Genomic DNA, 115,343 nt, shown 5'->3' on the forward strand with positions numbered 1-115,343 from the left:
CTGCTTGCACAAAAGGCGGCGGAGGAAGCGACACTTCTTCCCAATCTGCTGATGAAGTACATGGAGATACGAAAGGAAGAACGGAAGGACTGGACGAGGGCTGGACAGAACCGGGGGACTTCACAGGACTTAAAGGCAGTCAGCGAAGCCCTGTCCTATCTCCGGCAAAAGGGGCTTTCCACTGTGGAGGACTTAGAAGCATTTCTGGAATCTTCCGGGAAATCAGCCGCAGATTACCGCAATCAGATGAAGCCAAAGGAAGCCCGCAGCAAAGTGATTGACGGGATTCTTGCCAGCCGGACAGACTGCAAGGAATGTAAGCCTGTCTATGAGAAGTACCAGAAGATATTTTTTAAGAAAACAAAGGAGAAATTCAAACAGGAACACCCGGAGGTTGCCCGGTATGCGAAAGCCGCCGCCTACCTTGCCAAGCACCCAGACGATAAGGACAGTACCCAAAAGGAGCTGCAAGAGGAGCAGGAAAAGCTTCTGGAAGAAATCGCAGAGCTGAAAGTACCACTGACCGAGGTACAGGAGGATTTGAAGAAGCTGCGGGACATCCGCTACTGGGTACGGAAAGCCACACCCGGCACAGAGGAAAGTAAAGAGCCGCCCAAGAAGCAGCCCATCAAAGAAGTCTTGCAGGATAAGGCAGACGAGAAAAAAGCACAAAGAACTGCCCCGGCACAGACGAAACACAGACAACAGGATATGGAACTTTAACAGGCACTTGCCATTTTCAATCAGAGAATGTCAGGTGCTTTTCTTATTTTCAAGGAGGGATAGATTTGAATGTATTTGAAGCTGTGAAGCAGTCCGTCACAACAAGACAGGCTGCGGAGCATTATGGAATCCATGTAGGTCGGAACGGGATGGCTTGCTGCCCGTTCCATAATGATAAAACCCCAAGCATGAAGCTGGATCGGCGTTACCACTGCTTCGGCTGCGGTGCGGATGGGGATGTGATTGATTTTGCCGCCGCCCTGTATGGGCTGGGAAAGAAAGAAGCCGCCGTACAACTGGCACAGGACTTCGGGCTTTCCTATGAGGACTGGAAACCGCCGGGAAAGGCAAAAAAGCCCAAGCCCCGGCAGAAATCCCCGGAGGAACAGTTTCAGGAAGCAAAAAACCGTTGCTTCCGTATCCTTGCCGATTATCTCCACCTGCTTCGGGTATGGAGAAAGGAATATGCCCCGCACTCCCCAGAGGAAGCCTTTCATCCCCGGTTTGTGGAAGCCTTACAGAAGCAAGACCAAGTGGAATATCTGCTGGATGTGCTGCTGTTCGGGGAGACAGAGGAAAAAGCGGCTTTGATTACGGACTACGGAAAGGATGTGATACAGCTTGAACAGCGAATGGCAGAGCTTGCAGCCGCAGACGCAGCAAGAACTAAAAAACACCATGAACGCCATGCAGCCGCCCCAGAGCATTGAGGAAATCAAGGCGGGGCTGGAAACCACCGAGAAAGGCGGTGTCCGCCAGAGCATACGGAACTGCCTGACCGTATTCCAGCGTGACCCGCTGCTTTCCGGGGCTATCGCATACAACATCCTGACCGACCGCAAGGACATCATAAAGCCCATCGGCTTCCACAGGGAAAGCACAGCCCTGAACGATACGGATATGAAGTATCTGCTTCTTTATCTGGAAGAAACCTACGGGCTTACCAATGAGAAAAAGATTGATAATGCCATCGGGATTGTGGCGAATGAAAACAAGTACCATCCCATCCGGGACTACCTAAGTGCCCTTGTGTGGGACGGGACAGAACGAATCCGTTTCTGTCTGCGGCACTTTCTGGGGGCTGACGCAGACGATTACACCTATGAAGCGTTGAAGCTGTTCCTGCTGGGTGCAATCTCACGAGCCTTTCAGCCGGGGTGCAAGTTTGAAATCATGCTTTGTCTGGTAGGCGGTCAGGGGGCTGGAAAGTCCACCTTCTTCCGTCTGCTGGCAGTCCGGGACGAGTGGTTCTCCGATGATTTGCGGAAGCTGGACGATGACAATGTGTACCGCAAGCTGCAAGGTCACTGGATTATCGAAATGTCGGAAATGATGGCAACCGCAAACGCCAAGAGCATTGAGGAAATCAAGTCATTTTTAAGCCGACAGAAAGAGGTTTACAAGATACCCTATGAAACCCACCCAGCAGACCGCCCCCGTCAGTGCGTGTTTGGTGGCACTTCCAATGCCCTTGACTTCCTGCCCCTTGACCGTTCCGGCAACCGCCGCTTTATCCCCGTCATGGTGTACCCGGAGCAAGCCGAGGTTCACATTTTGGAGGACGAAGCTGCTTCCAGAGCCTATATCGAGCAGATGTGGGCGGAAGCGATGGAGATTTACCGAAGCGGCAGGTTCAAGCTGGCTTTCAGCCCCGCCATGCAGCGGTATCTCAAAGAACACCAGCGGGATTTTATGCCGGAGGACACCAAAGCCGGAATGATACAGGCGTATCTTGATAAGTACACCGGGAGCATGGTCTGTTCCAAGCAGCTCTACAAGGAAGCCTTGAACCATGCCTTTGACGAACCGAAGCAATGGGAAATCCGGGAAATCAACGAGATTATGAACCAGTGCATTGACCGCTGGCGGTACTTCCCGAACCCAAGAATGTTTTCAGAATATGGCAGACAAAAGGGCTGGGAGCGTGAAAACCCGGCAACGGACTCCGGCAACCCGTCTGAAAAAACGATGGACGGTTTTGTGGAGGTCACAGAACAGATGGAGCTTCCATTCTGAAAATGACAGCCCGTTGCATCCCCTGTTGCTATCCCGTTGCCGAGCCGGTTGCCGGGGAAAATCCCGAAACTATCGGCTTTTCTCCCCTATGACAACCAAAACAACAGAAAAATAAAAGAAAAGTATAAATAGTAACCATCGCCAGATTGAGATTGTTTGCAAGGTCTTTTGAAGCCCGTTGCCGGACTTCGTTGCCGACACCCTCTGTCTGGCTATTTTCATGTATGGAGGATAACTGCCTATGGCAAAAAACAAAACAGAGATTCATGTGACTACTGTGTTTGACGGGGAACTGGACGCAACCGATGTATTCGTCAGCCTGATTTCCCAGAAATACGGCAAAACAAACACGAAAGAATATCTTGCTGAAAAGAAAGATATGAGCTATAATGAAGATGAGGTTCAAAAGAGCCAGATACCGTCTGGATTGTGTGGGTAAATGGCTATGATGAACGAAATGGAATACAGAACAATCGGTTCGGCACTTGCCGGAGGGTATCGTGCAGCGGTCTATTGCAGGCTGTCAAAGGACGATGACCTGCAAGGCGAAAGTGCCAGTATCGCAAACCAGCGTGATATGCTGGAAAAATACTGCGAAAAGCAGGGATGGGAGGTTGTGGCAGTCTATCAGGACGATGGCTTCACAGGTCTTAATATGGAGCGTCCTGATTTACAGAGAATGTTGAGAGCCATTGAGCGCAGACAAATCAACCTTGTCATCACGAAAGACCTCAGCCGACTTGGGCGGAACTATCTGCAAACCGGGCATTTGATTGAGGACTTTTTCCCAAGAAACGGTGTACGCTATATCGCCATGAATGACGGTATCGACACCCTGCGGGATAACAACGATATTGCCCCGTTCAAGAATATCCTGAACGAGATGTACAGCAAGGATATTTCCAAGAAAGTCCATTCCTCTTATCTTCTGAAAGCGCAGAAAGGACAGTTTACCGGGTGTCTTGCCCCGTTTGGGTATCGGAAAGACCCGGAGGACAAAAACCATCTGCTCATTGACGAGGAAACCGCCCCGATTGTGCGGCTGATTTTCGGATATGCCCTGAACGGTCATGGTCCGAACTATATCCGCAGACGGCTGGAGGAAGAAAAAATCCCCTGCCCCACATGGTGGAACCGGGAACGGGGGCTTCGCAATACCCGCACCAAATGGGAAAAGAAAGACCCGGAAAACGGGCGGTATATGTGGGACTTCTCCGTTATCAAAGACCTTTTGATGAATCCCGTCTACACCGGGGCGATTGCTTCCCAGAAAAAGGACTACCGTTTCAAAATCGGCACGATTGGGGAAAAGAAGCCGGAGGACTGGATTGTGGTGGAGGGGCAGCATGAACCGCTGATTGACCGCATGAGCTTTGACATTGTGCAGAACAAGCTGAAATCCCGCCAGCGTCCGGGACAGACTAATGAAATCAGCCTGTTTGCCGGATTGATAAAATGCGGCGAGTGTGGGAAGTCGCTGACGGTACGCTACACAAACGCAAAACATCCCCAGCAGATTTATTCCTGCAAGACCTACAACGCCTTTGGAAAGAACCACTGCACCCAGCACCGGATTGATTATGACACCCTTTACAGCCATGTGCTGCGGAAAATCAGGGAATGTGCCAGAGCCGCCCTGATGGACGGGGAAGCGGTTGCCGACCGCTTGACCAATACCTGTGAAGCCGAGCAGCGGGAACAGCGGGAAGCAATGGAACGCTCCCTCACAAGGGACGAGGAACGGATTGAGGTTCTGGACAAAATGGTAATGCGGCTTTATGAGGATATGATTGCAGGGCGTATCAGTGAACAGAATTTCAACACCATGCTGGAAAAGACACAGACCGAGCAAGCGGAGCTTAAAGCAAAAGTGTCCGAGGGCAGAAAGCGGCTGTCCGATGAAGTCCAGCTTGCCAATGACGCAAAACAATGGGTGGAAGCCATTCAGGAATACGCCAATATCACAGAGCTGGACGCAGCCACCCTCAACCGCTTAATCAAAGAAATCGTCGTGCATGAGCGCATTGACGAAGATAAAACAAGACACATTTCTATCGAAATTCATTTTAATCTCAAACCCATCCCAGAGGTGGAACAGGTCACTGCCTGACCTGTCCCGCCGGGACGGTTCTCTTAAAAACACCATATAGATTTTTTGTACGCCGCCGCCCGCCATCGAGCAGAGTTTTACACCTAATTGGGTATAAAACAGCTCATGGCTGGCGGCGGTGTTGCCCTCATCGGCACCACCCTTGTACCTCTGCTCTCCGGACTGTTCGGTTAATCACAAAACAAGGAGGTAATCGCCTTTGGACAGCATACTCCAACAGATCACAGACTGGCTGAAAGAAATGCTCGTTTCAGCTATTATGGGAAATCTGTCGGGGATGTTTGAGTCCGTCAACAACCAGGTTGGCGAGATAGCAACCTCCGTTGGCATGACCCCGGCGAATTTTTCGCCGGGTGTCTTTGCCATGGTACGAAACATCTCCGAGTCAGTGATTATCCCAATCGCAGGCTTGATTCTGACCTTCATTGCCTGTTATGAGCTAATTCAGATGATTATTGACCACAACAATCTGGCAAATTTTGAAACCTGGATCTTCTTCAAATGGGTGTTCAAGACTTTTGTTGCGGTCATGTTAATCACAAACACATTCAATATCACGATGGCTGTGTTTGATGTGACACAGCACGTTATAAACGCAAGCGCCGGTATCATATCCGGAAATACTGCCATAGATGCTTCGGCATTGGAAACAATGGAAGAAACGCTGATGGCAATGGATTTGGGTCCTTTGCTCGGCTTGTTCCTGCAATCCTTTATCGTGCAGGTCACGATGTCCGCTTTGGCAATCATCATCTTTGTGATCGTCTACGGTCGAATGATTGAAATTTATCTGATGGTCAGCCTTGCCCCGATTCCGCTTTCCACTTTTGGAAACAGAGAACAGAGCAATATCGGACAGAATTATCTGCGTTCGCTGTTTGCAATCGGATTCCAGGGATTCCTGATTATGATCTGCGTGGGCATTTATGCGGTGCTGATTCAGTCTATCGCATTCAGTGATGACATCATCGGTTCTATCTGGGGTGTTATGGGCTACACCGTCCTTTTGTGCTTCACCCTGTTTAAGACTGGTTCGCTTGCGAAGGGTGTATTCAGCGCTCACTAAGGGAAGGAGGAAATTGTTTGGCAGCGTATATTCCCGTACCTCGTGACCTGACGAGGGTAAAAACAAAAGTGTTCTTCAATCTGACGAAACGGCAGTTACTTTGCTTTGGTGCGGCGGCGCTCATCGGAGTGCCGATTTTCTTTCTGGTCAAAGCAACCGGAAATGTGAGCCTTGCAGCACTGTCCATGATGATCGTCATGTTACCGTTGTTCTTTCTGGCAATGTATGAAAAGGATAGTCAGCCGTTGGAAGTGGTTGTAGAACACTTCATTCAGACCAAATTCGTTCGTCCCAAGGTTCGCCCTTATCAGACGGACAACTATTATGACGCTTTGATGCGTCAGTACAAACTGGAAAAGGAGGTTGAACGAATTGTTTTTCAAAAAGAAGCCACAGGCAAGAAACATCAAAATGCCTGCAAATCTGAATCGGAAGCAGCAGCGAGAAATTAAAGCTGTTGTGGAACGGGCAAAGAAGGACAACGGTATTCCGCAGACTGCACAGCAGTCCATTCCCTTTCAGAGAATGTTCCCGGATGGCATCTGCCGTGTCACTGACAGTTATTACACCAAGACCATTCAGTTTCAGGACATCAACTATCAGCTGGCACAGCAGGAAGATAAGACTGCCATCTTCGATGAGTGGTGCAGTTTCCTGAATTTCTTTGACAGCTCCATTCACTTTGAGCTTTCCTTTATGAACCTGAGTACCGATGCTGAAAGCTTTGAAAAGAGTATCCGTATCCCGTTCAAGAAGGACAGCTTCAATCCCGTCCGTGCCGAGTATAGCCAGATGCTGAAAAAGCAGTTGGCGCAGGGCAACAACGGCTTGACCAAAACCAAGTACCTGACATTCGGCATTGAAGCCGAATCCATGCGGCAGGCAAAGCCGAGACTCAACCATATCGAAAACGATCTGCTCAATAACTTTCGGCGTTTGGGTGTCATTGCCACTACCATGAACGGCAAAGAGCGGCTGCATCTGATGCACTCTATGTTCCACATGGGTGATAATGATAAGTTCTTCTTCGATTGGAAGTATCTTGTGGAATCCGGGCTGTCCGTAAAGGACTTCATTGCTCCGACGGCGTTTGCCTTTAAGACCAACCGCACCTTCCAGATGGGCAGTATCTTCGGTTCGATGTCTTATCTGGCAATTACGGCATCAGACCTGTCTGATCGTATGCTGGCGGATTTTCTGGATATGGAATCCACGCAGATCGTGACCATGCACATCCAGTCGGTTGACCAGACTGCGGCGATTAAGACCATCAAGAGAATCATCACCGAGCTTGACCGTTCCAAAATCGAGGAACAGAAAAAGGCTGTGCGTTCTGGCTATGACATGGACATTATCCCATCTGACCTTGCTACCTATGGTAAAGATGCGAAGTCACTTCTGAAAGAATTGCAGAGCCAGAATGAGCGAATGTTCATGGTGACATTTCTGGTGCTGAACACCGGGCGCACCGAGCAGGAACTGGAGAACAATGTGTTCCAGGCACAGAGCATCGCCCAGAAGCATAACTGCAATCTGCGTCGTTTGGATTTTCAGCAGGAATCCGGACTGATGAGCAGCCTGCCTTTGGCACAAAACCTGATTGAGATTCGTCGTGGCCTGACTACCAGTTCCACGGCTATTTTTGTGCCTTTCACCACGCAGGAGCTGTTCCAGAATGGTGGAGAAACGCTCTATTACGGGCTGAATGCTCTGTCGAACAACCTTATCATGGTGGACAGAAAGAAGCTCAAGAACCCCAACGGACTGATTCTGGGTACTCCCGGTTCCGGTAAATCCTTTTCCGCAAAGCGTGAAATCACCAATGCGTTCCTGGTTACGGATGACGATATTATCATCTGCGACCCCGAAGCGGAATATGCGGCTCTGGTTCACAAGTTCAATGGTCAGGTGGTAAAAATCAGCTCCTCCAGTACCAACTATATCAACCCTATGGACATCAACCTGAACTACTCTGAGGATGACAACCCGGTAGCACTGAAAGCTGATTTTATCCTGTCCCTCTGTGAGTTGATTATGGGCAGTAAGGATGGCTTGCAGCCTATCGAAAAGACGGTTATCGACCGTTGTGTGCATCAGATTTACCAGAGATATTTCGACAATCCTGCCCCTGAGAATATGCCGATCCTTGAGGATTTGTATGATGCCCTTCTGAAACAGGACGAAAAGGAAGCCCACCATGTAGCGACCGCCTTGGAAATCTATGTTAAGGGTTCTCTGAAACTGTTTAACAACAGAACCAATGTGGATATTCAGAATCGTCTGGTGTGCTTCGACATTAAGGAGCTGGGCAATCAGCTGAAAAAAATCGGTATGCTGATCGTTCAGGATCAGGTCTGGGGGCGTGTAACTGCCAACCGTTCTGCCGGTAAATCGACCAGATATTATATTGACGAGTTCCATCTGCTTCTGAAGGAAGAACAGACGGCAACCTATTCCGTAGAAATCTGGAAGCGATTCCGTAAATGGGGCGGCTTGCCGACCGGTATTACTCAGAATGTCAAAGACCTGCTTCGTTCCCCGGAGATTGCCAACATCCTCGAAAACTCTGATTTCATCTATATGCTGAATCAGGCAAGCGATGACCGAAGTATTCTGGCACAGCGGTTGAACATTTCGCCGCATCAGCTGTCCTATGTAACCAACTCCGGTGAGGGCGAAGGACTTCTGTTCTATGGCAATGTGATTCTGCCGTTCATTGACCGATTCCCGACAGATCTGGAACTGTATCGCATTATGACCACGAAGTTAAACGAGGTGGCACAGGAAAAGGAGGCGTAATGTATGGCGAAAAGACCTACACGACTCCGTTTTACCGAAGATGACCTTGCAGATTCTCATGTGAAGAAAGCTGCCGACCGTGCAGATAAGGCGGTTGATAGGGCTGAAAAAGCGGCAGACAAATTGGCTTCTAAAAAGGCAAAGCCGAAGCTAAAGCTGGAAACAGATGCAGCCGGTTCCCGTAAAGCAAAGCTCCGTTTTGAAAAAGCGGAGTTTACGGAAATCGAGCGCCCATCTGTGGCAAAGCACATGGCAAGCCGTGGTGCCGCAGTCACGCTCACATCCAAAGCACATCGGGCGGTGTCAGAATATGAGGATGATAATATCGGCGTTCAGGCTGTGCAGGAAACGACCAAGGCTGTTGAATCCACTGTCTATACCGTCGATCATGCCGTTTACAGTCACAAGCTGAAAGCCTACGACAAGGCGGAAAAGCTGGTTGAGAAGTCAGATAAAGCAAATGTAAATGCCCTGTATGAGAAGTTCAAAAAGGACAACCCCGATGCCGGTTCCAATCCCTTTTCCCGTTGGCAACAGAAAAGGGCAATCAAGAAAGAATATGCTGCCGCCAAAGCCGGTAAGAATACCGCTTCGACAACGGCTTCTGCATCTAAGGGTGCAGGCAAGGCAACGGGCAAAGCAGCTCAGGGAGCCAAGAACATCACAGAAAGAGTAACGGAGTTCTGCACCACACACTCTAAAACGATTCTGTTTGTTTTGATTGCCGGACTGCTTTTTATGATACTCTCAGGGATGTTCTCGTCTTGTTCGGCTATGTTCCAAGGCGGCACACAGATCATTCTGGGAACTTCTTTTACTGCAAAAGAGGAAGATATTATTGGTGCGGACAATGATTACAAGGCTTTGGAAGCTGCGCTCCGCAATAAAATCAATAATATCGAGCGTACTCATAGCGGATATGACGAGTACCGGTATGACCTTGATGAAATCAACCACAATCCTTATGAGCTGGCGGCGTATTTGACGGTGAAGTTTGAGGATTACACCAGAGATGAGGTGCAGGCTACCCTGCAATGGCTATTTGAGCAACAATATGAGCTGACCCTGACGGAAGTAGTAGAGATTCGTACACGAACAACATCTTCTACTGATCCCGAAACGGGAGAGACAACAACAGAGGAAGAAGATTACGAATATTATATTCTGAATGTGAAGCTCAGAAATAAGGGCTTGAACAGTGTGATTTCAAATTCCGGCTTGTCGGAAGATGATATGGAGCGATATAGAATTTTGCTTCAGACAAGGGGCAACAGACCGGATATTTTCGGAAATGACATTTACGCCACCCCTGGCGGCGAGTACACCGATTATGATATTCCGGGCGAAGCGCTGACAGACACAAGATTTGCCAATATGATTCGGGAAGCTGAAAAATATCTGGGATACCCGTATGTGTGGGGCGGCAGCAGCCCGTCTACCTCCTTTGACTGCTCCGGATTTGTTTCCTATGTAATCAATCACTGCGGAAACGGTTGGAGTGTTGGTCGTTTGACCGCAAACGGTTTGATGGGCGTATGCGACATTATCCCGAAAAGCTCTGCCAAACCGGGAGATTTGATTTTCTTCCAAGGCACTTATGATACCTCCGGTGCATCACACGTTGGTATCTATGTTGGCAATGGTATGATGATCCACTGCGGAAACCCCATTTCCTACGCTTCTATCGAATCGAATTACTGGCAACAGCATTTTTACTGCTTCGGCAGAATCAGAAACTAAAGGAGGGATGGCGATTGAGTGCCAAGTTAGACAGAATAGGTGCAGACCTTGAAAAAGCCCGTAAGAAACGGGCAGAATGGGATGCTAAGGTGAAAGACCTGGAACGCAGATACCGTGAGGAGGAAAATTCCGAAATCCATGAGATGGTTCATGCTGCGAACCTGAATCCCGAACAGCTTTCCGAGCTGCTCCGTATGTTTGCTGCGGATATGGCTCCGAAGCCTGATACGATCAATACTATGAATGAGGAGGAAACGCAGAATGAGATTTAAGAAAATTGGAGCCGCATTGCTGGCGTGTGCAATGTGTTTTGGCGTGTTTTCTACAACGGCATTTGCCTATGTAGATGAAAGCGTAGCGACTGAAGAACCTGCGGTCGAAGAAAAAGTTCCCGAAACAGAGCCGGAGGAGCCGATGCTACCGCTTACTCCCGACGGCAATCTGACTTTGGTTGATGACGCTGGCTCGCCTACGAAAAGCGGAAAGCAGTTCATTACCGCTGTAACCAAAAACGGAAACTACTTCTATATCATCATTGACCGTGATGATAAGGGCGAGGAAACCGTGCATTTTCTGAATCAGGTGGATGAAGCCGACCTGCTCAAGCTGATGGACGAGGAAGAAGTTGCAGAGTTCACCAAGCCGGTTGAGGAAACAAAGCCGGAAGTAGTTGAAACAGTTCCTGAAATTACAGAACCGACACCGGAGGAAAAGCCGAAATCCACAAATATGCTCCCGGCGATTCTTACTCTGATTGTGCTTGCCTGTGGTGGTGGATTCTTCGTATTTAAGAAAGTCCAGGAAAAGAAGAAGGCACAGGAAGCGGCAAAGCCTGACCCAGATGCTGATTATGTGGACGATGACGAGGACTATGGGTACGATCCGGAGTTTGAGGACGACGATGAAGATAGCTCCGTCGATGAAGATGATAATGAACCTGTGTAAACAGGATAGGCTTGATGCCTGGGGCAGCCTTCGGGTTGCCTTTACATAGTTTCCGCTTTCAAAAAATAAAAAAATTTGCGTTTTTGAAAGTGACATCTTGCATATACTATTAGCAGACAGTATAATAAGTACAGCGAAGCGGTTTCGAGAAATGAAAAAACTTCAATTTTTGAAAGCGGGTGACTATATGAAAACAATCACGAGAGCAAAATATCTCGATAGAATCATTGAACTGAATGGTACTCCTGACATCAAGATCATCACGGGCATTCGTCGATCTGGTAAGTCCAAATTGATGCAGGCGTATATTGCGTATCTGAAAAGCAATTTTGAAAACATCAATATTATCTTCATCGACTTCATGGATTTGGCGTATGAAGAAATCAAGGAATACCATGCCTTACACGCCTATGTGGAAGAACATTATCAGGAAGGAAAAACGAACTACCTGTTTGTAGACGAGGTTCAGATGTGTCCCAAGTTTGAGTTGGCAATCAATAGCCTGTACTCTAAGGGAAAATACGACATCTATGTAACAGGCTCTAATGCTTTCCTGTTGAGTGCAGATCTGGCAACTCTGTTTACCGGACGCTATATTGAAATTCATGTGTTTCCTTTCAGCTTCCAGGAATATTGCCAGTATTATGATGATATTAGTGACAAAGATAAGCTCTTTGATGAGTACGCTATCAAGGGCGGTTTAGCAGGTTCCTATGCTTATAGAACCGAAAAAGACAGAACAAACTATATCAAAGAGGTCTACGAAACGATTGTTACAAGGGATTTGGTACAGAAATATACTCTCCCGGACACTTTGGTTTTACAACGTCTGAGCGAGTTCCTTATGGATAATATCAGCAACCTGACTTCTCCGAATAAGGTCAGTCAGCTACTGACAGCAAATGAGACTCCAACCAATCATGTAACCGTCGGCAAGTACATTAAGTATTTGTGCAATGCTTTTGTATTTTATGATATTAAGAGATATGACATCCGAGGTAAGAAATACCTTGAAAGCTCTGAAAAGTTCTATTTGTGTGACAGCGGTATTCGATATGCAATACTGGGAAGCAGAAATATAGACTATGGCAGAGTATATGAAAACGTTGTTTGTATCGAGCTTCTTCGCCGTGGATATGATGTCTATGTCGGCAAGCTCTATCAAAAGGAAATCGACTTTGTTGCTCAGAGAGGTAGCGAAAAGATTTATATTCAGGTCAGCGACAACATTTCCGGGCAGGAAACATTTGAGAGAGAATGCTCTCCTCTGCTTCAGATTCGAGACGCTTATCCGAAAATGATTATTGCCAGAACCAAACATCCCCAATATAGCTATGAAGGAATCGAAATTCACGATATAGCCGATTGGTTGCTACAAGAATAAGCAAGGTGAAATATCTCCGTCATTCTCTTTTGAAATGATGGAGATATTTTTATTATGACGGAGATTGTAGAACAGAAAATTGTATCAGGTTGCAAAAATCCTTTCCGAACTTTTTACATAGCAGTCATGCACTATGAACTGCACCCCATTTGTTAGACAGTATGGTATACTATCTAACAAGTGGGGTGTTTTGCTATGCCAAAAGGAGTACCAAACAAACGATATACGCCGGAATTCAAAAAACTGGTGATTGAAACCATGCAGAAAGAGAAATTGAGTTACAGCGAAACCTGCCGTAGATTTGAGGTAAACAGTAGAGATCGAATCAAATCATGGGAGCGAATCTACCTGGAAGAAGGGCCGGAAGGGTTAGCCATCGAACGGCGTGGCCGCAGCAGTAAGGGTCGTCCGCCAAAGCAGCTGCCGAAGCAGGTGGAAGAAGATCTGCTAGCCGAAGTGCAGCGACTGCGTGCGGAGAACGATTACCTAAAAAACTTGCAAGCCTTGGTTTTGGAAGACGAGCGACGCCAGCGCAGAAAACGCTGGTAGTTCAGAAGCTAAGGCAAAAACACGCACTCAGTATTCTGCTCTCAATCGCTCAGCTGCCCCGTGCAACTTTCTACTATCATTTGAAGCAGATGCAGAGAGAAGACAAATATGCATCTGTTAAGGAAGAAATCGCAGCAATTTACCACGAAAACAGGGGCCGGTACGGCTATCGCCGGATCACGGCAGAACTTCGCAAGCGTAAATTCTCTGTGAACCACAAGACTGTCCAGCGGCTCATGAAGAAGCTGGGCTTAGTTTGTCGTGTCAGGATGAAAAAATATCGTTCCTACAAGGGAGAAGTAGGCAAAATTGCACCAAATTTGCTAAATCGGGATTTTCATGTCGAAAAGCCGAATCAGAAATGGGTCACGGATGTGACGGAGTTCAGCCTGTTTGGAGAGAAGCTCTATCTGTCCCCGATTCTCGATCTGTGCAGCAGCGATCTGGTCAGTTACACCATATCGGATCGTCCTGTACTCAGCATGGTAACCACCATGCTGGACGAGGCGTTTGCAAAGATCCCGGCCGGAACAAACCTGATTCTCCATTCTGACCAGGGCTGGCAGTACCAACACAAACAATACCAACAGATGCTCCGGGAGAAAGGTGTTCGCCAGAGCATGAGCCGGAAAGGAAACTGTCTGGACAACGCCGTGATAGAGAATTTCTTCGGCTTACTCAAAAGTGAACTGCTGTATTTGCAGGAGTTCCGCTCCATGGAACACTTCAAACTGGAACTGATCGAATATCTGGATTACTACAACAACCGCCGCATCAAGGCAAAGCTAAAGGGCTTGCCGCCTGCAATTCACAGACAGCAAGCCCTTTCGGCTGCTTGAACAATTTTTACTTCAAAATATTGTCTAACTTTTGGGGGTCACTTCACTACGGTGTGTGGCTGCTTATTTTTTTGTGAAAGGAGCAGATGCAAATGAAATTAGTTTTGGCTGAAAAGCCTTCGGTTGCACAGAGTATTGCCAAAGTGTTAGGTGCTGCCAAGCGTGAGGATGGCTACTTAGAGGGAAACGGATATGTGGTCAGCTGGTGTGTAGGGCATTTGGTGGAGCTGGCACAGCCGGAAGTCTATGATGCGAAGTACAGCAAATGGGCTTATGCAGACCTTCCTATCTTCCCGATGGACTGGCAGTATGAGGTTTCTGCCGGTACGAAAAAACAGTTTGGGATTCTGAAAAAGCTCATGGCCAGAGAAGATGTTGCGAGTCTTGTGTGTGCAACAGATGCCGGTCGTGAGGGCGAGCTGATCTTTCGGTTGGTGTACCACAAAGCCGGGTGCAGAAAGCCGTTTGAGCGGCTTTGGATTTCCTCGATGGAAGATGTAGCAATCAAGGAGGGCTTTGAAAATCTCAGGTCTGGAACGGAATATGATGCTTTGTATGAAGCAGCACTGTGTCGAGAACGAGCCGACTGGATTGTTGGTATTAACGCTACTCGACTTTTTTCGACCCTTTACGGGCAGACCCTGAATGTTGGTCGTGTTATGACCCCTACCCTTGCTATGGCTGTTATGCGAGAAGCTGCCATTTCCGCATTCAAGCCTGAACTGTTCTACACAGTTCAGATTGGATTGGATGGTTTTACGGCTGCAAGCGAACGCTTCAAAACCAAGGCAGCAGCCGAAGCTGTCAAACAAAGCTGTTCGGTGGCAATCGTTCAGAAAGCTGAATGTAAGGAGAAAACAGAAAAGCCGCCTGCGCTCTATGACCTGACCAGTTTACAGAGAGAAGCCAACCGTGTGCTTGGCTACACGGCACAGCAGACCTTGGACTACACGCAGAACCTCTATGAAAAGAAACTGGTCACTTATCCCCGTACCGACAGCAGGTTTCTGACGGAAGATATGGCACATAGCCTGACCGACCTCGTAAAGCTGGCTTTCCACACATTCCCCGTGGAGGATGTGGATAACATACCAGTTCATGCAGAGCAGGTTGTGAATAACAAAAAGGTCACAGATCACCATGCCATCATTCCGACCAGAGAATTGCAGAAATGCAATCTGAGCGAACTTCCCAAGGGTGAACTTGCAATTTTGCAACTGATCTCGAATCGGTTGTGCGTAGCTGTTGGCGATCCGCACCGATACGCAGAGACAGTTATTGAGCTGGACTGTGGCGGTACCGTGTTTTCCACCAAAGGCAAAACTGTTGTGCAGGATGGATGGAAAGCTCTGGTTCAGAAAAATGATTCGACAAAATCCGACGAAAACGTGCAGACACTCCCTTCTGTTTCCGTTGGTGACGAAATGACCGTCAGCGGCACGGAAATCAAGGAAGGGAAAACATCTCCCCCTAAACACTTTACCGAGGATACTCTGCTTTCTGCTATGGAAACTGCCGGTGCGGACGAAATGCCTGATGAGGTGGAGCGCAAAGGTTTGGGAACGCCTGCGACCCGTGCCGGTATCATTGAGAAGCTGGTTCGCATCGGTTTTCTGGAGCGTAAGGGTGATAAGAAAACCAAACACCTGATTCCGACCCACAAGGGTACGGCTCTGGTAACAGTCATGCCGGAACAGATTCAGTCCCCATCCATGACGGCGGATTGGGAAGAAAAATTGTTGCTCATTGAGAAAGGCGAATATGCCAGCGAGGACTTTATGGACGAGATCAAAGATGTGATTGCCGGTCTGATTCAGAACTATGAAGTAATCCGTGATTCCGAGGTTATGATGTCGAAAGAAGCCAATTCTATCGGCAAATGCCCGCTCTGCGGCAGTGCTGTAGAGGACAAAGCCAAGGCATTTTTCTGTTCCAACAGAGCTTGCAAATTTGCCCTCTGGAAAAACAATCGCTACTTTGCGAGCATCGGCAAGAGCATGACTTCTGCCACGGCGCAGAAATTGCTTGGTTCCGGCAAGGTAAAGCTCAAGAATTGCAAGTCCGAAAGAACGGGCAACACCTTTGATGCCACCGTCTTTATGGAGGTATCAGATGATGGCAAAACGAAGTTCAGTATGGAATTTGAAAATGGAGGAAAGCGCAAATGACAAATGAGTACAACCCGGATGGTAAGGAAATCCGATTTATCGACAGCCATTATAAGGATTTGTTTCATATCCCCGATGGCAGCTGTGTGCAGATTCACTACCCGGATGAAATGGTTGTGAAGCCCTGCACCTTCATTGACGAGTATCATACGCAGATCGGATACAATGTGTTTCATATCTGCCAGTTTGCAGAAATTATGGAGCGCAACGGCGCAAGCTATATGCCGGAGCCTGAGATTATGGGCGATGAAGCCGCATGGAAGGTCGGAAAGGATAGAATCCTTGCGGTGCAGACCTGCGAAGATGGTTACGACTACACCCTGTTGGATGAAAACTACAACGAGATTGATGGCGGTCAGGTTGATAACCCTGAACTGTCCATGCTCGAAGTCCGCCGGGATATTCTGGAATCCTTCGGGCTGGAGCGCCGGGAACTGCGGGCAATGTTCTATGAGGATGTCATGGAGCAGGCTTTTGAAGTCGGCAGACAGGCGGTGGTGGTCAATGACCCTATCGCTGAGCTTGCTTTTAAGCTCGACCGTTTTGCAGAGAACTTCGACCCCTATGAATATATGGATCAGGTCGATGATGTGCAGGCGCATATCCAAGAAATCAAGGCAGATCTTGCCGCTGGTAATACGGCTCCGTATCGTGAGTTCCTGAATACAGCCATTGAAGAAGCCCGTGAGGAAACTGCGGTTGAGGTTGCCAAAGTGCTGAAAAGTCAGCTGGATAAGCTCGACTCTCCGAAGCGTGAGTCGGTCATGGAAAAACTGGCACAGGCCGCAGAAAAAGCTGCGCCTGCCAGTCCCTCTCCCAAACGCAAAGAGCCTGAACGATAAGGAGGACACGGATATGAAAAACGAAAAATGGGATGATGTTCACGGAAATACCACCCCGGATGACAGAATGGTTGCTTTTCTGGAAAGCCCCACGGATTCCTATGCGATTCTTCAGCTGCGGGAAGATGTAGACGATAATATCCCGCTCATGTTTGCAAATTACAGCTACCTTCAGAAGAAAGAAATGGAGCCTGAGATTGACCGTTACGAGGTGGTCTATCATGGCTCCATTTCTATGTCCGAGGATGTGAATCGGCAGCTGGAAGATTTGTATGTAAAGTTCAATATTGACCACCCGGATGATTTCCGTGGTCACAGTATGTCGGTCAGCGACATCGTAGCCTTAAAGGTAGTCGGTGAGGTATCCTTTCACTATGTAGATTCTGTTGGGTTTCAGAAGCTGGAAAACTTTATGAAGTCCGAAAACTACCTGAAAAACGCAGAGATGGCAATGGAAGATGATTATGGGATGATTGACGGTATCATCAATAACGGAAAAGCGTCCGGATTAGAGGAACGTCCTTCGGTGTTGGAGCAGTTAAAGGAAAAGCCCGTGCCGGATGTTTCCCATAAGCCGCCCAAGAGCCACCCGGAAAGGGAGATTGAATGATGGATTTCACACAGGATGAGCGGAACATGATGATGCTTTACAGCCCTGGCACAAGGTCAGGGCTGTGTGAAGCACTGACACTGATGAAGGAACAGCTTTCGGAGGACGAGTCAGAGCTTTTTGCTTTGGCAGACTCGGTTCTCCGTAAAGTTTCAGCCATGGACGATGCCGCCTTTGAGAAGCTGAACCTTTATCCGGATTGATAGGATTGGAGGGATACAATGAACGCAAAAGAGCGATTTTATTCCGGATTAGCAAAAGAAACGATTGGGAAAATCACCTCGAACACAGATAACTGGACTTCGTTTTTGAGAACGATGTCCCGCAACTATGAGTTCACCTATCCGGAACAGGTGATGATTTATGCTCAGCGCCCCAATGCGACCTTTTGCAAGCCCTATGAGGACTGGAACGCTGAAAATTACCGCAGATATGTAAAGCGTGGCTCTACCGGCATTGCTCTGTTTGTGATGAACAGGGATAAACCGTATCTGCGCTATGTGTTTGATGTGGCGGATACCGGCGTTCGCCGTTCTTCCCCGGAACTGAAACCGTGGGAGGTGACGCCTGAAAACCGCTCCTATGTCATGGAAGCGATGGAGCGTACCTTCGGTGTTGCCGCTGACGGGGTACTGGAAGCACAGCTTGAAGATATTGCATCCGCACTGGCGGCTGAGTATTGGGACGATTACAAAAAGCAGTTCCTCGACATCGTTGCCAACAGCTTCCTTGAGGAGTATGATGAACTCAACATCGAAGTAGCTTTCAAAAATGCGGTGGCAAACAGCGTATCCTATACGATGTATTGCCGGTTCGTGGAAAGTCCCGACAACTACTTCGAGCATGAGGATTTCCAGAAGGTGTTTGATTTTAACACCAGACAGACGGTAAATGCCCTTGGTACTGCGGTGAATGCCATCAGCACAAGGATGTTTCAGGAAATCGAAAAAGCGATTGGAGAACATGAGCAGATTAAAGCTACCGAAAGGAGTACAGATTATGAGCGAGATGACTTACAGACAGGCCGGAGATTATCAGATTCCGAACCTTCAGTTGGAGAACGAGGGAGAGAAACCTCTGGGCAAGTACGGCAGGATGCGTCGAGCATTTTTGGAACAGAACAATCCGATGCTCCTGAACGACATGATTCTGACGGAGAGCCTGTTCCCGCACCTGTGGGAGATCGAGGAAACAGCGAAAGCCAGAGTGGAGTTTCTGATGGAGCAGTACCTGAAGGACAGCCCCGCACCGGACAAGGAAACGCAGCAGATGGCGTGGGTGCAGCACATGAACAGCCTGAAAGCACAGGCGGAGGAAGTCGTGATGACGGAGCTTATCAACAGCTGAGTCTGAACCTTTTCCTCTCCGAAAATGAACAAATCAGTTTTATCGACCGAGCAGAGAGCTTTACGCCCTCTGCTTTTTCTTTTGCCCAGGAAGAAATCGACCACTTCCTTCTGCTTGGTAGCAATACCGATGAAGCCCGAAAAGTCGTAGCGCTGGAATATATGAAGCAGAAGCCGTTGGAAGAAATCGTTCAGACCTTAAAGCAGGTCTATCACGGCGGCTATGGTCTGAAAGAAGATAGCGGGAATATCTGTGCGTGGTATGCCGAGGACGGTATCCACCTTGCCAAAGGTTCCTCTGCCATTGACAGCCCCAGAGCGCAGATCGTTTCTTGGGAAACGGTTGCCGAGCGCATTGGAGAACTGCTTGAAAATGGTCGGTTCGCAACTAATGTGGAACTGGTAGAAGCATCCGGATATGAGCGTCAGAAGTTGGCAGAATCCCTGTGGCATCTTTATCACGATTTGAGTGAAGAAGCCCGTTCCAGCAACTATCTGGCAATTCTTCATCAGGAACCGTTTCGTGGTTTCCCTGACGAAACCGCAGACTTGGCTGAAAAGTTGGATGACCCTCGTTTCCACGCAACCTTGGTACAGCAGTATTCGGAATTTAGAAAAACCCTTGCGGAAAATCCCGATCTGCTTCGTTTTCACTATCACAAGCTGAATCTCATTCAGAAACAGCTGTATGAGTTGAATATGCCTTTGCGTGAGTATCAGACCGATATGATGCAGATGCCCCTTGTCCGCCAGTTCATTACGGATGATGAAGTCAATGCAGACTTGACCCGTGGAAGCGGCTTTTCCGGTGGTAAAGCCCGTATTTATAACTACTGGCAGGAGAATCATTCTGCCAAGGAAAAGATGGACTTCCTGAAGCATGAATACGGAACCGGTGGTCATTCCCATGCCTGCTCTGGTGCAACGCACAGCGGTCAGGATCACGATGCCAAGGGTGTTGCTTACACCAAGAGCGGTTGCGATAAATTGCAGATGTCCTGGGCGCAGGTGGTGCAGAGAATCGACGGTCTGATACGAAAGGGACGCTACCTCAGCCCGGAGGAAGAAGCGGAACGACAGGCTATCGAAGAAGCTAAAACTGATCCGTTGGAAGATGTTTATGACCGTTTCGCAGTGATTGATACCGAGGATGGCGAGTATGCGATCTGGGATAATCAGACCGATGACTACTATGTAGACCCGGAAGGCGTTACGGAATACTTCACGGACGAATGGCTTGCCAATGACTATTTGGAGGAAGTTCGTCAGTCCGTAGCTGCGATGGAGTCGGTTCAGCCAGAAGCGCCTGTGGCAGAGCCTGCCGAAGTTGTGGAAGCATCTGCTTCCGAGGAACCGAAATGGAATTATCAGGTCGGTGACACGGTATATCTGGACGATACAGCTTTCCGTGTGGAGCAGATCACGGACAGAGAAGTTCAGCTGCGTGACCCTACGCTTGCTTATCCCATCTTCCGTGCCGAGAATCGTGAGAATTTCGAGCGTATGCTCTCTCAGGACGAAAGAAACCATGCGGTAAGGGTTGATGCCCAAACCGAAGAAAAGCCCGTTACAGAGGATTTTCTGGGCAAAACCGAACCGAGGGACTACACCCCTGAGTATCAGCTGTTAGACCGTCTGCGTATGGACTGCGAATACTTCCTTGGTGCAGGACAGCACAGCGAAAAGCATCTGTGGGCAGGCAACCGCCATGCACAGATTGCCAAGATGCGTGAGCTGTATGAAATGATTCCCGACAAACCAGAATGGCTGACACCTGAGATGATTAACAGCTACGAGGAGCGCATGGCTCCCCGCTATCTGGTTGCCGCCTACCATCACTTTGAAAACGGCTTCGATGATAAACTGGACTACTACACTCTGGAAGAAGCGGAAAAAGCTGCCCAGGGCTATGTGGACGGAACCATGGAGGATGACGGATTCAAGTACGATGGTGCTGCCGTTTACGATCAGCAGGAGCATAAGTGCATCCGTATCTATGGGGACTACCCTGACGAAAAGGCACACGCACAGGTCAGAGCCAGTGCGGAACCCGAACAGCAGGAACCGGAACACTTCATCGATCATTTTTATGTTGCCGAGGACATTCAGAAGCGGGGTGCGCTGGACATCAAGGAATACAGTTCCTTTGATGATGCCCTGCGAGCCTACTATGCACTTCCTGACACGCAGAGAAAAGCCCTGGGTGCAATGAATACCAGAGATCTGCCGGGTAGTCTGGACTTCGTACAGTGCGTAGATGGAAAGGACACCATCATTCAGGATTATGCCCAGGTGGACGGATGGCAGAATGCCGAAGTCATGGACATTATCGCTCAGCTTGAGCAGTCCATCACCACCAGAGAAATCCCACCTGTTCCTGCGGTGAACTTCCACATCACGGATGACAACATCGGTGAAGGTGGACCGAAGCAGAAATTCGCAAGAAACATCGCAGCCATTGAAACTCTGTTCAAACTGGAAAGCGAGAACAGGAACGCCACTACCGAAGAACAGGAGATTTTGTCGAATTATGTCGGTTGGGGCGGTCTGGCAGATGCCTTTGACCCGGACAAGGGAAATTGGGCGAAGGAGTATCAGACACTGAAAAACCTGCTTTCCGAAGATGAATATGCTGCGGCAAGAGCTTCCACCCTGAACGCACATTACACCAGCCCTACGGTCATTCGCTCCATCTACGATGCGGTCGGACAGATGGGCTTTGAAACAGGAAATATTCTGGAGCCTGCTATGGGTATCGGCAACTTCTTTGGTATGCTCCCTCCTGAAATGCAGAGCAGCCGTTTGTATGGTGTGGAACTGGATTCCATCACCGGCAGAATTGCTCAGAAGCTCTATCCCAACGCAGAAATCAAAGTAGCCGGTTTTGAAACGACAGACCGCCGAGACTTTTACGATCTGGCTGTGGGTAATGTCCCTTTCGGCAACTACAAAGTGTCCGACAAGCCGTATGACAAGCTGGGATTCTCCATTCACAACTATTTCTTTGCCAAGGCTTTGGATCAGGTTCGTCCCGGTGGTGTGGTCGCTTTTGTGACAAGCCGTTACACCATGGATTCCAAGAACTCTGACGCAAGGCGATATATGGCGCAGAGGGCGGAACTGCTTGGTGCAATCCGTCTGCCAAACGATGCCTTTAAGAAAAACGCAGGCACGGAAGTCGTGTCCGACATCCTGTTCCTGCAAAAGCGTGACCATCCGATTGACATTGTACCGGAATGGGTAAACCTTGACCGCACCGAAGAAGGACACACCATGAACAGCTACTTTGTCGCTCATCCTGAAATGGTTCTGGGCGATACGGTGGAAGAAAGTACCGCCTACGGCATGGACATTACAGTGCGTCCCATTGAGGGCATGGAACTGTCCGAACTTCTGAAAGAAGCAGTTTCCCACATCCAAGGAACCTATCAGGCTGTGGAGCTTCCCGAAGCTGACAAGGGTAAGGAAATCGAAACCATTCCTGCAACCCCGGATGTAAAGAATTTCTCTTATACCGTGGTGGATGGCAATGTGTACTTCCGTGAAAACTCCCTGATGCGCCGTGTAGACCTGAATGAGAAAGCAAAAGACCGTGTGATGGGCATGGTGGAACTTCGTGGTATCGTCAACGAGCTGATCGAATATCAGCTTGAGGATTACCCGGATGAAATGATTACTCAGAAACAGGCAGAACTGAATGATGCCTACGATGCGTTTGCCGCAAAGAACGGGCTTATCAATAATCGAGCCAATGGTCAGGCATTTGCTGACGATTCCTCCTACTATCTCCTGTGTTCTCTGGAAAATGTGGATGAGGACGGCAATCTGAAAAGCAAGGCGGATATGTTCACCAAGCGAACCATCAAGCCGGAACGCAGAGTGACGAGCGTGGATACGCCGTCCGAAGCTCTGGCAATCTCTATCGGTGAGCGTGGCAAGGTGGATTTGCCGTTTATGGCACAGCTGCTTGGAACACCTGGAGAATACGATGCGATTCAGGCAGAGCTTCGAGGGGTGATCTTCAAAGACCCGATGGCTCCCGATGCTGTGGAAGTTGGATGGCAGACTGCCGATGATTACCTTTCCGGTGATGTAAGAAGCAAGCTGCGTGTCGCACAGATGGCGGCAGACAGGGATTCTTCCTTCCACATCAATGTGGAAGCCTTGCAGAAAGCACAGCCGAAGGACTTGGATGCGTCCGAGATTGATGTGCGTTTGGGTGCAACATGGATTGATGCCGATTATATTCAGCAGTTCATGGAGGAAACCTTTGAAACGCCGTATTACTTGCGCCGTTCCATTGAGGTCAAGTTCTCCGAGCTGACCGCAGAGTGGCGCATCAACGGTAAGAGTTCTCCCAACTACAACGATGTGGCGGCGTATGTCACCTACGGTACAGAGCGAGCCAACGCATATCGGATTCTGGAGGAAACGCTGAATCTGAAGGATATTCGTATCTATGATACGATTGAAGATGCAGATGGTAAGCAGAAGCGTGTCCTCAATAAAAAAGAAACTACCCTGGCACAGCAGAAACAGCAGGCAATCAAGGATGCGTTCCGAGATTGGATTTGGAGAGATCCGCACAGACGAGAAACCCTTTCCACCAAGTACAACGAACTTTTTAACTCCACCAGACCTCGTGAGTATGATGGCTCTCATATCCGTTTCGGCGGCATGAACCCGGATATTACCCTCCGTGAACACCAGAGAAATGCTATCGCTCATGTGCTATATGGTGGAAATACGCTGCTTGCACACGAAGTTGGTGCGGGCAAGACCTTCGAGATGGCTGCATCGGCTATGGAGAGTAAACGGCTTGGATTGAGCCAGAAATCCCTGTTCGTTGTGCCGAATCACTTGACCTTACAGTGGGCAAACGAGTTCCTGCACCTCTATCCGAGTGCCAAGCTCCTTGTTGCCACCAAGAAGGATTTTGAAACAGCAAACCGTAAGAAGTTCTGCGCTCGTATCGCAACGGGTGACTATGATGCAGTCATCATCGGTCACAGCCAGTTTGAAAAAATCCCGCTTTCTGCCGAACGACAGGAACGGCAGCTGCGGGAGCAGATTGATGAGATCGAGGGTGCGATTGCGGAGCTGAAATGGCAGCGTGGCGAAAACTTCACGATCAAGCAGATGGAGAAAACACGAAAATCATTGGAAGCCAGACTGGACAAGCTCCTTGCCGCTGACAAGAAAGATGATGTCATTACCTTTGAGCAGTTGGGTGTAGACCGGCTGTTTGTGGACGAAAGCCATGCGTTCAAGAATTTGTTCCTCTACACAAAAATGCGAAATGTGGCAGGTCTGTCCACCTCCGAAGCCCAGAAATCTTCGGATATGTTTATGAAGTGCCGCTATATGGATGAGCTGACCGGCGGGCGTGGTGTGATCTTTGCAACCGGTACTCCAGTAAGTAACTCGATGACCGAGCTTTATACGGTCATGCGCTATCTCCAGTACAGTACGCTCCAGCAAAAGAACCTGACCCATTTTGATTCCTGGGCATCGACCTTCGGAGAAACAACAACTGCGATTGAGCTTGCACCGGAGGGAACCGGCTATCGTGCCAGAACCCGATTTGCGAAGTTCTTCAACCTGCCTGAACTGATGAATATGTTCAAGGAGGTTGCCGACATCAAGACCTCTGACCAGTTGCATCTCCCTGTTCCCGAAGCAAAGTTTGAAACGGTTGTGGTTCAGCCCTCTGAGTACCAGAAGGATATGGTGGCTTCCCTTTCAGAGAGAGCAGCAGATGTTCATGCCGGTATTGTAGACCCGTCCGTCGATAATATGCTCAAGATTACCAGCGACGGACGAAAATTGGGACTGGATCAGCGGCTAATGAACACCCTGTTACCCGATGACCCTGACAGCAAGCTCAATGCCTGCGTGGGAAATATCCTGCGTATCTGGCAGGACGGTCAGGCTGACAAATTGACCCAGTTGGTGTTCTGCGACCTTAGCACACCGAAAAATGATGGAACCTTCAATGTCTATGATGATGTCAAAACCAAGCTGATTGCAAACGGTGTGCCTGCGGAAGAAGTTGCCTTTATCCATGATGCAGATACCGAGGCAAAGAAAAAAGACCTCTTTGCCAAGGTTCGTACCGGGCAGGTGCGAGTGCTTCTTGGCAGTACGCAAAAGATGGGTGCAGGAACCAACGTCCAGGACAAATTGGTGGCAGTTCACCACTTGGATGTGGGTTGGCGTCCGTCTGATATGACCCAGAGAAACGGTCGTATCATCCGTCAGGGCAACCGGAACAAAGAGGTTCAGGTGTATCAGTATGTGACCGAGGGAACCTTCGATGCCTACCTGTATCAGACCTTGGAAAACAAGCAGAAGTTTATTTCTCAGATTATGACCTCCAAATCACCGGTTCGCTCCTGTGACGATGTGGATGAGCAGGCGCTGTCCTATGCGGAGATCAAGGCGCTGTGTGCCGGCAATCCGCTTATCAAGGAAAAGATGGACTTGGACATTGATGTGGCAAGGCTGAAGGTGCTGAAAGCTGACCACCAGAGCCAGCAGTACCGTATGGAAGATAAGCTTCTGAAATACTTCCCGGCTGAGATTGAAAAGCAGACAGGCTATATTCATGGCTTTGAAGCTGATATTAAAACCGTGGAAGCACACCCGCAGATTGCCGATGGCTTTTGCGGCATGGAAATCATGGGCAAAGCCTACACCGAAAAGGCAGATGCCGGTGAAATCCTCCTTGCGGCTTGTAAGGACACGAAAAGTGCCGATCCGGTTCCTCTTGGCAGTTACCGTGGCTTTCAGATGGAGCTTTCGTTTGACAGTTTCCGGAACGAGTTCGATGTGACCCTGAAGGGCGCTGTGAGCCACAGAGTAGCCCTTGGAACGGACGCACGAGGAAATATCACCCGACTGGACAATGCCCTTGCAGGCATCCTTGAGCGCTTAGAACGAGCCAATGAGCAGTTGAATAATCTCTACAATCAGCAGGAAGCAGCCAAGGCGGAGGTTGGAAAACCGTTCCCGCAGGAAGCAGAGCTGACAGCCAAAAGTCAGCGACTGGCAGAACTGGATGCAGCCCTGAATATGGAGGACTCTGTGGAAAATCGTGACGAAAGAAGCGAGTCAGAGCGTCCTTCTGTGTTGGCTGATCTGAAATCCAAAGCGGAGCATATCCCGCCTGCAAAATACTCTGAAACCCGTGAGGAGGTGTTGTAATGGCAAAGCGAGATCAGGATGTTCATTTCCTTGCATCCAAGGAGGAGGTCGAGCGAATCCATGAGAAGATGGACGAGCTTGGCATCCGCAGCATGGGAGCCTATCTGCGGAAAATGGCTCTGGATGGTTACTGTATCAGACTGGATTTGCAGGATGTGAAAGCCCTGGTTTCGCTCCTGCGAATCTGCTCCAACAACCTGAACCAGTACGCAAAGCGAGCGAACGAAACAGGCAGCATCTATCGTGCTGACATTGAGGATTTGCAAAAACGGCTGGAGGAGATCTGGACGGACATGAGAGAAGTTCTTGTTCGCCTGTCCTCAATCCAGTAATCCGACAACTTGTTGGGAAGTCGCAGTTTCGGCTGCGGCTTTTACATAAGGGTTGACATCATTGCGTTATGGCAGATACCCTTGTACAATATAATTAAAAGAAAGGGGTTGAGCCTATGAAGCTGGTATTGAAGATATTGGCACTGCCGGTGCTGTTCGTTGTAAAAGTGATTTGCATTCTTGGAAATCTGCTTACAAATGTTGTGTCCTATGTAATTGGTTTATTGCTCTTGGTCATTGGCGGATCTGCGATTTACTGCATTGTAAAGGCTTTGTGGCAGTCCCTGCTTATTCTTGTGGTTCTTGGAATTGCGACAATAGCAGCGGTGTTCTTGCTCGTCTGGGCTGTTATGAAAGTCGAGAATATTGGAGAAAGTCTGGGAGCATTTATCAGGTCATAAGATAATATCAGAGAAAAGTCACCGACCGGTGGCTTTTTCTTTTTGGGAAGGAAGTGATGGGAATGGCAGCGACAAGATTGATTGCACTCCATGTGAATAAGGGAAAGACGGTCGCTCAATGTTTGGCAGACAGAACCGACTACTCACAAAATGCCGCAAAAACCAATGATGGCGAATTTATCAGTTCCTATGAGTGTGATCCAAAGACAGCAGATGAGGAATTTCTGCTTTCCAAACGGCAGTATCAGCATATTACCGGCAGACAGCAGAAGAACAATATCATCGCATACCAGATACGCCAGTCCTTTAAGCCGGGAGAAATCACCCCGGAAGAAGCGAACCAAGTCGGCTATGAAACAGCGATGCGATGGACAAAGGGAAAACACGCTTTCATCGTTGCGACCCACATCGACAAATCCCACATTCACAATCATATCATTTATAATTCGACCTCGCTGGATGCCACACGGAAATTCAAAAACTTCTTTCTTTCCGGTCTGGCGGTGCAAAGACTCAGTGATATGGTTTGCCTGGAACACGGGCTGTCCATTATTACACCGAAGCCGTATCGGGAGCGCCAGAAAAGAACTGTTTATCCCAAGAAGCGTACCCAGCGTGACGAATTATGTGATGCGATTGATGCGGTGCTGAAGCAGAAACCAAAGAGCTTTGATGGCTTTGTTCAGGCTCTGGCTGACATGGGATTTGAGTTCAAGGATGGAAAGCAGCCTGCGTTCAAGGGCGAGAATCAGAAGCGTTTCATTCGGCTGCGTTCCCTGGGCGAAGGATATAGCAAAGAGGAAATTCAAGCGGTTATCTCCGGCAAGAACCTGCACAAATCAAAAGGCGGCTCTGCCAAGGCTCCTGCCCCGAAGCAGTTCCAGATGCTGATTGATATTCAGGCAAAGATGGCCGAGGGCAAGACGGTCGGTTATGAAAAGTGGGCGAAGAAGTTCAACCGAAAAGAAGCTGCCCGAACGGTAATCCTACTGAAAGAAAAAGGCTTGGGCAACTACGACGATCTGACTGCTCATATTGAAAATCTGTCTGCCCGGTTCGATGCGCTTTCTGATTCTATCAAGGTCGCAGAGAAACGTATGGTTGAGGTTCAGGCGTTGCAGCAGCACATCAAAAATTATCGCAACACAAGGCAAATTTATATCGAGTACCGCAAGTCTGGATATAGCAAAAAATTCTTTGAAGAACACCGTCAGGAAATCACAATTCATAAAGCGGCGAAGCAAGCCTTTGATGAATTGCAGATTACAAAGCTCCCGTCCATGCAATCATTGTATGAGGAGTTTCATCAGCTGGCAGTCCAGAAAAAGCAGGACTACGCTGAGTACCGTCAGATCAGAAAAGAGAAAGAAGAACTGCTGATTGCCAAACGGACGGTTGAAACGATTTTGAATATCGACAGGCAGAAAGAGCAGGAAAAAGAGAAAGAGAAAGAGGAAAAGAAGAACTTCCGTTAAAGCAAAAAGCCACGGTCTGCACTCCCCAAAGGGTGCGGATCGTGGCTGCTTTTTTGCTTTTCGATTTCGGTGCTTTCAACCATGGGCAAATTTTTATTCTACTGTTCTTTGAGAAACGATTGAAAATCGTGTAGCCATCATCGGCAGATGATGTTCAAAGGGGATTGGGGATGCTTCCCCAACAAGCAAATTTGCGAAGATTGCACCGAAGGGAAAATCGAGAAAATGAGTGAACCTGTACAGGTTTACACTGCTTGCCAATTTGTGAGATTATGAATTTAGTATCGAGAATAGGGTACCAATATGTCATTGAGAGCCTTGTTGCAGTCTCTTACAACCACGCCCAACTCGTTGTATTTTTTATCTTGCCATCCAGCACCTAACTGTTCATATTTCATCTTTACAGATTTTTTGGTAGTTTCGATGGAGGAAATGGAATCCTGCATTTTTTTCAGCATTGCGAATAGCTGAACGGAGTCAGCATTTACCATACTCATTTCATCACCTCCTGGCAGCGGATTTTGTGAAGTGCAAAGCGGCGATGTGTCAGGAAAGTCTGACACATCACTGCTTCGGCAAGATTTAATTTAGAGAGGAAAGAAATTGTTCCAACTCAGCAGCGGTCGGTGCAATGTACGGTTTCATCTGGTAAGTATCCTTAACACCGTCTGTGAAGTATACGCTCCTTTCTTTTTTCGTTTTGTTGGTTCATTTTCGCCAGTGTGTTCGTGTCGTTTGCTGTGACGAGAACGCAACATAGACACAAAGAAAACACAAGGGCGAGCTTGCTCGTTTATATACCCTTGTGTTTTCGACTGGATATGTTAAGGTAACAAACAGTAAATGACACGTTACAGACTGCAAAATGTACCAACTGAAAAAAGAAAGAATACCGTTGTGTGCTTTATTTCTCGATCAGCTTTTCAAACATGAGGAAAGGTTTTTATAAAAAAAGAGTAGTTACCGTTTTTTGGTAACTACTCTTTTCCTTTTTTAAGGTTTAAAGTCCTGGAAGTTTAGGTGTTTTGGGTATTGGTGGTGTAGGTAGCTGCAAGCTTTCCAATTTTTGTTGAATTGCTTTAAATTCAGGGGTTTCTTGGTGTTGATTTTGAACCATTTTTTGCTCTATTCTCTCCAAAGTCGGTTGAATTTCTTTCCCTGATACTTTACGATTTAATTCTCTTTCTAAGGTCTCTTTCGGACTAATGGAAGGCGTTTCTAAACTTGAATAGAAGTTTCACTCCTTCTCTATTATAAAGCCTTATATCGCTAAATAAGCCCGTTTTATGAAGGGTTTCTAAGCTGAAATGAACGGGTTTACACCCGGCCTTGACCTCCGCCCGCTGTCCCGCTGAATGGGTGGACAAGGCGGCCAATCCCTCAAAGTGCTTGGACGCTCTCTTTCTGATTTTGGAGCGTTTCTTTTCTAAAAATTGAAATGGGCGGGAAGCCATTTTAGGGCTTTCCCGCCTTGATTACTTTTTAGCAAAGACGGGCGTGACTGTCAACGGCGGCGCATGAAATGCGCCGTTCATCTTGACCGTTGACTGGCTCGGCTGGCTTTGCTATCTTCCTGACAAATGGGAATGTCTAAGATAGTAAAGACGTCCCACATGCAACTCTTTCTTTTATTGCGGAAACCGTATCTTTAATTGTGAATGTAGTTGTGTCTATGACATTTGATTCATATATCCCCAAACCGGAAAATTGCTCCCACATTGTTTCCACTAATTCAATATTTGTTTTTCTATCTAATTTTGAGCGTTCCACAGCTCGCTTCATAGTTTCTTTTTTACTCGCTCTTAATACAATATAGTGTACCTCGTAATCTTCTTGGGCAAGAGCTTTCCATGGCTCCAAAAACCATGGCCCGACAATCCCATCTACAATTACATCATATCCGCCACGAGCATATCGCTTTGCAGCTTCTAAAAAGGCTTCAATGACAACCAGATTTTGCTTGTTGGATTCTGGCAAATGTGGTGGTATTGCGCCTTTGCTTAAGTAATGAAAAAAGTCATCGGTGTGCATATGCACTGATTTATCCATATCTGATTCCTTTGCGACAATTGACGCAGTTGTTGTTTTTCCTGTCCCCGGTGAGCCTGTAATCACAATAATTCTTCCTTGATTCATCTGTATTTTCCCTCACAATTTGAATTTATCACTTTGTTCCTGCCTGCTCAATCATCTTCTTCGCAAACTGGTTTTCCCTGACCCTGATTGCCCACCAAGTAAAAAAGCGGTTGGCGATTCAACCGCTTTTTTACTTGAACCAATTCTTCTAAATTATCATTTAAGCGATTCTCAAACTGTTTGTCAGTAAAATTGACTATATTTGCCATATTAAGCCACTTTCTCTTTATTCAAAACTTGTTTTGAGTAACGATTCATTGACCGCCAATACTCATGAACGGCTTGTAATTCTTCTAAAGAATAATCAAAAAGATTTACACGTTTTGCAAGCTTTAATTGGTTTAATAAATTGACTTCCAATAATTGAGAGTCATTTTTATTTAATTCATGGTTCAAAACATAGTTTAATTATTTCCTCCCGTTAAATAATAGATAACTATTAAAAATAGACAATACTTGCTCATAAGTAACGGTACTTAAATTGTTTACTTTGGCGTGTTTCATTGCTTGATGAAACTGATTTTTAGTAAACAGTTGACGATATTCTCGATTGACCCATTTTGAAACAAAGTACGTATATAGCTTCCAATATTTATCTGGAACATCTGTGGTATGGCGGGTAAGTTTTATTAAGACACTGTTTACTTTTGGTTTAGGATGAAAGCATTCCGCTGGCAGCTTAAGCAATTGCTGAATCGAGACTTGAGTGTGCAAGAGCAACCCTAGTGTTCGGTGAATATCCAAGGTACGCTTGTAGAATCCTTCTTCAACAATCAGATAGATGTCAGACGCATGGCTTTCAAAAACCACTTTTTTAATAATTTGTGTGCTTAAATGGTAAGGAATACTCCCAACAATTTTATACCTCTGTTTGTTAGGGAATTGAAACTGTAGAATATCTTGGTGAATTAAAGTGACACGAGTATTCAGTTTTAATTTTTCTGACGATAAGTTGAATAGATGACTGTCTAATTCAATAGACGTTACCTGTTTACTTATTTTAGCCAGTTTCGTCGTTAAATGCCCTTTACCTGTTCCAATTTCGTAAACGGTATCGGTTTCTTTTAAATTCAATTGTTTTATTATTTGGTTGAGTACTTTTTCACTCGTTAAAAAGTTTTGAGAATATTTTATATTTTTGTTCATGTAATATCCCTTTTTATTTGCTGTGAATATTCGCTCATTTTTCTTCCTCAATAAAAACTCTACCAGCTAACCAACATTCGTCTAATTCATTTGGGAATAATTCAAGCTGGCGAATCATATAATGTGTACTTGGAATGTAATCAAAATAAAACAATAGTGCTAGATATAAACTCCATGGAATTGGGCGTGTCCGATTTTCGTAGGCACTATAAGTTTGTCGTGAAATACCAACAGCCGAAGCAATTTCTTCTTGTGATGCACCAACTTTTCCTCTGAGTGCGGGTAACTCAATCGCCAATTGAGTGGCCAAGTTCTCTTTCTCATCTTTACTAAAATTCCAAAACTGCTTATAAGCATCTCGCCCTACAAATTGAATCAATAAATCTCCTCCTGGGTATACTCTTTCGTAGAGTACATTACTCCACGAAAAAACACCGCCAAACACTGAAAACTCAGCATTATTTGACGGTGTTGACAATTTATTTGACGGCTAATAAATCAGAAAGCCGTTGCATATTTTCTCTTTTTAAATCCATGGATGGGTGTACATAGCGATTCATTGTAATATTCACGCTGGCATGACCCAATATTTCGCTGAGACTTTTTACATCGAATCCAAGCTCTATGCACCTTGTAGCAAATGTATGACGTAACGAGTGATAATTTGCGGAGGTGATTCCGCTGTTTTTCAATACCTTCTTAAAATGATTTTGCATGGTTCTTGGTTCTAATGGATTCTGATCGCTATTGGTTAGGATGTAGCCAGTAGAAGAAGCTTTGTGTGCTGTAAGAATAGTCATTAAGCCATGGGGTACTGGAATAGTACGGATGGAGCAAGCACTTTTTGGTGTGGTAACAACAATCCTTGTCTTGTATTCACTGTTGGTTCTATCTTGGATTCTCTGGAGCGTTTGATGCACGTGGATTGTGTAATCTGAGAATGAAACATCTTCCCATCGTAACGCACAAATTTCACCTACTCTGAGACCAGTGAATAAACATACTAATATACCAATATTGCAGGAATCAAGATTAGAATACAAGTATTGGCATAATTTTTCCTGTTCAGCACGACTCAAAACTCTCATTTCCTTCGTTTGACGTTTTATCTGTATAGATCGTGCGTCACAAGAAATGGCTTTCCCGTTTCGGGTGGCAAATTGTAAGACATTTCGAATTAGAGATAAAATATCTGAAACAGTTTTAGAGGAAAGTCCATTCTCCTTTAATCCACCAGAAACAAGGAAAAAATTACACTGCGTTTCAATAAACTCGTGTGTTATATCACGCAATTGTTTGCTTCCGAACACAGGAAGTATATACGAGCTGAGAAGATTCCTATATTTGTTGCTTGTAGATTCCTTCACTTTAGGACATATAGCTTGAAACCATTCCATAGCAACCTGTTCAAATTGATCTGAGCTAATTTCTGGATCGACAGTGACAGAATTACTCGTGCACGAACTTTGACTGATAAGTTTTGCCTTGACTTCTCGATATGACTTTGCATAAACATAACCGTAATTGGCTTTGCCTGTAGAAGATCGGGACTTAATGTATCTTCCTTCCCATCTGCCGTCTTTCCTTTTGTAAATATTTTCTCCTTTTCGTGCCATAAGGTACACCTCCTTCAATATGACTATAATTCTGACGGCAAATTGTGACTTTGGAACTTTCTAAGATGGATTTTTGTGCAAAACCTCGTGTTTTATGTCCCTAACATATTGACAAACAGTGCGACAATTTGTAAAATAAAGATATAAACTAAAAAAAACAGAGAAGAATGCGATTCGTGGAGTAATGTACTCTACGAATTTTTTATTTTAAAGAACCTCAAGATAGCTCATATTGTCGTCTTGGGGTTCTTTTCATTCTATCATTTAATGCAATCTGCCTATAAAATTTTATCATATTGCATTTATAAATGCAACTTGCACCCGATGTTGGTTGTTGAGATTTTTGGTACATTTTATAATGTATAGCAGAATCATACACAGCATGGAGGTGATTGAAACGCAACCGGAAATTGATTACGTTAAGATTGGTCAGCGCATTAGAGCTGCCCGACTGGAAAAGGGTTATAGTCAGGCTGATTTGGGTGCGTTGGTTGGTTGCTCGAACAATCATATGAGCCATGTTGAAGTTGGACAGACGAAAGTTTCTTTGGCAATGCTTCTAAAACTGGCATTCGTCTTGGAAAAGAACTTTGACTATTTTTTACTGGATACCCCATATGCAAAATGCGACAGCATCATTGATAATGAGATTGCTGCAAAACTGAAAAAGTGTAATGTAACAACATTGATAACCGTAGGAAAGTTGATTGATGTCTTGATTGACCAGCAAGAGATGATAAAAAAAGCGGAGCTTGATTGATATAATGAAAAAGAAGCCCATTGACGGTACAGAGTGAACTGCTATGGGGTTCTTTTTTGCAGCACAATATACTGATTCTTTAAGAAGCAAAAAGTCCACCAGTCATGATGCACTACGCATCGTACTGGTGGACTTTTTCTGTAAAGATATAAAAATAGATATTCATATATCGCCATAACCAATGTCGTTATCGTAGGCATGAAGATCTTCTTTCAGGAAATCTGCTTTACGAATATACATCGAATTTACCAGCTCTCCTTTTTCGTGGAGCAGGCTGAATTTGTAGTCTAATAATGCTGCCGGTACATAGAGCATTTTAGCCGTTTCAAAAAATGTGTGTTCCGAAAGGCATTCCAGGACTTTCCCATCTTCTAACAGAAGCTCCGCCGCAAAGAAGTTTGCTTCATTTTCTTCGATTGATCTATCATCAAAAACTTCCATTTCTTGAAAGCCGTGCATCATAGCGATTTTTGTATGCAGGACAGCGTGTCCTAATTCATGTGCGACTAATATACGCTCCAGGATACCGTTCACATTGTGATCTATCACGATATTCTTTTGTCTGGACTGGTAATAGAAGAAGCCCTTCAATTTCTTCTGTAAATCGTAATAGTGGATTTTGATACCTAACAGCTGACATAGCTCGTAAGGGTCTCTGGTGTGATATTTTCGCACAAGCTTATCGACAGTTTCAATGATATGCTCTGCCGTTTTCATTTGCTTCACCTCCGAATCGCACACAGAAAACATATTCTGTGCTTGAGGATTTTACTCTTTATCTTTATGCTTTCTGTATTTCTTCGGAGTGTACTTTTCCCGTGCTGTTTTCTTAGAGTCCATATAAACTGACATAATCGCCTGGAAGAATACATCTTTTGCGTCCTCGTCCAATTCTCCACCGGCAAACAGAGAATTTACACGACCCAACACTTCCTGAGCTTCTTTTGCTCCTTTTGAACCGAAGTTTTCCTTTGCCTCTAAAATAAACATATCCTGATCTATATGGCTCTGGCTATCCGTTTCAGATTCGTCCAAAAGATAGGACACAGAGATATGCAGTGCTTCAGCAAGTTTTCTGATGTTGCTTTTTCTGGGGAGTGTTCCGAGCTGCTCATAGGTGTAAAGGGATCTTTCGGAAATGCCGGTCATCTGGGCAAGCTCCGTTTGAGATAGGTTCATAGCCAAACGAGCTTCTTTAATTTTTTCTCCAAATGTCATGGTAGTATCCTTCCTTTCAAAAAATATTTATTCGTAACTTCCGATTATTTGTTGACAAACTTCTGGAAAATGCTATAATAAGAATCATAACAGAAGTTTTAATTCCACTTAATTATATATCGGAACTTTTATAAAGTCAAGAACTTCCGATTTCACTTCTGTTATTTTAATCAAATATCGGAAGTTATAGTCATTCTTGTCCCATGGTATTTGTTTCCCTTTAGCCAAGTGACAGGAGTTAGAAAGGAATTCTTATTTTATGGATTAGGCTGAAAGGAGATTCTGAATGAGCAGATATAATACACAGGTATTAAGCAGTATTCGAATGCTTTGCCGGATGCAGAACATTGACGAGAAGGTTCTGTATGAAAGAGCAAAGCTGATTTTATCCATATATCGAGAGGTGTGCTGGTCTACCATTGATCGTGCGAATGATGTATGTGATACCCTTATTTGTACTTACGGTGACAGCTTAGATGGTGCATTGATTTATCTGGAGAACTTTGCTCCGGATGAAGCGAGAGAACGATTTGAAGAACGCATTCGCAGCTTATTTGAGACAAAGTGGATCATTGAACTGGTAGATATGGCTATGTTGAAAATCAGAGAATATCCAGATAAAGGCGCTCTGTACTGTGAGATTATCTCAAAGGCATATCTCAACCGCTTCAAGTACAGGGAATCAGAAATGCTGGAGGTTTTGAATATGGAACGCAGCACCTACTATGACCGAAAGAAAGAAGCGATACTGTTATTTGGTCTGTCACTTTGGGGAACAGCCATTCCTAAATTGAAAGATTTCCTGGAAAGTGCCCGGGAGGAAGAAGCATTGTGTTATTGTGAATGCTAAGACAGGATTTTAGTCCGACTAAAATCCGATGAAAATACGACGGTTCCCCTACTGAAAGTCCGACTTGTCCAGTGTTAAAATGGCTATGCTGGGAGATAGCGGCATAAAATTGAATAGAGAGAGTTACGCCTCGTGCCTGTAATGGGTACGGGGCTTTTTTTATACCTGCCTATTTTCCCCCATAATTAACACAAAGGCATGAACGAGAGCTTGGAGTAATTTACTCCGGCTCTTTTTTTATGCCTGCAAGGAGGACAGGCAGATGGCAAAGGGTATTGAGAATCGGGCACGATCTCCTCCCGCTGTTTTTGATTTTGCAACTTCACAAATTCAAAAACACGGAGGAACGAAAATGTATTACGACTTGGTTGAAAGCGGAAAAAGAATTAAAGCCTTGAGAAAGGAACATGGGCTTACACAGGAACAGCTTGCGGAGCAGTTAGGTGTTGCCGCAAACACCATTGCACGAATTGAAACCGGCAACAGAGGTATCTCTATTGATTTGGCAATCGAACTGGTTGTGCGCTTTGAGACAACCCTTGATTACATATTTTTAGGTCGTGAATAACCTCAAAACTATACCTACGAGGCAATAAAAACTTGCATGAGGAACAGGTACAATTTAGATACAGCCAAAGAAAATCGGCTGCTTGATCCTTGAAAACTGAATACACAGTCATCGAATACGTTCCTGTTGCCGGTGCGAGAGCATCAGCCACATCAGCGGTACGCCGAGACGTATCGGATAGAGAAACAGAACGACTTTCTTCTATAAATTAAGCGCTTGTCTCTCTCCCGATGCCAGCGATCAATACTGGCTTGTAAATATTGGGTTGCTCCCAATACGGCCATGAAAGCAACAGGATTAAAGATACTTCTCTACGGAGCTGGCGGAGAACCCGGCAGAGGTTAGATTCCTATGGAACTGATTCGCAATCAGTCGTTCGGTGATTCCCTGAGGGCGTAAGCCCTCTTTCCCAGGGGTGCGTGGCAAATATGGGACACATAGACTTTTGGACTGACTGCCTGATTCCTTTCTGGCAGTCAGTTATTACATAGCCAACGAAAGGAGGTCATGGCACATGATGAAAGAAAATTGGGTATATTGCCGTGGTGATATTTATTGCGCCAAGCTGGACCCGGTAGTTGGGTCGGAACAAGGCGGCATCCGTCCGGTTATCGTCATTCAGAACGATACCGGTAATAAACACGCTCCCACATTGATTGTGGCAACGGTCACCACCAGAATCCATAAGAAAGCGAATATGCCGACGCACTTTGTTATTTACGACAATCCTGCATTCAAAGAAGCGTCCGTTGTTCAGCTGGAACAGATTCGTACCATTGATAAAAGCAGGATTGATAATTACTTAGGTAAGGTAACGCCCCGTGAAATGGTAGCGATTGAGAAAGCCTTATCTGTCAGCCTGGCAATGGAACAGCTGAAAAAGCGTTCCCCAAAACATAAAGCAAAGAGAGCGAAGGAGTGAACATAAATGTTTGAAGAAAGAATCGCTGCCATGAATCAGCGCACCGAAGAAGCGATGGCTGCTAACGCAGTTCAGTTTGATAAGAGAACCTATACGGTTGATGAGATTCAGGATATTCTGGGCATCAGCAGAACCAGCGCATACAACCTTGTGAAAAAGAAAGTTTTCCATAGCGTCCGCATCGGTGGCAGTATCAGAATCTCCAAAAAGAGTTTTGATGAGTGGTTGGATCATCAAATGTAAGATTTGTCAAGGGCGTCGTACAACCCGGCGACAAACTTCAAAACATATTGAGAGTTCGATAAAATGTAGCCATGACAAGAAACACATGGCTACATTTTTTACATAGGAGGTTGTACGATGGCGGAAATGAGAAAACGCACGAGTATGTCTGTTCTGGAAATGGGCAGGATGCTCGGTCTTGGTAAAACGGAGTCATACTGGCTCATTAAGAAGAATTACTTCAAAACCATTCTTGTCGGCAACACCATGAGGGTGATGATCGACAGCTTTGAAGAATGGTATGCCAATCAGTTCAAATACCAGAAGGTCGATGGAACCCCTCCCGGCGAGGAATTGAAGAAAACTACATATTCAATGGAGGAGCTTGGACAGCGCCTTGGGCTGAAAGAAGCGACTGCTTACGAACTGGTTGCCAAAGGGCATTTTGATGTGGTCGATGTCCTGGGCAAGCGCAGAGTGACAAAGGAGAGCTTTGAAAGATGGTATGCTTCTCAAACCGATTACCGCACGGTAGAGGATCAGGAACTGGATGCAGATATTATGGCATCCACCTACGGTCTGCCGGAAATGGCAAGAATGCTTGGGGTACATCGTCAGACCATTTACTATATCGTTGCCAATGAAGATTTTGAGCTTATCAAGGTTGGCAGGTATAAGCGAGCTACCAAAGAGAGCTTTGAAAAATGGTATCACAATCAGACCCGCTACCAGTTAGCGGAAGATAGACAGGAAAGGAGCTGATTACATGGCATCTATCGTTAAGAGAAAAAAGAAGTATTCTGTGGTTTATACATACACCGATGAGAACGGCAACAAGCGTCAGAAGTGGGAAACCTTTGAAACGAATGCCGAAGCAAAGAAAAGGAAGTTGCAGGTTGAATATGAGCAGGAGTCCGGAACCTTTATTCCCCCTTCTGCTAAAACCGTCAATGATCTTTTGGATGAGTATATGTCAATCTATGGTGTGAACACCTGGGCGATGTCTACCTATGAAAGCAGAAAGAGCCTGATTGCAAACTATATTCGTCCCCTCATCGGTGATATGAAGCTGGAGGATGTCACGCCGAGAATCATGGACAAGTATTACCGAGATTTGCTTTCTGTCAAAGCGGTTTCTTCTAAGTATGTAAAAGCCCGTACAGAATATCTGACTCCGCATACTGTCCGAGAGGTTCACAAGACATTGCGAAATGCTTTCAATCAAGCGGTCAAGTGGGAATTGATGACCAGAAACCCTGTGGAGCACGCTACGCTGCCGAAAGAAGAACACAAGACCAGGGATATCTGGACAGCAGAAGTGCTCCAGAAGGCTCTGGAAGCCTGTGACGATGATATTCTTCGTCTGGCTATTAACCTTGCCTTCTCCTGTTCCCTGCGAATGGGCGAGCTTCTGGGGCTTACCTGGGACTGTATTGACATTTCCCCCACCAGTATTGAACTTGGTCAGGCAAGCATCTTCGTTGAAAAGGAGTTGCAGAGAGTAAATCGTGAAGCGATGGCAGATCTGGACGGTAAGGACATCATGTTCAAGTTCCCACCGACCTTCGCCAGTACGCATACCGCATTGGTTCTCAAAACTCCTAAGACCAAAACAAGTGTCCGCAAGGTGTTCTTACCGAAAACCGTAGCGGAAATGTTGGTACAGCGAAAGGCTGACATCGAAGAACTGAAAGACCTTTTCGGTGACGAGTTCGTAGACTTCAATCTGGTTTTCTGTTCTTCCAATGGCAAGCCGATTGAGGGGCAGGTTATCAACCGTGCTTTCAATAAGCTGATTGAGGAGAAGGGACTGCCGAAAGTGGTTTTCCATAGTCTCCGACATTCCAGTATCACTTACAAGCTGAAGCTGAACGGCGGCGATATGAAATCCGTTCAAGGCGATTCCGGTCATGCACAGGTCAAGATGGTAGCGGATGTTTACTCCCATATCATCGACGATGACCGCAGACTGAACGCTGAAAGAATGGAAGCTGCGTTCTACTCAGGCAGACAGGCAACGCCTGAGCCGGTTCAACCAGCCGCAACGGAAAGCTCCGCTGATGATAAAGAACTTCTTCTGAAGCTTCTGCAAAATCCGGAAATGGCAGCACTCCTGAAGTCGCTGGCAAAAACATTATAGTAACTGCAAGGGCAGATCCTTTTACATAGCTACAATAGCTGTAAAAGGGTCTGCCCTTATTTTTTTGTTATGGAGGTCAACGAGTATGGATAGAATCTTTATGGACGAGTATTACGAGCATCTGAGAGCTGACAATATCGAGGCATTTTCCAAGGAAAGGAACGACGAATATGTTGGCAGAGCTGAGGAATACAAAGCAGCAAAGTCGGCATTGCTTGAAGGATTGGGACTTGAGCATTTGTTTGACCATAGCCATGAACTGACTCCGAAAGAGAAAGAAATATGGATGCTGTTCGATAGGGTTGATGTAGCAGAGCTTCTTGCAAGGGATGCTTTTGCCAAGGGTGCTTATATGCTCGGCGCTGAGGATAGAGAGATTATGCTGAAATAAAAAAAGACCTGCTTCGGCGGGTCTAAATTACATAGAATCATTGAGTCTGAAAAACCTTTGAAATTCTTAATAATTCTGGTTGAAAAATTCATTTTGAAATGATATATAAAACAGACTGAAATCTGTGTCTAAGGACACCCGCACCCTCACACGAGAATGAATAGGATTTCCTATCATTTCGCATCACGAGAAGTTACATAGTGACATTTACTTGCACTTGCAACGTCCACCAAAAATCGAAAGACTTGCTAATTTCGAGCCAATCGGACGGTGTAAAATCCCTCTGAATTAGCTATCACAGCGTAGTATCAGATGGGATTTGAAATGCTGAAAAACCTTGTATTTCCAAGCATTTTTAAGCATTAGATGCCACTTCCCGATGTCGTATCGGGTCTACTCCTAAGCGGAAGGCCGTGTGTTCGAATCACATCGGGGACGCCAGCGCACTATCGCGGAAGGTTTCTCACGAAATCTTCCGCGTTTTTGCTAATAAAAAAGAGGATCAATTGACGAACTGCTAAAAAACGGGCTGTTTATCTAACGAGCGAAAGCAGCCTGATCGAGGCCATCTGCTAAAAATGGCGTAAGGTTCCGTGTCTACCTTTGCATTTGGGTGTAAATCTGTGATAAATCGGTCCGGACGGAAAGAATCTGCTGTAATTCGGACCAGATGGAAGAATTGCTTGAGAACCGAATTTCTAATCGCGTTAGAAATTCAGGCTGAGATATTTTAGATATCTAAAAGCGCTCCCCTATTTTAGCATTTTGGAAATATTTATGCAACTCATATGCAGAATACTAGCTTTCAGACAGCGTTTTAAGACAAAATCAGAACCAAAGAAAACAAAATACAGATATCTTACATAAGCCCTGTGGTGACGAAAATCATCACGGGGCTTTTGTCGTTTCCGGACTTTCCCGGCAGCGCATCAAAGTTTATGGAGGATATCGTGATGAGAAAAAAAGCGAGACGCAGCACCATTCTGATCGACGGGATCAGGTACTATGCGGAAAAACCGGAGACCTGCCGCATGTGCTTCTTCTGGAAGAACCGCAAGGTCGGCTGCATTCTGGGAAAACAGAACTGCTACTACCTGGCCGAAGCTGTGATGACCGAGCAGGAAAAGAAATGTGAAGGCTGCTGCTATGCCAAGGGTCAGCCCTGCGTGAGCGCTACCTGCTATAAGGATCTGGAGGCCTGGCTTCGAGCCAAGCGCGCCCGGAAAGAAGGTGGCGCAGATGAGTAAGCAGGATGAGAGCTTTCGCAGAAGCGAGAAGCTGATCAAGGTTTCGAAGAGAGGATCGGCTGAAAACAAGCCCGGAAGCTGTGCCCACTGCCATTACCATCGTCCGGATTTCAAGTATCGCCGGTGTCAGTTCACCAGATGTCCCTACGGGCAGAAGGACAACGTGTTTCGCAAGAAGCCCCTCAAGCGCGATAAATTCTCCTGAAAGCAGGTGGTGACAATGAGTGTTTGATTATTTCTACGGAGCCCAGTCCGAACAGTTTGCCTTCTACCGGGTTCCCAAAGTACTTTTTACGAATGACCGGTTTAAATACCTGTCTGCTGAAGCCAAAACCCTGTACGGCATCTTACTGGATCGGGTTCCTCTTTCTGCGAAAAACGGCTGGATCGACGAGCAGGGCCGCGTGTATATCATCTGTACGATTGAAGAGATCATGGCAGACATGAACTGCGGAAACAAAAAAGCCGTCCAGCTGTTATCGGATCTGGAAACAAAGGTCGGTCTGATTGAGCGAAAGCGTCAGGGACTTGGCAAACCGAACTTGATCTACGTGAAGAATTTCATCTCCGTGGATGACCCTGTGGAAAGACATTTCTTGAAATGTCAAAATGACACTTCTGGAAGTGTCGAAAGAACATCTCTGGAAGTGTCGAAAAGACACGGAACTAATACTGATATGAATAATACTGAGTATAGTGATACTGATTCTATCTTTCCTTCCGGAAATAATCGAAGGGTGGACGGAAAAGACACCTATCAGAAATATTATGATTATTTCTCAGAGCATCTCAATATCAGCCAATTAGAGAAGGATTATCCTTACGATACGGAGCTGCTGGATAACATTCTGGATCTGATCGTTGAAACGGTCTGCAGCAAGAAATCGATGATTCGTATTGCCGCAGAGGATCGTCCTGCAGAGGTCGTTCGCAGCCGGTTTATGAAGCTGGATGCCGAACACATCCGCTATGTGATGGATTGCTTCAAGGAGAACACCACGAAGATCAGAAATATCCGCCAGTATATGCTGACTGCGATCTATAACGCGCCGATCACCATAGGCACGTATTACGATGCGCTTGTCCGGCACGATATGTCGCAAGGCTACGTGGAAGGAGGATTCAAAAAATTGAAAATGAAACGTGAGGAAGGAGCGTGGTGAAAAATGTCGAATAAAGCAACCGTCATTGCGGTGGTCAATCAGAAAGGCGGGACCGGCAAGACCACCACCTGTGAAAACCTTGGAATCGGCCTGGCAAACGAGGGCAAGAAGGTCCTTCTGGTGGACACGGATCCGCAGGGCAGCTTGACCATTGCCTTGGGCAATCTCAGACCAGATGATCTTCCGGTCACACTTACCGACCTGATGGCAAAGATCATGCAGGATCAGCCGACCCTACCTAAGGAGGGTATCCTGTCGCATGAAGAGGGCGTGGATCTTGTTCCCGCAAACATCACGCTGTCAGGTCTGGAGGTCTCTCTGGTGAATGCCATGAGCCGCGAGACCATTCTCAAGCAGTACCTGGAAACGGTAAAGGGTCAATACGACTACATCCTGCTGGACTGTATGCCGTCCCTCGGAATGCTTACCGTCAATGCACTGGCTGCTTCCGACCAGGTGCTCATTCCCGTTCAGGCCAATTATCTGTCGGCAAAAGGCCTGGAACAGCTGCTTCAGACCGTCAACAAGGTCAAGAGGCAGATCAATCCGAAGCTGAGGATCGAAGGGATCCTTCTGACCATGGTGGATTCCCGCACGAACTATGCGAAGGAAATCAGCTCCCTGATCCGTGACACCTATGGCAGCAAGCTGAAGGTCTATGATGCGGATATCCCGCGCTCCGTCCGTGCAGCGGAGATCAGTGCGGAGGGAGTGAGTATTTTTAAGCACGATCCCGGCGGCAAGGTTGCCGAGGCCTACCGGAGTCTGACAAAGGAGGTGTTGCAGAATGCCGAAAAGAGGCGGAAACATCAGCTTGACCAGCTACGATGATATCTTTGAGACGGATGAGAGCCGTGCAGAGAGCCAGCTGGAACGAGTGCAGAACATCAGCATCAGCGAGCTGGTGCCCTTTAAGGATCATCCGTTCAAGGTGGTCGATGACGAGGCTATGCTGAGAACGACGGAAAGCATTGCCCAGTACGGCGTGCTGACTCCTCTGATTGCAAGGCCTTTGGAGGATGGCGGATACGAGATCATCTCCGGACACCGCCGTGCCCATGCTGCTGAAATGGCAGGACTTACGGAAGTGCCGGTGCTGGTCAGGGACATGGATGACGATGCCGCCACCGTGCTCATGGTCGATTCTAACCTTCAAAGAGAAAGCATTCTGCCCAGTGAGAGGGCCTTTGCGTACAAGATGAAACCGGAGGCGATGAAGCATCAGGGTGAACGAGCTGATTTACTGTCTGTCGGAACTTCGCGACAAGTTGTCGACAAGTTAAAATCGGCAGATGTACTTGGTAAAGATACAGGTGAAAGTGGCCGCCAAGTTCAGCGATTCATCCGACTCACCAATCTGATCCCCGAGCTTCTGGATATGGTCGATCAGAAGCTGATCTCCTTTAACCCCGCTGTTGAGCTTTCGTATCTTGCACCGGAGGAACAGGAGATCTTCATGCAGGCCATGGATGAGGTGCAGGCAGCCCCTTCCCTTTCTCAGGCACAGCGCCTGAAAAAGCTGGCGCAGGAAGGCGGTTTCACCATGGACTCCGCCAGAGAGATCATGAATGAGGTGAAGAAAGGTGATCTTGAACGGGTCACCTTCCGAAATGAGCAGTTGAGGAAGTATTTCCCAAGGTCCTACACGGCACAGCAGATGCAGGACACCATTATCAAGCTTTTGGATCAGTGGCAGAAAAAGAAAGCCCGCGATCAGGAGCGCTAATCGAATACCGGTACCCTAAGCACTGTCAGAAGAAACGCTTTTGATGGTGCTTTTCTTTTATCCAAAACACCAAAAAGGAGTACGAATCAATGAACGAAAAAGAAATGATGAAGCAGCTGCAGGATCTGCGGGCCAGCATGGAAGAGGAGGCTGCCAATGCGCTCCTCGTCGAGGTTGCAAAGATGGCAGAGGTGTTCTACACCAGCGCCATCGCACTTTCCAGGTTCTGCAATATGTTTCAGGGGAAGGCTCCCCAGGAGCCTGAAAAGTGCGAGGAAGAGGACGATGATTGGGACGAGGATGACATCGAATATATGGATACCACCGTTCTCTATGCTGTTCCCGGCAAGGGTGTGCAGCTGATGGAGGAAGAAGAGGCCATGTCGAGGTTCCCCGATTTTGAAGATGAGCAGACGTTCCACTGCGTTGAGATCGCGGAGAATCTGTTTCTTCACTATATGGAGCACTCCTGGGAAAGCGAAGATGATATCACGATTACGGATCCTGTGTATATCGCCAGAGTGGGTGATGACGGGGGCGAATGTGAAGAGCTCACTGCCATGGATTTTCTTACCGCTATGCTCTTTTTGGATCAGCATGCTATGACCATTACTGGCGAAACCGGCAGAACCGTTTGCGGTTATTGGCTGCCGAAGAAGGAGGACTAACCTATGACTTTTGAACAGTTTAAAGCCCAGGTCATCGATGAGATGCGTGACCGTTTCCCCGAACTGGACATCAGCCTTCAGGAGGTAAGCAAGCTGCAGGGCGAGTCTTATATCGGGATGGCAGTACGTCCCAAGGACAGCAATGTCGCGGCAACCACGAATCTGAAGGCTTTTTTTGAGGATCTCGGCGAGGATTTCAACATGGATGATGTCATGGATCAGATCGCGCATGGTATTTCCGATCAGATTAGCCATATGCCTCAGTTCGATGAGCATGTTCTGAACGATTATGAGCAGATGAAGGAGAAGCTGACCCTTCAGATGATTCCGACTGCCGGAAATGAGGAGAAGCTTTCCGAGATCCCCCACCGCAATGTGGAGGATATGTCCATCGTGTATCGCTTCGAGATGAGCAACAGTGCGAAGGAAATTTCCAGCATCCTCGTCACCGACAGCATGCTCCGTTCTTACGGTATTACTGCAGACCAGCTCCACGAAGATGCCATGGAAGCAGCAGTTCAGACCCATCCCGCTACGCTTCGAAATATGACCGATGTCATGCGTGACCTGATGGGTGATGCCGCAGCGTTGTTGGCACCGGATGAGCCTTCGCCCATGTGGGTGGCCTCTGTGGAGGGCGGGCAGAACGGCGCCTGTGCGATCCAGTACCCGGATTTTCTGGAACAGGCAGCCGAAACGCTGGGCGGCGACTTCTACGTTCCCCCTTCTTCAATCCATGAAGTTCTGCTTGTTGCCGATGACGGCAGCATGGATCTCAGCTATCTGGAGGCGATGGTTCGCAGCGTGAATGAAACCGAAGTTGCCCCTGCGGACAGGCTCTCGGATCATGTCTTCCACTATGACAGCGAGGAGCACATCTTTGAAAATGCCCGTACCTTTGAGGTCCGAGAGGCCATTAAGGAGGAAGCCATGCTGGCGGACGAACCGGCGATGACTTTTGGGGATGATGCTTCTGATTCCAGGGCGGAAGACACCATTACGGTGCTTCTGGTAGAACCCCATGCTCATCCGAAGGTCATTGAAGCCAAGACCGGGCTTGAGGATCTTCAGCAGCTGGTAGGCGGAGATATCGAAGTGGTTTATCCCTTCGAGGACAACGTCGGCCTGATCGTGAACGAGGAGGGCAAGATCAACGGCCTTCCCCTCAACCGCGCTCTGCGTGATGAGAAGGGTGAGATTTATGATGTCATCGCAGGGGCTTTCCTGGTGACCGGCCTTGCCGAGGACAGTTTTGGTTCCCTCACGCAGGAGCAGATTGGCAAGTTTGAAGATCTGTTTCATCAGCCGGAGGTGTTTATGAGGATGGGTCGCAGCATCATGGCGATTCCGCTTCCGGAGGAACAGCTGGCAACCCGTGAAAATGCCAAAGCGAAGGCTTCTGAGGAGATCGGGGCCAAGCCGAAGCACAGGAAGCCGGAACGCGACGATCACTGACTGATCGGAGAAACAGGAGGTAGATATGGTTAGACCACTCGCTTATATCACTTCGAACTGGAGTGATGATGAATTCGAAGCCCGGAGTATGGCCAGAAAATTTTGTCGAAATGTATATGAAGCAGGTTTTTCCCCGATCTGCCCGAAGCTCATGTATACGGATCTTTTCCGTGATGAGGTCCCCCAGGAGCACAAGGACAGACTGGAAATGGCAGCGGAGCTTCTGCGCAGGTCCCGCATTCTGGTTGTCTGCGGTGACTTTATGGATGAGCAGATCAAAGATGATGTTGCTCTGGCCAAACGTCTTCGTATTCCCGCTACGACTCTTGACGGCATCATGGAGGTGGAGGGTTCCACCGGCAAGAGGCTGTAATGCCAATGAAAACGATTGAAGGAGGTGGTGATTCTTGCAGGAAGAAGTTGAAAACAGGACTGTGAATTTGGCCATCAGTACGACCAAACTGACTGCCCGCGGTATTCTCCGGCTGGCTCTGAAAGGACTTGCGTATATCAAGCGGAAGTCCAGGGAATCGGCGTTGAAGCATGAAAAGCCCACCGGCAAGCAGACCATTCAGGAGCTGATCGGTCAGAATCAGGGCGTGACCAATATCGACATTTCCAAAACAGACCTGAAGGGCTTTGAAAAACATGCCCGAAAATACGGTGTCGATTATGCAATCACTAAGGATAAATCTGTTCTTCCACCGAAGTATCTGGTATTCTTTAAAGCCAGAGACACGGATGCTATGACGGCGGCGTTCAACGCCTATTCTGCGGAGATCCTGACAAAGAACAAACGCCCGAGTGTTCTCAAGACGCTGCACAAGCTGGTCGATGCAGTCAGAGACATCCCTGCAAAGGTGGCAACCAGGGACAAGCAGAGGGAGCAGTCACGATGAGTATGGATACTGTGAAACTGAAAAAGTTTCTGATCCGGGCGCTCCCTTATATCCTGATCGGTCTGGTCTGTACCAATCTGGGAGAAGCCTGGCGCATGACGGAAGGTGCCGATGCTTCCGAAAAGCTTTTGTCATTCTTTACGACCATGGGTGTCGCGTTCGAGAATCCGCTTCCGAGCCTTCACCCTCTGGATCTGATAGTCGGCTTGATCTGCGGTGCAGGTTTCCGGGCTGCCGTCTACATCCGGGGAAAGAATGCCAAAAATTTTAAGCACAACCTCGAGTATGGCTCTGCCCGATGGAGTGCATAATTTTAAGTGTAAATGACACATACATGGACGCACAGGAGGTTATGCACATGACTGATTATAGCAAAATTACAGCCCTTTACTCCCGCCTTTCCGTGGGCGACGAGGACAGGGACGGCGGCGAGAGCAACAGCATACAGAACCAAAAAATATTTTTGGAGAACTATGCCAGAGGGCAGCACCTAACCAATATCCGGCACTACATTGACGACGACGAAAGCGGCAGGTTTTTTGACCGTTCTGCCTACTCCCGCATGATGGACGATGTGGAAAACGGGAAAATCGGTGTCTGCATTATGAAAGACCTTACCCGCTGGGGGCGTGACTATCTCCAAGTCGGCAACGCGATGGAGATTTTCAGACGGAACAATGTGCGTTTTATCGCGGTCAACAACGGCATAGACAGTGAGAAGCCCGACACGCTGGAGTTTGCGCCCTTTATCAATATCATGTCGGAGTGGTACGCAAAGGACATCAGCAAGAAAGTAAAAACGGGCATTAAGACCAAAGGCATGAGCGGAAAGCCGATTGTCACCGAAGCCCCTTACGGCTATGTCAAAGACCCGGACAACAAGGATTTTTGGATAATCGACGAGGAAGCCGCCGAGGCTGTCCGTTTGATTTTCCGTCTGTTTATCGGCGGGAAGAACCGCAACCAAATCGCCGTGCATCTGACACAGGAGCAAATCCCAACCCCCACTTTCTACATGAAAGACCGGGGGCGGGGAACCTGTAAAAATAAGACGCTCAACGAGGATAACCGCTGCAAGTGGAACAAAGCCACCTTGACCAATATCCTCACACGGCAGGAGTATTGCGGCGATGTAGTCAACTTCAAGACTACAAAGCATTTCCGGGATAAACATAACCACTATGTAGACCGGAGCCAGTGGCACATCACAGAAAATGTGCATGAGCCGATTATCAGCCGCAGCGATTTTGAAACCGTACAGCGGATTTTGGAAAACGCACCCGTCAAACGCCCCAACGGGGACGGGGAAATCCACCCTCTTTCCGGCTTGCTTTTCTGTAAGGACTGCGGCGCAAAAATGCACATTCGCATAGATTATCGGAATGGCGGCAAGCGTCATGTTGCCTATTGCAGCGAGTACCACAAGGGAAAAGCCAAGAACCCCAAATGCAATTCCCCGCACATCATGGACGCGGACTTGCTCATGCAGACCGTCGCGGAAGTGCTGAAGAAAATCGAGGACTATTCTATCAGCAACCGGGCAGAGTTTGAAGCCTTAGTGAAAAAGAACCTTGCCATGCAGCAGACCGACAAGACCAAGAAACAGCAGAAGCGTATTCCGCAAATCACGACGCGCCTTGAACAGATTGACAAGGTGCTGAATAAGCTCTACGAGGACAACGCCCTCGGCACGATCCCGCAAGACCGCTATGAGCAGATGTCGCAGAAGTATTCGGAAGAATACTATGTGTTGAAAGCGGAGCTTGCCACGCTCCAAGAGCAGCTGTCCGCTTATGAGAACGCGGGAGGACGGGCGCAGAAGTTTTTGAAGCTGACGGAACGCCATGCTGCCTTTACCGACCTTACACCCGCCATTCTCAACGAGTTTATCAGCAGGATTGAAGTGTATGAGCGCGACCAGAAAAGGGCGAGATACGCAATCCAGCACATCAGCATATATTTCAATTATATCGGCAAGTTTGAGAATGAAGTGACACAGCTTGCGGAACCGACCGAGCAGGAAATCCGGCAAATGCGGGAGGAAATCGAAGAAGCCAAAAAGGAAAAGAGCCGCGCATACCACCGGCAGTATTCAAGGGAGTACCGGGCGCGAAACCTTGAAAAGCAGCGGGAGTATGACCGTATCAAGGCGCGGGAATACCGGGCGAAGAAAAAGGCGCAGGCAGCCGCCGCACAGCCCACACAGTAAAACAGAATAACCGTCAACCAAGAGGGATTTTCCGAGTTACGGGAAATCCCTCTTTTGCACCCGGAGAAAGGAGCCGCCTATGGCAGAACAGACCCCCGACAATATCATCACGACCCAGAGGAACGGGCAGACCATTGTTGCGGAGTTATTTTTCAATCACAGCAGCACAGAAACATTCCGCGACAAGCTGCTCAAACTGGTGCTTGCCGACAGTACGCGTTTATCCGCGTCTGACGGTCAAGAGCCGGAAAAAACAGAAATCTTGCGATAACAGCCGCCCCGACGAACCATTCCCTGTCCGGGCGGTTTCTATTTGAAAATCCTCATTTTCCCCAAGTCAAGAGCCGGGAAAAACACCCGAAAAATGCCCCTATTGCGTAACAGGGGCGCAGAAAGGAGAGTTTATGAGAACAGGGCTTACGAAGCAGGAAAAGACCACCGATATTTGGTTTGACGAGAAAGACCCGCTGATCCATATCCGCACCCACAACACCGACCTAAAGAAACGGATGCTTGCATACAGCCGCCGCTACCCGGAGAACTGCAAGCAGACCGACACCGACCCGGAAACGGGCTGCATGGAGTTTGACATTGAGAAAGGCCGTTTCTCTTTCCGTCTGACCGCCCCATACAGCGAGGAACGGCGGGAAGCAGCGCGGCAATATGCCAGAGAAAACAGCACTACAAACTTGTTGAAATAATGTGGATTTGTTCATGTTCTTGTGCTATACTTTTCTCAAAGGCACAGAATGGCAGATATAAATTCGTGGGAGAAAAAATATGAAGAAGCATAGAAAATGTAAAAAGATAATAATAGCTTTTGTAACAGTGTTGTTTATAGCATTTGTTGCAGTAATTGGGCTACACAAAACAGGGATTTATCGTTTTGATTTCTTAAAGGACATCTATAAAAAAATTGATTTTCAACTAAGTACGAATGAGCTTAACATTCCGCAGGACGCTCTTTCATTTTCTGTTTATGATATTGAGCAAGAAGAATATTTATTTTACGAGGGTGATAGCCAGTTGCCCACTGTCGCAAGTTTGGCAAAACTATTTGCCATTGATTATGCTTTGGGAAAAGTAGATTTGGAAGATATTGTTGAAGTAAATCAAGAGGTATTAGAACTTGTTCCGGCGGGTTCATCTTTAGCAAATCTGTATGCTGGGGAATACACAGTTAAACAAATCATGGAGGCTATGCTTGTTCCTTCCGGAAATGACGCAGCCTATGTGTTGGCATATCATATCGCTAAAAACGAATTAGGCGAAGGTTATACAGCAACGGAATATATAGATTATTTCATGACAGAACTTAGTGAGTATTTAATCGAAGCAGGCTATTCCAAAACAAATTTATATAATGACCCAAGTGGCGCGTCTATGCAAGCTGACTCTCATTTAGATGACATTAACCGCGTAGCGTTGAAGCTCCTTAACTACGATTTTGTTAAAGAATGTATTGGAAAAAGCGAATTTTCAATTCAAACTCCGCAAGGTGAATTTACATGGAAAAATACAAATGAATTTTTAGATGAAAATTCACCGTACTATAATGCAAATGTTAAAGGAATGAAAACAGGAACAATGGCATCTTCCTATAACATTGTTGTTCTGTATGAAAAAGATGGAAAAGCATATTTAATTACCTGTTTAGCGGCACACTCAAATGAGGGGAGATATAAAGCGGTACAGTCTGCTATCAACACGATTATTGAATAATGATGATGAAATATCCCGTTTAAGTAAAGTGTCAAAACAATAAGGGTAAGATAAAACAGCACACAATAAAACTTAATACCCACCCAAAAGGGCAGCCGAGAAATCGACTGTCCTTTTTCTATGCCGACAGGCAGAAAGGAGCGGCCACCCATGACGAAACCGAGAGAGAAAACCCGTGAGGAGCTGCAAGCCGAGATTGAGGACAGAAAGAAGAAAATCCGGCAGTTTGAGAACCGATAATGTACAATAACTTGCGCAAATTGGAAAAAGCATAAAAGAAGACATAGCTTGCAGGCTCTGGTAGAATGAAGTTACCACACAAACATTCGAAAGGAGACAGCAAACTATGTCCGAGAAAATTGTACAGCTAAACGAGGAAGTAATCAAGGGCCAAATCAAGGAATTGGTTCGCGGCAGCGTGGAGGAAACCCTGAACGAGCTGCTGGAAAAGGAGGCGGAGTCCCTGACGCAGGCGGCCCGCTATGAGCGCAGCGAGGCCCGTCAGGGCTACCGCAGCGGCCACTATGACCGTAATCTTACCACCACTTCTGGCGATGTCACGCTCCACGTACCCCGGCTCAAGGGCGTATCCTTTGAGACTGCCATCATCGAGCGGTATCGCCGCCGGGAGAGCAGCGTGGAGGAGGCCCTCATCGAGATGTACCTGGCAGGCGTCTCCGTGCGCCGTGTGGAGGACATCACGGAGGCACTGTGGGGCAGCAAGGTCTCGCCCGCCACCATCAGCGAACTGAACAAGAAAGCCTACGTTCACATCGAGGACTGGCGCAACCGCCCCTTGCGGGGCGGCCACTATCCATACGTCTACGTGGACGGCATCTACCTGCGCCGCAACTGGGGCGGAGAGTACGAAAATGTTGCTGTTTTGGTGGCGATCGCCGTGAATGAGGACGGTTTTCGTGAGGTTTTAGGCGCTGCCGAGGGCATGAAAGAGGACAAGGCCAGTTGGGTCAGTTTCTTCCAGTGGCTTCGTGGACGCGGACTGGACGGCGTGAAGCTCATCGTCGGGGACAAGTGTCTGGGTATGTTAGAGGCCGTGGGCGAGGTGTTCCCGGACGCCAAATATCAACGCTGCACGGTGCATTTCTACCGCAATGTTTTCTCTGTTGTGCCCAAATCCAAGGTCAAAATTGTAGCGAAAATGCTCAAGGCGATCCACGCCCAGGAGAGCAAAAAGGCCTCCCGCGAGAAGGCAAAAGCCGTGGTCGCCGAGCTGCGCGCCATGAAGCTGAAGGAGGCCGCCAAGAAAGTCGAGGACGGCATTGAGGAAACGCTGACCTATTGTGACTTTCCCAGCGAGCATTGGACGCGCATCCGTACCAACAACGTGATCGAGCGGCTGAACCGTGAGATCCGCCGCCGAACCCGCGTGGTGGGGACGTTCCCTGACGGCAACTCCGCCCTGATGCTGGTCTGTGCCCGCCTTCGCCATGTGGCAGGTACCCAGTGGGGCTGCAAGAAATACATGAATATGAAGCACCTGGAGGCGGCTCTGGATGACGCCTCTATTGCCGGCTGACTTCACTCAGCCGGAGCCTGCAAACAATTTTGCGCATAAATCTTGACGGGACCTGAGAACCGAGAAAAGATGTTGCGTCAGAAGCTATCCAAAGAGGAACGCAGAACGCGCAGCCACCGCCTTATTGTCCGGGGCGCGGTCTTTGAAAGCATTGTGCCGGAAGCAAAGAACATGACCGACGAGGAAGCCACAGCACTTCTCCGGCTTGCCTTGACGAGTGAACCAGCGCGGGAATATCTGAAAAAACGAGCAGAGGGAGCGACAAGCTGAAAATCCCTTAGGAACTAAGGGCGCACTTATACACCCTTACGGGCGTGTGCGCTCTGCCGAGGGCTTGTCTCCGCACAGGGAGATTTCCCCGCACTCCGATATGGCGGCTTTGCCGCAACAAGGGGCTGCACCCCTTGCGCCGCTTCGCGGCTATCCCTGCACACCCACAAAAACAGTACACCCGCCGTTGGCGTCTGTACCATTTTTGCGGGTTTTATTATCCTATCCGGGAGGTGATACCCATAGCCATTTACCATTGGAACATCGGCATTGTGAGCCGAGGAAAAGGCAAATCAGCCGTTGCCGCAGCCGCCTACCGAAGCGGCGAGAAAATCACAAACGAGTGGGACGGAATGACACATGACTACACTCGCAAAGGCGGCGTTGTCCATACAGAAATCATGCTGCCGCCCCATGCCCCACCCTCTTTCTCTGACCGTTCAACCTTGTGGAACAGCGTGGAGCTTTACGAGAAAGCCGGGAACGCCCAGCTTGCCAGAGAGATTGACGCAGCGCTCCCCATAGAATTATCCAGAGAGGAACAGATCCGGCTTGTCCGGGAATACTGTTCCTCTCAATTTGTTTCCAGAGGAATGTGTGTGGATTTTGCCATTCACGACACCGACAGCGGCAATCCCCATTGTCATATCATGCTGACTATGCGCCCCCTTGACGGGCGCGGCGCGTGGGCGGCGAAATCCAAAAAGGAATATGACCTTGACGAAAACGGCGAACGTATCTGCTTGCCAAGCGGCAGATACAAGACGCACAAGGTTGACCTTACAGGCTGGAACGACAAGGACAACACCCTCTTGTGGCGCAAGGCGTGGGCTGACTTTACCAACGACTTTTTGGAGAGGAACGGAAGCCCGGAGCGTATCGACCACCGCAGCAACGCCGAGCGCGGCATTGACGAGATACCCACCGTCCACATGGGCGTGGCGGCTTGCCAGATGGAGAAGAAAGGCATCGCCACCGAGAAAGGCGAACTGAACCGAAATATCCAAAAGGCAAACCGCCTTATCCGGGAAATCCGGGCGCAGATTGGGAAGCTCAAAGAGTGGATTGCCGACCTGTTCAAAGCGCGGGAAACCGCCCCGGAACAGCCGCCGCAATCTCCCAACCTTGCAAATCTGTTGATGAAGTATTTGAGCGTTCAGAGAGAAAAGAGCCGGAAGTATTCGCAGAGTTGGCAACAGCAGCACGCAACCGATGAATTGAAAACCATAGCGGCAGCGGTCAACTATCTCTCCGAGCATGGTATCTCTAATCTTGACGAGCTGGACGCAGCCCTTTCCTCTGTCAGCGATAAAGCCTATTCAATCCGGGAGGGAATGAAAACCGCCGAGCAGCGCATGAAAGAACTGCAAAAACTCATGGAGTACGGCAGAAATTATCAGACCTACAAGCCCATACAGGACGAGTATCGGCAAATCCGCTGGAAAGGAAAACAGGAGAAGTTTGCGGAAGCCCGCCGCGCCGAGCTTACCCTATGGGACGCGGCAAACCGCTATCTCCATGCAAATCTGCCGAAAGGGACAAAGACCTTGCCTATTGCGGAATGGGAACAGGAATATGCTGACCTCAAAACACAGAGGGACAGCGATTATGCCAAATTGAAAGATACCCGCGCCGATGTTTCTGAACTTCAAAAAATCCGCAAATGCGTGGATATTGCACTCCGCGCCGAGCAGCCGGAGCTGACACAGAACCGCACCAAGCGGCATGATATAGACCGCTGAAAGGAGTTGAAGTTTTATGTATTACACCCAAGAACAGATAGACCACGCCAACCAAGCCGACATTGTTTCTTTCCTGCAATCACAGGGCGAGCAGCTTACCCGCGCCGGACAGGAATACCGCTGGAAGCGGCACGACAGCTTGACCGTCCGGGGAAACAAATGGTACAGGCACAGCCAGAGCAAGGGCGGCGCACCCGTTGATTTTGTCATGGAGTTTTTCGGAAAGAGCTTTACCGAAGCCGTTGAAATGCTGACGGGAGAAAAAGGCGCAGCACCGCCGCCGGACAGACCAAGCCCCGCGCCCATTTCTGACTTCCGGCTGCCGCCCCGGAGCAGCGACAACCGCATAGCGAGGAACTACCTCACAGCAGCCCGCCGCATTGATGAAGATGTGACGGGCTTTTTCTTTGCCACCGGGGATATTTACGAGGAAGCCGCCCACCACAACGCCGTATTCGTAGGGCGGGACGAGGACGGAGTACCACGCTACGCCCACCAGCGCGGCACAGCCGGGAGCTTCCGGCTTGATGTGAAAGACAGCGACAAAGCCTTTAACTTCTGCTACCGGGGCGAGGGCGAAAGATTGTTTGTTTTTGAAGCCCCCATTGACCTGTTATCTTTCCTCTGTCTGTTCAAAAAGGAATGGCAGAAACAAAGCTACCTTGCACTGGGCGGCGTGGGAGAAAAAGCCCTGCTGCGTTTCCTCTCTGACCGTCCGAACATCAAGACCGTTTACCTCTGCCTTGACAGCGACCAAGCCGGAAGCGACGCTTGCAGCCGCCTTGCGGAGTTTGTGCCGGAGGGCTTGACCGTTCACCGCCTTGTGCCGCTTTACAAGGACTGGAACGAGGTATTGCAGCACCGGGCAGAAATCGCGGACGGGAAGTATATCCGGGAAGCGATTTACGGCTTGAAAGAGCCGCCGCAGGAAGAAACCGTTGAGATTATCCGCATGAGCGAGGTTGACACACAGACCGTTGAATGGCTATGGGAGCCGTATATTCCCTTTGGGAAAGTAACCATTGTGCAGGGCAATCCCGGCGAGGGCAAGACCACTTTTGCCCTACGCCTTGCCGCCGCCTGCACCACCGGGGGAACGCTGCCGGGAATGAAGCCCTTGCCGCCATTCCAAGTAATTTACCAGACCGCCGAGGACGGGCTGGGCGATACCGTCAAGCCACGCTTGATAGAAGCCGAAGCCGACCTTGACCGCGTTCTCGTGATTGATGAAGCCAAGCGGGAGCTTACCCTCTCCGATGAGCGCATAGAAAAGGCAATCACGCAGAACGGGGCGCGGCTGATTATCCTTGACCCCATACAGGCGTACATGGGCGAAAAGACCGACATGAACCGGGCAAACGAAGTGCGCCCCATGTTCCGCCGCCTTGCCGATGTTGCCGAACGTACCGGGTGTGCCGTTATCCTTATCGGACATTTGAACAAAGCAGCCGGAGGACAGAGCGCGTACCGGGGATTAGGTTCTATCGACTTCCGAGCCGCCGCCCGGAGCGTGCTTTTAATCGGGCGCGTGAAGCGTGAGCCGAATGTGCGCGTTATCGTCCATGACAAATCTTCCCTTGCGCCGGAGGGCAAGCCCGTTGCCTTTTGCCTTGACCCGGAAACAGGCTTTGAGTGGATAGGCGAATACGACATCACCGCCGATGAGCTGCTGTCCGGCGCGGGCGGCAACAACGCCACCAAAGCCGAACAGGCTGAAAGGCTGATACTTGACCTGTTGGCAGACGGGAAAGAGCTTGCCAGTGAGGACATTGTAAAAGCCGCAGCCGAAGCCGGAATATCCGAAAGGACGGTACAGAACGCCAAGCGCAACATGGGCGGCATTTTAGGCGCAAGGCGTGTCGGCGGTCAATGGTACAACTTCATCAAGAAGAAGCAGCCACCCGAACCCGCAAGCTGAAAGTGCAAAACGCAGACCCTTTGCACTTTGCACTTTCGCACTTTCACGATAATTTGCGTCAATAACTCAAAAAAGCACTTGACAAAACGCTTCATGGGGCGGTCCGAAGGATATCGAACCGTTCATGGATCCGGTCTTTGCAAATAATGTGATCCTCACAAAGACAGAGCGGCTGATGATGAGCAACCGTCCGAAGAATCCGGCCAACGCCAGAAACAAGAATGTTCTGATCGTCGGCGGCTCCGGTTCCGGTAAGACACGGTTCTGGATTAAGCCAAATCTACTCCAGCTTCATAGTTCCTATGTGCTCACTGACCCGAAAGGTACGACCCTGCTCGAGGTTGGCCATGCATTTGTGCATGCAAATTACCGAATCAAGATTTTCAACACGATCAATTTCCACAAGTCCATGCACTTTAACCCGTTTGCCTATCTGCACAGCGAAAAGGATATCCTGAAGCTGACAACGACGCTCATGGCAAACACCAAGGGTGACGGCAAGGGCGGAGATCCGTTCTGGGACAAGGCAGAGACCCTTCTCTACTGTGCGCTCATCGGCTATATCCATTATGAGGCACCTAAGGAGGAACAGAATTTTGCCACGCTCATCGAATTCATCAATGCAATGGAAGTCCGCGAGGACGATGAGGATTTCCAGAACCCGGTGGATCTGATGTTTGAGGATCTGAAGAAGAAAAAACCGAACCACTTTGCAGTCCGGCAATATGCCAAATTCAAGCTGGCGGCGGGCAAAACACTAAAAAGTATTCTAGTGTCTGCCGGTGCCCGTCTTGCCCCGTTTGACATTCAGGAGGTCCGGGAGATCACCATGTATGATGAACTGGAGTTGGACACGTTGGGAGATGAAAAAACCGCCCTGTTTCTGATGATGTCCGATACAGACGGCAGCTTCAATTTCCTAATCAGCATGATCTACACGCAGCTGTTCAACCTGCTGTGTGAAAAAGCGGATGATGTTTACGGCGGCAGACTTCCGGTCCATGTACGGTGCCTGATCGATGAGGCAGCGAACATCGGTCAGATCCCGAATCTGGAGAAGCTGGTTGCCACCATCCGTTCCCGTGAGATCAGCGCCTGTCTGGTGCTGCAGGCCCGGTCTCAGCTGAAGGCTATTTACAAGGACAATGCCGATACCATCATCGGCAACATGGACTGCCAGGTATTCTTAGGCGGCTCCGAACCGACCACACTGAAAGAGCTTTCCGAAGCGCTCGGCAAGGAAACGATCGATACCTTCAATACCTCAGATACCCGAGGCAATAGTCCGAGCTACGGGACCAACTATCAGAAGCTGGGCAAGGAGCTCATGAGCCGGGATGAGCTGGCCGTGATGGATGGCAGCAAGTGCATCCTGCAGCTACGCGGCGTGCGTCCGTTCCTGTCCGATAAGTATGATCTGACGCAGCACCCAAACTATAAATATACGGCAGATTTCGACAAGAAACTCACCTTTGACATTGAGCAGTTCCTGGATACCAGGGCAAAGCTTCATCCGAAGGATGAGTTTTTTGTTATATCTGAGGAATAGGAGGTAAGCCAATATGGCAGATGAGAGACCGTGGATGTCCATGGATGTGCCTGACTTCGTAAGAGAAGCCGAGGAAGCGATGGCACGTGGCGAAACCCTGGGCGGCAGCTACACGGAAATGACGATCAAGTTCGGCAAGGGTCTTGTGGGAGATCCGTTTACTTCCAGGAACGGCAAAGAACTGGTAGAAGTCAGTATTCCGAATCCGGATAAGGCGGATACCCGTCCTTGGGAGACCTTTGTGATCTCCCCGAAGATCATCCATGAAAACAAGTTCGGCAAGGGTGTCTGGATGAAACTCCCTGAGGACGGAACGACCCGCCTTTCCCGTTCTGTAAAGAATGGAATCGACGATGCCGGTCAGCCGATCTGGGGACGAGAGACCAGAGAAGTGACCAATTCGGAGCTGAAGGCTCTGATGGAATCCTACAAGGATAGGGCCAGAGGTTCTGTTCTCTCGGACCTATCTGACCGGAAGGAAGAAACTGCGGCAGCGAAGCCTTCCGGGAAAGCCTTCAGGCATCAGGATGCTGCCAGATAAAACTCCAAAAGCATGCAGGCAGTGAATGCTGCCTGTTTACATAGCCGGGACGGATGAAAAATCTGCCCCGGCTATTTTTTATATTCTTTGCAGGTGCACATGCAAAGAGCAAAAAAGACAAGCTCATTTTCAGCCCGAATGGGCGCAAAAAACAAGGAGGTACACATTTATGGCATTTTTCAACAGCGCAGTCACCGTACTGCAGACCCTCGTCGTAGCTCTCGGTGCCGGTCTCGGCATCTGGGGAGCCATCAACCTGCTGGAGGGCTACGGCAACGACAACCCCGGTGCCAATGCTCATGTACGGTAAGGAAGCAAGCAACCGAAAACAAGAGATAGACCGCCAGCACTACACTATTCCGAACCAAAGACCAAAAGATAAGCATTGTGGGAAAATCTAAACTTTTGGATTTTCCTACAATGCCAACTACGGCGGAATCCCTCCCACTCCTTATATCTTTCTGTATACATTGAATTTGTATTTAGTAAAATGCAGACAACACCACGGATCGGCTTTTGGTTGGACAATTCCAACCAAACACCACAGCAGACAGCAGAAAACATTCTGAACGCTAGGAAGCCGGTATGATTGTTACATATAAGGGGAAGAAAAATTTCTTTTAGGTACTTGCTTTCCTAAAACTGATGTGATACAATGATTTAATCCAGAAAAGGAGTAAAAAATATGCGGCAAGGTATTCTTAAATAAAACTATAATCAAATAGTGGGAACAAAGGATTATGATAGCTCCTTTTGTAGGGGCTTAGTTTTTTGTACCCAATTTAAGAATACTTTTGCCTTATCAATTTTGACATATCCCCAAAAACAGCAATCACAAACAGGTGTATGCTGTATATGTGTATGTCCGCAACTTATAATCCCCAGTGGTAAAAGTATTTTACTGCTGGGGATTTTTATGCCCTTTGGGGCTGTAAAGGGAGGACAATCACATGAAAATAATCAATATTGGAATTCTTGCCCATGTAGACGCTGGAAAGACGACCTTGACGGAGAGCCTGCTATATGCCAGCGGAGCCATTTCAGAACCGGGGAGCGTCGAAAAAGGGACAACGAGGACGGACACCATGTTTTTGGAGCGGCAGCGTGGGATTACCATTCAAGCGGCAGTCACTTCCTTCCAGTGGCACAGATGTAAAGTTAACATTGTGGATACGCCCGGCCACATGGATTTTTTGGCGGAGGTGTACCGCTCTTTGGCTGTTTTAGATGGGGCCATCTTGGTGATCTCCGCTAAAGATGGCGTGCAGGCCCAGACCCGTATTCTGTTCCATGCCCTGCGGAAAATGAACATTCCCACCGTTATCTTTATCAACAAGATCGACCAGGCTGGCGTTGATTTGCAGAGCGTGGTTCAGTCTGTTCGGGATAAGCTCTCCGCCGATATTATCATCAAGCAGACGGTGTCGCTGTCCCCGGAAATAGTCCTGGAGGAAAATACCGACATAGAAGCATGGGATGCGGTCATCGAAAATAACGATGAATTATTGGAAAAGTATATCGCAGGAGAACCAATCAGCCGGGAAAAACTTGCGCGGGAGGAACAGCAGCGGGTTCAAGACGCCTCCCTGTTCCCAGTCTATCATGGCAGCGCCAAAAATGGCCTTGGCATTCAACCGTTGATGGATGCGGTGACAGGGCTGTTCCAACCGATTGGGGAACAGGGGGGCGCCGCCCTATGCGGCAGCGTTTTCAAGGTTGAGTACACCGATTGCGGCCAGCGGCGTGTCTATCTACGGTTATACAGCGGAACGCTGCGCCTGCGGGATACGGTGGCCCTGGCCGGGAGAGAAAAGCTGAAAATCACAGAGATGCGTATTCCATCCAAAGGGGAAATTGTTCGGACAGACACCGCTTATCAGGGTGAAATTGTTATCCTTCCCAGCGACAGCGTGAGGTTAAACGATGTATTAGGGGACCAAACCCGGCTCCCTCGTAAAAGGTGGCGCGAGGACCCCCTCCCCATGCTGCGGACGACGATTGCGCCGAAAACGGCAGCGCAAAGAGAACGGCTGCTGGACGCTCTTACGCAACTTGCGGATACTGACCCGCTTTTGCGTTGCGAAGTGGATTCCATCACCCATGAGATCATTCTTTCTTTTTTGGGCCGGGTGCAGTTGGAGGTTGTTTCCGCTTTGCTGTCGGAAAAATACAAGCTTGAAACAGTGGTAAAGGAACCCTCCGTCATTTATATGGAGCGGCCGCTCAAAGCAGCCAGCCACACCATCCATATCGAGGTGCCGCCCAACCCGTTTTGGGCATCCATAGGACTGTCTGTTACACCACTCTCGCTTGGCTCCGGTGTACAATACGAGAGCCGGGTTTCGCTGGGATACTTGAACCAGAGTTTTCAAAACGCTGTCAGGGATGGTATCCGTTACGGGCTGGAGCAGGGCTTGTTCGGCTGGAACGTAACGGACTGTAAGATTTGCTTTGAATACGGGCTTTATTACAGTCCGGTCAGCACGCCGGCGGACTTCCGCTCATTGGCCCCGATTGTATTGGAACAGGCATTGAAGGAATCGGGGACGCAGCTGCTGGAACCTTATCTCTCCTTCATCCTCTATGCGCCCCAGGAATACCTTTCCAGGGCTTATCATGATGCACCGAAATACTGTGCCACCATCGAAACGGCCCAGGTAAAAAAGGATGAAGTTGTCTTTACTGGCGAGATTCCCGCCCGCTGTATACAGGCATACCGTACTGATCTGGCCTTTTACACCAACGGGCGGAGCGTATGCCTTACAGAGCTGAAAGGATATCAGGCCGCTGTCGGTCAGCCGGTCATCCAGCCCCGCCGTCCAAACAGCCGCCTGGACAAGGTGCGCCATATGTTTCAGAAGGTAATGTAAAGATACATAATCGTCAAGACGGCAACAATCAGAAGTTATGGAGGGTAACAATGGAATATAGTAAGGAAGATTTAATGGAAGCAAAAAAGCAAATTTGGGGAGTGGGAGAGAACATGGGAACAGAGGAAAGTAAAAAAATCTGGGAGGAGAACGCACAATTTTGGGATAATGCAATGGGTGACGAATCTAATGAATTTCACAGAGAGGTAGTGCGTCCCAAAGTAACGGAACTTCTATCTCCTAATCCTGCGGATTACATTTTGGATATTGCGTGTGGCAATGGAAATTATTCTTCGTATCTTGCACAAAGAGGCGCTTCGGTTGTCGCTTTTGATTACAGCAAAAAAATGATAGAATTGGCTAAAAGACGGCAATCACAATATGCAAAACAAATTGAATTTTGTGTGGCGGATGCGACCGATAGAAAAAGTATATTAGAATTAAAAAGAAATCGAGCCTTTACGAAAGCAGTTTCTAATATGGCAATTATGGATATTACGGATATTGAACCACTTCTTATGGCTGTTTATGAACTGTTGCAGGAAAGCGGAATTTTTGTCTTTGCAACGCAACACCCTTGTTTTATCACGTTGACTGAAAAATATATGACACCGCACAGTTACTATGGTATAGCGATTGAAGGGCAACCGGAGGAGCAGATTTATTATCATCGTTCCATACAAGATATTTTTAACCTTTGTTTTAGAGCTGGATTTGTCATTGATGGATTTTATGAAGAATGTTTCAAAAACAACAAAGAAATTCCTATGGTAATGATAGTAAGGCTTAAAAAGGTAAAACGTGATAGCTTAAAATAAATTCAAGTTTGCCGGATAAATAGCAAACCTGGCCGAGCCAGTCAACGGTCAAGATGAACGGGCTTCGCCCGCCGTTGACAGCCCCGCCCGGTTTTGCAGTTAGGCAGTCAAGGAGCGACAGCCTAAAGTGCTGCCGCCCCTTACTATCATAAAAAGCAACTACTAACCAGCCACAGCCCTTTTGGGAGGAAAGGGGGATTTTCCATGACCGACTAGATAGCCTATCAAGAATATATCCAGCGCAGGTACAACGCCTTTTGCAAGACTGTTATCCGCTGTGCCGCCTTGGACAAGATTTTGAAGCTTAAACGGCAATGGGAACGGCAAGTTTCCCTTGACTATCTGATGAACGAGAAGTTTGTCCAGTTTGCCGCGTCGGAGCCGGACGAGGAATACCCATTTACCGTCTGCGGTCAGACCGTCCTGCTCTGCAACGCCGCCCTTGCCGACGCGATCTCTGTTTTGCCGGAGCAGACGCGGGAAGAAATCCTGCGCTATTACTTTCTGCGCCAGCCGCAGCGCGTGATCGGCGCGTGTATTGGCCGGTCACGCAGCACAGCGGGGCGGCATATCCAGCTTGCCTTGCAGCGGCTACGCGAAGAAATGGGGGTGAGCCGGTATGAGTAGACTTCTCCCCTATGAAACAATCCTCAAAGCCCGTGAGGGCGACCCAGAAGCCGTGAACGCTGTCCTGCTCCACTACGCCGGATATATCCGCTATTTCTCAAAAGTGAACGGGCAGGTCAACGCCGAGGTGGAGGACTATGTAAAGCAGCGGTTAATTGACTGTCAATTCAAGTTCCGGCTTGACGAACCACCGGACAAGTCATAAAAACTGAATACCAGCCGCCACCGACGCGGCCAGCGAAAGCAGTAAGTCTTGAAAAAGATTTACTGCTTTTTTTGTTGTCCGGCTCCGCTCCCGGCCATTTTGCCCCCTGCCGGTTGTAGTAGTAAGCGAGGAGGGAATTTTTCTGCCCTGGTGTTTGGCATTTGGAGCATTTACCCGTAGTAGAGGGCAAAGAGAAAGGATTTCTCCAACACCGGGTAGAAACCACTGCGTCCGGTGTCATTTTAGCGAAAGCGGGCAGGAATGCCCTTTACAGGATTAGTAGTAGCAGAAAAAGAGAAACAAACTTTTGTGGTTGCAGTTTTCCAAAAAAGTGGCGGACGGAAGTGAGAGAAAGTTTGCAGTCACGGAGAGCAAGTTTCTACCACGGTGCCAAAATCCGCAATTCTGCAGTTTTGCCCCTCGCGGGGAACTTGTTGGGGAGTGCCTTCCCCAAACCCTGCTCATGCGCCCTTACGGGCGAGAAAGGAGGTCACACCATGCGAAAGAAATACAACACGCCCCACCGCAGCCGCGTTGTGAAAACCCGGCTGTCCGAAGATGAGTATGCCGACTTCACAGCGCGGCTTGCGCCCTATGGTATCAGCCAGTCCGAATTTCTCCGGCAGGCGATACGGCGGGCGACCATACGCCCGGTTGTCCATGTGTCGTCGGTCAATGACGAGTTGCTTTCCGCTGTCGGGAAGCTGACAGCCGAGTACGGCAGGATCGGCGGCAACCTCAATCAGATTGCCCGGTATCTGAACGAATACGGCGTACCCTACAACACCCTTTCCGGCGAGGTACGCGCCGCCATATCCGACCTTGCCGTCCTCAAGTATGAAGTCCTCAAGAAAGTAGGTGACGCGGTTGGCAACACTCAAGCATATCAACTCTAAAAACGCCGACTACGGAGCCGCCGAGCAATATCTTCTCTTTGAGCATGACGAGTTTACCATGAAGCCCGTCCTTGATGAAACCGGCAGGCTTATCCCCCGCGAGGACTACCGGCTGTCCACGCTGAACTGCGACGGGGAGGATTTTGCCGTTGCGTGTATGCGGGCCAATCTCCGCTATCAGAAAAACCAGCGGCGGGAAGATGTGAAAAGCCACCACTACATCATCAGCTTTGACCCGCGGGACGGGCCGGACAACGGCCTGACCGTAGACCGGGCGCAGGCGTTGGGGGAACAATTCTGTAAAGAGCATTTTCCCGGCCACCAGGCCCTTGTCTGCACCCACCCGGACGGGCATAACCACAGCGGCAACATTCATGTGCATATCGTCATAAACAGCCTGCGGATTGAGGAAGTGCCGTTCCTGCCCTACATGGACAGGCCGGCCGATACGAAAGTCGGCTGCAAGCACCGATGTACCGACGCTGCCCTGCGCTACTTCAAATCCGAAGTCATGGAGATGTGCCACCGGGAGGGGCTTTATCAAATCGACCTCTTGAACGGCAGCAAGAACCGCGTCACCGACCGGGAGTATTGGGCGCAGAAAAAGGGACAGGCCGCGCTGGACAAGCAGAACGCCCCCATGATTGCCGATAGTATCACGCCCCGGCAGACCAAGTTTGAAACGAACAAGGAGAAGCTGCGGCAGACCCTACGGAAAGCCCTTGCCACCGCCGCCAGCTTTGACGAGTTTTCCTCTCTGTTGCTGCAGGAGGGTGTGACCGTCAAGGAGAGCCGGGGGCGGCTTTCCTACCTCACGCCGGACAGGACAAAGCCAATTACCGCCCGGAAGCTGGGCGACGATTTTGACCGCGCCGCTGTCTTTGCCGTTTTAGAGCAAAACGCCGCCAGAGCAGCCGAAGCGCCAGCCAGATCCCCCGATCCCCCACGCACCATAAAAGACCGCTTGCAGGTTGCCAGAGCCGAGATAGCCGCCCCGAAACAGGACGGAGTGCAGCGGCTTGTGGACATTGAGCAGAAAATGGCCGAGGGCAAAGGCCGGGGCTATGAACGCTGGGCGAAGATACACAATCTGAAGCAGGCCGCCAAAACGCTGTCCGTCTACCAGCAATACGGCTTTACTTCCCCGGAGCAGTTAGAAGCCGCCGTTGACACCGCCTATCAGAAAATGCGCCAGACCAGCGGCGAACTGAAAGCACTGGAAACGAAGCTGCAAGGGAAAAAGAAGTTGCAGCGGCAGGTGTTGGCCTACGCCCAGACCAAGGCCGCCCGCGACGGGCTGCGGGCACAGAAATCCGAGAAAGCCCGCGCCGCATACCGGCAGGCCCATGAGAGCGATTTTATCATAGCCGACGCAGCAGCCCGGTATTTCAAGGCGCATGGCATTACCAAGCTGCCCGCCCGGAAAGCGTTGCAGGCCGAGATCGAGCAGCTTATCTCCGAGAAAGACGGCCTGTATAACACCTATCACGAACAGAAACAGCGGTTCAAGGAGTTGCAGACCGTCAAGCGGAACATCGACCAGATTTTGCGCCGGGACGAGCCGCACCGCAGAAAGGAGCAGAGCCATGAGCGATAACCTGCCCCACATGGACTACCGCCAGCACCGGCGGGCGCGGCGGCTGGTACATGAGTGCTGTAACTACGATGAGGGGAACTGCCTGCTATTGGACGACGGGGAGCCTTGCGTGTGCGTCCAGAGCATTTCCTTTTCCCTCATGTGCCACTGGTTCCGTGTGGCTGTCCTGCCCCTTGACGGGGAGCTGGCCGCAGCCCTCTTGTGCCGGGGAAGCCGGAAACGGTGTGCCGTCTGCGGGGCGGCCTTTGTCCCCAAATCCAACCGGGGAAAATACTGCCCCGACTGCGCCGGGCGCATGAAGAAAATCAAAGCCGCCGAGAGAAAGCGGAAACAAAGGCAGAGATGTCACGCTTTAGAGCCTTTCAAACCCGCATAAATCAAGGCTTTTTTCGTGGGTGTCAAAGGGTACGCGATACATTTATCCTTTTCCCCCGGAAACGGCGTTTTAATGCGTGACAATACGCCAAAATCAACCCGAACACAGGGAGGTGATCCTATCGCTGATTATATCAGGGCAGACACGCGGCTGCCCGCCTATCTGCCGTATCCCCGTTTCCTGCTGAAAATGGAGATTTCACAGACCGCCAAGCTGCTGTATTCGCTGCTGTTAGACCGTTCCACCCTCTCCCAGAAAAACAAGTGGCTGGACGACGAGGGCAGGATTTATATTATCTATCCCATCGCGGAGATAGCAGAAATACTGGATAAAGGCAGCACCACCATCAAGGGGGCGCTTAATGAACTGGACACGGCGGGGCTGTTGGAACGGGAACGGGGCGGCTTCTCCGCACCGAACCGGCTTTATGTCAAAGTACCGCCAGTGCCACAGGTACAGTTTTCAGACCAACTGATGGCCGGAAGTCCGCCCCTCATAGAGCCGGAAAACCGTCCTACTGATGGTCAGAAAACCGACCTTATGATGGTCGGAAAACCGTCCCCTAACCAAACTACTATAAACAACCTTACAGAGAGCCAAACAAAGGGAGTGAGTGGGGGGCCGTCCGCGCCCTATGGCCGATATGGAAATATTTTTCTGTCACAGACCGAATACGACGAGTTGCAGGCAGAGTACCCTGACAGGCTGGAACGGTTCATCGAGGAAATGAGCCGCTACCTTGCCGCCAACGGGAAAAGCTACCAGAACTATGCCGCCGCCCTGCGGATATGGGCGGGGAACGACAAAAAGGAAGCCCCTAAAAAGGGCATACCAGACTACTCATGCAAGGAGGGCGAGAGTTTATGAAGAATGAAATCAACGCGGTTTTGGAGAATATGACGACCACCATCCCGGAGCCGGAGGACTACACCGGCGAGGACGGTTTACTGTACTGCGGCAAGTGCCGCAAGCCGAAAGAAGCCTATTTTGCGCCGGATAAGGCCGCTATCTTCGGGCGCGACCGCCACCCGGCAGAGTGCGACTGCCAGAGAACCGCCCGCGAGGAACGGGAAGCCGCCGAAAAGCGGCGCAGACACCTTGACACCGTGGAAGAACTGAAACGCCGGGGCTTTACCGACCCCACCATGCGGGACTGGACTTTCGAGAACGACAACGGCAGGAACCCGCAGACCGGGCTTGCCCGCCGGTATGTGGAGCATTGGGAAGATATGCGGACAGACAATATCGGCTGCCTGTTCTGGGGCGGCGTAGGCACCGGCAAAAGCTACCTTGCAGGCTGTATCGCAAACGCCCTCATGGAGAAAGAAATCCCCGTCCGCATGACGAACTTTGCTCTTATCCTCAATGACCTTGCCGCCAGCTTTGAGGGGCGCAACGAGTACATTTCCCGCCTTTGTCGTTATCCGCTGCTGATCCTTGACGACTTCGGCATGGAACGCGGGACGGAATACGGGCTGGAACAGGTGTTCAATGTGATTGACAGCCGTTACCGCAGCGGCAAGCCGCTGATCGTCACGACCAACCTTACGCTGGACGACCTGCACAACCCGGAGGACACCGCCCATTCCCGGATTTATGACCGCCTGCTTTCCATGTGCGTCCCGGTACGCTTTACCGGCGACAACTTCCGGCAGGAAACCGCCAAGCGGAAAATGGAGAGCATGAAGAAACTGATTACCGACTGAAAGGAGTATTGCCTATGGCAGATAACAAGCAGCACGACACCCGCACCACCCGCCGCCCTGACTGTGTGACGGAAATCCGCATGGGCAATTCCGTCCTTGTCGTGTCCGGCTATTTCAAGAAAGACACCACAACCACAGCCGCCGACAAAATGGCGCGGGTACTGGAAGCGGAAGCCGCTGCTACACAGGAGCCGACTTATCCGGCGTGAACCGGGGCATGGAAAAGCGGCCATGCCAGGGAGCATGACCGCTGGAACGAAAATCGGAAGTGCTTTAGCAATTCTTAATCTCATTCTCTATAAAATAATTTGCAATTTCAAAGGCTTTTATTCTTCTCTTTGCCAATGTGATTTGTGATTTATAACGCTCGGAATTATCCTTTGATTCAAATGTTTTTACTGTTTCTCTTAGCTTGTGCAGAGTTGAATCAATTTGCCTTTTGGCCGCGGTTAATTCATCTATTGTATACTTCATGTTTTCTCCTTTAACTTCTGATTTTTTTGTTAAATCAGAGTATACCACGGAGTTATGAACTTTTCTACTGCAAATATGGGACGACAACCCATACCATAAAAATCGGAAAATTGAAAAGCTGTAAAGAAGCAAATTTAACGCTTTTGCCGCTGTACAGCCCCCGCCGTTCCGTGGTACAATGAAACCACGGAATAGTGGGGCTGGCTGTCGGAAACGGAGGATTTTATGTTAAGACAAGCCACCCAAAACCTCATTACCGCCCTTTATCCGAGATTGTCCCACGAGGATGAATTGCAAGGCGAGAGTAATTCCATATCGAACCAAAAAAGGATACTCGAAACCTACGCAAAACAGAACGGCTTTACCAATCTGCGCTGGTACACCGACGACGGTTTTTCCGGCGCGAACTTCCAGCGGCCCGGATTTCAAGCCATGCTTGCGGACATTGAAGCCGGGAAAGTGGGTACGGTCATCGTCAAGGACATGAGCCGGTTAGGGCGAAACTACTTGCAGGTAGGGTTTTACACGGAAATGCTGTTCCCTCAAAAGGGTGTGCGTTTTATCGCTGTCAACGATAATGTGGACAGTGCCAGCGAGGGCATGGACAACGATTTTACCCCGCTGCGAAATCTGTTCAATGAATGGCTGGTGAGAGATACGAGCAAGAAAATCAAGGCAGTGAAAAAGTCAAAAGGCATGAGCGGCAAGCCTGTTACCAGCAAGCCGGTTTACGGCTATGTGATGGACGAGGACGAGAATTTTATTATAGACGAGGAAGCCGCCCCGGTGGTGCAGCAGATTTACCAGCTTTGCCTTGCCGGGAACGGCCCGACCAAGATTGCCCGTATGCTGACGGAGCAGCAAATCCCCACGCCGGGGACGCTGGAATATCAGCGGACAGGCAGCACCCGCCGTTATCACCCAGGCTATGAGTGCAAATGGGCGACCAACACCGTCGTTCATATCCTCGAAAACCGAGAGTACACCGGATGTCTGGTGAACTTCAAAACGGAAAAGCCTTCTTATAAGGTCAAGCACAGCATAGAGAACCCCGTCGAGAAGCAGGCCATTTTCGAGAACCACCATGAGCCGATCATCGACAAGGAAACATGGGAACGGGTGCAGGAGTTACGCAAACAGCGCAAACGCCCGAACCGCTACGATGAAGTGGGGCTGTTCTCCGGGATTTTGTTCTGCGCCGACTGCGGCCATGTGCTGTATCAGCAGCGGTATCAGAACAAAGACCGCAAACAGGACTGCTACATCTGCGGCAGCTACAAGAAGCGCACCCGCAACTGTACGGCGCACTTTATCCGCACCGATCTGTTGACCGCTGGTGTCCTGGCAAATCTCCGGCAAGTGACCGAATACGCAGCCAAGCATGAGAGCCGGTTTGTGAAACTACTTGTCCAGCAGAACGAGATCGGCGGCAAGCGAAAGACCGCCGCAGCCATCAAGCAGCTTGAACAGGCGCAGGAACGCATTTCTGAAATCAGCCGCATTATCAAGCGGCTGTATGAGGACAATGTAAACGGCAAAATCAGCGATGAGCGTTTCATGGAACTGTCGGCTGACTACGAAGCCGAGCAAGCGGAGCTGAAAAAGAGAGCCGCCGCCCTGCAAGCCGAACTGGACAAGTCACAGGCAGCTACCGTCAACGCCGAGAAATTTATGGGCATTGTCCGCAAGCACCTTGCCTTTGAAGAACTGACCCCCACTCTCTTGCGGGAAATGATCGAGAAAATTGTGGTGCATGAGTGCAGCTATGATGAGAACGGCACCCGCAGGCAGGACATTGAGATTTATTACAGCTTTGTCGGCAAGATTGACTTGCCCGAATAACCGCCCGACCTATCCGACACAATGGCCAAGTGTCGGATAGGAACGGCAAAATTTTTTGCACTTCTATTGCTTCTTTATCACACATAAGCAAAATCCCAAGGCATGAAGCAGCTCATGGCCGGTGGCGGTGTGGCACTCATCGGTATCACGCTGGTACCTTTGCTTTCCGGACTTTTCGGGTAAACGACGGTATTCTGAAACTGAAAGGGACAGAATTCGACACAACCCGAAAAGTAAATGAAAATCAGCAGGAGTTGCGGTTTATTGAGCACAGAATATTAACGATGAGGGCGGCGGTGAGCCGCCCTTTTACATACTGAAAAAAAGTATGTAGAGAGAAGAGAATAAACACGAAGAAATTGCAATCGTAAAATTTAATTGCGATTTTTGCAGAAATTCCGCAAAAACAAGATATAAATATTGACCCAGGCATTTTTAACTGTTATAATATTGACTGAAAACTCGAATACTGAGAATGGATGGAGGTATTCATTTATGTTGATTCAGTTTACAGTAGAAAATCATAGATCAATAAAGAACAGTGCCGTAATCAGCTTTGCAGCCTCTAAGGATAAGTCATTCGAAGAATATTTGCTTCATCCCGACGACAAAAAGGCATTGTTGCCTGTACTTGCAATTTACGGTGCCAATGCGGCCGGAAAAAGCAATGTATTGCACGCAATGATGACGATGAAGGAAATGGTTGTGGGAAATGCAGCAAAAGTCTCTAAGGGGCAAAAGCTGCCTTGGGAACCCTTTGGAGTAACAAAGGAACCTACTTCCTTTGAGATGACATTCATTTTTCAGGGAGTTCGCTACACATACGGCTTCTCTTTTGATGCAAAAAAGATTTACAGAGAATATCTTTATCATTGGCCTAATGGTCGTGAAGCCTTAGTTTTTTCCAGAGAAAATGGAGTATATGAGTTCCGTGAAAATGTAAATGAGCAGGTAACTCTTAGCAATCGAACACCGGACAATAAGCTCTATCTGGTATCCTCTAACGACTGGAATTTGCCGCAGACGGAAAATGCTTATCGGTGGTTCCTGGAAAAGTTGACCTTCCTGATGGATGAAGAGCCCGCCACATCAGAAACCGTTGCTCAGATTGTCAGCGGTGATGATAAGAAAGCTCGAATCTTAAAAGAATTGCTGCTCGCCGATCTTGGAATTACCGATGTTACAATCAAGAACACTTCTGGTAAAATACCGGTCATTACGACAACACATAGAATTATTAACGAGGACGGCACAACAGAATACTTCCAGCTTTTAATGGAGCAGGAATCTGTTGGTACGCAACACTTTTTTGCCCGCATTGGCGGATGGCTGCAGGCACTTGAAAACGGAGCTCTTTTAGTTGTTGATGAAATTGAAGATAGTCTGCATCCTCTTTTAACCAGACGATTGATTGAAATGGTGCAGGATAAGGCCATCAATACAAAGGGAGCGCAGCTGATTTTTACAACACATGACGCAATGCTGCTCGACCTGAATTTCTTCCGTAGAGATCAAATCTGGTTTGCTGAAAAAAATGATGAGACTTGTGCGACAGAGCTTTACTCATTGGCATCTTTTTCGCCACGAAAAGGTGAAAACGTACGGAAGGGTTATCTCCAAGGGCGTTTTGGCGCAATCCCTTTTATCGGAGGTAATGCCTGATGAGTAAGATGCGAAAAGAGTATGATCCGAACAAAGTTAAGCAGCGTAAGCGTAAACCGATCGTTTATATTATCTGTGAGGGTAAAGAAACTGAGACTCTTTATTTCAAACACTTTCGTTCACGGAACTGTCTGGTAGATATTATCCCAATTTCATCAAAGCATAAGGCAGCGGAACATTTGGTAAAGCACGCAAAGGCTTTGATTTCTCAAGCAGATTATTACCCGAAAGACGGAGATCAGCTTTGGTGCGTATTCGACTGTGATGATAATAAAGACTCAGAGCTTCAGGCAGCAATTTCTTATGCAGAGAAGCATGGGTACAAAATCGCATATTCCAATCCGGCATTTGAATATTGGTATTTGCTCCATTTTGAGAAACGGAATGGATATTTGAAAGATTCTGCCACGGTAATTGACATCTTAAAGAGCAAAGGCTACCTGGAAAACTACGGCAAGAGTGTGGATGTTTTTGAAGAATTACAGAAACATCAGCCAGAAGCTATCCAGTACGCAAGGGAACGAGTGGAACGATTAACCAGAGATCAGGTTGCTGTAATCTGTCGAGATAGTAATCCAGTAACAACAGTCTATGAATTGGTTGAATTTTTGAATAGTAAAAGAATATAGGAATATTTACATAGCCGGAACTGACTGATCATCGGTTCCGGCTATTTTTCTGCCCTTCTCCGGCTGCAGGTGCACACGCGGCCACGGGAAGGGCTTTTTCTATCCACAAGTTTCATTACAAATGGTCCGGTCATCCGCAAATAAAACTTCGGGACCGGGCAAAGGAGGAAAACGTATGGCATTTTTTAACGCAGCAGTCGGTGTACTGCAGACTCTCGTTGTGGCTCTCGGTGCCGGTCTCGGTATCTGGGGAGCGATCAACCTGCTGGAGGGTTACGGCAACGATAACCCCGGTGCCAATGCTCATGTACGGTAAAGTATCACAAGAAAATTATGTCGAATTGACAGCCGCCTCCGCTATACCGAATAAGGAAATAAAGAGTCCTCAAATTTTGCGCTACTAAATGAAGACGAGCGGAAGTAATCTCCCGCTCGTCAGTAAACTTAACTATGCCATATCAATCCCGCTTCTTTCCCGCCACCGGCACTAAGAACAGCGCGGGCAACAGCAGGAAAGCGGTACAGACCAGCCCCCAGGGTATGGACACCTGCTGGGCTACCAGCCCCACAATAGGCCCGCCGATGATCTGCCCGAAAGAGTCCAGCTGTCCGCTGGTGGAAAAGACTGTGGCGCGCATTTTCTCATCCACATGGTCGTTCATCCAGGCGGCCAGCACAGGCTCCTTGATGGTGCGCATAAGCCCCGCCAGCAGGAACACCAACAACATGAACCAAAAGCTCCGCCCCACCGCGAAGAGAACCAGGCACAGGATATACCCGGCGCTGGTGGACATGACCACACTGGTTCGGCTGACAGTCCCTTTTTTCTCCATGCGGGCGATGAGCAACTGAGAAGCCAGAATACCTAAGCCGTTGCCGATAAGACTGATAACACCGAACCAAGTGACGCTGTTCAGCGGCCCGATAACGGGTATTACCGTGTCATCCAGAAAATGAGCGGTGGAGAGCCGGTCAAAGCCTTCACTGGCAAGTCCCCCGCATAGTGTGATTGCTAAGAGCGCCAGCAACACAGGTGCGCCTTTCACAAAGCCCAGGTTGAGCTTGAACAGGCAGACAAAGTCTTTAAGCAAGCCCTGCCGTTCCTCAATAGCAGGGGAGAAGTTGGTTTCTGGCATGATGCGAACCATCACCAGCCCCAACAACAAGCACAAACTGCCCCCCAAGATGACAGGCATTTGCAGGTTTATGTTTCCCAGCAGTGTGCCCAGCACCACGCCCAGAACGCCGCCGATTTGCCCCATTTGACTGCCCCGCAGGAACACCTTGTCTATGGGTTTGTCCTCTTCCTCCGAGGCAATCCACGCCTCCAGAGCGCCGGTGATGAAGGTATCACCGCAACCCCAGACAACCTGGGCCAGCAGAACCGGCGCGAACCACGGTAGCGCACCCTCCATCAGAAAGCCCAGGCCGTAGAGGAACATTCCAATCAGCACCGAGCGCCGACGGCTATACAAATCCGCCACCACACCGGTGGGTATCTCGAACAGAAAGCAGGAGGTCTCCAGAACCGTCCCTACCAGGACAAGCTGGAAAGCATCCAGCTGCACCACCTCCAGGTGGTACACGATGGAAAGCACTGTGGACATAGAAACCGCCAGGGAACAGACAAATCGGAACAGCAGGTAGACAGAATATGCCTTTGAATTTTTAGCAAACATGAAGTTACATTCTCCTAGTATAATAATGGTGTAGTCAAGAACGACTACTGGTTAATAGTTACAAAGTCCAATCTAATAAATCTATATAGATATAACGGAAGGAGGAGTTCCCCCTCCATCAGAAGTTATAGGACATATTTACCGTGTCTGAGGTTTCCTTAATGCACCAGACAAAATATAGAGGTATAATCACTGAAGGCAGGATCATTGACGTTTCCTCCTTGGGAGCCGGCCTTCTGGGATATTTCGCAATAGCCAGCAATGAACGCTTGCATTGCGCAAGACGTTACATTATCTTCTGAAACATATGCCGGATCTTGTCTAAACGGCTGTTCGGGCGGCGTGGCTGAAATACAGGCTCGCCGGAAGTTTCCTGATACCCTTTTAATTCTGTAATGCAGACACTTCTTCCATTTGTATAAAAATTCAGATCATTCCTATATTCACCGATACAACGGGCAGGGATTTCACCCTTAAAAATAACTTCATCTTTTTCAAGTCTGGTTGATTCAATGATTGCGCAATACTTTGGTGCATCATTATAAGCCCGTGAAAGATATTCCTGCGGTGCAAAAAGGGTAAAGGAAAGGTATGGTTCCAACAGTTGTGTCCCTGCTTTTTTCAATGCCTGCTCCAACACGACAGGCGCAAGAAAACGAAAATCAGCGGGGGTGCTGACCGGGCTGTAATAAACTCCATAATCAAAACAAATTTGGCAGTCTGTCACTCCCCAGCCATATAAGCCCTGCTCCATTCCATAACGCACACCCTCCATGACGGCATTTTGAAAACTTTGGTTTAAATAGCCGAGAGATACCTCGCTTTTATATTGTGTTCCGCTTCCAACAGGAAGCGGTGTTACAGTCAAACCAATAGATGCCCAAAACGGATTCGGCGGCACTTCAATATGAATCGTGCAGCTCGCTTTTTTTTGCGGTCTTTCCAGATAAATAACCGAAGGCTCTTTCATAGCCACGCCCACATGATATTTTTCTTCTAATAGCGAACAAATAACTTCTAACTGTACTTTTCCCAAAAAAGATAACATAATCTCATGGGTAACAGTATCAATGTCAAAATGCAAAAGAGGGTCTGTATCAGCAATCTCTGCGAGGGCATTTAACAGGGCTTCCCTTTGCTCCGGCTTTTGCGGCTCTACCGTTGTCCGAAGTAATGGCATGGGATTATCAATCCGTGTTTTGTGAGGCAGGAGTTTTTCATTTCCCAGGATATCGTTCAGTTTCAAAGTATCATCAGCTAAAATAACAATTTCTCCCGGACAGGCATGGTCAGCCGGGACGATTTCACCATTTGACGGAATACACATTTCTGTAATCTTTATTTTTTCCTTTTTTGACAGCAGCAGGGTATCCCGTAAATGGAGCGTCCCATGATACAGGCGTAAATAAGAAAGCCGTTTTTTCCGCTCTGTATACTCAACCTTAAAAACATATCCACATAATTCAGACTGAATATCGTCCGTTTCTGTAATGAAAGTTTCTATAATCGCTTCAATCAGTTTTTCTGTTCCTAAATTGTCTTTTGCACTCCCATGATAAACAGGAAACAAAGAGCAGCATCTGGTTCTTTTGCACTTTTCATATTGTAATTCCTGTATATCCAAAGAATCCTCTGCAACATATCGTTCTAATAGTTCATCGCTTCCGGAAATAATCATATCCCATTTGTCTAAATCAGAAATATCGGTCATGGTTATCTTTGGCGACAGGGAAGATCGTAATGAGGAACAATATTTTGATAAGGAATGTTTCTTGGATGATGTTCAGAATTATATGGATGAATTTAGCTATATTAAGGCGAATGAAATCAATCCATTGGAATTACTCTTTGAAGCGCAGAAAGCCTACGATACAGCATATACATCAGAGCATAGCCATAGTGAAGCAACAACCTCTACTTATTTGACAGATTCCGACGTGGACAAGAATGCTTTCGAGATGTTGGATGATCCAATTGCTCTTATGAAAATGTTAAAGAAGCAAAGGGGTATATGATGGAGACTAATTCTATAACCAGTATAAATATTGAAGATTTCAAAGACAGTGATTTTGGAGATCCTATTTCTTTACTAGAGGCGTTAGCAAAGAAACGTAATCAGAGTTCCAGGAGTCTTTTGGATCCGCAATCCAAGGAATCAGAATATTTTACAGTTTCTCAAATTGCTCGCATTTTCAATGTTGAAGAAGCCGATTTTCTGAAAGCAATCGAAACCGGCGATGTTGTAGCAGATCGAGTAGTTCCACTGTTTACAAAAGATACTGTTGAACAGTTTTTGAATACTCGTGATAAAGATAGTTCTACTCTCTATGAAAGCTTTATGCAAGAGATATCTCATATGAGAGTAAATTATTCTTACAAACCAGTTCTTATCATGGCTCTGCTTAACGGGGCGTCCAGCAATGGAGAAATGTCTCTTTCTGATATTGTAGACTATTTCCTCACATATTATCAGGAACGCGCGGCAGCAGGTCTCTTAAGAGAAAAAGATGATAGTTCATTCGTAAAATATCCGAATGATCGCAACCAAGCAGGAAAGACAATTGTACGATATCCGATTACTGTTCTCACGAACAAGGGGTTTATGACATACAATCGTGATTTAGCCGTTGTTAGAATAGCCTCCCCCATTTGGAGCCGAATTGATTTAGAAACAAATGCGTTTATAAAAGCACGTTGCGAACGTATTCTCGAGGAGTACTTCTCATTAATACAGAAATAGCAGAGCTGCTTTACAAGCGAGGAATATCGAATGGGAAATGGCACAAAACTAAGAATTCTATACTTATATCAACACCTTGTTCAACACACCGATGCCGAGCATACATTATCGACCGCCGAGCTGATGAAGATCCTCAAAGAAGACTATTCCTTCAAGGTCTCCCGCAACACGATCAGTGATGATCTTGCTATGCTCCATGACTGCGGCCTTCATATCGAGCACTATGAGTCTACGCAGAACAAGTACTACTATGATGGACATGTGTATGAGCTGCCGGAACTAAAGGTGCTGGTCGATGCAATCGCGTCCTCCAAGTTCATCACCCAGAGAAAAAGCGAAGAGCTGATTACCAAGCTGCTTACTCTGACCAATTCTCAGAATGCAGCAAAACTCCGTCGGCATATCTATGCTGCAGGGCGCGTGAAATCTGAGAATGAACATGGATATTACATCGTCGATGCAATCAACGAAGCGATCGACACCAAGAGGAAGATCTCGTTCTACTACACTGATTTCGATATCGCAAAGCAGCGCTATGTCACAAACGACGGCAATCCGTATACGGTTAGTCCGTACACGTTGATCTGGGACGGAGATTACTATTACATGCGCGGCTTCTGCGATGAGCGTCAGGAAATGCGGAATTTCCGCCTGGATCGCATCGCGGAGCAGCCGAAGATCCTTAACCAGATTGCGGTAATGCCCCCAGAAGATTATACTCCGGCAGACTACAGCAAACATGTCTTCCGTATGTATGATACCGATGAGCCGGTTTCCGTGCAGCTGTATTGCCATGTGTCGGTGATGAAGTATCTCATCGATAAGTTTGGCAGCGATTTCGAAACCATGGTTGTGGATGACGAACATTTCAAAGCAACGGTCAGTGTATGCCCCAGCACCACTTTCTACAGCTGGGTGTTCGGATTCAACGGAAAAATCAAAGTTGAAGGACCGCAGAATGTTGCTGAGACATACAAGGAAATGCTCGTCAATGCATTGAACGAGATGTAATTCGCACTACTGCACAAAATTCTGCGCACCTGCGTTCCATTAAACAAATCACCCCTTGCTTCCCGGAGCAAGGGGTATTATAATACAGTCAATGGAACGATTCGTTCCGTTATCGAGAGAAAGGAATTAAAACCATGAGAGCTATGAGCACAGAAACGATGCAAAACATCATTTCCTATGTTGATCAATACTTCTGCGACAAACATACCACACCCTCTGTAAATGAGATTGCTTTGGGTGTAGGTATTCCTAAAACGACTGTTTTTCGCTACCTGGTCGAAATGGACAACCGTGGAATGCTCGAATACGATGGTAAGTCTCGTACCATTCGTACTCCTATGATCAAGAAATTTGCTCCCGATTCTGCCCCCTGTCCTCTTGTTGGATCCATTCCCTGTGGTTCCGCGCAGACAGAGGAAGAAAACATTCGTGAATATGTCAGCCTTCCTGTTTCCCTTTTCGGGAATGGCCGGTACTATATTCTGGAGGCTTCCGGTGATTCCATGGTTGATGCGGGTATCGATAGCGGAGATCTGGTCGTTATCAGGACAGATTGCAATGCTGAGATTGGTGATATCGTTGTTGCCCTTACCGGCTACAGCGAAAGCACATTGAAGGTTTACGCCGGAATCGATGAAGATACTCAGGAAGCCATTCTTGAGTATCGGAATCAGGCAAAATATCCGGACGAAGAGATCCGCGTGAAGCAGCTGATCATCCAGGGCGTAGCCAAGCACGTAATCAAAGCATTATAACGAATATTGTTATCACCGGAGGTGAAGTACGAGATTATGAATACATATGACGTGAAATGCCCGGTATGCGGCGTAGTCAATCACAGCCTGTTTCTTGAAGAGACGGATGGCTGGATGGAATGCGAGCACTGCGGTCATACAGCAAAATACTGCTGGGAACCGCAGACAAAAAAGCAGATTCCGGTATTTGTAATCCGAAATCTGCAGGCGCAGGTCGTACCTGCCGATTGCGTACACACATGTAGATAAGAAGGGAGTTAAATAAGTGCCACATGAAAACTTTGTATGGCGCTCGAGAAAGATATACTGCCCCAACTGCCGCCAGTTAGTGATTGGCTATGAAGGCAAAGATGGCATAACCCGAATGACTTGCGACAGATGCGGAGCCGTGATGGTCAGCAAATCGATGGGACGCAGGCATGACCGCATCGACATCTATGCCCCAGCCGGTCAGGAGCATATCTAAAACAACTAAATGAACGTGGCATAACGACGGAATGGTTGAGATGAAACAGGCTACATAAATCCATCTCCAGGTCACATGCCGTAAGATCGGTCAGTTAAACCAGACATACATGAGAGGCTGCCGACAAGACGGGATTCCTACACAGTTAGGATCTCCGCCTTGCCGGTGGTCTCTTTTTTATTCCGGCAAGGCTTTCGAAACTCAAACATCATATCGAAAGCCTGACATGCATTAAGGGCTGAGGATACATATATTGCTCACTTTCGAAAAATAAAAATTTTTCGTTTTTCGAAACAGCAGTATCGGTACCCTTACTTTGGTGCACCCATTTTTCCGGGACCGAGGTCAGGAACGTACTGTGGGCAATGGTATCCTTTGCTCTTCCGCAGCAGGCGGAAAGGAAAACAGTATGTACTTTGACGCAAATGATTTCTCGACCCGTTTACAGACTCTCCGTAAAGCCCAGGGAATGACGCAGGAGGAGCTTGCCGAGGCTCTGAATGTCAGCCTGGAGCATCTCAGCAAGATGGAGCGCGGTAAGAGAAAACCGTCTATCGACCTGATTGTGGCTATGGCCTGCTACTTTCATGTGAGTACCGACTATCTGCTCATGGGGAAAGATCACGACAATGTGGACAGCCGCACGAAGCTTCTGGATGTGGTGGCTCAGCTGACAGAAATCGCAAAAAGCCTGTAAATCCGTGCGAGATCCTACATTCCGATTTAATCAGTTATAACTGATTAAATTCTTCCATATCACAAACGGTACGCATTATTCGTGGTCGTGCAGTGTCTGGATCTTGCTTTTATTTATTGTTATTTGCCGCAACTCCCTTTTGCTGAAAAAAATATAGAAAATCCGTACAACCAGGGCGGGTAACCCGTACAGCCAGTACCTAAAGAAATACTCCCCTATCCATTAAACTTGAACATGTAAGGAGCCAAGAAAACTCCGGACATGAACCTTGAAAACTACATATCATTCTTCAGGCACGAACCTGTGATGAGGAGCTACATCAGCGGCGAAACGCACTGCCTGCCATCCGGCAGGCGAAGGTGTGAACCGGCCTGTAAGTATCGGATTGCTTCCGGTATACAGCATTGATCCATCACAGCACAATGATACTTCTGTACGCAGCTCGGTGAGAACCACGGAGGGGTTAGATTCCCATGGATCTGGTAGCAGCCAGACGCCTGAATGTATTCCCGGCAGGCCAGAGCGTCTGCCCGTTCCCAGGGGTGTCGAGGACAAATGTGGGGATAACATATTGATTGAGATTAAGCCTATGGTGGCTTTCCTGGGCAGGAAGCGATTTCTGCCCTTTTACATAAAACTGAATAAGGAGGAAAATCATGCTAAAAAAAGATTGGAACTATCGGCGTGGTGACATTTATCTGGTTGATCTTGGCGAACATCGCGGCAACATTCAGGGCGGCGTTCGACCGGTCATCAATATTCAGAACAACAGTGGTAATTTCTTTGGCCCCACCCTGATCGTGGTGCCGCTTACGACGGAGCTGAAGAAGCTTGGTCAGCCTACGCATTACGTTATTAAGAAGCAGCGAGGGCTGAATGAAACGTCCATGAGCGAGGCGGAACAGATCGTCACCATCAATAAGTGCCAGGTCCTCAAGTATCTTGGACGTACAAGCAAAAGACATATGGAACGCATCGATGACAGCATCCGCGTGAGTCTTCATCTGAATCCGGAGGACGCATTACCCATCCCAGAGTGTGTGGAGTTCCCCTGATATGGATATCAATGGAACAGAGCAAATTATGAACGGAAGTGAGGAACGATACGATGGAAGCTATGGAAACCTTTGAATTACCGGCAGAGAATGCCATCGCTGTCACGGAAAAGCGCTGCTATACCGTGGAAGACCTGCAGATCATTCTCGGCATCAGTCGTGGTACTGTATACAAGCTCCTGGAGCAAAAGGAGTTCCGCTGGATGAGGATCGGAACTGCTTACCGAATTTCTAAAAAGAGCTTTGATGCGTGGCTGGATGAAAAGCTCTGATTTGTCAAGGATGTCAAGCTACCCGGTGACATCCTAACATTCAGAAATGATATCCGCTACGATGTAGCCAGGTCGAAAGACCTGGCTATCACTTTCTAAGGAGGGACCCAGAGATGGACAAGAAGAAAACTACAATGTCCGTTCCGGAGATGCGGCGGATGTTAGGGCTTCGTAAGACGGACTCCTACTGGCTTGTACATAAGCAATGCTTTGAAACGGTTATGGTTGAAGGAAAGATGAGAATCGTAATCGACAGCTTTGAACACTGGTATGCCAACCAGGTAAAGTACAAAAAGGTGGACGGCTCACCGCCCGGAGAAGAGCTCAGATCCTACTCCTATTCCCCGCAGGAGCTGGCTGAGGAGTTGGGCGTGTCCGACAGCATTGCTTATGATCTGATCAAGCGATACGATATCGAAACTTTTGATGTCGATCATTGGATGCGAATCCGCAAGGATGTTTTTGAGGCATGGTACAAGACGCAGACCAGGTACCGCACAAAGGCAGACCGTGAGCGAGATGCAGAATTGGAAGCTGCATCTATAACCATGCCTGAAATGGCCAGACAGCTTTTAATCACTAGGAAAGAAGTTTACAATATCCTGCTTACCGGCAGAGATAAAGACCAATTCGACTTTGTATATATCGCGGATCGACGCCGCGTAACAAAGGAGAGCTTTGAGCGCTGGTATGCAGGTCAGAACAGATACCGCAAGCTTTGTGACCGGTCCCCGCAGGAGATTGCTGCGCTTGAGCGGAAACAGCAGGAAGCTGTAACGCCGCGTTTGAAGGTTGATGAAACCAAGGCGGCGTTCAACCTGCAGGAGGCAGCTGTGCTGCTGGATCTTACTTACAATGAGATCCGCAGGTTGATTCAGACAGGAGAACTTGAAGCCAGGAAATATGGAACCAAGTACATGATCTCCAGGGATGATATCAAATGGTTCCTGTTCCAGCAGAAGCTTGAGAGAGAAAATTAAGGAAGGAGTAATTACTAATGGCATCCATCGTGCAACGAAATAATCGTTATAATGTCGTGTATCTCTACGACGATGAAGCGACCGGAAAACGCAAGCAGAAATGGGAAAGCTTTAAGACCATGGCAGATGCGAAACGCCGAAAGGCTGAGATTGAATATCGGCAGGAATTAGGAACCATGGTCATTCATCAGTGTAAGACAGTGAACGAGCTGCTGAAGGAGTATGTTTCTCTTTACGGCAAGACAACATGGTCCATGTCTGCATATTCCGGCAATACCGCCCTAATTGAAAATTATATCTCACCGATCATCGGCAATATGAAGCTGAGTGACGTAACTGCGCGTGTTCTGGAAAAGTATTATATGCAGCTTCTGAAAACACCCTCGGTTCACCGCATCACGCAAAAGGAGGGATCGAAGGATGTGGTTTTTGTTGCGCCCCCTACTGTAAGAAAAGTACATAACGTTCTTCGCAGCGCATTTCACCAGGCTGTAAAGTGGGAACTCATGGAGAAGAATCCGGCAATGTATGCAACGGTCCCGAAAGCGGAAACGAAAAAACGCGAGATCTGGGATGCGCCGACTCTGTTTCATGCTATCGAAGTATGTGAGGATGAGCGGCTGAAGCTGTCCATCAATCTGGCCTTTGCCTGTTCCCTTCGAATTGGAGAACTGCTGGGACTGACCTGGGATTGCGTAGATATCTCTCCGGAAAGCATTGCTGCCGGAAAAGCCTGCATCTATGTGAATAAGGAACTGCAGCGTGTGAGCAAGAGCGTTATGAAAACCCTGGAAAAGAAGGATGTTCTTCGTGTATTCCCGGAGCTGAGGGAAAGCAACAAGACGGTTCTTGTATTGAAGAAGCCCAAGACGGCTACCAGTACACGAAAGATCTTCCTTCCGAAGACGGTAGCAGAGATGCTGGTCGAATGGAAAAGAGACCAGGACTTCACGAAAGAAGCTCTGGGCAGTGAATACGCAGATTTCGATCTTGTCATGGCCAATGGCTTGGGTATGCCGACGGAGCAGTCGCGCATCACAGCTCTTTTTGCTGAGCTCATTGAAAAGAATGATCTGCCGAAGGTCGTTTTCCACAGTCTTCGCCATTCCAGTATCACTTATAAACTGAAGCTGAACGGCGGCGATATCAAATCGGTTCAGGGCGATTCCGGCCATGCACAAGCCCAGATGGTTACGGATCAGTATTCGCACATTCTGGACGATGACCGCAAGAACAACGCAGCACTGTTTGAGAGAGCCTTTTACAGCGGTAAGGGAGTCGAGAGTGTTGAGGCATCGGCAGAGCCGGAAGACAAGGGACCGGCTGCCCCTGCTGGCGTAGATCCTGAGCTGCTGGCAAAGATCCTCAGCAATCCGGAGATGGCTGCGCTGCTGACGAGCCTGGCCAAAAGCCTAAATTAAAAGAAGGGCCGGAGATCAATCCGGTCCTTCACTTACATAGAGAGTATTGTAAACTTGGATTTCATTTGAACCGTGGATGCAATACTCTCTTTTTTATCATCTTCCCCAGCAAATACTTTTCAGGGATTTGGATGAAAACATGTTTCGATTTTCAGTTCGATTGCGGTTGGATTTTCGCACTCAAAACTGCTAAAATTGGTGGTAGATGAAAATTGTTCTTCTTCCCTTTTTTAGCAAAATCTAAAAAACTGCTAATTTGAGCGGGTAAACATCTAACGACAACGGTGAACTTCGGTGAACAGGAAGTGATTCGGAATGCAAAAAAGCCTGATGATTACTGGCTTTTTTGAACACCGGTGAACATGTATGACAATTGTTCAATAGTTCTCCTAAGCGTGGGGCCGGAGGTTCAAATCCTCTCTGGGACGCCAGCTAACAACGCCGAAAGCCTTTGTTTTCAAGGGTTTTCGGCTTTTCTTATATAAAAAGCTGCGAAAAAGCTCCTTCACTGTATGAGATAAAATTCTACTCCAAAATTTGATTTTTGACAACCCCTCCAGAATCGAACGGTTGTTATAAGACAAAATCGCCAGCTAATTTTTAGCAGAAAAAAGGGCGTTCTTGCTAATGAAAATACCCTTCCTGCTAATCAGACCAAAAATCGTGCTAAAAAACCTGCTAATCAAAAAAGGCGGATGTTTTGAGTACCACGCAGTTATAGCAGATAAAATTGAATATCGTTATATACATAGAGCGTCTATACTTACGTAAACCGAGCAAAGAACGCTGACATCTCTTCCAGTTTTACTGCTGCGGGGTTATGACCAGGGCAGCTTCCAGTAAAAGCTATTCTGACACACATTCTTTTCCTTCCCCGCATAGATTACCCTGTAGGAGGTGAAAAACTTGGACCTGCGGAACAAGACCATCACCGTGGGGGAGCTGTTGGATGACCCCCGTTCTAAGGCGGTGTTTCAGCGGCGGTTTGGCAAGCTGCTGCGCCATCCCATGGCCGGGGCCGCCCGGGTGCTGACCCTGAAGCAGCTGAGCGAGATGGCGGCGGTATATCTGCCCCAAAAGACCATTCAGGACACGCTGAAGGAGCTGGAACAGCTTTAACTCACATAACGCCGCCCCCTTTTCGCCATACTATGGGCAAAAGGGGGCGGTATTATTATGTCCAACCTATCCCGAGAAAAGTTTCGCTGGCTGCTGGCGGGGGGACTGGCGGGGCTGGTGAACGGCTTTTTCGGCGGCGGGGGCGGCAGCGTGCTGGTCCCCCTGCTCACCCAGCTGTGTAAACTGGACCAGCGGCGGGCCTTCGCCACGTCGGTGGCGGTGATCCTGCCCCTGTGCGTCCTGTCCGCCGCCATCTATCTGGCCCGGGGGCGGCTGGACGTGATGGCCGCCCTGCCCTATCTGCTGGGCGGGACCCTGGGGGGCTGGCTGGGGGGCCGGTGGTTCCAAAAGACCCGGGTGGACTGGCTGCGGCGGCTGTTCGGGGCGCTGCTCATCTGGGGCGGCGTGCGGTGTCTGCTGTGATGGCCTGGCTTATTCCCCTGGCGGTGGGCACGGCCACGGGGGTGCTGTCCGGCTTTGGCGTGGGGGGTGGGACCCTGCTGCTGGTCTATCTCACCGCTGTGGCCGGGGCGGACCAGCACCTGGCCCAGGGGATCAACCTGCTCTACTTCCTCCCCGCCGCCCTGCTGGCCCTGCCTGCTCACAGGAAAAACGGCTATCTGGACACAAAGGCCCTGCCCTGGCTCATCGGCTCCGGTCTCATCTGCGCCGCCCTGGCCGCCTGGCTGTCCGCCGGACTGGAGGTGACCCTCCTGCGCAAGCTCTTCGGAGCGTTTCTGATTGTCATCGGCCTCCACGAGATCTTTTCAAAAGTTAGGAAGGATGAGTGATGAGTTAAGTCCCACCTCCTAACTCCTAATTCCTAACTCCTAACTCTCTACCGCTTGCGCTTTTCCCGCAAACGGCGTATGATGGGGCCAAAGGCGCGTGGGCGCAGGGAGGTTTTTATCATGTGGTTTGAGCAAGCTGTGGTCTATCAAATTTACCCGCTGGGTCTGTGCGGGGCTCCGGCGGAGAACGACGGGCGTCTGGAGCACCGCATTCTCCGTCTGGTGGACTGGGCGGAGCACATCCGCTCTCTTGGTGCGGACACGGTGCTGCTGAACCCGGTGTTCGACAGTGACCGCCACGGCTATGACACCCGGGACTACTTTCACTTAGACCCCCGGCTGGGCACGGACGACGACCTGGCCCAGGTGTGCCGGGCCTTCCACCGGGCGGGGCTGCGGGTGCTGCTGGACGGGGTGCTCAACCACGTGGGCCGGGGCTTTTGGGCCTTTCGGGACGTGCAGGAGAAGAAGTGGGACAGCCCATACAAAGATTGGTTCCGCCTGGACTTCGGCGGCAACACCAATTATAACGACGGCTTTTGGTACGAGGGCTGGGAGGGTCACAACGAGCTGGTGAAGCTGAACCTCTTCAACCCCGCCGTGGTGGAGCACCAGTTCCAGGCCATCCGCTCCTGGGTGGAGCGCTTTGACATCGACGGTCTGCGGCTGGACGTGGCCTATTGCCTGCCCCCGGAGTATTTAAAGCAGCTGCGCGGCTTCACCCAGAGCCTGAAGCCCGACTTCGTCCTGATGGGCGAGACCCTCCACGGGGACTATAACCGGTGGATGGGCCCGGAGCTGTGCCACAGCGTGACCAACTACGAGTGCTATAAGGGCCTGTGGTCCAGCTTCAACTCCCTGAACCTGTTCGAGATCGCCCACTCCTTAAACCGCCAGTTTGGCCCGGAGCAGTGGACCCTGTACAAGGGCGCCCACCTGCTGTCCTTCCTGGACAACCACGACGTGACCCGCATCGCCAGCCAGCTGAACGACCCGGACCACCTGCGCCCGACCTATGCCCTGATGTTCGGTATGCCCGGGGTCCCGGCGGTGTACTATGGCAGCGAGTGGGGCATCCGGGGGGAGAAAAAGGACGGGGACGCCGCCCTGCGCCCCGCTTTGGAGCGCCCCGAGTGGAACGACCTCACCGATTTCCTCGCCAAATTGGCCCACGCCAAACGAAACAGCCCCGCCCTGTGCTATGGCGGCTATCGGAATGTGCTGCTCACCAACCGGCAGCTGATTTTCGAGCGGGCCTGCCCGGAGGAGCGGGTGCTGGTGGCCATCAACGCCGACCACCAGCCCTTCCACGCCCACTTCGACGCCGGGTGCGGCCAGGCGGTGGACCTGATCTCCGGCCAGACCCACGACTTCGGCGGCGGCAGTCAGCTGCCCCCCTGCTCCGCCTTCTTCTGGAAAATGGAACGATAAACAAACAGCCGCCGAAAGCATGATCGTATGCTCCGGCGGCTGCATTATATTCATTCGTTATCGTTCTATATCCTCTTGATACTGTATCTCCACGTTCAGAATGCCCTCTCCCTGGGCCCGCTGGAAGATACCGCAGATTTTATCCACATAGCGGGTAAATTCCTGATTCTGACCATGGGGTATCCCGTTATACTGCAGAGGGCGCAGGATGAGAAAATCATCCCCATAGTAGGGCATCCCCCACAGGATATCCCAAAGGGCGCTGAGATTTTCCCCATAATCTTCATCCCACTTCATTTTCAGGCGCATTTCCTGATAAATCTGTGAAATATATCGGCAGGGCCGAAAATCCAGCGTCACAACAGTCCGTTTATTCATCCTTACACCTCCTTGATAATTTCATAAAAAGTACGGTAATGGTTGTAGGTAACAAAAATCAAACCATCGTTAGAAAATAAAATTCTATGGCCATTACGTCGACCTTCATAATAATTCAAATCAGCTTCAAACCAAATTCGACCTGGTACATCTGGTAAATGGCCATCGTCATTCTGATAAATCCCCCCGCTAAGCATTTTCCCTGGCGCAAATTTTTTTATTGGCTTTCCATTTTTCCATCCTAACTTGTATAACTCCTCTTTAGAAATATAATAGTCAGGAAGTATTCCTTTATAGGCCAGCCAATAATCCGCTCCATTTTCTCGTTCTTCTGTTGCAAAACCAGGTTTAATTGCTTCTACCGGCAGTATAGCACATCTGCAATTAACATGCAAAGGCGGCTCAACATCAACTTCTTCATCATTCTTGTAAACTGTCCCATGTCGTTCAAGGCAAACTGGGCATAATTTAGAATCAAGCTGAGCCACCCAATGTCTCCACTTCCGGCTTTGGCACGTTTCCGGGATAAAAATATCTAATGCTCCCTTCTCCGTTGGCCTGTCATCCAGTTTTAATATGCAACCATTAAAACGTTTGAAATACACAAATTATTCCCCCTTTACCCTTCTGTGGAATAATTTGAATATTGCACCTTTTCATACACCTAGTTAAAAAATTTTTAATAATAAACTTTATCCGTAAAATTTATGACACCCGATGGTGCCGTAATAGGCGCGGCTGGTGGATATCCAGGTCCCGGCGGACAGGGCGGGAGCGTAGAAATACAGGCTGTCCCCCACGGGGGCGGCCCCCTCCAGGCAGAGCTTGGCGGCCAGCACCGCCGAGTCGGTGGGCTGGTCATAGATGGTCCCGTTGGACACCGGCTCGAACTGCACGCCGTATTTCCGGTCAAAGACCACCTCCTTCACCGTGTTGGGGAACTGGCCGCTGGCCACCCGGTTCAGCACCACGTTGCCCACGGCGATCTGCCCCAGCAGGGGCTCCCCCCGGCTCTCGGCGGAGATGACGCGGGAGAGCCAATATAGGTCCGTCTGGTCATAGTCGACCTGGGGCGGCACGGCCCCGTCTAACTTCAGTCGGGCGGCGGCGTTCTCCCCGTCCCAAGTAAGTTCCGCCCCGGCGGCGTTTGCCAGCACGGACAGGGGCAGGATCGTCACGCCATCCTCCACCCGCACCCCGCCGGGGACATACAGGGCCCGGCCATTGGCGGTGACGTAGAGCGCTCCGGGGACGGCCTCTAAAGTCAGGCCCGCTCCGGCCAGCCGGGCCTCCTCCCCCGTCCAGGTCAGCGTCCTCCCGGTGAGGGTGGAAAAAGCCCGCAGGGTTACATAGCTGGTCCCCTCCTCCACCCAGGCATCGCTTGCACTTAGCGTCTGTCCGTCCACTTCGATCTGGGCGGCATGGGCGGGTATGGTCAAAGCCAGCGCGGCCAAAAGGGCGGCGGCGCGGCGCTTCCATCGTCGATCTATCATTGGTTCCTCCTTGTTTTTGTAACCAAATTGTAACCTTTTTCACCCCACCGCGCAACAAGTAAATGTTGGAATAGGCCAGCGCTTTTGTTTTTTCATAGACTTTTTGCCTGCGCCATGGTAAAATACCAAAAGTGACCGCTGCTTGATTTTCCTGCGCGTCACCGATCATCACCCTGGGAGGGGAAACGATTTGAAAACTGAGATTCTTGGGGTCCGATTCGACGACCTGACCCAGCAGGAGGCGGCCCAGCAGGGGCGGCAGTTGCTGGAGGAGGACAAGTTCCACTATGTTGTCACCCCCAACCCCGAATTTTTGCTGGCCGCAGAGAAGGACCCGGAGTTCCGCCGGGTCCTAAACGCCGCCGACCTGGTCCTGCCCGACGGCATCGGCGTGGTCTACTCCGCCAAAATTTTAGGCACGCCCCTGAAGGAGCGGGTCCCCGGCATCGAGTTTGCCGAGGCCATGCTCTCCGCCCTGAACGAGATGGGCGGGCGGCTCTATCTGCTGGGGGCCAAGCCCGGCGTGGCGGAGGAGGCGGGCCGCCGCATCTGCGCCCGCTATTCCGATCTGGTCCTGTGCGGCACTCACGACGGCTATTTCAAAGACGAGCAGGCCATCCTGCCCCAGATCGCCGCCGCCAAGCCCGACCTGCTGTTCGTCTGCCTGGGCGCGCCCAAGCAGGAGAAATGGATGGCCCGCTGGGGCCAGCACACCGGGGCCAAGCTGGCCATCGGCCTGGGCGGCTGCCTAGATGTGTTCGCCGGGAACGTGGAGCGTGCCCCGGAGCAGTGGCAGAAGCTGGGCCTGGAGTGGGCCTATCGTCTGAAAAAAGAGCCAAAACGCATTGGCCGCATGGCCAAGCTGCCCCTGGTCCTGGTGAAGGCCGCCGGCCAGCGCATCCACCCCGACAAAAAGGGGGACGCATGAGCATGAACGGCAAGCTTATCGTATTCGAGGGCACCGACGGCTCGGGCAAGTCCACCCAGTTCCAAAAGCTGTGCGACCGGCTGGACCGCATGGGCCGGAGCTATCGGCGGCTGGTGTTCCCCCAGTATGACCAGCCCTCCTCCGCCCTCATCCGCATGTACCTGGGCGGGGAGTTCGGCACCCACCCCCAGGACGTAAGCCCCTACGCCGCCTCCGCCTTCTACGCCGTGGACCGCTACGCCTCCTGGCGCAAGGTGTGGGGAGAGGACTATCAGAACGGCGGGCTGATCCTGGCAGACCGCTACACCACCTCCAACGCCGTCCACCAGGGGGCCAAGTGTGCCCCGGAAGAGCGGCAGGCCTTTTTCCGCTGGCTGGACGAGTTCGAGCACGACAAGCTGGGTCTGCCCCGGGCGGATTTAGTGGTCTATCTGGACATGCCCACGGAGAAGGCGGTGGAGCTGCTCCGCTCCCGTGAGGCGTCTACCAACACAAAGGCGGACATCCACGAGCTGGACACCGCCTATCTGGCCGCCTGCCGCGCCTGTGCCCTCCAGGCGGCGGAGCAGCTGGGCTGGCACGTGGTCCACTGTCTGGACGACGCAGGCCGCCTGCGCTCTATTGAGGACATTCACAGCGAGATCTGGGCGCTGGTCGAAAAAGAGTTATGAGTTAGGAGTGATGAGATAGGAGTGATTCATCACTCATCACTCATCACTCATCACTCATCACTCCTAACTCATCACTAAAACTATGCGCCAACGGCGGGCGGACGCAGAGGTCCGCCCCTACGGTGCGTCTTATAAGGAGGTCATTCTATGGTCTATATCCTGCTCGCCCCCGGTTTTGAGGAGATGGAGGCCCTGGTGCCCGCCGACCTGCTGCGCCGGGCGGAGCTGGAGGTGGCTCTGACCACCGTGGGGCCCACCATGGTCCCCGGCGCCCACCACATCACCGTCCAGTCTGACCTGGCTGTGGACCAGGTACAGCTGAAGGCCGGAGACATGGTGGTGCTGCCCGGAGGCGGCGCCGGCGTGGAGAATCTGGCCGCCTGCCCCGGAGTGGAGACGCTGGTGCGTCAGGCCGCGGCGGACGAGCTGGTCTGGGTGGCCGCCATCTGCGCCGCCCCCACCCTGCTGGCCCATTGGGGCCTGTTGAACGGCAAAAAGGCGGTGTGCTACCCCGGGCTGGAGAACCGGCTCACCGGGGCCATCCCCCAGCAGGGAGTCAGCCTGGTGCAGGACGGCAAGGTCATCACCGCCCAGGGCCCCGGCTCCGCCTTTGATTTTGGATTCTATTTAATTAAGACCCTGGCCGGAGCGGCCAGGGAACAGGAGGTTCATCATGGCACTTACTATTGCTGAAGAAAAGAAGCAGCTGCGCGGCAGCGTCCGCAAGACTCTGGCGACCATCCCCCAGGAGGAACTCACCCGCAGCGACGACGCCCTGTTCGCCCGGTTCCTGGCTCTGCCCCAGGTGCAGCAGGCCAAGACCATCTTTGCCTTTTGGGGCATCCCCGGCAAGGAGCCGGAGACCGCCCGCATGATCCAGACCCTGGTGTCCCAGGGCAAGCGGGTGGGCCTGCCCCGGATGCTGCCCGGCCACCTGATGGAGATCCGTCAGTACATGCCTGACCGGCCCATGGTGTCCGTCTCCTTCGGCATCTCCGAGCCCGACCTGTCCTGCCCCATCCTGACCCAGGACGAGATCGACCTGATTCTGGTCCCCGCCGTGTGCTATGACAAGGCGGGCTATCGCCTGGGCTTTGGCGGCGGCTATTATGACCGCTGGCTGGAGCACTTCAACGGCTTCCGGGTGGGCATGTGCCGCAACGCGGTGCTCCAGGACAAGGTGCCCACCGAGCCCCACGACAGCCGGGTGGACCTGCTGCTCACCGAGACGGAGAGCATCGTCTGCGGCTGAGCCTGCAAGCAAACTTGATTTGAGGAGGACCCTATGGCACAGGAAAGAAGAAGCGCCCGCACCCCGTCAGACCGCTCCGGCGACGGCCAGAGCCCCCGCCGGTCCAACAACCGGCGGCGCTCCCGCAGCTTTGCCGCCAGCTCCGGTATGCTGTACGCGGTGGCCGTCATCGGCGTGTCCATTCTGCTGGCCTGCGTGTGCTGGATCGCCGCCAACGACGTGCTGGCCCTGAACAAGCCGGAAAAAGAGGTCACCATCACCGTGGACAAAGAGGACAGCTTTAACCAGGTGGCAGACCGGCTGAAAAAAGAGGGGCTCATCGAGTATAAGGGCCTGTTCAAGCTGTTCGCCTCCGTCACCGGGGGCAAGGCCAAGGTCTCTCCCGGGACCTATACCCTGAACACCGACATGGACTATCGCGCCCTGCTCTCCGGCATGAGCGTGAACTCCTCCACCAAGGCGGAGATCACCATCACCATCCCCGAGGGCTATACCGTCACCCAGATCTTCCAGCTGCTGGAGGACAACAATGTGGCCACGGTGGAGGAACTGACCCAAGCCGCCGCCGAGCACGACTACGCCTTTTCCTTCCTCCAGGGCATCCCCCTGGGCGACGCCGAGCGGCTGGAGGGCTTCCTCTACCCGGACACCTATCAGTTCAACACCCCCCACAACGCGGTGTATGCCATCAACAAGATGCTGGTGAACTTCGACGAGAAGTATACCGACGACCTGCGGCAGAAGGTGGTCGACAGCGGCTATTCCATCCGGGAGATCCTCACCATCGCCTCTCTGGTGGAGCGGGAGACCGACGGCACGGACCGGGGCACCATCGCCTCCGTCATCTATAACCGCCTGAACAACCCCAGCGCCGGGACCATGGGCTATTTACAGATCGACGCCACCCTGGCCTTCCTCAACGGCGGCAAGGTCCCCACCGAGGCGGACAAGGCCATCGACTCCCCCTATAACACCTATCTCTACAAGGGTCTGCCCCCCGCCCCCATCGCAAACCCAGGTCTTGACTCCATCAAGGCGGCGCTGGAGCCGGAGAAGACCAACTACTTCTACTACGCCCTGGGCGACGACAACACCCACAGCTTCTTCAGGACCCTGGACGAGCAGCAGCGCTTCCTGCGCACCCAGACCCGGTATAACTGATTTTTGTCCCCGCCCTCCTCTCGGGGGGCGGGGATGCTTCCATCATCAAACAGGAGAGAGACACACATGAGCGAGAGAAAGATCGAGCTGCTTGCCCCCGCCGGGGACATGGAGCGGCTGGAGATGGCGGTGGCCTATGGGGCCGACGCCGTCTATCTGGCAGGGACCACCTTTGGGATGCGCTCCTTCGCCGGGAACTTCACCCCGGAGGAGCTGAAGCGGGCGGTGGCCCTGTGCCACAAGAAGGGCGTGCGGGTCCACGTCACCTGCAACACCATGCCCCGCAACGACGAGGTGGCCCGCCTGCCGGAGTGGCTGACCTATCTGGACCAGGTGGGGGTGGACGCCGTCATCCTGGCCGACGTGGGCGTGATGGCCCTGGCGGGGAAATATGCCCCCCATGTCCAGCGGCACATCTCCACCCAGGCCAGCATCGTCAACTATGAGACGGCCCGTGCCTGGCACGACCTGGGGGCGGACCGGGTGATCCTGGCCCGGGAGCTGTCATTGGACGAGATCCGGGAGATCCGGGACAAGACGCCCCCGGAGCTGGAGCTGGAGGCCTTTGCCCACGGGGCCATGTGCGTGAGCTATTCCGGGCGGTGCCTGCTGTCCAACTATATGACGGGCCGTGACTCCAACCGGGGGGCCTGCGCCCAGCCCTGCCGGTATAAATACGCCCTGATGGAGGAGAAGCGCCCCGGGGAGTATTTCCCCGTGTACGAGGACGAGAAGGGCACCTATATCATGAACTCCCGGGATATGTGTACCATCGACCACGTGGCCGAGCTGATGGACGCGGGGCTGGACTCGTTGAAGCTGGAGGGCCGGGCCAAGTCGGCCTATTACGCCGCCATCGTCACCGGGGCCTATCGCCACGCCATCGACGCCGCCCTGGCCGGGCAGCCCCTGGACCCGGTGTGGCGGGACGAGGTGGAGCACATCAGCCACCGGCACTACTCCACCGGCTTCTATTTCGGCCAGCCGGGGCAGTTCACCCAGGATTCCCGCTATATCCGGGACTGGCAGATCGTGGCCAAGGTCCGCTCCTGCACCCCCGATGGCCGGGCGGTGCTCACATTGAACAATAAGTTCTCTGTGGGCGACCAGCTGGAGCTGGTTGGCCCCGGTCTTCGGCCCCGTCCCGTCACCGTAAAGGCCCTGTGGGATGAGGACGGCCAGAGCCTGGACCAGGTGCGCAAGCCCCAGATGGTCTTTCAGCTGGACCTGCCCTGTCAGGCCCCGCCCCTGTCCCTGCTCCGCCGCCAGGCCGACCTGACGCCCTGATCCTGTAAGGAGGATGTGCCCTATGAACACCCCCATCCGGGGCCGCTTTGCCCCCAGCCCCAGCGGGCGGATGCACCTGGGCAACCTGTGGTCCTGTCTGCTGGCCTGGCTGGCCGCCCGCAGCGCCGGGGGCGGCATGGTCCTCCGCCTGGAGGACTTGGACCCTGACCGCTGCCGCCCGGAGTTCTGCGACCAGGTCATGCGGGACTTAGAGTGGCTGGGCCTGGACTGGGACGGCCAGCCCATCTATCAGAGCCGGCGCACCGAGGCCTATGCCGCCGCCTTTCGCGCCCTGGAGGACCAGGGGCTGGTCTATCCCTGCTTCTGCACCCGGGCCCAGCGGCTGGCCGCCTCCGCCCCCCACCGGTCTGACGGGGTGGTGCTGTACTCGGGCCGCTGCCGCCATCTCACCCCGGCAGAGCGGGAGACGCTCTCTGCCCAGCGCGCCCCCGCCTGGCGCGTTCAGGTGCCGGAGGAGACGGTCTCCTTCCGGGACCAGATTCAGGGGGACTATGCCCAAAACCTGGCGGCGGAGTGCGGGGACTTTATCCTCCGCCGCTCCGACGGGGTATACGCCTATCAGCTGGCGGTGGTGGTAGACGACGCCTTTCAGGGCGTCACCCAAGTGGTGCGGGGCAGCGACCTGCTGGACTCCGCCCCCCGGCAGTTGTGGCTGCAAAGCAAGCTGGGCCTGCCCCACCCGGAGTATGGCCATGTGCCCCTGCTGCTCTCACCCGATGGCCGCCGTCTGGCCAAGCGGGACCGGGACCTGGAGCTGTCTCAGCTGAAGGAGCGCTTCACCGCCCCGCAGCTGGTGGGCCGCCTGGCCCTGGCCGCCGGACTGCTCCCGGAGTACGCCCCCGTTACCCCTCAGGAGCTGCTGCCCCATTTCGCCTGGGACAAGCTGCCTCGACAGGATTTTGTCTTTGAGCTATAAAAAAATCGTCGTATCCGAACTTGGATACGACGATTTTTTGTGATGCAAATCAGATCCCGTGGGCCCGGTTATAGACCGCGCACAGCTGGTTGCAGTTTTTGATGATGATATAGTTGGCCACCCAGGAGCCCAGGCCGCACAGCAGGGAGCCGATGACCATCCACAGCAGGACGGTGGTGCCGTTCTCCTGAAAGCTCATGCCATACCGGGGGGCGTTTTTGGCCAGCCGGTTGCCCAGGCAGTAATACCAATAGAAGGAGTAGATGCCGCAGGTGACCAGACTGAGCAGGATGAGGCCCATCAAGCCCCGGGTGTGCTCCCCGTCCCCGTCGCACACGGTGTTCACGTCCTGGATCATAGAATACAAAAACACCAGGCCATAGATGCCGCAGGTGATGATGGTCAGGATCACATAGAGGACAAAGTCCCGGTTCTCCGTCACCGGGCGCTTCCAGGCGGCCCCGGCGCCGTAGTCGGCGGAGGCGGACTGATACTGGGGCCGGGCGCCCTCCTGGCCGGAGGTATTCTGGTTTCCGCCGGTGAAGCGCAGCTCTTTCATGGCGTCGGACAGGTCATAGCCCAGCTGGCGCAGCTGGTCGGCGCTCTTGCCCACCAGGGCCTGCTGGCCGTCTAAGTACATCAGCACCCACAGGCCGCCCACGGTGACGACCAGGCCCAGCACCGACGTGACGAAGCCGCCCCAGCTCCAATACCAGCCATAGAACAGCCCGTCGATGAGCACCATCAGCAGCACCCGCACCGCCATCACGGCCACCGTGGCCAGGGCCAGACAGCTCACGCCGAAGAAATAGGCCTCCCGGTTTTTCCGGGTGCTCTTCAGGGCCATGGCCAGCAGCAGCAGACAGATGCACACATAGGCCCCAGACTGGACCAGGGGCAGCAGCACCCGGGTGAGGATCATGGCCCCATAGAAATAGCCGTTTAAGAAATTGCCCACCGCGCCGAAGAAGCGGACGATGGCCCGAAAGCCATAGACCGCGGCGCACAGGATGGCGAAGATGGTCAGCAGGGCGTTCCCATCCGTAGGTGTGCTGCCGGAGGGCTGGGGGGCGTCATAGTGATAGCTCCCGGACTGGGTCCCCTGGGGGCCGGACTGTGCAGCAGCCCCCTCGTCGGGCTGGGGCGGGACCTGATCCTGCCCGTCCACCTGCTGCCTGGCCCCGCAATAGCCGCAGAACCGCTGGCCGTCGCCGATCTCCCGGCCACAGTGCTTACAATACATGTCGCTTCTCTCCTTTTCTCTCTGTTCTCTCTATATTTTATCTTTCAAACACGATACGAAACAAAAAGCCCGTTTGGGGGGCAAAGGTGACAACGCTGTCCCCCGGGTCGGCCATGCGCAGGGCGTATACGATCAGGAACAGGGCCGCCCCGGCCCACACCGCTCCCCGCAGCACCCGCCGGGGGATCTGCCGCCGGAACAGAAACAGTCCCGCCGCCGGGATGGGCAGCCAGAACAGGGGGTGATAGCCCCAGGCCGCCGAAATGTCCCCCCGCAGCAGGGCTAGCCAGGCCCGGGACATGCCGCACCCGGCGCAGGAGACCCCGGTGAAAAACCGAATGGGACAGGTGACGCCCAGGGCTTCCATCCCCCCGTAGAGCAGGACAACGGCCAACACTGCCCCCAGCCAGTGCGGGAGAGCGCCCTTGTTCTCTCTCACGGCTCTCTCTCCCCCTTTGATTGCTTTGGGTCATTATACCAGTTGGCGGCAGAAGTTGCAATTATGTTAAAGAATAATTAAGGTTTGGCCAGACGATCAGCCAGCCAGACGGCCAGTTCCTCCATCACCTGCTCCCGCTCCGGCTCGTTTAGCATCTCGTGCCGCCCGCCGGGGTAAAGCCGCACCGTCACATCCCGGCAGCCGCAGCGGCGAAGCAGGGCCGCTACCCGGCGCACCCCCGCCCCCATGTCCCCCACCGGGTCACGGTCCCCGGAAAAGAGATAGATGGGCATATCTCCGTCCATGCGCCGGACGTTCTCCTCCCGGCCGATCCAGGCGATGCCCCCCAGCATATCCCGGAACATGGACACGGTGGGGCGAAAGTTACATAAGGGGTCCTGCTTCCGTCCCGCCGCCATCTCAAAGTCCCGGGTGGTCCAGTCCCCCTGGCCCGGAGCGGGGTGGACCCGGGCGTTATAGGCCCCCAGGGACAGGGCATAGACCAGGGGGCTCACATAGTCCGGCCCCCGCCACCGGCACAGCAGACCGGAGACCCCCCGGCCAAAGGCCACCAGGGCCGCCCGCTCCTGCCCCGTGCCCGACAGCACGGCGGCATCCACCGTCCCCGGCCAGCGGATGAGACAGGTCCGGGCCAAAAAGGACCCCATGGAGTGCCCCAGCAGCACATAGGGCAAGTCGGGCCACCGCTCCCCCTCCAGCCGCCGCAGGGCGTACACGTCCCGGACGACCAGGTCCCAGCCGCCCTCCGGGGCGAAAAAGCCGTATTTTCCGTCTGTCACCGTGGCCCCGTGGCCCAGGTGGTCCTCGCCGCACACCACATAGCCCCGCCGGGTGAAAAACTCCGCCACGTGGGCATAGCGGCCAATATGCTCGGCGATGCCGTGGACGATCTGGATCACCCCACGGGGCTCCCCCTCCGGCAGCCACTCCACCGCCTGGATGGTCTGCCGCCCATCGGCGGAGGGATAGGTCAGGGTCCTGCGTTGGGACATAGATATGCCTCCTTTTTCATCTTAAGTGTAACGGAACTGTCCCCATAAAGTCAACCCAGCCGGTCCGGGTCCAGGCGCTCCAGGGTCTGGCGGAGGGTGCGGCAGTGGCGGCGGAACTGGAGGGACAGCTCCTCCAGCAGCTCGGCCTGGGTGCCCTCCGCACCTTTCATTTGGGCGATACACAGCCCCTCCAGTTCCTCCTCCCGCTGATACTGCCGCCGCAGGGCGGGGGCCAGGGACAGCATTTCCGGCTCCTGGTTTTGGGACAGCTTTGGCGGCATGTAGGCCCGCCCCGTCTCCAGGTAATAGGCGGCACTGAACCGGCGCAGGGCCGTCCGGTCCTCGGCGGCTATGACCCCCATGCTCTGACTGTACCGCCCCGCCCGGCGGGCCAGGCTCTGGGCGCTGTCTGCCGCAGTTCGGGTCCGGTCTATCAGTTGTTCTAAATCGGCCCCCGGTTCCCGCTCCTGGGTCGGCTTCTCCTCCGGCGGATTTTGGGGCTTTTCCTGTTTTCCCTGTTTTTCCGGTCTTTCCCGTTCTAAGGCGATGGGGCTGCCCTCCCCGTCGGGCATCACCCTGGCCCACACCCGGCGAAAGGTCTCCGGGTCGGGCTGCTGCTCCAGCACCCAGCCGCTCTCCTGCTGCGCCATATGCGCTCCCCCCTCTATTCAGAATGGCTCTCGCGGCACATTCTATGCCAGATTTCAGTTAGGAGTTAGGAGAGATGAGTGATGAGTTTCTCTCAACTCCTAACTCCTATCTCATCACTCCTAACTCTGCTTGACTTTCTTGCTATTTTTTCTCCCGCATGGTAAACTGAACACCTGACCATCCAAACTTTTCTGCCCGGCCCTTTCTGTGGGCCGGACGCTATTTTCATACAGAACGGAACGTGACATCATGCTTGACCACGAACAGGAGATTCGATTTGCCGCCGCCCGCCGCCAGGCCATCGCCCGGGACTTTTACCGGCTGAACAATCAGCAGCAGGAGGCGGTGCTCACCACCCAGGGGCCGCTGCTGCTGCTGGCCGGGGCGGGCAGCGGAAAGACCACCGTGCTCATCAACCGCATCGCCAACCTGATGCGCTATGGCCGGGGCTCTGACAGCCCGGAGGTCCCCCAGTGGGTCACCCCCGACGACCTGGCCTTTCTGGAGGGCTGCGCCCAGGGGGCGGATCTGTCCCCGGAGGACCGGGACCGGCGGGAGCGGCTGTGCTGCCTGGACCCCGCCCAGCCCTGGACCATTCTGGCCATCACCTTTACCAACAAGGCCGCCGGGGAGCTGAAGGACCGCCTGACCCGGATGCTTGGCCCCGCCGGGGAGGACGTGTGGGCCTCCACCTTCCACTCCGCCTGCGTGCGCATCCTGCGCCGGGACATCGAGAAGCTGGGCTTTGCCTCCTCCTTTACCATCTATGACTCCGACGACTCCCTGCGGGTCATCAAAGAGTCTATGAAGCACCTGAACATCGACGACAAGCAGTTCCCGCCCCGGTCCGTGCTGGGCTACATCTCCAGGGCCAAGGATGCCATGCTCCTGGCCGACGAGTATCTGGCCCAGTGCAAGGCCAGCGGGGACTTTCGCCTGACCAAGATCGCCAACATCTACATGGAGTATCAGCGCCGCCTGTGGGAGGCCAACGCCCTGGACTTTGACGACATCATCCTCCACACCGTCCGTCTGCTCCAGCAGTTTGAGGACGTGCGGGAATATTATCAGAAAAAGTTCCGCTATGTACTCATCGACGAGTATCAGGACACCAACCACCTGCAATATCTGCTGGCCTCCCTGCTGGCGGGGGGGTATCAGAATTTCTGCGTGGTGGGCGACGACGACCAGTCCATCTATCGCTTCCGGGGTGCCACCATCGAGAATATCCTGTCCTTTGAGCAGCAGTATCAGGGCTGCCGGGTGATCCGGCTGGAGGAGAACTACCGCTCCACCCGGCACATTCTGGAGGCGTCTAACGCCGTCATCCGCAACAACCAGGGCCGCAAGGGCAAGGAGCTGTGGACCAAGGCCGGGGACGGGGACAAGCTGACCCTTTACACCGCCATGAACGAGAACGACGAGGCCCAGTACGTGGCCGCCCGCATTCTGGAGGACTACAGCCAGGGCCGCCGCTGGAAGGACCACGCCATTCTCTATCGCATGAACGCCCAGTCCAACCAGATGGAGAACGCCTGCAAGAAAAACGGCATCCCCTATCGCATCATCGGCGGCACCCGGTTCTTCGACCGGGCGGAGGTGAAGGACATGGTGGCCTATCTGGCGGTGCTGAACAACCCGGAGGACGACCTGCGCCTGACCCGCATCATCAACAATCCGCCCCGGGGCATCGGAGCCAAGACCATCGAGACCGCCCAGGCCATCGCCCGGCGGGAGGAGACCTCCCTCTATGCCGTCATCGACAACGCCCGCCTGTACCCGGAGCTGGAGCGCTCGGCGGGCAAGCTGGCCGCCTTCACCAATCTCATGGGGGAGCTGGCCGCCCTGGCCGGGGAGCTGCCCCTGGACCAGTTCTACGAGGAGCTGATGATCCGCACCGGCTATGCCGTCATGCTGGAGACCAAGAACACCGTGGAGGACCGGGGACGGCTGGAGAATATCCGGGAGCTGCTCACCTCCATCCGGGGCTATCTGGACGGGGCAGGGGACGAGCCCTCCCTGGCGGGATTTTTGGACGAGATCGCCCTGTACACCGATCTGGACCGCCAGGACGAGGAGGACTGCGTGGTGATGATGACCATGCACTCGGCCAAGGGGCTGGAGTTCCCCGTGGTCTTTCTGGTGGGGGCCGAGGAGGGCATCTTCCCCGGCATCCGGGCCATCGGCGAGACGGACGAGATGGAGGAGGAGCGCCGGCTGTGCTATGTGGCCATGACCCGGGCCAAAGAGAAGCTCTATCTCACCTGCGCCCAGCAGCGGATGCTGTTTGGCCGCACCAGCAACAACCGCCCCTCCCGCTTTGTGGAGGAGATCCCCCAGGAGCTGCTGGAACGCACCGGGCGGGCCAACCGCTGGGACAGCGACAGCTGGGGCGGCGGCATCCCCAGCCGGGACTCGGGCTACGGCGGCTATGACCGCCCCGCCCCCGCCGGACAGAGCGCCCAGGGCCGCAGCGCCGGCTATGGCGGCGGCTTTGTCCGGGCCATGAACGGCAGCGGACAAAAGCCCGCCGGCCGCCCCGCTCCCGCCCCCGCCCCTGCCCCCGCCGCCTCCTTCAAAAAAGGCGATACCGTGCGCCACAAGGCCTTTGGCAAGGGCGTGATCCTGTCCATCCAGAAGATGGGCGGCGACGCCCTGCTGGAGATTGCCTTCGACCAGGTGGGCACCAAGCGCCTGATGATGAAATCCGCCGCGGCGCATATGGAGAAGAAGTAAATATTTAAGAACGGATTGCCACGTCGGGGCTTTGCCCCTCCTCGCAATGACAGGAAACAGGTCTGCTCGCCTCTCTTTCGGCGCGGAGACCGACGCCCACGTCATTGCGAGGAGCGCAAGCGACGCGGCAATCCGTTTTTCTCCTGCCCCTGGGGATGTTTTTTTGAAAAAACACGAAAAGCCTGCAACATTTTCCTGCTCTCGTTCGTCTATTTCAGTGAAGCGCAAAACTGTCCCGGCGGTTACAGTGGCATCTTAAGAATATCTTAAACTTTTGTAATCGCTTTGTAGTTGTGCGGGACAGCGGAGGGCGAATATAATGAAGCTGGGGACGAGCACCGCCCCCGCGAATGAAACGACGACCCCGCCCTGCACGCTTTGTATGCGCAGGACTGTTGAAGGAGGATATTTACTATGGCAGAGATGACCACCGTCCAGCCCCAGGCCCCGGCTCCCGCTCCGGCTCCGGCCCAGGGCAAGCCCCCGCTGAAAAAGAAGGGGGCGCAGAAGAAGAAAATGGCCAAGCGGCTGATCGCCCTGGCCGTGGCCGCAGCGGTATGTCTGGGCGGCGGCTTTGCCCTGCACCGCTTTTTGAATTCCGGCAGCGGCGACCTGGGAGAAATTTACGCCCAGCCCGCCTCCATCGGCAGCATCCAGAGCACCGTGTCCGGCAGCGGCACCGCCAAGGCCAAGGAGTCGGCGGCCATCACCCTGACCCAGAGCGGCACCGTGCAGGAGGTGCTGGTGGCTGGCGGCGACACGGTGACGGCGGGGCAGCCCCTGTACACCATCTACAGCCAGGCCGCCGAGGACGAGGTCAATAACGCCCGGAAGGCCCTCACCGACCTGCAAAAGGACATGGCCGACCTGCAAAAGGACGTGTCCAACCTCACCGTCCGGGCCCCCTTCTCCGGCAAGCTGATGGACGTGAAGGATTTTCAGACCGACCAGGACGTGTCCAAGGGCACCCCGGTGGCCACCATCGTCAACGACAAAAAGCTGAAGCTGACGCTGTATTTCAGCTATGCCTATGAAAACAGCATCAAAAAGGGCCAGGCCGTCACCGTGTCTGTCCCCGCTGTGATGGGCGACTTCAATGGCTATGTGGACGAAATTCATAAGGTGAGCTACATCTCCCCCGAGGGGGCCGTCCACTTCGAGGCGGTCATCGCCTTTGATAACCCCGGCACCCTGACCGCCGGGATGGACGCCGCCGCCGTGCTCACCGCCGCCGACGGCAGCAAGATCTACCCCTATCAGAACGGCAAGACCGAGTATTACGAGAGCCGCACCATCGAGTGCAAGGCCAACGGCCCCGTCACCTCCATCGGCAACCTGCGCAACTATGCCAACGTGTCCGCCGGGGAGGCCATCCTCACCCTGGGCTCCTCCACCCTGGACACCGACATCCGGGCCAAGCAGGAGCAGCTGGACGAGGCCCAGAAGAAGCTGGACGAGGCGACCAAGGCCCTGGCCAACTTCCACGCCACCGCCCCCATCGACGGCACCGTCACCTCCTGCAGTCTGGTGGAGGGGGAGGAAGTGAAAAGCGGCGATACCGTCATCATCATCTCCAACAACACGACGATGCTGGTGACCATTACGGTGGATGACCGGAACATCTCTTACATCAAGCCGGGCAGCTATGTGGACCTGACGTGGAACGACGCCACTTATCAGGGCCTGGTCAGCTCCATCGACATGGGCAAGGCGGAGAGCGGCCAGGGCATGACCAACTACCCCGTGGTGCTCACGGTGGACAACCCGGACGGCAGCCTGATCGAAGGGGCCTATCTGCAGTACTCCTTCGTCACCAGCCAGTCGGACGACTGTATCCTGGTGCCCACCAGCGCGGTGAAATACGTCAGCGACCTGGAGGGCAACCGCCAGTCGGTGGTCTTTGTCCAGCGGGATGAGCGCCCCGATGACGTGCCCGAGCTGGACCTGCCCGATCCCATGCCCGGCGAGACCCGGGAGTATCCCAGCGAGAAGGAGGGCTATTACCCCGTCATCGTGTCCACCGGCCTGTCCGACGCCCAGAATGTGGAGATCACCTCCGGCTTGGAGGACGGGGACACGGTCTTTGTGAACTACACCGTCACCGAGTCCGGCAGCAGCTGGTAAAGGGGGCGCGCCATGCTCATTGACATCAAAGATATCTATAAGATCTATAACGAGGGCCAGGAGAGCGAGGTCCGGGCCCTGGACGGGGTGTCTCTGGACATTGACCGCGGGGAATTCGTGGCCATTGTGGGCCAGTCCGGCTCGGGCAAGTCCACGCTGATGAACGTGCTGGGCTGTCTGGATATCCCCACCTATGGGGAGTATCACTTAAACGGGGTGGATGTGACCTCCCTGTCTGACAAGCAGCTGGCCCACATCCGCAACAAGGAGATCGGCTTCATCTTCCAGGGCTATAACCTGATCCAGGAGCTGGACGCTCTGGAGAACGTGACGCTGCCCCTCATCTATCAGGGCGTCTCGGTGTGGGACCGGGAGGACATCGCCATGGAGGCCCTGGCCCGGGTGGGCATGGATGACCGGGCCCACCACCGGCCCAGCCAGATGTCCGGCGGCCAGCAGCAGCGGGTGGCCATCGCCCGGGCCATCGCCACCCACCCCCCCATCATCATGGCCGACGAGCCCACCGGCGCATTGGACTCCAAGACCGGGCGGCACGTGCTGGAGATCCTCCGGGAGCTGTACCGGGAGGGCACCACCATCCTACTCATCACCCACGACGACGGCATCGCCGCCACCGCCCGCCGGGTGGTGCGGCTGTCAGACGGCAAGATCATTGCCGATCACCCCCAGGAGGTGGATTGGGCATGAACATCTGGCAGGCATTCACCATGGCCCTAAAGTCCATCGCCATGAAAAAGACCCGCTCTTTCCTCACCATGTTGGGTATCATCATCGGCGTGGCCAGCGTGGTCATCATGGTCTCGGTGGTCCAGGGGCAGAACAAGAAAAACATGGAGTATTTCGAGAAGATGGGCAACAACAAGATCAACGTCTCCGCCTACTCCTACTACGACAGCAACAACGAGACCTCCCAAAAGCTGTATGACTACTGCCTGTCCCTCAGCAATCTGGTGGACGGCATCACCCCCGACGTGGAGCTGGGCAACAAGGCCACCGTGCAGTACGGGGCCAAGACCCTGTCGGTCAACGACTACAGCAACGGCAACTACGACTGGGAGAAGGCCATGCACATCAAACTTGGCTCGGATCAATACGGGGTGTGCAACAACTATACCCTGGCCGGGGGCCGGGAGCTGTCCTTCCTGGACATTGAAAAGACCAACGCCGTGTGCGTGCTGGGGGCCGGGGCCAAGACCGCCCTGTTCGACTACACCGACCCGGTGGGCGAGACCATCACCATCAACGGCCAGCCCTTTTTGGTGGTGGGCTATTACCAGCCCATGTCGTTGGACGGCTGGCCGGAGATGGACAACATCATCGTCCTGCCCTACACCTTCAACCGCACCATGAACCAGAACAGCACCATCAGCAGCTATGTGGTCAAGGCCAAAAGCGCCTCCGCCACCACCGAGGCCATGACCCTGCTGGACGCCTATCTGGCCGGACTGTTCCCCAAGGACGAGATGGGCAACAGCACCCAGGGCGACTATTATGTCCAGAGCGACAACAGCTATGCCCAGGACATCAAGAGCCAGAACACCATGCAGGCCCTGGTGCTGGGGGCCATCGCCGGTATCTCTCTGCTGGTGGGCGGCATCGGCATCATGAACATCATGCTGGTCACCGTGACCGAGCGCACCCGGGAGATCGGCATCCGCAAGGCCATCGGCGCCGAGCGCAAGAGCATCATCACCCAGTTTTTGATCGAGGCGGCGGTGATCTGCTCCATCGGCGGCCTCATCGGCATCGGCATCGGCTGCGTGGGCACTCTGGTGGCCGGAAAGCTGCTGCTGAACGAGACGGCCATGCTGCCCAGCCCCTTCATCACCATGGGAGCCTTCCTGTTCTCGGTGGTGCTGGGCGTGATCTTCGGCATGTATCCCGCCATCAAGGCCTCCGGTCTGCAGCCGGTGGTGGCCCTGCGGGCGGAGTGAGCCAGCGAAACGTGAAAAGCGAAGACCAAAAGGAGTGAATATAAGACTATGAGACAAAAGCGCGTACTTTCTCTGGCCCTGGCGGCGGCGCTGGCCCTGTCCCTGTCCGTCCCCGCCGGGGCGGCGGGCGGCTCGTCCTTTTCCGACGTGTCTGACCGGACCACCGCCGTCAACGCCGACGTGCTACGGCTGATGGGCGTGGTGGACGGGGTGGGCGGCAACCGCTTCAACCCCGGCGCCAACCTGACCCGGGCGGAGTTTTGCACCATGGTGGTGAAATTTTTGCAGAAGGGGGACCAGGTGGCCATGAACGCCACCCGGACCATCTTCTCCGACGTGACCAGCCGCCACTGGGCCCTGGGCTATGTGAACCTGGCCTCCAGCCTGACGGTGGGGGGCGGCAGCAGCAGCTCCGGCTCCTCTGACGGCGGCGGCGACAGCGCCCCCGCCGCGGCCCTGATCTCCGGCGTGGGCAACGGGCGCTTTGACCCGGACGCCAAGATCAGCCTGGCCCAGGCGGCCACCATCCTCATCCGCGTCCTGGGCTATAACACCCAGCAGGTGGGGGCGGTGTGGCCGGAGAGCTATATGAACCTGGCCGCCTCCATCGGCCTGACCGACGGGGTAAACGCCGGGGCCTACAGCCCCATCACCCGCGCCCAGGCCGCCCAGCTGTTTGTCAACGCCCTGACCTGTAAGACCGGCGAGGGCAGCGACTATTACAAGGGCCTGGGCAGCGCCAAGAGCGACGTGGTCCTGCTAGCCGTGAACGTGGAGTCGGAGGACGGCAGCGTGGCAAAGGGAGCCATCCGCACCTCTGACGGGACCTATCTGCCCAAGGCGGACAACGTGACCCCCACCGGCCTTCAGGGCCGCCGGGGCACCTTAGTCACCAACGACAAGCAGGAGATCGTCACCTTTGTCCCCGACGACAGCATCTCCACCACCGTCACCCTGTCCGCCGACGCCCAGGCGGCCTATCTGAAGGGCACCGACGGCAAGCAGTACACCATCTCCGGCAGCACCCCCGTCTACACCGCCAGCAAGAGCGACGGGGAGAGCTATTCCAGCGCCCACACCTCCCTCTATGCCGGCAGTCAGGTCACTCTGTTTTCCCAGCGGGGCAAGATCGTCTCCGTCTATGTCAGCGGCGGCGCGGTCTCCTCTGACGGGGACGCGGTGGTGGTCATGGGTCCCGCCAGCGCGGCCACTTTCCACAAACTGACCGGCGGTGTGGAAAACTTCTCGATCCAGAAAAACCGCCAGACCATCGGCCTGTCCGGCATCAAGCCCTATGACGTGGTGACCTATGACGACCTGTCCAACACCCTGATCGTATCCGATCTGCGCCTGACCTGCGTACTGGAAAACGCCAGCCCCAACTTCAAGGCCCCGGAAAAGCTCACCGCTTTGGGACATGAGTTTGAAGTGCTGGATTCGGCATGGGACAATACGGGAGATTTCAGCACCGGCAGCCAGGTGGTCCTGCTGCTCACCGCCGACGGCAAGGTGGCCGGAATGGCCAAGCCCAGCGGCGACGTGGGCTCCACCGCCATCGGCACCGTGACGGCCGGCTCCGCCGAGGTGTTCCTGCCCAGCGGCGGCACGTTGAGCCTGAAGGGCACCGTATCCAGCGGCGACAAGCTGGCCGGACAGCTGGTGTCCATCACCTCGGGCACCAAGGGCCAGATCGGAGCCAGCAAGCTGCCCACCCGCCGGGCCGGCAGCGCCTTCTTGGTCAGTGCCATGAAGTTGGACGGCTATACCGTCACCCCCGGCGTGAAAATTTACGAGCAGACCAACAGCGGTTCCATGAGCCGCATCACTCTGGGCAGTCTGAACGGGGCGGACGTGCCCGCCTCCTCCATCGCCACCTACCATCTGAACTCCTCCAACATGGTGGACTACATCGTACTCAAGGATGTCACCGGCGATGCTTATATCTACGGCATCATGGTGTCCAAGACCAACATCACCGAGGAGGAGGTGCTGGTGGTGGACAAGAACGGCAATCCCGTGGTGGACGAGAACGGAAACTGGAAATACACCACCAAGAAGACCGACCATAAAACCTGGACCCTGGTCAGCCGCCAGTCCACCCAGTTCAGCACCGAGACGGACTACTCCGGCAAGAACGGGGACTTTGTAGGCGTGTCCGTCGGCCAGAACCTTAGCGGCGGGACCATGATCCGGGACGTGAAGGAACTCACCGAGATCAGAAACGTCACCCCCAAGGACTTCTTCGAGAAGGACGGCAGCTACTACGTCACCATCAGCGGCAAGACCTATGCTGTATCGGAAAATGTGGAGTGCTGCAAAAAGGTGGGCGGCAGCCGCTATACCCAGGACGACTGGTTCCAGCAGGACACCGGTGCCGAGCGCCTGAACGCCTGCCGGGTGTCTCACCAGAACATGACCATCTACATTGACCCCGTGGGTCAGCAGGTGCGCATTGTGGTGGGTAACTGAATAAACGCCCAGGGAGGGCCGACGGATGTCGGCCCTCCCTGGCTTTTTGTCTTTCAGCGGTATCCGGTGGCGTCCCGGACGGTGTTTTCCACGCCGTTTTTGGCCTCTTTGGCGGCGTTTGTTACGTCCCCTGCGGCCTTCTCTCCGGCGTTTTTCACGTCCTGTCCGGCGTCCTTCACGTCCTGGCCGATGTCTTTGGCGGCCTTTTCCGTGTCGCCCAGCATGTCCCGCACGTCCTGGGTGAAGTCCCGCTCCGCCCTGCCCGCCTGGTCCCGGATCTTTCCGGTGCGGGCGGCGGAGTAGTGCCCGTCCTCCAGATAGTCATAGGCGCTGCGGGCGCTGCGCTGGTCCGGGCCGCTGTTGCCTGTGCCGGTGCGGCTGGCTGTGGGGTCGCCGCTGTTGGCGGCGGTGCCGCAGGCCGTCAGGCTCAGCGACAGGACCAGGGCGGCCACTGCCGCCGCGTATCCCCGTCTGCTCACTGTGCATTCCCCCCGCTTGTTGCTGCGGAAGTTCCATCCGGGGCTTATTGTGCGCTGTTTTTGGCGGAACGATGCTGGAATTTTTTGCGCGGCGCGTGGAAAAACCGGTGCAGCAGCCCCGCCGCGTTCGCCCCCAGACTTTTTTTCTCCGGCTGGGGCTGGGGCGGCGTGTGGGGGGACTGCTCCATGAAATAGTTCTGGCAGTCGAAGGGCACCGCCCCGTGCCGCCGGGCATAGGTCCCGTCTGGCAGCAGGTCGCTGGCCTTCACGTTGTCCCGCAGCTGGCTTTCCAGCATCCACCGCAGCTGCTGCTTCAGCTGGGGGTCGTGGACGGGACAGGCGATCTCCACCCGGCGGTCCAGGTTCCGGGTCATCAGGTCGGCGGAGGACAGATACACCGCCCCCTGCTCCCCCCGGCCAAAGACATAGACCCGGGCGTGCTCTAAATAGCGGCCCACCACGCTGGTGATGTGGATGTTGTCCGTGTACCCCGGCACCCCGGGCAGGATGCAGCAGATGCCCCGGATGATGAGCCGCACCTCCGTCCCCGCCTGAGAGGCCTTGCACAGCCGGTCGATCACCGCCCGGTGGGTGACGGAGTTGGCCTTGATGCAGATGTAGCCCTCTCGGCCCAGGGCAGCCTGGCCGTCGATCCGGCGGCACAGCTCCTCCCGGATGCCGAAGGGGGACACCCGCAGCTGGCGGTATTTCCCCTCCAGGTCGTTGACCAGCATGTTGCGGAAGAAGGCCGCCGCGTCCTCCCCGATGGCCTGGTCGGCGGTCATCAGACACAGGTCGGTGTACATGGCGTTGGTCTTTTCGTTATAGTTGCCCGTGCCGATCTGGGTGAGATAGCCCGTCTTGCCCCGGCTGCGGGTGGTGATGAGACAGACCTTGCTGTGGCACTTAAAGCCCTCCATGCCATAGATGACCTGGCAGCCCGCCTCCTCCAGCTGTTTGGCCCAGGCTAAGTTATGGGCCTCGTCAAACCGGGCCCGCAACTCCATCAGCACCAGCACGTCCTTCCCGTTCTCCACCGCCCGGCACAAGATCCGGGCCACCTTGGACGGGGAGGCCAGGCGATAGATGGTGATCTTGACGGACAGCACCTCCGGGTCCTCCGCTGCCTGGCTCAGCAGCAGCAGAAAGGGCTCCACTGAGTCATAGGGATAGAAGAGCAGCTTGTCCTGCTGCTCTACCTGGGCCCGGATGGGCTTCTGCCGGTCCAGGTCCTCCGGCCAGCGGCCCTCGTAAGGGGGATAGAGCAGGGAGACCGACACCTCCCGGGGCAAAGTGCCAATCAGATTGAACACATAGCCCATGTTCAGGGGACAGGGGTCGGCAAAGACCTGGCGGTCCTCCACCCCGGCCAGCTGGGCCAGCTTTTTGGCAAAGTCGGGGGACACCCGCCGGTCCAGCTCCAGGCGCACGGCGGACAGGTGGTCCCGCTTTTTCAGCAGCTTGGACATGTGCCGCCGAAAGTCCTCCTCGTCATCCTCGAACTTCTCGTCGTCAAAGCTGATGTCCGCGTTCCGGGTGACGCACATGAGGCAGCTCTCCCGCACCAGCTGCTCTCCGAACAGGGTGCCCGCCCAGCGCAGCAGAATGTTCTCCCCCCGGACAAAGCGCCGCCCGTCCGCCAGCATCACATAGGGGTCCAGCCTGTCGGGCATGGGCACGATGCCGATGGACTGCCGCCCCTTCTTGTCCTGGAGGAGCAGGGCGGCATACAGCCGCTTGCCCACTAAGTGGGGCACGGGGTGGTGGGGGCCAATGACGATGGGAGAGAGCACCGGGGTCATCTCCGTTTTGAAATAGCGCCAGATGCGCTTCAGCTCCTCCGCCGTCAGCGCTTCCGGGTCCATGTCCCGGATGCCCCAGCGGTCCAGCTCCTCCATCACCCCGGCATAGATGCGCTTTTTTCGCTCCAGCAGACCGGGCACGGCCCGATAAATGGCCCGCAGCTGGTCCCGGGCGGTCATGCCCGTCTTGCTGTCCCGCTCCTCGGGGGACATGCGGGCAATGTCGAACAGGCTGCCCACCCGGACCATGAAGAACTCGTCTAAGTTGCTGGTGAAGATGGACACGAATTTCAGCCGTTCTAAGGGCGGCACGGCGGGGTCCGCCGCCTCCTCCAGCACCCGCTGGTCAAAGCGCAGCCAGCTCAGTTCCCGGTTCTGCGTATAGGGGCAGCGGGTGTTTGCAGCATTTGACATAAATATCCCTCCCGAACGCCGTAGCGGCTGACCACCAGCTCGTCGGCGTGAAAAGCCTTGATGATATGGACCAGGACCATCAGCCCCGGCACCAGGGTGTGGATGCGGTCCGGGGCCGTCTTTAAGATCAGCCCGGCGGCCTCCCGCTCCCCCTGGGTCAGCAGGTTGACCAGCTCCTCCAGCTGCGCCCGGGTGACAGTGCGGCAGTCCCCGTCCAGGTCAAACCGCTGCCGGGCCAGCTTTAACACCGCCCGGGCCGTGCCCCCCACGCCTACTAACGGGGAGCGCTTCTCCTTGGGGTCGAGGCCCTTCTCGTCCATCTCCCGGCGGAGGGTATGGCGGATGCGCTCCAGAGAGCCGGGGCCGGGGAGAATTTTCTTCACACAGGTGCGGTAAAGGCTGAGGGAGCCCACAGCGAAGCTGGCCGAGTCCACCACCTGGCCGCCCTGAAAGGCGACCACCTCGGTGCTGGCCCCGCCCACGTCCACAAAGACGCCGCTTTTCAGGTGCAGCTCCTCCATGGCCCCGGCGTAGCCCAGCCGGGCCTCCTGCTGGCCGCTGAGCACCGTCACGGGAAAGCCGGTGGCCTGCTGCAATTCCCGCACCGCCTGGTCCGTGTTGGTCACGTTGCGCAAAGACGCGGTGGCGATCACCGCCACACGATGGATGTCCAGCAGCTCCAGCGTCCGCTTGAACTCCAGCAGGGCGCTTTTGGCCCGGGCCACGCCCTCGCCGCTCAGGGCGCCCCGCTCCACATAGCCCGCCAGCCCCGCCATGATCTTCTCCCGGAACAAAATGTTAAAATTCCGCCCCTCCACGGCGTAAAGGGTCAGGCGGATGGAGTTTGAACCGATGTCGATGACAGCCTGTTTCATGCCAGTCTCCTTGTTTTTTGTATTTTTCCGCAAAATTCGCGCCCAACTGTCCGGGCGCTGCCCTATCAGTATAGTGTGCCCGCCGCCGGGCCGCTATCCCGCCCGTGTTAAATGCCTGTATCATTTTTGTAAAGTCAGCAAAGTTTTGTGCTGATTTTGCGCTTTCCGGCGAAAAGTTCCCGCCTCTTTGGCAAAAAAACTCTTCCCCTCCCCTTGCATTTGCACGCCCGTTATGGTATAGTCTTATTGTAATTAAGGTAGTATTGGTAAGAGTGGGGTCAAGGCTCCGCTCTTTTTGATTGACTAAATGGGCCGAAGCACCTGTTTTTCGGCCCGGTGGGAGGAGTATTCCATGGCAAAAGTGACCGACGTTGTGGCCCAGCTGGCCGCCCCCGTGGTGGAGCAGGCGGGCTGCTCCCTCTGGGACGTGGAGTATGTGAAGGAGGCCGGGGAGTGGTTCCTGCGGGTCTATATCGACAAGGAGGGCGGCATCTCCATCGACGACTGCGAGGCCGTGTCCCGCCCCCTGTCCGACCTGCTGGACGAGGCCGACCCCATCGAGGGCAGCTATACCTTCGAGGTGTCCTCCGCCGGGGCGGACCGGGTGCTGAGAAAGCCCGAGCACTTCGCCCAGGAACAGGGGCAGGAGGTAGAGGTCAAGCTCTATCGCCCCCGGGACGGCCGAAAGGACTTTGTGGGCATGCTCCAGTCCTGGCGGGACGGGGACGTGACCCTGGACGTGGGCGGCGAGCCCATCACCTTTGAGAAAAAGAGATCGCGCTGGTACGGCTGTACCCCCGCTTCTGATTCGTTTAGGAGGAACACACTGTGGCTAAGAGAACGACAAAACCCGCAAACAGCAACGAACTGGACGGCAAGGAGTTTTTTGCCGCCATCGCCCAGATCGAGCAGGAGAAGGGCATCAAGCCCGGCTATATGATGGAGAAGATCACCCAGGCGCTGCTGTCCGCCTATCGCCGGGACCACGAGGGCGTGGGCGATAACCTGGTCATCGACGCCGACCCCGACACCTGCACCGTCCGCCTGTTCCTGAAGAAGGACATCGTGGAGGAGGTAGACAACCCCGCCACCGAGATCAGCCTGGAGGAGGCCCGTCTGGTCCTGCCCCAGGCCCAGCTGGGCGACGTGGTCCGCATGGAGATCAAGCCCAAGAACTTTGGCCGCGTGGCCGCTCAGACCGCCCGCCAGGTCATCGTCCAGGGCATCCGCGAGGCCGAGCAGGGCATGATCTATGACGAGTTCTGCAATAAGGAGCACGAGCTGCTCACCGGCATCGTCACCCGCATCGACCCCCGCAACGGCTCCGTCACCCTGCGCATCCACTCCGGCTCTGAGTTCACCGACGCCTATCTGGGTGCCAACGAGCAGGTGAAGGGCGAGCACTATGTGGAGGGCCAGCGCCTGAAAGTCTATGTGGTGGAGGTCCGCCACGCCACCAAGGGGCCCCAGGTCCTCATCTCCCGCACCCACCCCGGCCTGGTCAAGCGCCTGTTCGAGATGGAGGTGCCCGAAATTTACGACGGCACTGTGGAGATCAAGTCCGTGGCCCGGGAGGCTGGCTCCCGCACCAAGCTGGCCGTGTGGTCCGCCGACCCCAACGTGGACCCCATCGGCGCCTGCGTGGGCCCCAAGGGACAGCGGGTGAACACCATTGTGGAGGAACTCAAGGGCGAGAAGATGGACATCATTCGCTTCTCCGAGGACCCGACCCAGTACATCGCCGCCGCCCTGTCCCCCGCCGACGTGGTCAGCGTGGAGGAGCTGCCCGACGGCAAGAGCTGCCGGGTGGTGGTCCCCGACGACCAGCTGTCCCTGGCCATCGGCAAGGAGGGCCAGAACGCCCGTCTGGCCGCCAAGCTCACCGGCTATAAGATCGACATCAAGCCTGCCTCCGCCCCCGCCGAGGACCCTGCCGAGGCCGAGGCCCTGTTCACCGAGCCCGCCTCCGCCGAGGAGACCGTCGAGAGCGAGACTGCCAAGACCGAGGAGTAATTTGCCTGCCCGGGCGGTTATTAGCCGCCCCCACCATATGAAAAGGGGTTGTGACGTTTGCCCAAAAAGATTCCCATGCGCCAGTGTGTCGGCTGCCGGGAGATGAAACCGAAAAAAGAGCTCATCCGGGTGGTGCGCTCCCCCGAGGGGGCCGTGAGCCTGGACTTTAAGGGCAAGCTGCCCGGACGGGGGGCCTATGTGTGCCCCGACCCGGCCTGTCTGGCCCGGGCCCGCAAGTCCAAGGCCCTGGAGCGCGCCTTCTCCGCCGCCCTGCCCCCCGAGGTGTGGCAGGCCCTGGAGGAGCAGATGAAGGAGGTGCCCGCTGATGGCTAACGATCCCATTCTCCACCTGCTGGGCCTGGCCAAAAAGGCCGGACGGCTGGAGATCGGCGAGGAGCCCGTGGGGGCCCTGTGCCGCGCCCGCCACGCCCGGCTCATTCTGCTGGCCAGCGACGCCGCCCCCAACACCCGCCGCCGCTGCGCCCACTTCGGCGAGATTGGCAACGTGCTGTGGCTGGAAGTGCCCGCCACCAAGGCGGAGCTGGGCTTCTGCCTGGGCCGCACCTCCTGCGCCATGCTGGCTTTGAGCGACGCGGGCTTTGCCGCCTCCATTGTGGAAAAGCTCTCCGCCCGCGACCCGGAGCACTATGGCCCCGCCGCCCAGCAGCTGCGGACCAAGGCCGACCGGATGCTCCAGCGCCAGCGGGAAAAACGTCAGCACGAGAAAAACCTGCGGGAGGGCAAGCGCAAGCCCTGGGCTCCGCCCCCCCAGCCTAAGCAGGAGCAGCCTGCCAAAGATTCCAAGACCCAGGGCGGCCCGGACCGGAAGAAGTCCCGGCCCCCCCGTCATACGAAGCCGCACCGCCCCGGGGATACGGCTTCCCACACCAAGGCCGGTTTTGACCGGCCCAGCCGTTCCAACAAGCCCGGCCCCGGCGGCCGGCGTCTGACCGGCAAGTTCCGGCACGATTCCTAAGAAACGAGGTGGCTTCCCCCTATGATGATAAAATATCCCATCCACAAGGTGGCCAAGGACTTTAAGAAGGGCAGCAAAGAGCTCCCCTCCAAAGAGGTCATGGACATCCTGACCCAGTATGGTCATCCCCCCAAGAACCACATGCAGCCCCTGACCGACCAGGAGCTGTCCATCGTGTTCGAGTATCTGACCCAGCACAACCAGATCGACTCCATCGAGTCGGTGTACGCCGACGTCTATCACGACGCCAAGCCCGCCCCCAAGCAGGTCGCTCCCGCCGCCGCCAAGCCCCAGCAGGGCAAGGCTGCCCCCGCCCAGCAGCACGGCCAGAACCAGGGCAATCACAATAACAACGCCCAGGCTCAGCACAAGGGCCAGCAGCAGGCTCCCGCCGCCAAGCAGACCCAGACCGTCACCCAGCCCACCTCCCGCATCCCCGCCAAGAAAGTGGTGGACACCCGGGGCGGCGGCAGCGTGAACCTGGATAAGTATGACGAGCGGCTGGAGTCCTTCACCAGTGAGAAGACCCAGGACCGGGGCGGCAAGCAGAAGTTCCAGGGCCGCAACGCCCAGCGCCAGCGGGGCGGCAGACAGGCCGGCAATTTTGGCAACAAGCGCCGCCAGGAGGAGCAGGACCGCCTGCGCCGCCTCCAGCTGGAGATCGCCAAGAAGGCCCCCGTCAAGGTCATGATCCCCGACGAGATCAGCGTGGGCGAGCTTGCCAGCCGCATGAAGAAGACCGGTGCGGAAGTGGTCAAGTGC

110 protein-coding genes and 10 pseudogenes (1 of these 120 running past the window's edge) are annotated in these 115,343 nt (G+C 52.1%); 98 read left to right on the plus strand and 22 right to left on the minus strand.

Annotated features, from left to right (window positions below; genetic code table 11):
* The 23 genes and pseudogenes from ACSAMP_RS00970 to ACSAMP_RS01080 form a co-directional block, all read left to right on the plus strand.
* Positions 1 to 723, plus strand: a pseudogene (locus ACSAMP_RS00970) (MobQ family relaxase); the annotation flags it as partial.
* Positions 724 to 788: 65 nt separating this feature from the next.
* Entirely contained in the window at positions 789 to 1,433 is a 645-nt protein-coding gene (locus ACSAMP_RS00975; protein ID WP_457799225.1) for a CHC2 zinc finger domain-containing protein, read from the plus strand.
* Positions 1,402 to 2,739, plus strand: coding sequence for a virulence-associated E family protein (locus ACSAMP_RS00980; RefSeq protein WP_117452251.1), 1,338 nt, complete (start codon positions 1,402 to 1,404; stop codon positions 2,737 to 2,739). Before ACSAMP_RS00975 ends, ACSAMP_RS00980 begins: the two co-directional genes overlap by 32 nt.
* 241 nt (positions 2,740 to 2,980) lie before the next feature.
* The gene (locus ACSAMP_RS00985) at positions 2,981 to 3,178 is read left to right on the plus strand and encodes a hypothetical protein (protein ID WP_131970605.1); all 198 of its coding nucleotides are present in this window, start codon (positions 2,981 to 2,983) and stop codon (positions 3,176 to 3,178) included.
* Positions 3,179 to 4,849, plus strand: a complete 1,671-nt coding sequence (locus tag ACSAMP_RS00990) for a recombinase family protein (RefSeq protein ID WP_004798072.1) — start codon at positions 3,179 to 3,181, stop codon at positions 4,847 to 4,849. It begins immediately after the preceding gene.
* Between the two features lie 90 nt (positions 4,850 to 4,939).
* A pseudogene (locus ACSAMP_RS00995) lies at positions 4,940 to 5,023 on the plus strand (Maff2 family mobile element protein); the annotation flags it as partial.
* A gap of 25 nt (positions 5,024 to 5,048) precedes the next feature.
* The gene (locus ACSAMP_RS01000) at positions 5,049 to 5,915 is read left to right on the plus strand and encodes a VirB6/TrbL-like conjugal transfer protein, CD1112 family (protein ID WP_002304374.1); all 867 of its coding nucleotides are present in this window, start codon (positions 5,049 to 5,051) and stop codon (positions 5,913 to 5,915) included.
* Between the two features lie 17 nt (positions 5,916 to 5,932).
* The gene (locus tag ACSAMP_RS01005; RefSeq protein ID WP_002304375.1) at positions 5,933 to 6,367 is read left to right on the plus strand and encodes a PrgI family protein; all 435 of its coding nucleotides are present in this window, start codon (positions 5,933 to 5,935) and stop codon (positions 6,365 to 6,367) included.
* Positions 6,327 to 8,714 carry a VirB4-like conjugal transfer ATPase, CD1110 family gene (locus tag ACSAMP_RS01010; RefSeq protein ID WP_002588967.1) on the plus strand — a complete coding sequence of 796 codons (2,388 nt, stop codon included), beginning with the start codon at positions 6,327 to 6,329 and terminating at the stop codon, positions 8,712 to 8,714. The genes ACSAMP_RS01005 and ACSAMP_RS01010 overlap by 41 nt, the downstream gene beginning before the upstream one ends.
* 3 nt (positions 8,715 to 8,717) lie before the next feature.
* Positions 8,718 to 10,454 (plus strand): C40 family peptidase, encoded by a 1,737-nt coding sequence (locus ACSAMP_RS01015; RefSeq protein WP_002304377.1) that lies wholly within the window; start codon positions 8,718 to 8,720, stop codon positions 10,452 to 10,454.
* Between the two features lie 14 nt (positions 10,455 to 10,468).
* A complete protein-coding gene (locus ACSAMP_RS01020; protein ID WP_002304378.1) occupies positions 10,469 to 10,726 on the plus strand; it encodes a DUF4315 family protein in 258 nt (85 codons plus the stop codon).
* On the plus strand, positions 10,716 to 11,399 hold the full coding sequence (locus ACSAMP_RS01025) for a DUF4366 domain-containing protein (protein WP_002578950.1): 684 nt from the start codon (positions 10,716 to 10,718) through the stop codon (positions 11,397 to 11,399). Before ACSAMP_RS01020 ends, ACSAMP_RS01025 begins: the two co-directional genes overlap by 11 nt.
* Positions 11,400 to 11,550: 151 nt before the next feature.
* Positions 11,551 to 12,783 (plus strand): ATP-binding protein, encoded by a 1,233-nt coding sequence (locus ACSAMP_RS01030; protein ID WP_002304383.1) that lies wholly within the window; start codon positions 11,551 to 11,553, stop codon positions 12,781 to 12,783.
* 195 nt (positions 12,784 to 12,978) lie between these two features.
* Positions 12,979 to 13,332 carry a transposase gene (locus tag ACSAMP_RS01035; RefSeq protein ID WP_457799214.1) on the plus strand — a complete coding sequence of 118 codons (354 nt, stop codon included), beginning with the start codon at positions 12,979 to 12,981 and terminating at the stop codon, positions 13,330 to 13,332.
* The gene (locus ACSAMP_RS01040; protein WP_457799222.1) at positions 13,326 to 14,171 is read left to right on the plus strand and encodes an IS3 family transposase; all 846 of its coding nucleotides are present in this window, start codon (positions 13,326 to 13,328) and stop codon (positions 14,169 to 14,171) included. Before ACSAMP_RS01035 ends, ACSAMP_RS01040 begins: the two co-directional genes overlap by 7 nt.
* Positions 14,172 to 14,263: 92 nt before the next feature.
* Positions 14,264 to 16,339, plus strand: a complete 2,076-nt coding sequence (locus tag ACSAMP_RS01045) for a DNA topoisomerase 3 (RefSeq protein ID WP_002578949.1) — start codon at positions 14,264 to 14,266, stop codon at positions 16,337 to 16,339.
* On the plus strand, positions 16,336 to 17,181 hold the full coding sequence (locus ACSAMP_RS01050) for an LPD16 domain-containing protein (RefSeq protein ID WP_002304387.1): 846 nt from the start codon (positions 16,336 to 16,338) through the stop codon (positions 17,179 to 17,181). Before ACSAMP_RS01045 ends, ACSAMP_RS01050 begins: the two co-directional genes overlap by 4 nt.
* Positions 17,182 to 17,194: 13 nt before the next feature.
* Positions 17,195 to 17,791 carry a YodL domain-containing protein gene (locus ACSAMP_RS01055; protein ID WP_002304389.1) on the plus strand — a complete coding sequence of 199 codons (597 nt, stop codon included), beginning with the start codon at positions 17,195 to 17,197 and terminating at the stop codon, positions 17,789 to 17,791.
* A complete protein-coding gene (locus ACSAMP_RS01060; protein WP_015564218.1) occupies positions 17,791 to 17,994 on the plus strand; it encodes a transposon-transfer assisting family protein in 204 nt (67 codons plus the stop codon). Before ACSAMP_RS01055 ends, ACSAMP_RS01060 begins: the two co-directional genes overlap by 1 nt.
* Before the next feature lie 18 nt (positions 17,995 to 18,012).
* Complete coding sequence (locus ACSAMP_RS01065; protein ID WP_002304391.1) at positions 18,013 to 26,343, plus strand: helicase-like domain-containing protein; 8,331 nt, start codon at positions 18,013 to 18,015, stop codon at positions 26,341 to 26,343.
* Entirely contained in the window at positions 26,343 to 26,675 is a 333-nt protein-coding gene (locus ACSAMP_RS01070; RefSeq protein ID WP_002578947.1) for a plasmid mobilization protein, read from the plus strand. Before ACSAMP_RS01065 ends, ACSAMP_RS01070 begins: the two co-directional genes overlap by 1 nt.
* 116 nt (positions 26,676 to 26,791) lie before the next feature.
* Complete coding sequence (locus tag ACSAMP_RS01075) at positions 26,792 to 27,076, plus strand: hypothetical protein (protein WP_002578946.1); 285 nt, start codon at positions 26,792 to 26,794, stop codon at positions 27,074 to 27,076.
* A gap of 62 nt (positions 27,077 to 27,138) precedes the next feature.
* The gene (locus ACSAMP_RS01080; protein WP_002578945.1) at positions 27,139 to 28,551 is read left to right on the plus strand and encodes a relaxase/mobilization nuclease domain-containing protein; all 1,413 of its coding nucleotides are present in this window, start codon (positions 27,139 to 27,141) and stop codon (positions 28,549 to 28,551) included.
* 278 nt (positions 28,552 to 28,829) lie between these two features.
* Here ACSAMP_RS01080 and ACSAMP_RS01085 read toward each other — a convergent pair whose 3' ends face one another.
* The 7 genes from ACSAMP_RS01085 to ACSAMP_RS01115 form a co-directional block, all read right to left on the minus strand.
* Positions 28,830 to 29,048, minus strand: a complete 219-nt coding sequence (locus ACSAMP_RS01085) for a hypothetical protein (RefSeq protein WP_457799226.1) — start codon at positions 29,046 to 29,048, stop codon at positions 28,830 to 28,832.
* Positions 29,049 to 30,141: 1,093 nt separating this feature from the next.
* A complete protein-coding gene (locus tag ACSAMP_RS01090; protein WP_002304402.1) occupies positions 30,142 to 30,687 on the minus strand; it encodes a P-loop nucleotide/nucleoside kinase family protein in 546 nt (181 codons plus the stop codon).
* A gap of 47 nt (positions 30,688 to 30,734) precedes the next feature.
* Positions 30,735 to 30,896: a hypothetical protein gene (locus ACSAMP_RS01095; RefSeq protein ID WP_002304403.1), complete on the minus strand. Its 162-nt coding sequence runs from the start codon at positions 30,894 to 30,896 to the stop codon at positions 30,735 to 30,737.
* Position 30,897: 1 nt separating this feature from the next.
* Positions 30,898 to 31,083, minus strand: a complete 186-nt coding sequence (locus ACSAMP_RS01100) for an epsilon antitoxin (RefSeq protein ID WP_002293774.1) — start codon at positions 31,081 to 31,083, stop codon at positions 30,898 to 30,900.
* A 12-nt stretch (positions 31,084 to 31,095) separates the two neighbouring features.
* Complete coding sequence (erm(B), locus tag ACSAMP_RS01105; RefSeq protein WP_255420040.1) at positions 31,096 to 31,863, minus strand: 23S rRNA (adenine(2058)-N(6))-methyltransferase Erm(B); 768 nt, start codon at positions 31,861 to 31,863, stop codon at positions 31,096 to 31,098.
* 4 nt (positions 31,864 to 31,867) lie between these two features.
* A complete protein-coding gene (locus tag ACSAMP_RS01110; RefSeq protein ID WP_198957774.1) occupies positions 31,868 to 32,212 on the minus strand; it encodes a helix-turn-helix domain-containing protein in 345 nt (114 codons plus the stop codon).
* A gap of 100 nt (positions 32,213 to 32,312) precedes the next feature.
* A complete protein-coding gene (locus tag ACSAMP_RS01115; protein ID WP_002304408.1) occupies positions 32,313 to 33,449 on the minus strand; it encodes a tyrosine-type recombinase/integrase in 1,137 nt (378 codons plus the stop codon).
* A gap of 382 nt (positions 33,450 to 33,831) precedes the next feature.
* On the opposite strand from ACSAMP_RS01115, the gene ACSAMP_RS01120 reads away from it, so the two are divergent.
* Positions 33,832 to 34,209, plus strand: coding sequence for a helix-turn-helix domain-containing protein (locus ACSAMP_RS01120; RefSeq protein WP_002578940.1), 378 nt, complete (start codon positions 33,832 to 33,834; stop codon positions 34,207 to 34,209).
* A gap of 162 nt (positions 34,210 to 34,371) precedes the next feature.
* Here the strand turns inward: ACSAMP_RS01120 and ACSAMP_RS01125 are convergent, their stop codons facing one another.
* Both ACSAMP_RS01125 and ACSAMP_RS01130 read right to left on the minus strand, forming a co-directional pair.
* Complete coding sequence (locus ACSAMP_RS01125; protein WP_002304410.1) at positions 34,372 to 34,926, minus strand: ImmA/IrrE family metallo-endopeptidase; 555 nt, start codon at positions 34,924 to 34,926, stop codon at positions 34,372 to 34,374.
* 51 nt (positions 34,927 to 34,977) lie between these two features.
* A complete protein-coding gene (locus ACSAMP_RS01130; protein WP_002304411.1) occupies positions 34,978 to 35,427 on the minus strand; it encodes a helix-turn-helix domain-containing protein in 450 nt (149 codons plus the stop codon).
* Positions 35,428 to 35,713: 286 nt separating this feature from the next.
* Here ACSAMP_RS01130 and ACSAMP_RS01135 point away from each other — a divergent pair, with 286 nt between their 5' ends.
* From ACSAMP_RS01135 to ACSAMP_RS01325, 39 genes and pseudogenes are all read left to right on the plus strand, one after another.
* Positions 35,714 to 36,277, plus strand: coding sequence for a hypothetical protein (locus ACSAMP_RS01135; protein ID WP_002304412.1), 564 nt, complete (start codon positions 35,714 to 35,716; stop codon positions 36,275 to 36,277).
* Between the two features lie 262 nt (positions 36,278 to 36,539).
* Positions 36,540 to 36,845 (plus strand): helix-turn-helix transcriptional regulator, encoded by a 306-nt coding sequence (locus ACSAMP_RS01140; RefSeq protein ID WP_002304413.1) that lies wholly within the window; start codon positions 36,540 to 36,542, stop codon positions 36,843 to 36,845.
* Positions 36,846 to 37,362: 517 nt separating this feature from the next.
* Positions 37,363 to 37,767, plus strand: a complete 405-nt coding sequence (locus ACSAMP_RS01145; protein ID WP_002304415.1) for a type II toxin-antitoxin system PemK/MazF family toxin — start codon at positions 37,363 to 37,365, stop codon at positions 37,765 to 37,767.
* Between the two features lie 6 nt (positions 37,768 to 37,773).
* A complete protein-coding gene (locus ACSAMP_RS01150; RefSeq protein WP_002304418.1) occupies positions 37,774 to 38,010 on the plus strand; it encodes a helix-turn-helix domain-containing protein in 237 nt (78 codons plus the stop codon).
* Positions 38,011 to 38,127: 117 nt separating this feature from the next.
* Positions 38,128 to 38,751 (plus strand): helix-turn-helix domain-containing protein, encoded by a 624-nt coding sequence (locus tag ACSAMP_RS01155; RefSeq protein WP_002304420.1) that lies wholly within the window; start codon positions 38,128 to 38,130, stop codon positions 38,749 to 38,751.
* A 4-nt stretch (positions 38,752 to 38,755) separates the two neighbouring features.
* Positions 38,756 to 40,129, plus strand: a complete 1,374-nt coding sequence (locus ACSAMP_RS01160) for a site-specific integrase (protein ID WP_002304423.1) — start codon at positions 38,756 to 38,758, stop codon at positions 40,127 to 40,129.
* 85 nt (positions 40,130 to 40,214) lie between these two features.
* Positions 40,215 to 40,520: a hypothetical protein gene (locus ACSAMP_RS01165; RefSeq protein WP_002304425.1), complete on the plus strand. Its 306-nt coding sequence runs from the start codon at positions 40,215 to 40,217 to the stop codon at positions 40,518 to 40,520.
* 953 nt (positions 40,521 to 41,473) lie between these two features.
* On the plus strand, positions 41,474 to 41,767 hold the full coding sequence (locus tag ACSAMP_RS01170) for a hypothetical protein (RefSeq protein WP_457799227.1): 294 nt from the start codon (positions 41,474 to 41,476) through the stop codon (positions 41,765 to 41,767).
* Positions 41,760 to 41,972, plus strand: coding sequence for a hypothetical protein (locus ACSAMP_RS01175; protein WP_119637368.1), 213 nt, complete (start codon positions 41,760 to 41,762; stop codon positions 41,970 to 41,972). The genes ACSAMP_RS01170 and ACSAMP_RS01175 overlap by 8 nt, the downstream gene beginning before the upstream one ends.
* 19 nt (positions 41,973 to 41,991) lie before the next feature.
* Positions 41,992 to 42,930, plus strand: a complete 939-nt coding sequence (locus tag ACSAMP_RS01180) for a DUF6017 domain-containing protein (RefSeq protein ID WP_457799228.1) — start codon at positions 41,992 to 41,994, stop codon at positions 42,928 to 42,930.
* 3 nt (positions 42,931 to 42,933) lie between these two features.
* Entirely contained in the window at positions 42,934 to 43,761 is an 828-nt protein-coding gene (locus tag ACSAMP_RS01185; RefSeq protein WP_457799229.1) for a ParA family protein, read from the plus strand.
* Positions 43,718 to 44,656, plus strand: a complete 939-nt coding sequence (locus ACSAMP_RS01190; RefSeq protein ID WP_457799230.1) for a ParB/RepB/Spo0J family partition protein — start codon at positions 43,718 to 43,720, stop codon at positions 44,654 to 44,656. Before ACSAMP_RS01185 ends, ACSAMP_RS01190 begins: the two co-directional genes overlap by 44 nt.
* Before the next feature lie 89 nt (positions 44,657 to 44,745).
* Positions 44,746 to 45,324 (plus strand): hypothetical protein, encoded by a 579-nt coding sequence (locus ACSAMP_RS01195; protein WP_457799231.1) that lies wholly within the window; start codon positions 44,746 to 44,748, stop codon positions 45,322 to 45,324.
* 3 nt (positions 45,325 to 45,327) lie between these two features.
* On the plus strand, positions 45,328 to 46,779 hold the full coding sequence (locus tag ACSAMP_RS01200) for a DUF5688 family protein (protein WP_457799232.1): 1,452 nt from the start codon (positions 45,328 to 45,330) through the stop codon (positions 46,777 to 46,779).
* 25 nt (positions 46,780 to 46,804) lie between these two features.
* Positions 46,805 to 47,152, plus strand: a complete 348-nt coding sequence (locus tag ACSAMP_RS01205; protein ID WP_457799233.1) for a DUF7768 domain-containing protein — start codon at positions 46,805 to 46,807, stop codon at positions 47,150 to 47,152.
* Positions 47,153 to 47,186: 34 nt separating this feature from the next.
* Entirely contained in the window at positions 47,187 to 47,678 is a 492-nt protein-coding gene (locus tag ACSAMP_RS01210) for a PcfB family protein (RefSeq protein ID WP_457799234.1), read from the plus strand.
* A 2-nt stretch (positions 47,679 to 47,680) separates the two neighbouring features.
* Positions 47,681 to 47,980: pseudogene (locus ACSAMP_RS01215) on the plus strand (VirD4-like conjugal transfer protein, CD1115 family); the annotation flags it as partial.
* A 32-nt stretch (positions 47,981 to 48,012) separates the two neighbouring features.
* Positions 48,013 to 49,887 (plus strand): DUF4368 domain-containing protein, encoded by a 1,875-nt coding sequence (locus ACSAMP_RS01220; RefSeq protein WP_457799235.1) that lies wholly within the window; start codon positions 48,013 to 48,015, stop codon positions 49,885 to 49,887.
* 79 nt (positions 49,888 to 49,966) lie between these two features.
* A complete protein-coding gene (locus ACSAMP_RS01225; protein ID WP_112091126.1) occupies positions 49,967 to 50,158 on the plus strand; it encodes a transposon-encoded TnpW family protein in 192 nt (63 codons plus the stop codon).
* Positions 50,159 to 50,291: 133 nt separating this feature from the next.
* Positions 50,292 to 50,588, plus strand: a complete 297-nt coding sequence (locus ACSAMP_RS01230) for a hypothetical protein (RefSeq protein WP_158365019.1) — start codon at positions 50,292 to 50,294, stop codon at positions 50,586 to 50,588.
* 79 nt (positions 50,589 to 50,667) lie between these two features.
* Positions 50,668 to 51,609, plus strand: a complete 942-nt coding sequence (locus ACSAMP_RS01235) for a serine hydrolase (protein ID WP_158365021.1) — start codon at positions 50,668 to 50,670, stop codon at positions 51,607 to 51,609.
* A 150-nt stretch (positions 51,610 to 51,759) separates the two neighbouring features.
* A pseudogene (locus ACSAMP_RS01240) lies at positions 51,760 to 51,846 on the plus strand (DUF3847 domain-containing protein); the annotation flags it as partial.
* Between the two features lie 109 nt (positions 51,847 to 51,955).
* Positions 51,956 to 53,146, plus strand: a complete 1,191-nt coding sequence (locus ACSAMP_RS01245) for an IS256 family transposase (protein WP_457799236.1) — start codon at positions 51,956 to 51,958, stop codon at positions 53,144 to 53,146.
* Between the two features lie 54 nt (positions 53,147 to 53,200).
* Positions 53,201 to 53,416: pseudogene (locus ACSAMP_RS01250) on the plus strand (DUF3847 domain-containing protein); the annotation flags it as partial.
* Positions 53,417 to 53,550: 134 nt separating this feature from the next.
* Positions 53,551 to 55,158, plus strand: coding sequence for a MobQ family relaxase (mobQ, locus tag ACSAMP_RS01255; RefSeq protein ID WP_457799237.1), 1,608 nt, complete (start codon positions 53,551 to 53,553; stop codon positions 55,156 to 55,158).
* A 16-nt stretch (positions 55,159 to 55,174) separates the two neighbouring features.
* Positions 55,175 to 57,076, plus strand: a complete 1,902-nt coding sequence (locus ACSAMP_RS01260; RefSeq protein WP_457799238.1) for an AAA family ATPase — start codon at positions 55,175 to 55,177, stop codon at positions 57,074 to 57,076.
* Positions 57,077 to 57,161: 85 nt separating this feature from the next.
* Positions 57,162 to 58,625, plus strand: a pseudogene (locus ACSAMP_RS01265) (VirD4-like conjugal transfer protein, CD1115 family); the annotation flags it as partial.
* Between the two features lie 13 nt (positions 58,626 to 58,638).
* Positions 58,639 to 59,166, plus strand: a complete 528-nt coding sequence (locus ACSAMP_RS01270; protein WP_457799239.1) for a hypothetical protein — start codon at positions 58,639 to 58,641, stop codon at positions 59,164 to 59,166.
* Between the two features lie 169 nt (positions 59,167 to 59,335).
* Positions 59,336 to 59,464, plus strand: a pseudogene (locus ACSAMP_RS01275) (Maff2 family mobile element protein); the annotation flags it as partial.
* A gap of 652 nt (positions 59,465 to 60,116) precedes the next feature.
* Positions 60,117 to 62,036 carry a tetracycline resistance ribosomal protection protein Tet(W) gene (gene tet(W), locus ACSAMP_RS01280; protein WP_002586627.1) on the plus strand — a complete coding sequence of 640 codons (1,920 nt, stop codon included), beginning with the start codon at positions 60,117 to 60,119 and terminating at the stop codon, positions 62,034 to 62,036.
* Positions 62,037 to 62,086: 50 nt separating this feature from the next.
* Positions 62,087 to 62,854, plus strand: a complete 768-nt coding sequence (locus tag ACSAMP_RS01285; protein WP_102732903.1) for a class I SAM-dependent methyltransferase — start codon at positions 62,087 to 62,089, stop codon at positions 62,852 to 62,854.
* A gap of 297 nt (positions 62,855 to 63,151) precedes the next feature.
* The gene (locus ACSAMP_RS01290; protein WP_457799240.1) at positions 63,152 to 63,481 is read left to right on the plus strand and encodes a sigma factor-like helix-turn-helix DNA-binding protein; all 330 of its coding nucleotides are present in this window, start codon (positions 63,152 to 63,154) and stop codon (positions 63,479 to 63,481) included.
* Positions 63,474 to 63,686 (plus strand): helix-turn-helix domain-containing protein, encoded by a 213-nt coding sequence (locus ACSAMP_RS01295; protein WP_002586615.1) that lies wholly within the window; start codon positions 63,474 to 63,476, stop codon positions 63,684 to 63,686. Before ACSAMP_RS01290 ends, ACSAMP_RS01295 begins: the two co-directional genes overlap by 8 nt.
* A gap of 497 nt (positions 63,687 to 64,183) precedes the next feature.
* On the plus strand, positions 64,184 to 64,582 hold the full coding sequence (locus tag ACSAMP_RS01300) for a plasmid mobilization protein (protein ID WP_002596229.1): 399 nt from the start codon (positions 64,184 to 64,186) through the stop codon (positions 64,580 to 64,582).
* Positions 64,554 to 66,179, plus strand: coding sequence for a relaxase/mobilization nuclease domain-containing protein (locus ACSAMP_RS01305; protein ID WP_002596230.1), 1,626 nt, complete (start codon positions 64,554 to 64,556; stop codon positions 66,177 to 66,179). The genes ACSAMP_RS01300 and ACSAMP_RS01305 overlap by 29 nt, the downstream gene beginning before the upstream one ends.
* A complete protein-coding gene (locus ACSAMP_RS01310) occupies positions 66,169 to 66,555 on the plus strand; it encodes a cysteine-rich VLP domain-containing protein (RefSeq protein WP_002596231.1) in 387 nt (128 codons plus the stop codon). The genes ACSAMP_RS01305 and ACSAMP_RS01310 overlap by 11 nt, the downstream gene beginning before the upstream one ends.
* A 15-nt stretch (positions 66,556 to 66,570) precedes the next feature.
* Positions 66,571 to 67,422 (plus strand): replication initiator protein A, encoded by an 852-nt coding sequence (locus ACSAMP_RS01315; RefSeq protein ID WP_002596232.1) that lies wholly within the window; start codon positions 66,571 to 66,573, stop codon positions 67,420 to 67,422.
* Positions 67,419 to 68,261: an ATP-binding protein gene (locus ACSAMP_RS01320; RefSeq protein WP_002596233.1), complete on the plus strand. Its 843-nt coding sequence runs from the start codon at positions 67,419 to 67,421 to the stop codon at positions 68,259 to 68,261. Before ACSAMP_RS01315 ends, ACSAMP_RS01320 begins: the two co-directional genes overlap by 4 nt.
* 14 nt (positions 68,262 to 68,275) lie before the next feature.
* Positions 68,276 to 68,470: a transposon-encoded TnpW family protein gene (locus tag ACSAMP_RS01325; RefSeq protein ID WP_002596234.1), complete on the plus strand. Its 195-nt coding sequence runs from the start codon at positions 68,276 to 68,278 to the stop codon at positions 68,468 to 68,470.
* Between the two features lie 64 nt (positions 68,471 to 68,534).
* Here the strand turns inward: ACSAMP_RS01325 and ACSAMP_RS01330 are convergent, their stop codons facing one another.
* The gene (locus ACSAMP_RS01330; RefSeq protein ID WP_002596235.1) at positions 68,535 to 68,735 is read right to left on the minus strand and encodes a hypothetical protein; all 201 of its coding nucleotides are present in this window, start codon (positions 68,733 to 68,735) and stop codon (positions 68,535 to 68,537) included.
* 225 nt (positions 68,736 to 68,960) lie between these two features.
* Here ACSAMP_RS01330 and ACSAMP_RS01335 point away from each other — a divergent pair, with 225 nt between their 5' ends.
* From ACSAMP_RS01335 to ACSAMP_RS01355, 5 genes and pseudogenes are all read left to right on the plus strand, one after another.
* Positions 68,961 to 70,577, plus strand: coding sequence for a recombinase family protein (locus tag ACSAMP_RS01335; protein ID WP_002596236.1), 1,617 nt, complete (start codon positions 68,961 to 68,963; stop codon positions 70,575 to 70,577).
* Between the two features lie 87 nt (positions 70,578 to 70,664).
* Positions 70,665 to 70,760: pseudogene (locus tag ACSAMP_RS01340) on the plus strand (Maff2 family mobile element protein); the annotation flags it as partial.
* Positions 70,761 to 71,072: 312 nt separating this feature from the next.
* Positions 71,073 to 72,239 (plus strand): AAA family ATPase, encoded by a 1,167-nt coding sequence (locus ACSAMP_RS01345; protein WP_457799241.1) that lies wholly within the window; start codon positions 71,073 to 71,075, stop codon positions 72,237 to 72,239.
* Positions 72,239 to 72,868, plus strand: coding sequence for an RloB family protein (locus tag ACSAMP_RS01350; RefSeq protein ID WP_457799242.1), 630 nt, complete (start codon positions 72,239 to 72,241; stop codon positions 72,866 to 72,868). Before ACSAMP_RS01345 ends, ACSAMP_RS01350 begins: the two co-directional genes overlap by 1 nt.
* Positions 72,869 to 73,043: 175 nt before the next feature.
* Positions 73,044 to 73,172: pseudogene (locus ACSAMP_RS01355) on the plus strand (Maff2 family mobile element protein); the annotation flags it as partial.
* A gap of 154 nt (positions 73,173 to 73,326) precedes the next feature.
* On the opposite strand, the gene tet(40) reads toward ACSAMP_RS01355, so the two are convergent.
* Together tet(40) and tet(32) are read right to left on the minus strand one after the other, a co-directional pair.
* Positions 73,327 to 74,547, minus strand: a complete 1,221-nt coding sequence (tet(40), locus tag ACSAMP_RS01360) for a tetracycline efflux MFS transporter Tet(40) (RefSeq protein ID WP_024407615.1) — start codon at positions 74,545 to 74,547, stop codon at positions 73,327 to 73,329.
* Positions 74,548 to 74,833: 286 nt separating this feature from the next.
* Positions 74,834 to 76,279 (minus strand): annotated as a pseudogene (tet(32), locus tag ACSAMP_RS01365) (tetracycline resistance ribosomal protection protein Tet(32)); the annotation flags it as partial.
* On the opposite strand from tet(32), the gene ACSAMP_RS01370 reads away from it, so the two are divergent.
* The 13 genes from ACSAMP_RS01370 (at position 76,257) to ACSAMP_RS01430 (ending at position 87,285) form a co-directional block, all read left to right on the plus strand.
* Positions 76,257 to 76,562, plus strand: coding sequence for a hypothetical protein (locus ACSAMP_RS01370; RefSeq protein ID WP_457799243.1), 306 nt, complete (start codon positions 76,257 to 76,259; stop codon positions 76,560 to 76,562). The pseudogene tet(32) and the gene ACSAMP_RS01370 sit on opposite strands and share 23 nt — an antisense overlap.
* On the plus strand, positions 76,559 to 77,287 hold the full coding sequence (locus ACSAMP_RS01375) for a hypothetical protein (RefSeq protein ID WP_457799244.1): 729 nt from the start codon (positions 76,559 to 76,561) through the stop codon (positions 77,285 to 77,287). The genes ACSAMP_RS01370 and ACSAMP_RS01375 overlap by 4 nt, the downstream gene beginning before the upstream one ends.
* Before the next feature lie 30 nt (positions 77,288 to 77,317).
* On the plus strand, positions 77,318 to 78,298 hold the full coding sequence (locus tag ACSAMP_RS01380; protein ID WP_457799245.1) for a helix-turn-helix transcriptional regulator: 981 nt from the start codon (positions 77,318 to 77,320) through the stop codon (positions 78,296 to 78,298).
* Between the two features lie 134 nt (positions 78,299 to 78,432).
* Positions 78,433 to 79,053 (plus strand): LexA family protein, encoded by a 621-nt coding sequence (locus ACSAMP_RS01385; protein ID WP_457799246.1) that lies wholly within the window; start codon positions 78,433 to 78,435, stop codon positions 79,051 to 79,053.
* An 875-nt stretch (positions 79,054 to 79,928) separates the two neighbouring features.
* The gene (locus ACSAMP_RS01390; protein ID WP_457799247.1) at positions 79,929 to 80,216 is read left to right on the plus strand and encodes a helix-turn-helix domain-containing protein; all 288 of its coding nucleotides are present in this window, start codon (positions 79,929 to 79,931) and stop codon (positions 80,214 to 80,216) included.
* Positions 80,217 to 80,872: 656 nt separating this feature from the next.
* Entirely contained in the window at positions 80,873 to 81,271 is a 399-nt protein-coding gene (locus ACSAMP_RS01395; RefSeq protein WP_457799248.1) for a type II toxin-antitoxin system PemK/MazF family toxin, read from the plus strand.
* 53 nt (positions 81,272 to 81,324) lie between these two features.
* Positions 81,325 to 81,543: a helix-turn-helix domain-containing protein gene (locus tag ACSAMP_RS01400; protein WP_416259293.1), complete on the plus strand. Its 219-nt coding sequence runs from the start codon at positions 81,325 to 81,327 to the stop codon at positions 81,541 to 81,543.
* A 113-nt stretch (positions 81,544 to 81,656) separates the two neighbouring features.
* The gene (locus ACSAMP_RS01405) at positions 81,657 to 82,523 is read left to right on the plus strand and encodes a helix-turn-helix domain-containing protein (protein WP_457799249.1); all 867 of its coding nucleotides are present in this window, start codon (positions 81,657 to 81,659) and stop codon (positions 82,521 to 82,523) included.
* A gap of 17 nt (positions 82,524 to 82,540) precedes the next feature.
* Entirely contained in the window at positions 82,541 to 83,944 is a 1,404-nt protein-coding gene (locus ACSAMP_RS01410; RefSeq protein ID WP_457799250.1) for a site-specific integrase, read from the plus strand.
* An 897-nt stretch (positions 83,945 to 84,841) separates the two neighbouring features.
* Positions 84,842 to 85,063 carry a hypothetical protein gene (locus ACSAMP_RS01415; RefSeq protein ID WP_441796188.1) on the plus strand — a complete coding sequence of 74 codons (222 nt, stop codon included), beginning with the start codon at positions 84,842 to 84,844 and terminating at the stop codon, positions 85,061 to 85,063.
* Between the two features lie 57 nt (positions 85,064 to 85,120).
* Positions 85,121 to 85,486, plus strand: coding sequence for a TSUP family transporter (locus ACSAMP_RS01420; protein ID WP_441796189.1), 366 nt, complete (start codon positions 85,121 to 85,123; stop codon positions 85,484 to 85,486).
* The gene (locus ACSAMP_RS01425) at positions 85,486 to 85,854 is read left to right on the plus strand and encodes a TSUP family transporter (protein WP_441796190.1); all 369 of its coding nucleotides are present in this window, start codon (positions 85,486 to 85,488) and stop codon (positions 85,852 to 85,854) included. Before ACSAMP_RS01420 ends, ACSAMP_RS01425 begins: the two co-directional genes overlap by 1 nt.
* Positions 85,855 to 85,974: 120 nt before the next feature.
* A complete protein-coding gene (locus tag ACSAMP_RS01430) occupies positions 85,975 to 87,285 on the plus strand; it encodes an alpha-amylase family glycosyl hydrolase (RefSeq protein WP_457799251.1) in 1,311 nt (436 codons plus the stop codon).
* A 57-nt stretch (positions 87,286 to 87,342) separates the two neighbouring features.
* On the opposite strand, the gene ACSAMP_RS01435 is transcribed toward ACSAMP_RS01430, so the two are convergent.
* The 3 genes from ACSAMP_RS01435 to ACSAMP_RS01445 form a co-directional block, all read right to left on the minus strand.
* A complete protein-coding gene (locus tag ACSAMP_RS01435; RefSeq protein ID WP_457799252.1) occupies positions 87,343 to 87,663 on the minus strand; it encodes a barstar family protein in 321 nt (106 codons plus the stop codon).
* 2 nt (positions 87,664 to 87,665) lie between these two features.
* Positions 87,666 to 88,268 (minus strand): minor capsid protein, encoded by a 603-nt coding sequence (locus tag ACSAMP_RS01440; RefSeq protein WP_457799253.1) that lies wholly within the window; start codon positions 88,266 to 88,268, stop codon positions 87,666 to 87,668.
* An 87-nt stretch (positions 88,269 to 88,355) separates the two neighbouring features.
* Positions 88,356 to 89,156, minus strand: coding sequence for a cell wall hydrolase (locus ACSAMP_RS01445; protein WP_457799254.1), 801 nt, complete (start codon positions 89,154 to 89,156; stop codon positions 88,356 to 88,358).
* Positions 89,157 to 89,346: 190 nt separating this feature from the next.
* On the opposite strand from ACSAMP_RS01445, the gene ACSAMP_RS01450 reads away from it, so the two are divergent.
* From ACSAMP_RS01450 to gluQRS, 7 genes are all read left to right on the plus strand, one after another.
* Entirely contained in the window at positions 89,347 to 90,084 is a 738-nt protein-coding gene (locus ACSAMP_RS01450) for a WecB/TagA/CpsF family glycosyltransferase (RefSeq protein WP_457799255.1), read from the plus strand.
* 2 nt (positions 90,085 to 90,086) lie between these two features.
* Positions 90,087 to 90,755: a dTMP kinase gene (locus ACSAMP_RS01455; protein ID WP_457799256.1), complete on the plus strand. Its 669-nt coding sequence runs from the start codon at positions 90,087 to 90,089 to the stop codon at positions 90,753 to 90,755.
* 147 nt (positions 90,756 to 90,902) lie between these two features.
* Complete coding sequence (locus ACSAMP_RS01460; protein ID WP_457799257.1) at positions 90,903 to 91,448, plus strand: DJ-1 family glyoxalase III; 546 nt, start codon at positions 90,903 to 90,905, stop codon at positions 91,446 to 91,448.
* Positions 91,429 to 92,007, plus strand: coding sequence for a 5-formyltetrahydrofolate cyclo-ligase (locus ACSAMP_RS01465; RefSeq protein ID WP_441796196.1), 579 nt, complete (start codon positions 91,429 to 91,431; stop codon positions 92,005 to 92,007). Before ACSAMP_RS01460 ends, ACSAMP_RS01465 begins: the two co-directional genes overlap by 20 nt.
* 33 nt (positions 92,008 to 92,040) lie before the next feature.
* Positions 92,041 to 93,168, plus strand: coding sequence for an endolytic transglycosylase MltG (mltG, locus tag ACSAMP_RS01470; RefSeq protein ID WP_457799258.1), 1,128 nt, complete (start codon positions 92,041 to 92,043; stop codon positions 93,166 to 93,168).
* Between the two features lie 66 nt (positions 93,169 to 93,234).
* On the plus strand, positions 93,235 to 94,455 hold the full coding sequence (locus tag ACSAMP_RS01475) for a peptidase U32 family protein (protein WP_457799259.1): 1,221 nt from the start codon (positions 93,235 to 93,237) through the stop codon (positions 94,453 to 94,455).
* Between the two features lie 22 nt (positions 94,456 to 94,477).
* Positions 94,478 to 95,392, plus strand: coding sequence for a tRNA glutamyl-Q(34) synthetase GluQRS (gene gluQRS / locus ACSAMP_RS01480; RefSeq protein WP_441796199.1), 915 nt, complete (start codon positions 94,478 to 94,480; stop codon positions 95,390 to 95,392).
* A 49-nt stretch (positions 95,393 to 95,441) separates the two neighbouring features.
* On the opposite strand, the gene ACSAMP_RS01485 is transcribed toward gluQRS, so the two are convergent.
* The 4 genes from ACSAMP_RS01485 to ACSAMP_RS01500 form a co-directional block, all read right to left on the minus strand.
* The gene (locus tag ACSAMP_RS01485) at positions 95,442 to 96,635 is read right to left on the minus strand and encodes a DUF4234 domain-containing protein (protein WP_457799260.1); all 1,194 of its coding nucleotides are present in this window, start codon (positions 96,633 to 96,635) and stop codon (positions 95,442 to 95,444) included.
* A 37-nt stretch (positions 96,636 to 96,672) separates the two neighbouring features.
* Complete coding sequence (locus tag ACSAMP_RS01490; RefSeq protein WP_457799261.1) at positions 96,673 to 97,074, minus strand: DUF2752 domain-containing protein; 402 nt, start codon at positions 97,072 to 97,074, stop codon at positions 96,673 to 96,675.
* A gap of 77 nt (positions 97,075 to 97,151) precedes the next feature.
* Positions 97,152 to 98,087 carry an alpha/beta fold hydrolase gene (locus ACSAMP_RS01495; RefSeq protein WP_457799262.1) on the minus strand — a complete coding sequence of 312 codons (936 nt, stop codon included), beginning with the start codon at positions 98,085 to 98,087 and terminating at the stop codon, positions 97,152 to 97,154.
* Positions 98,088 to 98,137: 50 nt separating this feature from the next.
* Positions 98,138 to 98,737: a hypothetical protein gene (locus ACSAMP_RS01500; protein WP_457799263.1), complete on the minus strand. Its 600-nt coding sequence runs from the start codon at positions 98,735 to 98,737 to the stop codon at positions 98,138 to 98,140.
* A 250-nt stretch (positions 98,738 to 98,987) separates the two neighbouring features.
* Between ACSAMP_RS01500 and ACSAMP_RS01505 the strand changes: the two genes are divergently transcribed.
* The 5 genes from ACSAMP_RS01505 (at position 98,988) to ACSAMP_RS01525 (ending at position 108,022) form a co-directional block, all read left to right on the plus strand.
* Positions 98,988 to 101,474: an ATP-dependent helicase gene (locus ACSAMP_RS01505; RefSeq protein WP_457799264.1), complete on the plus strand. Its 2,487-nt coding sequence runs from the start codon at positions 98,988 to 98,990 to the stop codon at positions 101,472 to 101,474.
* A gap of 414 nt (positions 101,475 to 101,888) precedes the next feature.
* The gene (locus ACSAMP_RS01510; protein ID WP_457799265.1) at positions 101,889 to 103,598 is read left to right on the plus strand and encodes an efflux RND transporter periplasmic adaptor subunit; all 1,710 of its coding nucleotides are present in this window, start codon (positions 101,889 to 101,891) and stop codon (positions 103,596 to 103,598) included.
* A gap of 12 nt (positions 103,599 to 103,610) precedes the next feature.
* The gene (locus ACSAMP_RS01515) at positions 103,611 to 104,306 is read left to right on the plus strand and encodes an ABC transporter ATP-binding protein (RefSeq protein ID WP_147561471.1); all 696 of its coding nucleotides are present in this window, start codon (positions 103,611 to 103,613) and stop codon (positions 104,304 to 104,306) included.
* Complete coding sequence (locus tag ACSAMP_RS01520; RefSeq protein WP_457799266.1) at positions 104,303 to 105,553, plus strand: ABC transporter permease; 1,251 nt, start codon at positions 104,303 to 104,305, stop codon at positions 105,551 to 105,553. The genes ACSAMP_RS01515 and ACSAMP_RS01520 overlap by 4 nt, the downstream gene beginning before the upstream one ends.
* Before the next feature lie 48 nt (positions 105,554 to 105,601).
* Positions 105,602 to 108,022, plus strand: coding sequence for an S-layer homology domain-containing protein (locus ACSAMP_RS01525; protein WP_457799267.1), 2,421 nt, complete (start codon positions 105,602 to 105,604; stop codon positions 108,020 to 108,022).
* Between the two features lie 53 nt (positions 108,023 to 108,075).
* Here the strand turns inward: ACSAMP_RS01525 and ACSAMP_RS01530 are convergent, their stop codons facing one another.
* From ACSAMP_RS01530 to ACSAMP_RS01540, 3 genes are read right to left on the minus strand one after another with little or no spacing between them, the layout of a single operon-like run.
* Entirely contained in the window at positions 108,076 to 108,501 is a 426-nt protein-coding gene (locus ACSAMP_RS01530; RefSeq protein WP_441796208.1) for a hypothetical protein, read from the minus strand.
* A gap of 44 nt (positions 108,502 to 108,545) precedes the next feature.
* Positions 108,546 to 110,717 carry a polyphosphate kinase 1 gene (gene ppk1, locus ACSAMP_RS01535; protein ID WP_457799268.1) on the minus strand — a complete coding sequence of 724 codons (2,172 nt, stop codon included), beginning with the start codon at positions 110,715 to 110,717 and terminating at the stop codon, positions 108,546 to 108,548.
* Entirely contained in the window at positions 110,666 to 111,592 is a 927-nt protein-coding gene (locus ACSAMP_RS01540; RefSeq protein WP_441796210.1) for a Ppx/GppA phosphatase family protein, read from the minus strand. Before ACSAMP_RS01540 ends, ppk1 begins: the two co-directional genes overlap by 52 nt.
* 352 nt (positions 111,593 to 111,944) lie before the next feature.
* Between ACSAMP_RS01540 and ACSAMP_RS01545 the strand changes: the two genes are divergently transcribed.
* The 5 genes in view from ACSAMP_RS01545 to infB are tightly spaced (at most 57 nt apart) and all read left to right on the plus strand, a layout consistent with a single transcriptional unit that may run on beyond the window.
* Complete coding sequence (locus ACSAMP_RS01545) at positions 111,945 to 112,532, plus strand: ribosome maturation factor RimP (RefSeq protein ID WP_457799269.1); 588 nt, start codon at positions 111,945 to 111,947, stop codon at positions 112,530 to 112,532.
* The gene (gene nusA, locus ACSAMP_RS01550; RefSeq protein WP_457799270.1) at positions 112,421 to 113,605 is read left to right on the plus strand and encodes a transcription termination factor NusA; all 1,185 of its coding nucleotides are present in this window, start codon (positions 112,421 to 112,423) and stop codon (positions 113,603 to 113,605) included. The genes ACSAMP_RS01545 and nusA overlap by 112 nt, the downstream gene beginning before the upstream one ends.
* A 57-nt stretch (positions 113,606 to 113,662) precedes the next feature.
* Complete coding sequence (gene rnpM, locus ACSAMP_RS01555) at positions 113,663 to 113,938, plus strand: RNase P modulator RnpM (RefSeq protein ID WP_457799271.1); 276 nt, start codon at positions 113,663 to 113,665, stop codon at positions 113,936 to 113,938.
* Positions 113,931 to 114,581, plus strand: a complete 651-nt coding sequence (locus tag ACSAMP_RS01560; RefSeq protein ID WP_457799272.1) for a L7Ae/L30e/S12e/Gadd45 family ribosomal protein — start codon at positions 113,931 to 113,933, stop codon at positions 114,579 to 114,581. Before rnpM ends, ACSAMP_RS01560 begins: the two co-directional genes overlap by 8 nt.
* 21 nt (positions 114,582 to 114,602) lie before the next feature.
* Positions 114,603 to 115,343: the 5' portion of a translation initiation factor IF-2 gene (infB, locus tag ACSAMP_RS01565; RefSeq protein ID WP_457799273.1), read on the plus strand. It continues 1,662 nt past the right edge of the window; the window shows 741 of its 2,403 coding nt (coding positions 1–741); the start codon lies at positions 114,603 to 114,605; its stop codon lies off the right edge, out of view.

Source organism: Flintibacter sp. SJQ-8, from assembly GCF_054108085.1.

Bases quoted from the DNA above. Each gene is read 5' to 3' on its own strand.
- ACSAMP_RS01130 (WP_002304411.1), bottom strand. From the start codon at position 35,427: ATGACATTTGGAGAAAAAATTAAAGAAGCTCGTTTGGCTATGAACCTA.
- ACSAMP_RS01400 (WP_416259293.1), top strand. From the start codon at position 81,325: ATGGAAGCTATGGAAACCTTTGAATTACCGGCAGAGAATGCCATCGCT.
- ACSAMP_RS00990 (WP_004798072.1), top strand. From the start codon at position 3,179: ATGGCTATGATGAACGAAATGGAATACAGAACAATCGGTTCGGCACTT.
- ACSAMP_RS01510 (WP_457799265.1), top strand. From the start codon at position 101,889: ATGGCAGAGATGACCACCGTCCAGCCCCAGGCCCCGGCTCCCGCTCCG.
- ACSAMP_RS01220 (WP_457799235.1), top strand. From the start codon at position 48,013: ATGGACGCACAGGAGGTTATGCACATGACTGATTATAGCAAAATTACA.
- ACSAMP_RS01380 (WP_457799245.1), top strand. From the start codon at position 77,318: ATGGGAAATGGCACAAAACTAAGAATTCTATACTTATATCAACACCTT.
- mltG (WP_457799258.1), top strand. From the start codon at position 92,041: ATGGCACAGGAAAGAAGAAGCGCCCGCACCCCGTCAGACCGCTCCGGC.
- ACSAMP_RS01325 (WP_002596234.1), top strand. From the start codon at position 68,276: ATGGCAGATAACAAGCAGCACGACACCCGCACCACCCGCCGCCCTGAC.
- ACSAMP_RS01385 (WP_457799246.1), top strand. From the start codon at position 78,433: ATGAGAGCTATGAGCACAGAAACGATGCAAAACATCATTTCCTATGTT.
- ACSAMP_RS01540 (WP_441796210.1), bottom strand. From the start codon at position 111,592: ATGAAACAGGCTGTCATCGACATCGGTTCAAACTCCATCCGCCTGACC.
- ACSAMP_RS01090 (WP_002304402.1), bottom strand. From the start codon at position 30,687: ATGAATCAAGGAAGAATTATTGTGATTACAGGCTCACCGGGGACAGGA.
- ACSAMP_RS01160 (WP_002304423.1), top strand. From the start codon at position 38,756: ATGGCATCTATCGTTAAGAGAAAAAAGAAGTATTCTGTGGTTTATACA.
- ACSAMP_RS01165 (WP_002304425.1), top strand. From the start codon at position 40,215: ATGGATAGAATCTTTATGGACGAGTATTACGAGCATCTGAGAGCTGAC.
- ACSAMP_RS01410 (WP_457799250.1), top strand. From the start codon at position 82,541: ATGGCATCCATCGTGCAACGAAATAATCGTTATAATGTCGTGTATCTC.
- ACSAMP_RS01015 (WP_002304377.1), top strand. From the start codon at position 8,718: ATGGCGAAAAGACCTACACGACTCCGTTTTACCGAAGATGACCTTGCA.
- ACSAMP_RS01455 (WP_457799256.1), top strand. From the start codon at position 90,087: ATGAACGGCAAGCTTATCGTATTCGAGGGCACCGACGGCTCGGGCAAG.
- ACSAMP_RS01150 (WP_002304418.1), top strand. From the start codon at position 37,774: ATGTTTGAAGAAAGAATCGCTGCCATGAATCAGCGCACCGAAGAAGCG.
- ACSAMP_RS01145 (WP_002304415.1), top strand. From the start codon at position 37,363: ATGAAAGAAAATTGGGTATATTGCCGTGGTGATATTTATTGCGCCAAG.
- ACSAMP_RS01465 (WP_441796196.1), top strand. From the start codon at position 91,429: ATGGCACTTACTATTGCTGAAGAAAAGAAGCAGCTGCGCGGCAGCGTC.
- ACSAMP_RS00980 (WP_117452251.1), top strand. From the start codon at position 1,402: ATGAACGCCATGCAGCCGCCCCAGAGCATTGAGGAAATCAAGGCGGGG.
- ACSAMP_RS01330 (WP_002596235.1), bottom strand. From the start codon at position 68,735: ATGAAGTATACAATAGATGAATTAACCGCGGCCAAAAGGCAAATTGAT.
- ACSAMP_RS01485 (WP_457799260.1), bottom strand. From the start codon at position 96,635: ATGTATTGTAAGCACTGTGGCCGGGAGATCGGCGACGGCCAGCGGTTC.
- ACSAMP_RS01205 (WP_457799233.1), top strand. From the start codon at position 46,805: ATGGTTAGACCACTCGCTTATATCACTTCGAACTGGAGTGATGATGAA.
- ACSAMP_RS01395 (WP_457799248.1), top strand. From the start codon at position 80,873: ATGCTAAAAAAAGATTGGAACTATCGGCGTGGTGACATTTATCTGGTT.
- ACSAMP_RS01225 (WP_112091126.1), top strand. From the start codon at position 49,967: ATGGCAGAACAGACCCCCGACAATATCATCACGACCCAGAGGAACGGG.
- ACSAMP_RS01425 (WP_441796190.1), top strand. From the start codon at position 85,486: ATGGCCTGGCTTATTCCCCTGGCGGTGGGCACGGCCACGGGGGTGCTG.
- ACSAMP_RS01370 (WP_457799243.1), top strand. From the start codon at position 76,257: ATGGTTATCTTTGGCGACAGGGAAGATCGTAATGAGGAACAATATTTT.
- ACSAMP_RS01175 (WP_119637368.1), top strand. From the start codon at position 41,760: ATGAGTAAGCAGGATGAGAGCTTTCGCAGAAGCGAGAAGCTGATCAAG.
- ACSAMP_RS01235 (WP_158365021.1), top strand. From the start codon at position 50,668: ATGAAGAAGCATAGAAAATGTAAAAAGATAATAATAGCTTTTGTAACA.
- ACSAMP_RS01010 (WP_002588967.1), top strand. From the start codon at position 6,327: ATGCCTGCAAATCTGAATCGGAAGCAGCAGCGAGAAATTAAAGCTGTT.
- ACSAMP_RS01430 (WP_457799251.1), top strand. From the start codon at position 85,975: ATGTGGTTTGAGCAAGCTGTGGTCTATCAAATTTACCCGCTGGGTCTG.
- ACSAMP_RS01405 (WP_457799249.1), top strand. From the start codon at position 81,657: ATGGACAAGAAGAAAACTACAATGTCCGTTCCGGAGATGCGGCGGATG.
- ACSAMP_RS01080 (WP_002578945.1), top strand. From the start codon at position 27,139: ATGGCAGCGACAAGATTGATTGCACTCCATGTGAATAAGGGAAAGACG.
- ACSAMP_RS01460 (WP_457799257.1), top strand. From the start codon at position 90,903: ATGGTCTATATCCTGCTCGCCCCCGGTTTTGAGGAGATGGAGGCCCTG.
- ACSAMP_RS01525 (WP_457799267.1), top strand. From the start codon at position 105,602: ATGAGACAAAAGCGCGTACTTTCTCTGGCCCTGGCGGCGGCGCTGGCC.
- ACSAMP_RS01190 (WP_457799230.1), top strand. From the start codon at position 43,718: ATGCCGAAAAGAGGCGGAAACATCAGCTTGACCAGCTACGATGATATC.
- ACSAMP_RS01545 (WP_457799269.1), top strand. From the start codon at position 111,945: ATGGCAAAAGTGACCGACGTTGTGGCCCAGCTGGCCGCCCCCGTGGTG.
- ACSAMP_RS01230 (WP_158365019.1), top strand. From the start codon at position 50,292: ATGAGAACAGGGCTTACGAAGCAGGAAAAGACCACCGATATTTGGTTT.
- ACSAMP_RS01445 (WP_457799254.1), bottom strand. From the start codon at position 89,156: ATGATAGATCGACGATGGAAGCGCCGCGCCGCCGCCCTTTTGGCCGCG.
- ACSAMP_RS01515 (WP_147561471.1), top strand. From the start codon at position 103,611: ATGCTCATTGACATCAAAGATATCTATAAGATCTATAACGAGGGCCAG.
- ACSAMP_RS00985 (WP_131970605.1), top strand. From the start codon at position 2,981: ATGGCAAAAAACAAAACAGAGATTCATGTGACTACTGTGTTTGACGGG.
- ACSAMP_RS01095 (WP_002304403.1), bottom strand. From the start codon at position 30,896: ATGGCAAATATAGTCAATTTTACTGACAAACAGTTTGAGAATCGCTTA.
- ACSAMP_RS01185 (WP_457799229.1), top strand. From the start codon at position 42,934: ATGTCGAATAAAGCAACCGTCATTGCGGTGGTCAATCAGAAAGGCGGG.
- ACSAMP_RS01475 (WP_457799259.1), top strand. From the start codon at position 93,235: ATGAGCGAGAGAAAGATCGAGCTGCTTGCCCCCGCCGGGGACATGGAG.
- ACSAMP_RS01140 (WP_002304413.1), top strand. From the start codon at position 36,540: ATGGCAAAGGGTATTGAGAATCGGGCACGATCTCCTCCCGCTGTTTTT.
- ACSAMP_RS01260 (WP_457799238.1), top strand. From the start codon at position 55,175: ATGTATTACACCCAAGAACAGATAGACCACGCCAACCAAGCCGACATT.
- ACSAMP_RS01085 (WP_457799226.1), bottom strand. From the start codon at position 29,048: ATGAGTATGGTAAATGCTGACTCCGTTCAGCTATTCGCAATGCTGAAA.
- ACSAMP_RS01075 (WP_002578946.1), top strand. From the start codon at position 26,792: ATGAAGCTGGTATTGAAGATATTGGCACTGCCGGTGCTGTTCGTTGTA.
- ACSAMP_RS01035 (WP_457799214.1), top strand. From the start codon at position 12,979: ATGCCAAAAGGAGTACCAAACAAACGATATACGCCGGAATTCAAAAAA.
- ACSAMP_RS01025 (WP_002578950.1), top strand. From the start codon at position 10,716: ATGAGATTTAAGAAAATTGGAGCCGCATTGCTGGCGTGTGCAATGTGT.
- ACSAMP_RS01560 (WP_457799272.1), top strand. From the start codon at position 113,931: ATGGCTAACGATCCCATTCTCCACCTGCTGGGCCTGGCCAAAAAGGCC.
- ACSAMP_RS01070 (WP_002578947.1), top strand. From the start codon at position 26,343: ATGGCAAAGCGAGATCAGGATGTTCATTTCCTTGCATCCAAGGAGGAG.
- ACSAMP_RS01505 (WP_457799264.1), top strand. From the start codon at position 98,988: ATGCTTGACCACGAACAGGAGATTCGATTTGCCGCCGCCCGCCGCCAG.
- ACSAMP_RS01375 (WP_457799244.1), top strand. From the start codon at position 76,559: ATGATGGAGACTAATTCTATAACCAGTATAAATATTGAAGATTTCAAA.
- gluQRS (WP_441796199.1), top strand. From the start codon at position 94,478: ATGAACACCCCCATCCGGGGCCGCTTTGCCCCCAGCCCCAGCGGGCGG.
- ACSAMP_RS01435 (WP_457799252.1), bottom strand. From the start codon at position 87,663: ATGAATAAACGGACTGTTGTGACGCTGGATTTTCGGCCCTGCCGATAT.
- ACSAMP_RS01125 (WP_002304410.1), bottom strand. From the start codon at position 34,926: ATGAAAACGGCAGAGCATATCATTGAAACTGTCGATAAGCTTGTGCGA.
- ACSAMP_RS01045 (WP_002578949.1), top strand. From the start codon at position 14,264: ATGAAATTAGTTTTGGCTGAAAAGCCTTCGGTTGCACAGAGTATTGCC.
- ACSAMP_RS01495 (WP_457799262.1), bottom strand. From the start codon at position 98,087: ATGTCCCAACGCAGGACCCTGACCTATCCCTCCGCCGATGGGCGGCAG.
- ACSAMP_RS01310 (WP_002596231.1), top strand. From the start codon at position 66,169: ATGAGCGATAACCTGCCCCACATGGACTACCGCCAGCACCGGCGGGCG.
- ACSAMP_RS01195 (WP_457799231.1), top strand. From the start codon at position 44,746: ATGAACGAAAAAGAAATGATGAAGCAGCTGCAGGATCTGCGGGCCAGC.
- ACSAMP_RS01295 (WP_002586615.1), top strand. From the start codon at position 63,474: ATGAGTAGACTTCTCCCCTATGAAACAATCCTCAAAGCCCGTGAGGGC.
- ACSAMP_RS01115 (WP_002304408.1), bottom strand. From the start codon at position 33,449: ATGGCACGAAAAGGAGAAAATATTTACAAAAGGAAAGACGGCAGATGG.
- ACSAMP_RS01320 (WP_002596233.1), top strand. From the start codon at position 67,419: ATGAAGAATGAAATCAACGCGGTTTTGGAGAATATGACGACCACCATC.
- ACSAMP_RS01350 (WP_457799242.1), top strand. From the start codon at position 72,239: ATGAGTAAGATGCGAAAAGAGTATGATCCGAACAAAGTTAAGCAGCGT.
- ACSAMP_RS01155 (WP_002304420.1), top strand. From the start codon at position 38,128: ATGGCGGAAATGAGAAAACGCACGAGTATGTCTGTTCTGGAAATGGGC.
- ACSAMP_RS01245 (WP_457799236.1), top strand. From the start codon at position 51,956: ATGTCCGAGAAAATTGTACAGCTAAACGAGGAAGTAATCAAGGGCCAA.
- ACSAMP_RS01285 (WP_102732903.1), top strand. From the start codon at position 62,087: ATGGAATATAGTAAGGAAGATTTAATGGAAGCAAAAAAGCAAATTTGG.
- ACSAMP_RS01390 (WP_457799247.1), top strand. From the start codon at position 79,929: ATGTACTTTGACGCAAATGATTTCTCGACCCGTTTACAGACTCTCCGT.
- ACSAMP_RS01170 (WP_457799227.1), top strand. From the start codon at position 41,474: ATGAGAAAAAAAGCGAGACGCAGCACCATTCTGATCGACGGGATCAGG.
- ACSAMP_RS01030 (WP_002304383.1), top strand. From the start codon at position 11,551: ATGAAAAAACTTCAATTTTTGAAAGCGGGTGACTATATGAAAACAATC.
- ACSAMP_RS01200 (WP_457799232.1), top strand. From the start codon at position 45,328: ATGACTTTTGAACAGTTTAAAGCCCAGGTCATCGATGAGATGCGTGAC.
- ACSAMP_RS01520 (WP_457799266.1), top strand. From the start codon at position 104,303: ATGAACATCTGGCAGGCATTCACCATGGCCCTAAAGTCCATCGCCATG.
- ACSAMP_RS01270 (WP_457799239.1), top strand. From the start codon at position 58,639: ATGGCAGATGAGAGACCGTGGATGTCCATGGATGTGCCTGACTTCGTA.
- ACSAMP_RS01050 (WP_002304387.1), top strand. From the start codon at position 16,336: ATGACAAATGAGTACAACCCGGATGGTAAGGAAATCCGATTTATCGAC.
- ppk1 (WP_457799268.1), bottom strand. From the start codon at position 110,717: ATGTCAAATGCTGCAAACACCCGCTGCCCCTATACGCAGAACCGGGAA.
- ACSAMP_RS01500 (WP_457799263.1), bottom strand. From the start codon at position 98,737: ATGGCGCAGCAGGAGAGCGGCTGGGTGCTGGAGCAGCAGCCCGACCCG.
- ACSAMP_RS01065 (WP_002304391.1), top strand. From the start codon at position 18,013: ATGAACGCAAAAGAGCGATTTTATTCCGGATTAGCAAAAGAAACGATT.
- ACSAMP_RS01120 (WP_002578940.1), top strand. From the start codon at position 33,832: ATGGAGGTGATTGAAACGCAACCGGAAATTGATTACGTTAAGATTGGT.
- ACSAMP_RS01335 (WP_002596236.1), top strand. From the start codon at position 68,961: ATGTTAAGACAAGCCACCCAAAACCTCATTACCGCCCTTTATCCGAGA.
- ACSAMP_RS01135 (WP_002304412.1), top strand. From the start codon at position 35,714: ATGAGCAGATATAATACACAGGTATTAAGCAGTATTCGAATGCTTTGC.
- ACSAMP_RS01055 (WP_002304389.1), top strand. From the start codon at position 17,195: ATGAAAAACGAAAAATGGGATGATGTTCACGGAAATACCACCCCGGAT.
- ACSAMP_RS01420 (WP_441796189.1), top strand. From the start codon at position 85,121: ATGTCCAACCTATCCCGAGAAAAGTTTCGCTGGCTGCTGGCGGGGGGA.
- ACSAMP_RS01300 (WP_002596229.1), top strand. From the start codon at position 64,184: ATGCGAAAGAAATACAACACGCCCCACCGCAGCCGCGTTGTGAAAACC.
- ACSAMP_RS01060 (WP_015564218.1), top strand. From the start codon at position 17,791: ATGGATTTCACACAGGATGAGCGGAACATGATGATGCTTTACAGCCCT.
- ACSAMP_RS01345 (WP_457799241.1), top strand. From the start codon at position 71,073: ATGTTGATTCAGTTTACAGTAGAAAATCATAGATCAATAAAGAACAGT.